Annotated in this window: 102 protein-coding genes (1 of these 102 only partly in view); 46 read left to right on the top strand and 56 right to left on the bottom strand. The window is 38.6% G+C overall.

The features are described 5' to 3' along the window. Positions 1–18 precede the first annotated feature (18 nt). The 4 genes from I6F48_RS05235 to I6F48_RS05220 form a co-directional block, all read right to left on the bottom strand. Complete coding sequence (locus I6F48_RS05235) at positions 19–939, bottom strand: substrate-binding periplasmic protein (RefSeq protein WP_197118980.1); 921 nt, start codon at positions 937–939, stop codon at positions 19–21. Positions 940–1,009: 70 nt separating this feature from the next. Continuing rightward, positions 1,010–1,528 carry an RNA methyltransferase gene (locus I6F48_RS05230; protein WP_165727973.1) on the bottom strand — a complete coding sequence of 173 codons (519 nt, stop codon included), beginning with the start codon at positions 1,526–1,528 and terminating at the stop codon, positions 1,010–1,012. Then, on the bottom strand, positions 1,528–2,040 hold the full coding sequence (locus I6F48_RS05225; RefSeq protein ID WP_197118979.1) for a YcgN family cysteine cluster protein: 513 nt from the start codon (positions 2,038–2,040) through the stop codon (positions 1,528–1,530). The genes I6F48_RS05230 and I6F48_RS05225 overlap by 1 nt, the downstream gene beginning before the upstream one ends. A 97-nt stretch (positions 2,041–2,137) precedes the next feature. Then, on the bottom strand, positions 2,138–3,979 hold the full coding sequence (locus I6F48_RS05220; protein ID WP_197118978.1) for a DUF885 domain-containing protein: 1,842 nt from the start codon (positions 3,977–3,979) through the stop codon (positions 2,138–2,140). A gap of 154 nt (positions 3,980–4,133) precedes the next feature. Between I6F48_RS05220 and I6F48_RS05215 the strand changes: the two genes are divergently transcribed. Together I6F48_RS05215 and I6F48_RS05210 are read left to right on the top strand one after the other, a co-directional pair. Then, a complete protein-coding gene (locus I6F48_RS05215) occupies positions 4,134–5,411 on the top strand; it encodes a Xaa-Pro dipeptidase (protein WP_197118977.1) in 1,278 nt (425 codons plus the stop codon). A gap of 218 nt (positions 5,412–5,629) precedes the next feature. Further along, positions 5,630–8,050, top strand: a complete 2,421-nt coding sequence (locus I6F48_RS05210; RefSeq protein WP_024593972.1) for a TonB-dependent receptor — start codon at positions 5,630–5,632, stop codon at positions 8,048–8,050. A gap of 128 nt (positions 8,051–8,178) precedes the next feature. Here I6F48_RS05210 and adhP read toward each other — a convergent pair whose 3' ends face one another. Continuing rightward, entirely contained in the window at positions 8,179–9,189 is a 1,011-nt protein-coding gene (adhP, locus tag I6F48_RS05205; protein WP_007583268.1) for an alcohol dehydrogenase AdhP, read from the bottom strand. A 205-nt stretch (positions 9,190–9,394) separates the two neighbouring features. On the opposite strand from adhP, the gene I6F48_RS05200 reads away from it, so the two are divergent. Further along, positions 9,395–9,940 carry a GbsR/MarR family transcriptional regulator gene (locus tag I6F48_RS05200; RefSeq protein ID WP_010552940.1) on the top strand — a complete coding sequence of 182 codons (546 nt, stop codon included), beginning with the start codon at positions 9,395–9,397 and terminating at the stop codon, positions 9,938–9,940. Between the two features lie 40 nt (positions 9,941–9,980). Here I6F48_RS05200 and I6F48_RS05195 read toward each other — a convergent pair whose 3' ends face one another. Together I6F48_RS05195 and I6F48_RS05190 are read right to left on the bottom strand one after the other, a co-directional pair. After that, positions 9,981–10,997: a lytic murein transglycosylase gene (locus tag I6F48_RS05195; RefSeq protein ID WP_197118976.1), complete on the bottom strand. Its 1,017-nt coding sequence runs from the start codon at positions 10,995–10,997 to the stop codon at positions 9,981–9,983. After that, positions 10,990–11,277 carry a YcgL domain-containing protein gene (locus I6F48_RS05190; RefSeq protein WP_024591056.1) on the bottom strand — a complete coding sequence of 96 codons (288 nt, stop codon included), beginning with the start codon at positions 11,275–11,277 and terminating at the stop codon, positions 10,990–10,992. The genes I6F48_RS05195 and I6F48_RS05190 overlap by 8 nt, the downstream gene beginning before the upstream one ends. A 155-nt stretch (positions 11,278–11,432) precedes the next feature. On the opposite strand from I6F48_RS05190, the gene minC reads away from it, so the two are divergent. Genes minC through minE form a run of 3 tightly spaced genes read left to right on the top strand, consistent with a single transcriptional unit; the run spans position 11,433 to position 13,217 of the window. After that, entirely contained in the window at positions 11,433–12,137 is a 705-nt protein-coding gene (gene minC / locus I6F48_RS05185) for a septum site-determining protein MinC (RefSeq protein ID WP_007583271.1), read from the top strand. Between the two features lie 5 nt (positions 12,138–12,142). Then, entirely contained in the window at positions 12,143–12,952 is an 810-nt protein-coding gene (minD, locus tag I6F48_RS05180; RefSeq protein ID WP_165727982.1) for a septum site-determining protein MinD, read from the top strand. A 1-nt stretch (position 12,953) separates the two neighbouring features. Then, complete coding sequence (gene minE / locus I6F48_RS05175; RefSeq protein WP_007377619.1) at positions 12,954–13,217, top strand: cell division topological specificity factor MinE; 264 nt, start codon at positions 12,954–12,956, stop codon at positions 13,215–13,217. A 162-nt stretch (positions 13,218–13,379) separates the two neighbouring features. On the opposite strand, the gene rnd is transcribed toward minE, so the two are convergent. From rnd to I6F48_RS05160, 3 genes are all read right to left on the bottom strand, one after another. After that, complete coding sequence (gene rnd, locus I6F48_RS05170) at positions 13,380–14,510, bottom strand: ribonuclease D (protein WP_197118975.1); 1,131 nt, start codon at positions 14,508–14,510, stop codon at positions 13,380–13,382. A 51-nt stretch (positions 14,511–14,561) separates the two neighbouring features. Further along, positions 14,562–16,214, bottom strand: coding sequence for a long-chain-fatty-acid--CoA ligase FadD (gene fadD, locus I6F48_RS05165; RefSeq protein WP_165741958.1), 1,653 nt, complete (start codon positions 16,212–16,214; stop codon positions 14,562–14,564). A 115-nt stretch (positions 16,215–16,329) separates the two neighbouring features. Next, a complete protein-coding gene (locus tag I6F48_RS05160; protein ID WP_197118974.1) occupies positions 16,330–17,181 on the bottom strand; it encodes an alpha/beta hydrolase in 852 nt (283 codons plus the stop codon). A 415-nt stretch (positions 17,182–17,596) separates the two neighbouring features. On the opposite strand from I6F48_RS05160, the gene I6F48_RS05155 reads away from it, so the two are divergent. After that, positions 17,597–18,886, top strand: coding sequence for an alkaline phosphatase (locus tag I6F48_RS05155; protein ID WP_197118973.1), 1,290 nt, complete (start codon positions 17,597–17,599; stop codon positions 18,884–18,886). A gap of 257 nt (positions 18,887–19,143) precedes the next feature. On the opposite strand, the gene I6F48_RS05150 is transcribed toward I6F48_RS05155, so the two are convergent. The 3 genes from I6F48_RS05150 to I6F48_RS05140 all read right to left on the bottom strand — a co-directional run bounded on the left by I6F48_RS05150 (position 19,144) and on the right by I6F48_RS05140 (position 22,184). After that, a complete protein-coding gene (locus I6F48_RS05150; protein ID WP_197118972.1) occupies positions 19,144–19,473 on the bottom strand; it encodes a hypothetical protein in 330 nt (109 codons plus the stop codon). Between the two features lie 83 nt (positions 19,474–19,556). After that, on the bottom strand, positions 19,557–20,258 hold the full coding sequence (tsaB, locus tag I6F48_RS05145; RefSeq protein WP_166420524.1) for a tRNA (adenosine(37)-N6)-threonylcarbamoyltransferase complex dimerization subunit type 1 TsaB: 702 nt from the start codon (positions 20,256–20,258) through the stop codon (positions 19,557–19,559). A 9-nt stretch (positions 20,259–20,267) separates the two neighbouring features. Further along, positions 20,268–22,184 (bottom strand): ATP-dependent DNA helicase, encoded by a 1,917-nt coding sequence (locus I6F48_RS05140; protein WP_197118971.1) that lies wholly within the window; start codon positions 22,182–22,184, stop codon positions 20,268–20,270. 344 nt (positions 22,185–22,528) lie between these two features. Here I6F48_RS05140 and I6F48_RS05135 point away from each other — a divergent pair, with 344 nt between their 5' ends. Further along, a complete protein-coding gene (locus tag I6F48_RS05135) occupies positions 22,529–23,812 on the top strand; it encodes a cation:proton antiporter (protein WP_197118970.1) in 1,284 nt (427 codons plus the stop codon). Positions 23,813–24,095: 283 nt separating this feature from the next. Continuing rightward, positions 24,096–25,952: a cytochrome c/FTR1 family iron permease gene (locus tag I6F48_RS05130; protein WP_165728070.1), complete on the top strand. Its 1,857-nt coding sequence runs from the start codon at positions 24,096–24,098 to the stop codon at positions 25,950–25,952. Positions 25,953–26,042: 90 nt separating this feature from the next. On the opposite strand, the gene I6F48_RS05125 is transcribed toward I6F48_RS05130, so the two are convergent. Further along, a complete protein-coding gene (locus I6F48_RS05125) occupies positions 26,043–26,279 on the bottom strand; it encodes a hypothetical protein (RefSeq protein WP_197118969.1) in 237 nt (78 codons plus the stop codon). A gap of 420 nt (positions 26,280–26,699) precedes the next feature. Between I6F48_RS05125 and hisG the strand changes: the two genes are divergently transcribed. From hisG to I6F48_RS05075, 10 genes are all read left to right on the top strand, one after another. Beyond that, complete coding sequence (hisG, locus tag I6F48_RS05120) at positions 26,700–27,599, top strand: ATP phosphoribosyltransferase (RefSeq protein WP_007580644.1); 900 nt, start codon at positions 26,700–26,702, stop codon at positions 27,597–27,599. 5 nt (positions 27,600–27,604) lie between these two features. Beyond that, on the top strand, positions 27,605–28,906 hold the full coding sequence (hisD, locus tag I6F48_RS05115) for a histidinol dehydrogenase (protein ID WP_197118968.1): 1,302 nt from the start codon (positions 27,605–27,607) through the stop codon (positions 28,904–28,906). Continuing rightward, positions 28,896–30,005, top strand: coding sequence for a histidinol-phosphate transaminase (hisC, locus tag I6F48_RS05110; RefSeq protein ID WP_197118967.1), 1,110 nt, complete (start codon positions 28,896–28,898; stop codon positions 30,003–30,005). Before hisD ends, hisC begins: the two co-directional genes overlap by 11 nt. Next, positions 30,002–31,063, top strand: a complete 1,062-nt coding sequence (hisB, locus tag I6F48_RS05105; protein WP_197118966.1) for a bifunctional histidinol-phosphatase/imidazoleglycerol-phosphate dehydratase HisB — start codon at positions 30,002–30,004, stop codon at positions 31,061–31,063. The genes hisC and hisB overlap by 4 nt, the downstream gene beginning before the upstream one ends. Next, positions 31,060–31,650, top strand: a complete 591-nt coding sequence (gene hisH, locus I6F48_RS05100; protein WP_197118965.1) for an imidazole glycerol phosphate synthase subunit HisH — start codon at positions 31,060–31,062, stop codon at positions 31,648–31,650. The genes hisB and hisH overlap by 4 nt, the downstream gene beginning before the upstream one ends. Before the next feature lie 33 nt (positions 31,651–31,683). After that, a complete protein-coding gene (locus I6F48_RS05095) occupies positions 31,684–32,418 on the top strand; it encodes a 1-(5-phosphoribosyl)-5-[(5-phosphoribosylamino)methylideneamino] imidazole-4-carboxamide isomerase (RefSeq protein WP_002960267.1) in 735 nt (244 codons plus the stop codon). After that, on the top strand, positions 32,400–33,179 hold the full coding sequence (hisF, locus tag I6F48_RS05090; RefSeq protein WP_033038393.1) for an imidazole glycerol phosphate synthase subunit HisF: 780 nt from the start codon (positions 32,400–32,402) through the stop codon (positions 33,177–33,179). Before I6F48_RS05095 ends, hisF begins: the two co-directional genes overlap by 19 nt. Further along, positions 33,170–33,784 (top strand): bifunctional phosphoribosyl-AMP cyclohydrolase/phosphoribosyl-ATP diphosphatase HisIE, encoded by a 615-nt coding sequence (hisIE, locus tag I6F48_RS05085; RefSeq protein ID WP_197118964.1) that lies wholly within the window; start codon positions 33,170–33,172, stop codon positions 33,782–33,784. Before hisF ends, hisIE begins: the two co-directional genes overlap by 10 nt. Positions 33,785–33,904: 120 nt before the next feature. Then, the gene (locus tag I6F48_RS05080) at positions 33,905–34,459 is read left to right on the top strand and encodes a hypothetical protein (protein ID WP_197118963.1); all 555 of its coding nucleotides are present in this window, start codon (positions 33,905–33,907) and stop codon (positions 34,457–34,459) included. Between the two features lie 2 nt (positions 34,460–34,461). Further along, positions 34,462–34,650: a DUF1289 domain-containing protein gene (locus I6F48_RS05075; RefSeq protein WP_197118962.1), complete on the top strand. Its 189-nt coding sequence runs from the start codon at positions 34,462–34,464 to the stop codon at positions 34,648–34,650. Between the two features lie 55 nt (positions 34,651–34,705). Here the strand turns inward: I6F48_RS05075 and I6F48_RS05070 are convergent, their stop codons facing one another. Then, entirely contained in the window at positions 34,706–35,239 is a 534-nt protein-coding gene (locus I6F48_RS05070; RefSeq protein ID WP_197118961.1) for a gluconokinase, read from the bottom strand. A gap of 150 nt (positions 35,240–35,389) precedes the next feature. On the opposite strand from I6F48_RS05070, the gene gntU reads away from it, so the two are divergent. Then, a complete protein-coding gene (gene gntU / locus I6F48_RS05065; protein ID WP_197118960.1) occupies positions 35,390–36,733 on the top strand; it encodes a gluconate transporter in 1,344 nt (447 codons plus the stop codon). Between the two features lie 95 nt (positions 36,734–36,828). Here the strand turns inward: gntU and gntR are convergent, their stop codons facing one another. Together gntR and I6F48_RS05055 are read right to left on the bottom strand one after the other, a co-directional pair. Next, the gene (gntR, locus tag I6F48_RS05060; RefSeq protein WP_197118959.1) at positions 36,829–37,839 is read right to left on the bottom strand and encodes a gluconate operon transcriptional repressor GntR; all 1,011 of its coding nucleotides are present in this window, start codon (positions 37,837–37,839) and stop codon (positions 36,829–36,831) included. Between the two features lie 225 nt (positions 37,840–38,064). Then, positions 38,065–39,336, bottom strand: a complete 1,272-nt coding sequence (locus I6F48_RS05055; RefSeq protein WP_197118958.1) for an O-acetylhomoserine aminocarboxypropyltransferase/cysteine synthase family protein — start codon at positions 39,334–39,336, stop codon at positions 38,065–38,067. 308 nt (positions 39,337–39,644) lie between these two features. Here I6F48_RS05055 and I6F48_RS05050 point away from each other — a divergent pair, with 308 nt between their 5' ends. After that, positions 39,645–40,604: a hypothetical protein gene (locus I6F48_RS05050; RefSeq protein ID WP_197118957.1), complete on the top strand. Its 960-nt coding sequence runs from the start codon at positions 39,645–39,647 to the stop codon at positions 40,602–40,604. Then, positions 40,591–41,172 (top strand): hypothetical protein, encoded by a 582-nt coding sequence (locus I6F48_RS05045; RefSeq protein WP_197118956.1) that lies wholly within the window; start codon positions 40,591–40,593, stop codon positions 41,170–41,172. Before I6F48_RS05050 ends, I6F48_RS05045 begins: the two co-directional genes overlap by 14 nt. Before the next feature lie 219 nt (positions 41,173–41,391). Here I6F48_RS05045 and I6F48_RS05040 read toward each other — a convergent pair whose 3' ends face one another. The 3 genes from I6F48_RS05040 to I6F48_RS05030 all read right to left on the bottom strand — a co-directional run bounded on the left by I6F48_RS05040 (position 41,392) and on the right by I6F48_RS05030 (position 47,720). Further along, entirely contained in the window at positions 41,392–43,563 is a 2,172-nt protein-coding gene (locus I6F48_RS05040; protein WP_197118955.1) for a S46 family peptidase, read from the bottom strand. Between the two features lie 98 nt (positions 43,564–43,661). Then, positions 43,662–45,752: a bifunctional diguanylate cyclase/phosphodiesterase gene (locus I6F48_RS05035; protein WP_197118954.1), complete on the bottom strand. Its 2,091-nt coding sequence runs from the start codon at positions 45,750–45,752 to the stop codon at positions 43,662–43,664. Positions 45,753–45,932: 180 nt separating this feature from the next. Further along, positions 45,933–47,720 (bottom strand): M61 family metallopeptidase, encoded by a 1,788-nt coding sequence (locus tag I6F48_RS05030; protein WP_197118953.1) that lies wholly within the window; start codon positions 47,718–47,720, stop codon positions 45,933–45,935. A gap of 204 nt (positions 47,721–47,924) precedes the next feature. Between I6F48_RS05030 and I6F48_RS05025 the strand changes: the two genes are divergently transcribed. From I6F48_RS05025 to I6F48_RS05000, 6 genes are all read left to right on the top strand, one after another. Further along, complete coding sequence (locus I6F48_RS05025; protein WP_007580677.1) at positions 47,925–49,460, top strand: GGDEF domain-containing protein; 1,536 nt, start codon at positions 47,925–47,927, stop codon at positions 49,458–49,460. Between the two features lie 65 nt (positions 49,461–49,525). Then, the gene (gene ppnN, locus I6F48_RS05020) at positions 49,526–50,869 is read left to right on the top strand and encodes a nucleotide 5'-monophosphate nucleosidase PpnN (protein ID WP_197118952.1); all 1,344 of its coding nucleotides are present in this window, start codon (positions 49,526–49,528) and stop codon (positions 50,867–50,869) included. 10 nt (positions 50,870–50,879) lie between these two features. Beyond that, positions 50,880–51,653 carry a flap endonuclease Xni gene (gene xni, locus I6F48_RS05015; protein WP_024609155.1) on the top strand — a complete coding sequence of 258 codons (774 nt, stop codon included), beginning with the start codon at positions 50,880–50,882 and terminating at the stop codon, positions 51,651–51,653. Between the two features lie 69 nt (positions 51,654–51,722). Further along, a complete protein-coding gene (locus tag I6F48_RS05010; protein ID WP_024591078.1) occupies positions 51,723–52,106 on the top strand; it encodes a DUF3192 domain-containing protein in 384 nt (127 codons plus the stop codon). A gap of 11 nt (positions 52,107–52,117) precedes the next feature. Beyond that, positions 52,118–53,806 (top strand): hypothetical protein, encoded by a 1,689-nt coding sequence (locus I6F48_RS05005; protein ID WP_197118951.1) that lies wholly within the window; start codon positions 52,118–52,120, stop codon positions 53,804–53,806. A 206-nt stretch (positions 53,807–54,012) separates the two neighbouring features. Further along, positions 54,013–55,020, top strand: a complete 1,008-nt coding sequence (locus I6F48_RS05000) for an isocitrate dehydrogenase (protein ID WP_007580684.1) — start codon at positions 54,013–54,015, stop codon at positions 55,018–55,020. Between the two features lie 57 nt (positions 55,021–55,077). Here I6F48_RS05000 and I6F48_RS04995 read toward each other — a convergent pair whose 3' ends face one another. After that, positions 55,078–58,074: an immune inhibitor A domain-containing protein gene (locus tag I6F48_RS04995; protein ID WP_165728003.1), complete on the bottom strand. Its 2,997-nt coding sequence runs from the start codon at positions 58,072–58,074 to the stop codon at positions 55,078–55,080. A gap of 489 nt (positions 58,075–58,563) precedes the next feature. On the opposite strand from I6F48_RS04995, the gene I6F48_RS04990 reads away from it, so the two are divergent. Continuing rightward, positions 58,564–60,291, top strand: coding sequence for an acetolactate synthase 3 large subunit (locus tag I6F48_RS04990; protein ID WP_197118950.1), 1,728 nt, complete (start codon positions 58,564–58,566; stop codon positions 60,289–60,291). After that, entirely contained in the window at positions 60,291–60,788 is a 498-nt protein-coding gene (gene ilvN, locus I6F48_RS04985; protein WP_007580691.1) for an acetolactate synthase small subunit, read from the top strand. The genes I6F48_RS04990 and ilvN overlap by 1 nt, the downstream gene beginning before the upstream one ends. Positions 60,789–60,880: 92 nt before the next feature. Here the strand turns inward: ilvN and I6F48_RS04980 are convergent, their stop codons facing one another. From I6F48_RS04980 to I6F48_RS04910, 15 genes are all read right to left on the bottom strand, one after another. After that, positions 60,881–61,156, bottom strand: a complete 276-nt coding sequence (locus tag I6F48_RS04980; protein ID WP_002962474.1) for an HU family DNA-binding protein — start codon at positions 61,154–61,156, stop codon at positions 60,881–60,883. Between the two features lie 210 nt (positions 61,157–61,366). Further along, positions 61,367–61,906: a DUF3833 domain-containing protein gene (locus tag I6F48_RS04975; RefSeq protein ID WP_024592211.1), complete on the bottom strand. Its 540-nt coding sequence runs from the start codon at positions 61,904–61,906 to the stop codon at positions 61,367–61,369. A gap of 1 nt (position 61,907) precedes the next feature. Beyond that, entirely contained in the window at positions 61,908–62,396 is a 489-nt protein-coding gene (locus I6F48_RS04970; RefSeq protein WP_165725497.1) for a chalcone isomerase family protein, read from the bottom strand. A 54-nt stretch (positions 62,397–62,450) separates the two neighbouring features. Continuing rightward, positions 62,451–62,951 (bottom strand): DUF2878 domain-containing protein, encoded by a 501-nt coding sequence (locus tag I6F48_RS04965; RefSeq protein WP_007580697.1) that lies wholly within the window; start codon positions 62,949–62,951, stop codon positions 62,451–62,453. Next, positions 62,929–64,191: an SAM-dependent methyltransferase gene (locus I6F48_RS04960; RefSeq protein WP_197118949.1), complete on the bottom strand. Its 1,263-nt coding sequence runs from the start codon at positions 64,189–64,191 to the stop codon at positions 62,929–62,931. The genes I6F48_RS04965 and I6F48_RS04960 overlap by 23 nt, the downstream gene beginning before the upstream one ends. A gap of 37 nt (positions 64,192–64,228) precedes the next feature. Further along, positions 64,229–64,966 (bottom strand): DUF1365 domain-containing protein, encoded by a 738-nt coding sequence (locus tag I6F48_RS04955; protein WP_197118948.1) that lies wholly within the window; start codon positions 64,964–64,966, stop codon positions 64,229–64,231. Continuing rightward, positions 64,959–66,215, bottom strand: coding sequence for an NAD(P)/FAD-dependent oxidoreductase (locus I6F48_RS04950; RefSeq protein ID WP_197118947.1), 1,257 nt, complete (start codon positions 66,213–66,215; stop codon positions 64,959–64,961). Before I6F48_RS04950 ends, I6F48_RS04955 begins: the two co-directional genes overlap by 8 nt. Further along, positions 66,212–66,922 (bottom strand): SDR family NAD(P)-dependent oxidoreductase, encoded by a 711-nt coding sequence (locus I6F48_RS04945; RefSeq protein WP_007580704.1) that lies wholly within the window; start codon positions 66,920–66,922, stop codon positions 66,212–66,214. Before I6F48_RS04945 ends, I6F48_RS04950 begins: the two co-directional genes overlap by 4 nt. Positions 66,923–66,924: 2 nt before the next feature. Then, positions 66,925–67,353 carry a nuclear transport factor 2 family protein gene (locus I6F48_RS04940; RefSeq protein WP_007580706.1) on the bottom strand — a complete coding sequence of 143 codons (429 nt, stop codon included), beginning with the start codon at positions 67,351–67,353 and terminating at the stop codon, positions 66,925–66,927. Between the two features lies 1 nt (position 67,354). After that, a complete protein-coding gene (gene phrB, locus I6F48_RS04935; RefSeq protein ID WP_197118946.1) occupies positions 67,355–68,749 on the bottom strand; it encodes a deoxyribodipyrimidine photo-lyase in 1,395 nt (464 codons plus the stop codon). Beyond that, on the bottom strand, positions 68,749–69,702 hold the full coding sequence (locus I6F48_RS04930; RefSeq protein ID WP_007580711.1) for a YbgA family protein: 954 nt from the start codon (positions 69,700–69,702) through the stop codon (positions 68,749–68,751). Before I6F48_RS04930 ends, phrB begins: the two co-directional genes overlap by 1 nt. A gap of 8 nt (positions 69,703–69,710) precedes the next feature. After that, positions 69,711–70,391, bottom strand: coding sequence for a ChrR family anti-sigma-E factor (locus I6F48_RS04925; protein ID WP_197118945.1), 681 nt, complete (start codon positions 70,389–70,391; stop codon positions 69,711–69,713). Next, positions 70,384–71,007 (bottom strand): sigma-70 family RNA polymerase sigma factor, encoded by a 624-nt coding sequence (locus I6F48_RS04920; protein ID WP_010552978.1) that lies wholly within the window; start codon positions 71,005–71,007, stop codon positions 70,384–70,386. Before I6F48_RS04920 ends, I6F48_RS04925 begins: the two co-directional genes overlap by 8 nt. Positions 71,008–71,075: 68 nt before the next feature. Further along, on the bottom strand, positions 71,076–71,654 hold the full coding sequence (locus I6F48_RS04915; RefSeq protein ID WP_166376597.1) for an LON peptidase substrate-binding domain-containing protein: 579 nt from the start codon (positions 71,652–71,654) through the stop codon (positions 71,076–71,078). A 235-nt stretch (positions 71,655–71,889) separates the two neighbouring features. Continuing rightward, the gene (locus tag I6F48_RS04910) at positions 71,890–72,162 is read right to left on the bottom strand and encodes a hypothetical protein (RefSeq protein WP_166376596.1); all 273 of its coding nucleotides are present in this window, start codon (positions 72,160–72,162) and stop codon (positions 71,890–71,892) included. A 299-nt stretch (positions 72,163–72,461) separates the two neighbouring features. Here I6F48_RS04910 and I6F48_RS04905 point away from each other — a divergent pair, with 299 nt between their 5' ends. Further along, positions 72,462–74,153, top strand: a complete 1,692-nt coding sequence (locus tag I6F48_RS04905) for an alkaline phosphatase D family protein (RefSeq protein WP_197118944.1) — start codon at positions 72,462–72,464, stop codon at positions 74,151–74,153. Between the two features lie 61 nt (positions 74,154–74,214). Here the strand turns inward: I6F48_RS04905 and I6F48_RS04900 are convergent, their stop codons facing one another. Beyond that, positions 74,215–75,699, bottom strand: a complete 1,485-nt coding sequence (locus I6F48_RS04900) for a cellulase family glycosylhydrolase (protein ID WP_197118943.1) — start codon at positions 75,697–75,699, stop codon at positions 74,215–74,217. Positions 75,700–76,099: 400 nt separating this feature from the next. Continuing rightward, positions 76,100–76,450, bottom strand: coding sequence for a hypothetical protein (locus I6F48_RS04895; protein ID WP_121955585.1), 351 nt, complete (start codon positions 76,448–76,450; stop codon positions 76,100–76,102). 185 nt (positions 76,451–76,635) lie between these two features. Between I6F48_RS04895 and trhA the strand changes: the two genes are divergently transcribed. Then, positions 76,636–77,265 (top strand): PAQR family membrane homeostasis protein TrhA, encoded by a 630-nt coding sequence (gene trhA, locus I6F48_RS04890; RefSeq protein WP_197118942.1) that lies wholly within the window; start codon positions 76,636–76,638, stop codon positions 77,263–77,265. A gap of 54 nt (positions 77,266–77,319) precedes the next feature. On the opposite strand, the gene I6F48_RS04885 is transcribed toward trhA, so the two are convergent. The 4 genes from I6F48_RS04885 to I6F48_RS04870 all read right to left on the bottom strand — a co-directional run bounded on the left by I6F48_RS04885 (position 77,320) and on the right by I6F48_RS04870 (position 80,757). Continuing rightward, complete coding sequence (locus I6F48_RS04885; protein ID WP_197118941.1) at positions 77,320–78,771, bottom strand: flagellin; 1,452 nt, start codon at positions 78,769–78,771, stop codon at positions 77,320–77,322. Between the two features lie 153 nt (positions 78,772–78,924). Continuing rightward, on the bottom strand, positions 78,925–79,155 hold the full coding sequence (locus I6F48_RS04880) for a hypothetical protein (RefSeq protein WP_231609613.1): 231 nt from the start codon (positions 79,153–79,155) through the stop codon (positions 78,925–78,927). 404 nt (positions 79,156–79,559) lie between these two features. Further along, the gene (locus I6F48_RS04875) at positions 79,560–79,865 is read right to left on the bottom strand and encodes an MGMT family protein (protein WP_197118940.1); all 306 of its coding nucleotides are present in this window, start codon (positions 79,863–79,865) and stop codon (positions 79,560–79,562) included. Then, positions 79,855–80,757, bottom strand: coding sequence for a LysR family transcriptional regulator (locus I6F48_RS04870; protein ID WP_165741270.1), 903 nt, complete (start codon positions 80,755–80,757; stop codon positions 79,855–79,857). The genes I6F48_RS04875 and I6F48_RS04870 overlap by 11 nt, the downstream gene beginning before the upstream one ends. 122 nt (positions 80,758–80,879) lie before the next feature. Between I6F48_RS04870 and I6F48_RS04865 the strand changes: the two genes are divergently transcribed. Then, a complete protein-coding gene (locus I6F48_RS04865; RefSeq protein ID WP_165728027.1) occupies positions 80,880–81,962 on the top strand; it encodes an efflux RND transporter periplasmic adaptor subunit in 1,083 nt (360 codons plus the stop codon). A gap of 2 nt (positions 81,963–81,964) precedes the next feature. Next, positions 81,965–85,033, top strand: coding sequence for an efflux RND transporter permease subunit (locus I6F48_RS04860; RefSeq protein ID WP_165728028.1), 3,069 nt, complete (start codon positions 81,965–81,967; stop codon positions 85,031–85,033). Between the two features lie 110 nt (positions 85,034–85,143). Here the strand turns inward: I6F48_RS04860 and I6F48_RS04855 are convergent, their stop codons facing one another. Beyond that, positions 85,144–85,476, bottom strand: coding sequence for a PBPRA1643 family SWIM/SEC-C metal-binding motif protein (locus I6F48_RS04855; RefSeq protein ID WP_010552992.1), 333 nt, complete (start codon positions 85,474–85,476; stop codon positions 85,144–85,146). A 344-nt stretch (positions 85,477–85,820) separates the two neighbouring features. Between I6F48_RS04855 and I6F48_RS04850 the strand changes: the two genes are divergently transcribed. The 3 genes from I6F48_RS04850 (at position 85,821) to I6F48_RS04840 (ending at position 87,555) form a co-directional block, all read left to right on the top strand. Then, positions 85,821–86,561, top strand: coding sequence for a putative quinol monooxygenase (locus tag I6F48_RS04850; RefSeq protein WP_149603664.1), 741 nt, complete (start codon positions 85,821–85,823; stop codon positions 86,559–86,561). Between the two features lie 92 nt (positions 86,562–86,653). Then, the gene (locus I6F48_RS04845) at positions 86,654–86,911 is read left to right on the top strand and encodes a hypothetical protein (RefSeq protein WP_007580737.1); all 258 of its coding nucleotides are present in this window, start codon (positions 86,654–86,656) and stop codon (positions 86,909–86,911) included. Positions 86,912–86,970: 59 nt separating this feature from the next. Beyond that, entirely contained in the window at positions 86,971–87,555 is a 585-nt protein-coding gene (locus tag I6F48_RS04840; protein WP_197118939.1) for a hypothetical protein, read from the top strand. 22 nt (positions 87,556–87,577) lie between these two features. On the opposite strand, the gene rluF is transcribed toward I6F48_RS04840, so the two are convergent. The 10 genes from rluF to I6F48_RS04790 form a co-directional block, all read right to left on the bottom strand. Next, the gene (rluF, locus tag I6F48_RS04835) at positions 87,578–88,615 is read right to left on the bottom strand and encodes a 23S rRNA pseudouridine(2604) synthase RluF (protein ID WP_197118938.1); all 1,038 of its coding nucleotides are present in this window, start codon (positions 88,613–88,615) and stop codon (positions 87,578–87,580) included. An 86-nt stretch (positions 88,616–88,701) separates the two neighbouring features. Further along, positions 88,702–89,772 (bottom strand): DUF418 domain-containing protein, encoded by a 1,071-nt coding sequence (locus I6F48_RS04830; RefSeq protein ID WP_197119056.1) that lies wholly within the window; start codon positions 89,770–89,772, stop codon positions 88,702–88,704. A 30-nt stretch (positions 89,773–89,802) separates the two neighbouring features. Continuing rightward, positions 89,803–91,017 carry an EAL and HDOD domain-containing protein gene (locus I6F48_RS04825; protein WP_197118937.1) on the bottom strand — a complete coding sequence of 405 codons (1,215 nt, stop codon included), beginning with the start codon at positions 91,015–91,017 and terminating at the stop codon, positions 89,803–89,805. Positions 91,018–91,106: 89 nt separating this feature from the next. Further along, on the bottom strand, positions 91,107–92,642 hold the full coding sequence (locus tag I6F48_RS04820; protein WP_197118936.1) for a glycogen synthase: 1,536 nt from the start codon (positions 92,640–92,642) through the stop codon (positions 91,107–91,109). A gap of 82 nt (positions 92,643–92,724) precedes the next feature. Continuing rightward, positions 92,725–94,026 (bottom strand): glucose-1-phosphate adenylyltransferase, encoded by a 1,302-nt coding sequence (glgC, locus tag I6F48_RS04815; protein ID WP_197118935.1) that lies wholly within the window; start codon positions 94,024–94,026, stop codon positions 92,725–92,727. A 14-nt stretch (positions 94,027–94,040) separates the two neighbouring features. Next, the gene (locus tag I6F48_RS04810; protein ID WP_197118934.1) at positions 94,041–96,578 is read right to left on the bottom strand and encodes a glycogen/starch/alpha-glucan phosphorylase; all 2,538 of its coding nucleotides are present in this window, start codon (positions 96,576–96,578) and stop codon (positions 94,041–94,043) included. Next, positions 96,571–98,634, bottom strand: coding sequence for a glycogen debranching protein GlgX (gene glgX / locus I6F48_RS04805; protein ID WP_197118933.1), 2,064 nt, complete (start codon positions 98,632–98,634; stop codon positions 96,571–96,573). Before glgX ends, I6F48_RS04810 begins: the two co-directional genes overlap by 8 nt. Then, the gene (glgB, locus tag I6F48_RS04800) at positions 98,627–100,834 is read right to left on the bottom strand and encodes a 1,4-alpha-glucan branching protein GlgB (RefSeq protein WP_197118932.1); all 2,208 of its coding nucleotides are present in this window, start codon (positions 100,832–100,834) and stop codon (positions 98,627–98,629) included. The genes glgX and glgB overlap by 8 nt, the downstream gene beginning before the upstream one ends. Beyond that, the gene (malQ, locus tag I6F48_RS04795; RefSeq protein WP_197118931.1) at positions 100,835–102,829 is read right to left on the bottom strand and encodes a 4-alpha-glucanotransferase; all 1,995 of its coding nucleotides are present in this window, start codon (positions 102,827–102,829) and stop codon (positions 100,835–100,837) included. 9 nt (positions 102,830–102,838) lie between these two features. Further along, the gene (locus tag I6F48_RS04790; RefSeq protein WP_007580752.1) at positions 102,839–103,141 is read right to left on the bottom strand and encodes an isoamylase early set domain-containing protein; all 303 of its coding nucleotides are present in this window, start codon (positions 103,139–103,141) and stop codon (positions 102,839–102,841) included. Positions 103,142–103,524: 383 nt separating this feature from the next. On the opposite strand from I6F48_RS04790, the gene I6F48_RS04785 reads away from it, so the two are divergent. After that, positions 103,525–104,457 carry a hypothetical protein gene (locus tag I6F48_RS04785; RefSeq protein ID WP_007580756.1) on the top strand — a complete coding sequence of 311 codons (933 nt, stop codon included), beginning with the start codon at positions 103,525–103,527 and terminating at the stop codon, positions 104,455–104,457. A 59-nt stretch (positions 104,458–104,516) separates the two neighbouring features. Here the strand turns inward: I6F48_RS04785 and I6F48_RS04780 are convergent, their stop codons facing one another. Both I6F48_RS04780 and I6F48_RS04775 read right to left on the bottom strand, forming a co-directional pair. Further along, positions 104,517–105,686, bottom strand: coding sequence for a cache domain-containing protein (locus tag I6F48_RS04780; RefSeq protein ID WP_197118930.1), 1,170 nt, complete (start codon positions 105,684–105,686; stop codon positions 104,517–104,519). Positions 105,687–106,243: 557 nt separating this feature from the next. After that, positions 106,244–106,672 (bottom strand): Lrp/AsnC family transcriptional regulator, encoded by a 429-nt coding sequence (locus tag I6F48_RS04775; RefSeq protein WP_002958609.1) that lies wholly within the window; start codon positions 106,670–106,672, stop codon positions 106,244–106,246. A gap of 194 nt (positions 106,673–106,866) precedes the next feature. Here I6F48_RS04775 and I6F48_RS04770 point away from each other — a divergent pair, with 194 nt between their 5' ends. The 4 genes from I6F48_RS04770 to I6F48_RS04755 are packed head-to-tail and all read left to right on the top strand — an operon-like array spanning position 106,867 to position 111,471. Next, positions 106,867–108,072 (top strand): aspartate aminotransferase family protein, encoded by a 1,206-nt coding sequence (locus I6F48_RS04770; RefSeq protein WP_007580760.1) that lies wholly within the window; start codon positions 106,867–106,869, stop codon positions 108,070–108,072. 50 nt (positions 108,073–108,122) lie between these two features. Beyond that, positions 108,123–109,157, top strand: a complete 1,035-nt coding sequence (gene astA, locus I6F48_RS04765) for an arginine N-succinyltransferase (protein WP_007580762.1) — start codon at positions 108,123–108,125, stop codon at positions 109,155–109,157. Positions 109,158–109,164: 7 nt separating this feature from the next. After that, positions 109,165–110,631 (top strand): succinylglutamate-semialdehyde dehydrogenase, encoded by a 1,467-nt coding sequence (gene astD, locus I6F48_RS04760; RefSeq protein ID WP_165728038.1) that lies wholly within the window; start codon positions 109,165–109,167, stop codon positions 110,629–110,631. A 36-nt stretch (positions 110,632–110,667) separates the two neighbouring features. Next, the gene (locus I6F48_RS04755; RefSeq protein WP_007580767.1) at positions 110,668–111,471 is read left to right on the top strand and encodes a DUF1338 domain-containing protein; all 804 of its coding nucleotides are present in this window, start codon (positions 110,668–110,670) and stop codon (positions 111,469–111,471) included. Between the two features lie 71 nt (positions 111,472–111,542). Here I6F48_RS04755 and I6F48_RS04750 read toward each other — a convergent pair whose 3' ends face one another. Next, complete coding sequence (locus tag I6F48_RS04750) at positions 111,543–112,823, bottom strand: flavohemoglobin expression-modulating QEGLA motif protein (protein WP_197118929.1); 1,281 nt, start codon at positions 112,821–112,823, stop codon at positions 111,543–111,545. Positions 112,824–112,969: 146 nt separating this feature from the next. Between I6F48_RS04750 and I6F48_RS04745 the strand changes: the two genes are divergently transcribed. The 4 genes from I6F48_RS04745 to betB form a co-directional block, all read left to right on the top strand. Next, positions 112,970–113,227 carry a DUF3081 domain-containing protein gene (locus I6F48_RS04745; RefSeq protein ID WP_024592187.1) on the top strand — a complete coding sequence of 86 codons (258 nt, stop codon included), beginning with the start codon at positions 112,970–112,972 and terminating at the stop codon, positions 113,225–113,227. Beyond that, positions 113,227–113,532, top strand: coding sequence for a hypothetical protein (locus I6F48_RS04740; RefSeq protein ID WP_197118928.1), 306 nt, complete (start codon positions 113,227–113,229; stop codon positions 113,530–113,532). Before I6F48_RS04745 ends, I6F48_RS04740 begins: the two co-directional genes overlap by 1 nt. A 423-nt stretch (positions 113,533–113,955) precedes the next feature. Continuing rightward, positions 113,956–114,531: a transcriptional regulator BetI gene (gene betI / locus I6F48_RS04735; RefSeq protein ID WP_197119055.1), complete on the top strand. Its 576-nt coding sequence runs from the start codon at positions 113,956–113,958 to the stop codon at positions 114,529–114,531. 1 nt (position 114,532) lies between these two features. After that, positions 114,533–115,343, top strand: the 5' portion of a protein-coding gene (betB, locus tag I6F48_RS04730; RefSeq protein ID WP_165741161.1) for a betaine-aldehyde dehydrogenase. It continues 653 nt past the right edge of the window; only the first 811 of its 1,464 coding nucleotides appear in the window; it begins with the start codon at positions 114,533–114,535; its stop codon lies off the right edge, out of view.

The following is a 115,343-nucleotide window of genomic DNA, read 5'->3' as shown; positions in this document are numbered from 1 at the left end:
TGTTTATATATAAATTAGTCAGCGCAACAAAGGAACGTTCCAATTATATGGTTTGCATTGAGTATTTGTCGTATTGATAATACGGTCTATCTCGCCACTATTATGAAACTGATAAAGCCCTTCGTTTATATCCTCTAATACTAAAAGCCAGTTAGGTGTCAGCTTACTAATAGCAAAATATAAAGGGTTGTATTGCAAAGGGGTGTTTTCATTTTCAATGGATGAAAGCAAGGTGTTTTTTTCAGATTTACTCAAAGAGGAGTAAGAAACTGAGAACTTTAAAACGTCGGGATCGCCTATAATCAAATCAACACGCTTAGCAACCAGTAGCTGAACAAGCTGTAAATCATCAACAGAGGTAATAATTTCAAACTCATTATTATCCATCATGGCATCAAACTCAGGTGTGTTTTGATACCCACGAACAACCCCAATTTTTTGCCCTTTAAGCGATTTTAAGTTTCCAGTGAAACGATCCTTATCACCTTTTCGTTTTAAAAATGCAATTTCGCCACCTTTAAACGAATTAGATAAACCAAGTAATTCTCGACGTGTTTTACCATTAACATAATCGGAGGGGGCTGTATCTTCTATAAAGTATTCAGGCATTAATATATCAGCTTTGCCTAGTTCTACATTTCGTACAGCTCTTGCCCAAGGCAAAAATTCAATATATACGCTGTAGCCCTTACTATTTAATAAGGCAATAGAAAACTGATAAACCCATCCTTTATTACATAAATTACTACCAATATAAGGAGGCCAGTCGAGAGTAGCTAGATGAAGTATTTGCTTGGGAGTTTTCGCTGCATAGAGCACTCCTGATTTGTGATAATGCCCATTTAAAACATGTTGAATACCATTTTGATAATACTCAACTGACGTTTCTGCAAAACACTTACTACTTGTCAGTAATAATATAAAATAAAACCACCGCATGTAAAAATCTATTTATGATTAATCATGTTTTTAAGTTTAGTTACAACTAAACCTTTTGCACTGATAAACCTTAATCAGATGCTTTTTCCCATTTCATTTTATTATTTGTATCGCGCGAGCTTATAATTGTTGTATCGCTGCTCTCAACGCCGCCTAATTTAGCTAATCGGTCGTACAAAACCACATTACAAGTAGCCGCTAAGTTCATGCAGCCAATAGTGGGAATATAAACAACTTCATCGCACCACTTTAAAACATCTTTTGGGATTGAGCCGTCTTCAGGACCAAATATATAAAATGCATTTTCAGGGTGTTTAAACTCAGGTAAAGGCGTTGCACCTTCAATAAGTTCAATAACAACAACGGTTGCACCCTCTGGCTTTACTACTTCTAAACTATCAGTTTCGGTAAGCGGGATACGCTCAAGTACATTTTTTGTGTCGGTATGGAATTTTTTGGCATTTAAGTAACGATTACCAGTAAAAAAAACCTGTTTAGCGTCGTAACACCCTGCTGCACGCAATACGCCGCCAACATTAGTCGGGCTTTTAGGATTGATTAAACCAATTACGGCTTGTTGTTTACTCATTAATCAGCGTCCTTTGTTGGCCACTCTGCAATATACAAATCAAAGTCGTCTAGTTTCACATCGCAATCTTTTACTGTTTTATCTTTTACAGAAATACCTAACTCATGCATTTTTGTTTTATCGCCATTATTTAATAACGGATGCCAAGAAGCCAAACCACGCCCTTCGTGTAAACGGCGGTAACTGCAACTTTGTGGCATAAAAAAGATGTCTTTGAGGTTTTCTTTTGTGAGTTTTACACAAGAAGGAACAAGCGTTTGGCGGTTTTCGTACTCGCTACAACCACAGGTATTATTATCAAGATACTGACATACAATATTAGTAAATATTAACTGCTCACCTTCACGTAACTGATCGGTGGCGGTAAATTCGTCTTCATCTTCGCTATCAATAAACGTATTTAAACAACATTTTCCGCATCCATCACAAATGGCTTCCCATTCGTTTTGACTCATGTCGCTTAAGCTTTTTTTAAGCCAAAATTTTGTATTTGCTAATTGTTGATCAAACATAGTTTACTCGTGCCCCCTAAAGAGCGCGCATTCTACCGTATTGCTGTAAATGGCGCAAAGCCAATACCCTTTCAAAGTACTGGCTTTGCGCTAAAAATTAGCTTTGAGATTTAACCCAACGCTTAATTTTCTCCTCTAGTATTGGCATTGGTAATGCGCCATCAATTAATATTTGCGTGTGGAACGCTTTAATATCAAATTTATTACCCAGTTGTTTTTTTGAATAATCACGTAGTTCTTGGATTTTAAATTGCCCTAACTTGTAAGAAAGCGCCTGCCCCGGCCATGCAATATAACGCTCAACTTCAGCTATTACGTCACTTTTAGCCATAGATGAGTTAGCAAGCATGTAATCAATACCCTGCTGACGCGTCCACCCTTTTGCATGAAAACCAGTATCAAGCACTAAACGCATTGCACGTAATTGCTCGTCTGATAAACGCCCGTACCACATGTATGGGTCGGTAAATAAGCCTAGCTCTTTGCCTAAACTTTCTGCGTAAAGTGCCCAACCTTCTGCAAATACGGTGTAACCACCAAATTTGCGAAAGTCAGGTAAGCCGTCTATTTCTTGTTGCAGGGCTATTTGAAAGTGATGACCTGGCGCTGCTTCATGAATAGATAAGGTTTCGAGTAAAAATTTCGGCTGTGCTTTTAAGTTATAGGTATTGATATAAAAAATGCCTGGGCGAGAGCCATCAGGTGCAGGAGATGCATACGACGCACCAGCTGCAGACTGCGCTCTGTAAGCTTCAACCGCTTTTACAACGTAAGGTGCTTTTGGTGCTATGTTAAAAAGCAGAGGCAAACGCGCATCTATTTTTTTCTTAACGTTTTCATATGCCGCAATTAGCTCCTCAGGCGTGTCGTAGTAAAATTCATCTGAATCGCGCAAATGGTCAAAAAATTCAGATAACTCACCTTTAAAGCCTACGGTTTCTTTTACTTTTTTCATTTCGCTTAAAATACGCGACACTTCACTTAAACCAATGTCATGAATTTCATCTGCAGATAAGCTAAGCGTCGTGTTTTTCTTAATTTGGTATTCGTACCATGCTTTACCGTTTGGTAAGTCACTATAACCAACGCTTTCTCGGCTATTTGCAATATACTGATTAGCTAAAAAGTCACTCATGCTTTTATAAGCCGGTACTAAGTGCTGCATAATCAATTCACGATACTGCGCTGTAATTTTTTGCTTTTGCTGTGCGCTAAACGAGTCTGGTAATTTTTTAATTGGTCCCCAAAATAGTGAGCCTTCGGCATTTTTAACTACATGAGCTGCAAATTGTGGCTGCAGTTTTTCAGCAAGTGGTTTTGGTAACGTAATACCTAGTTTAATGCCTTGCGCCATTGAACGCTCTACACTGGCAAGCCACTTTACAAAACCTTCGCTACGCGACATAAAAGCCGTGTAATCTTCAACGCTATTAAACGGCTGAGCACTTTGGCCTGAACCAAAACCTGCAAAGGTGTTATGCGCACCCGCCATTTGGTTAATTGGTAGTAAATAATCAGGAAACTGCATGCCTTCTAATTTAAGTGCAAGGTCGCGCTCTAATATTTCAAAACTTAAAAGCGACTGCCCTGTTAACTGTGCTTTATCTATAAAGTTTAAGCGCTGTTGATATTTTTTATAAAAAGCCGCTTTTTTAGCTCTATTTTCTTTTGAAATCACAGGCGTAAATTGATCGTTAAACTCGTTACGACCATTATACGTTGCGCTGATGGGGCTATATGTAAGCGATTCATCGTAATACTGTGCAACAAGTACATCGAGCTGTTGCTCTGCCGAAAGCTCTGAAACAATACCTGCCGATGCGTTAACGGTGTTTAACTGCGCACTGGTATTAGTGTGTGTACTAAGCTCAGTATTCATACAGCCACTTAAAGCAAACATAACGCCACTGGCAACTAATGCTAATTTAATTGATTTCATGATAATCCTTTTTAATATCGTTTTTTGATTATGCGCATTAAGCCTTACTTAATAAAGTAATTACGATAGATTGCGTTCATCGTATTAAATTTGCACTTTTATCTGAGCTTGTTACATTTCTATTAATTCAAATATGATTTAAAAGAAAAATAAAATGAAAAAACAACTACTCAGCACCTCTATAGCCTTACTTTGTTTAACTACTTTTAATGCCCATGCTGTTACATACCTATCGGCTAAAGCCATGGTTAATGTTGAAGATGGCACGCTCATTAAATTGCCCTTGATTACTATTGATGATGGCGTAATTACAAACATTGAACAAAATAAAAAACCAACGCTGACTAAAGATGATAAACATATTCAACTACTTGATTTAACCCTTATGCCAGGTTTAATGGATATGCATGTGCATTTAACAAGCGACCCTACGGTTCCACGCAGTGAACGTTTAGGCCAGTCAGTTCCTAGAATGGCAATTAAAGCGGCTCATTTTGCTAAAAGAACCTTAGAAGCCGGATTTACAACAGTTCGTAATGTTGGCGCAGAAGGTTACAGCGTTATAGCGGTGCGTGACGGCATAAATGCGGGTGACATAGTTGGCCCTCGTATTTGGGCTGCGGGGCCATCACTCGGAATTACCGGCGGGCACTGTGATAACAACCGATTACCTCCTGAGCTTAAATATACTTCAAGTGGCGTCGCAGACGGTCCATGGGCTGCGCGTATAAAAGTACGCGAAAACATTAAATACGGGGCAAACGCTATTAAGTTTTGCGCCACAGGTGGAGTATTTTCAAAAGGGACTAAAGTAGGTGCACAGCAGTATTCTTTTGAAGAAATGAAAGCCATCGTTGATGAAGCCCATATGCGAGATTTACCTGTTGCAGCTCATGCACACGGTACAAGTGGGATTAAAACGGCCATTAAAGCAGGTGTTGATAGCGTAGAGCACGCCAGCTTTTTAGATGACGAGGCCATAGCCCTTGCCAAAGAGCATGGAACTTGGCTTTCTATGGATATTTATAACACCGAATACACGCTAACTTATGGCGAGCAAAATGGTGTTGACGAAGAAAACCTAAATAAAGAACGCCAAGTATCAAAAAGGCAACGTGATAGCTTTAACCGTGCTGTAAAAGCGGGCGTTAAAATGGTGTTCGGTACCGATGCAGCAATTTACCCGCACGGAGATAATGCAAAACAGTTTAGCCGAATGGTTGAATTTGGCATGACAGAACTACAAGCAATTCAAGCATCCACGATTAATAGCGCTAAGTTATTAAAAATGGATACTCAGTTAGGACAAATTAAAACCGGATTTGCAGCTGATATAATTGCTGTAAAAGCAAACCCTCTTAAAAACATTAAAACCTTAGAGTCAGTACCCTTCGTAATGAAAGCAGGTGTTGTTTATAAAAACCAATTGTAAATACACGCTATTAAGGCTGAGCTTACTTAGCCTTAATAAACCCCTCACCCATCTCGAATATCCTATAAAAGGTACACCGTACCTTTATTAGGCTTGGTTTTGTTTATTAATTATTCGAACAGTTTTATTTAATCAAATAAAATGAACTTTCTATTCACTTTAAAAACAATAACCATTATCATTCGCGCAAATTCAATAACGCGAATAGTTATCACTCTATGAAAACGTTTAAGTACTCTCTTATTACTCTTGCTTGTTTAAATGCAAATATGGCATTTGCCCAAAATACACAAGTTGATGCTGATATTGAACGCATCAGCGTATACGAAAAACAAAACCGCGTGGTGATGAGCTCAGGTCTTGCTACTAAATCAGACATGTCTTTAATGGAAACACCTGCACCGGTTGTGATTATTGACCGTGAACTTATTGAATCTCAAGGTGTAGATAGCCTACAAGATTTAGTTAGAAACGTAAGTGGTTTAACACAAGCAGGTAATAACTACGGTATTGGTGATAACTTAGTAATTCGTGGTTTAGATGCAAACTACACCTACGATGGTATGTATGGTGGTGCAGGCCTGGGTAATACATTTAACCCAACTCGTTCACTTACAAATGTTGAATCTGTTGAGGTTTTAAAAGGCCCAGCAACAGGTTTATATGGCATTGGTAGTGCGGGTGGCGTAATTAACCTAATAGAGAAAAAACCAGAGTTTGAAGAGAAACACAAAGTATCGGCTGAGCTTGGCCAGTGGGATAGCTATTCATTATCGTTTGATAGCACTAACGCTATAACAGATGACTTGGCCTATCGTGTAATGGCTAAAACAGCGTCAAGTGACGGCTTTCGCGATTTAAAAGAAGATCGCGACGAAATTTATACCTCGCTTAAATACGTGCTAAACGACAGACAAAACATCATGCTTTCTGCAGCCTATATAAAAGATGAAATAGCGGTTGATTCTATTGGCCACCCTATTCGTATTTACAATGCAGAAACTGCAAATGGTTTAAGCGCGGGTGAAGTAACCGGTGCCGATTTAGTAAACGATCCGACAGGAAGCGGCGTACAGTTAAGTGATGCACAACGCGACCAACTTGCTAATTCGCTATCTGCATCTGATGGATTAACACCTTATAGCTTTGGCACAAATGGTATTATTTCACCAATGGCTGATGCTAACGAAGGTGAAGAACTGCGTTTTAAATTAACGCATAACTATTACATTACTGACAATTTGTTTTTAAACCAGCAGCTACAGTACCGTAACTACACATCAAGTTTTGCGCGCCAAACAGGTGCTTATAACTACGTTTACTCTACTCGTGATGGAATTATAAATAATGACCCACGTGCTCCGTTAGTTGAAGACGGTGTACTTTACCCGTATGCAGCACGCCGCCAAGAATACCGCCAAGTAGAAGCAGATGAAAAATCATGGCAGTACTTTTTAGATTTACGTTATGACTTTATGTTAGGCGACGTAGATAACGAATTGCTTGTTAACGCAAACTACGAAGATAGAGATATTCGTTTTAAACAATTCTCAATATGGGATCAAGATTACGTACTCACAAACGATGCTGGTGATGTAACGTACCAAGGTTCATTGCCGTATATTTACGATATAAGAGAACCAAATTGGCCATCTGGCAGCTTTGATGACTTCGATCCACTTAAAACCAGCGACTACAATAAAAAAGTACAAGCATGGGGCTTAGGCATTCAACATGTTGGTTATCTTACTGAAGAGCTTACAACGCGTATTGGTGTAGCATATAACCGAATTGAGCAAACTTACGAGCACTTTGGTGTAGATGAGCGCTATAGCTCAAGCCGTGCAGAGCCTACACCTGAAGCGAGTACATCAGATTCAGGCTTAACGTATAACCTGGGTGCAACGTACCAGCCATCTGAAGATTTATCTGTATTTGTAAATCATTCAAAAGGTCGAACAGCGTATAGTGTATTAGGCTCAGTTGCGGGTAATGAAGCAGACAGAGAAGATTCTGAATCAATGAGTAACGATTTAGGTTTTAGATTTAAAGCGTTTGATGATCAACTACTAGCTTCTGTTGTTATATTCGAAAGCTCTCGTACTAATTTAGAATACGCAAATCCGCTTTATGACGCTTTAACATCAGGCTCAAATGTACCTGAAAGCTATTATGATGGTAAAGAAGAAACAACAGGTATTGAACTTGATTTAAACGCTTACTTAAATGATAAATGGAAAGTAAACGTAAACGGTATTTATCAAGATGCACGTGACAAAAGTAATCCGAATAGCAGCAGTTACGACACACGCCAAAAAGGTGTGCCTTACGTAACAGCAAGCACGTGGGTAACTTATTACGCAGATATGTTTAACTTACCTGAAGCTGTAAATATAAGTGGTGGTATTACATTTGTAGATAACAGAAGTACTAATTCAAGTTCGTTCTCGATTCCTGATGGTTACGTACCAAGTTACACGATTTACGATACAGCGGTATCGTATACAACTGATAAATGGCATATGCAGTTAAACTTAAATAACTTGTTCAACAAAAAGTATTACTCAAAAGCGATGTTTTTAGGTGGTATGCCAGGGGAAGAGCGTAATGCAAAACTAAGTTTTAGTTACACTCTTTAACTAGTTAACCTAAACTCTGGATAATAAATCTATCTCAAGCAGAGCTCAGGTTAGTTAAATACTTAAAAAGCACGGTTTTCTAATTTAGAAGCCGTGCTTTTTTGTGTTTTATAAACGCTTAATCTAAATTAAATAGTAACCACTATGCGACCGTTAATTTCACCTTTGAGCATATCATCAAAAATCTCGTTAATGTCCTCTAAGCGTTTTTCTTCAATAATCGCTTTTACTTTACCTTGCGCTGCAAATTCCAAGCATTCTTGCAAATCTTTACGTGTACCAACAATAGAGCCCACTACTGACACGCCATTAAGCACAGTATCAAAAATAGGAAGCGGCATATCCTCTGGAGGTAATCCCACTAATACACATTTACCGCCACGGCGTACACTTTTATAAGCTTGTTCAAACCCAGCTTTAGATACCGCAGTACACACAACGCCATGCGCGCCACCTACTTGTTCAAAAATAGCTTCGCTAGGAACAACTTCTTTAAAGTCGAGTGTTATATCTGCGCCAAGCTCTTTAGCAAGCGCGAGCTTTTCTTTACCTGTATCAACAGCTATTACATTAAAACCCATTGCTTTAGCGTACTGTACTGCTAAATGACCAAGCCCGCCTACACCAACAATAGCAACCCACTGCCCTGGTTTAGCACCGGATACCTTTAATGCTTTATAGGTTGTAACACCTGCACAAAATAATGGAGCAGCTTCAGAAAAGCCTAATCCCTCAGGTATTTTTACAACGTAATCACCGTGAGCCAAACAATATTCTGCATAGCTACCATCAATAGAATAACCCGTATTATGCTGCGATAAACACAGTGTTTCTTTGCCATCTAGGCAAAACTCACAGTGCCCACATGCACTATAGAGCCAAGGAATACCCACTCTATCGCCAACTTCTAAGTGCTTAATGTTGCTTCCAACTTTATCAATAACACCAACTCCTTCATGCCCTGGAACTAATGGCATTTTTGGCTTTACCGGCCAATCACCATGACAGGCATGTAAATCGGTGTGGCAAACGCCACAAGCTGCTATTTTTACTAAAACGTCGTTTATTCCAACCTCAGGAATTGGCAGATCTGTTATTTGTAATTTACCTTTGTATTCATTATTAATTGCAGCTTTCATAGTCATTCCATCGTATGTGAAAAAAATTAAAAATAAGGATTTATTTACGTATTGTTGTGTACAACATATCCCAATATAGATGTATAAATATTAATCTAAATCATACTTTAGTCGTTAAAATCAATTTATAAAATGGCTAAGAACTTGCTATCCAAAATGAGCGTGCTAGCATTTACTTTCTGAAATTACTGAAAGTTACTAAGCTATGAGTTTATCCGAAAAGAATTTTGCCTTTGTAATGCATTGTGGTGAGATGGGCAGCCGCTGGGGATTCAATCGTACGATTGGGCAAATGTGTGGTTTGCTGATTATTACTAAAAATCCAATGACAGCCAATGAGATTGCAGATGCGCTTAGTATTTCTCGCGGTAATGTAAGCATGGGTATTAAAGAGTTGCAATCGTGGCAATTAATTAAAGTGCAGCATATTCCTGGCGATCGAAAAGAGTACTACGCCCCTGCTGGCGATATTTGGGATATGGCAAATCGCGTATTTGAAGAACGTAAAAAGCGCGAAATTGAGCCCACCTTAACATTACTACGCGATAACTTATTAGATGAAGCCAGTAACGACGATGAGCTTTATGCACAAAAACAAATGGGGGAAATTCACAACCTACTTGAAACTGTCACTAAATGGTCATCAGAGCTGCAACGTTTAACGCCAGAGCAACTTAATAAGCTGATGAAGCTAGGTTCTGGAATTGGTAAAGTTATTGACTTAAAAGATAAAATATTCAAAAAAGAATAAAGCCGCAATTGCGGCTTTATTTATATGTATATTTTAATAATTAGATTTTTGGATAACCAATTCTATCCGACAAGTAACCTACGCTAGTAGCAAAGTAATACGAGCGATTCCAATGCATAAATACTTTGTAGTTGTCGTACGCTAAATACATACGGCCATTTATATCATCAGGCATAACCAGCGCAGCACGTACGTCCACATTAGGTAAATCAGAGCCATCAGCTTTACGTACACCCAGTGCTTGCCAATCAGCTAATGAGCGCTCAGAATCATTCCAATATTCTAACCACTGCTTGCGCGTTTTTGTACCACGCACCAAAACGTATTTACTATCAAAGTTTTCAGGTAACTGTACTTGGCGACCCCACGTAAGAGAGTCGTTCCAGCCTTCTTGCTTTAAATAGTTAGCAATTGAAGCAAAAGCATCTTCTTTTGTGGTCCAAATATCTTTACGGCCATCATTATTGTAATCAACCGCGTAAGCATTAAAAGAGGTAGGCATAAATTGCGTTTGCCCCATTGCGCCTGCCCATGAGCCTTTAAATTTATCAAGCGTGATATGGCCCGATTTTAAAATGTCGAGTGCAGCCCAAAGTTGGCGTTTATAAAGCGCTTCTCGGCGTCCATCAAAAGCAAGTGTAACAAGTGACGAAATAACATTATGGCCACCTTGAATAGCGCCAAAGTTACTTTCAAGTCCCCACAATGCCACTATAAAGCGTGCTTGTACGCCAAACTCTTTCGCTACTTTTTCAAGTACATCTTTGTTTTCTGAATAAAGCTTGCGTGCGCGGTCTATTTTCCACTGTGGTACGCGTTTTGGTAAATACGTTTCAAGGGTTTCTTTTACTTCTGGCTGGTTTTTATCAGCCGAAACCACTTTTTCTTTATATGTTGCTGTTGCAAAAGCATCATCAATAAGTTTTGCTTCATAGCCTTTTGAGATGGCTTCTTGCTTTAAATTTGCTAAATAATCTTGAAATTCGGCCTGTGTTTTTGCCATCACAGATGAGCTTAAACATACACCACATAATATAACGATAAGTTTTTTAATCACTATCAACTCCATTTTCTTTTCGTAACTGACTTAGCAAATTTTGCTCAGGTGGTGGAATTTGTAAGTAGTAGCCTTTATCAGGGTTTGATAACGCTGCTTTTACAGTCTCTAAATCTGCCCCACCTAAATGCTCACGTTTTGCTAAGTTGATGATCATCACATAAAGAGGTTGACCGAACATAGCCATTAAAGGTTCCGGAACTTTGTCAAAATCATCTCTTTTTTCAACAAATAAGAACGTATCCGCTTTTTTCTTACTTTTATATACTGCTGTGAGCATTATGACCCTATAAATTCTTGCTTAACAATGCCGCACACTATAACATGAGAGTAATAATAAGTTAGAAAAATTAGATTAGAAATTTCAATAAAGGCCCTATTCAGCCTACGTTTATCTAAAATTAATTTCTAATCAGACAATTCAATTGAGCGTGTATGTCGGACCAAATTTTTGAGTTAAAAGGGAATCTTTTTACGTTATCAGTTTTGCATCTTTATAGTACTGATATAAACCTTTTAGCAGAACAACTATATATAAAAATAGCCCAGGCCCCTAAGTTTTTTGAGGGTGCTCCTATTGTTGTTAATTTAATTGAAATTAAAAACAGTTCACTTGATTTTGTACACTTAAAGTCATTAATCGAGCGTATGAGCTTTAACGCTGTTGGTGTATGTAATGGCTCAGATGAGCAACATACACAAGCTAAAGCTGCTGGCTTATCTGTTTTGAATTATTCACAAGACGTTAAGAGCGAACCTGTTAAACAAGAGGCTAATACGTCTATTGTAGAAAAAACAGTGCATTTGCCGGCGCAAATTATTAGCGGTACCGTTCGCTCTGGCCAGCAAGTTTATGCAAAAGACCGCGATTTAATCGTGCTTGGTGCAGTAAGTCACGGCGCTGAAGTTATTGCCGATGGTAATGTACATATATATGGCACGTTACGCGGCCGCGCTATTGCAGGCGCAAAAGGTTTTAAAGAAGCACACATTTTTTGCCAAAAACTTGAAGCCGAACTAGTTTCAATAGATGGTAACTACTGGATCAGTGATTCGCTACAAGGTGAACACTGGGGAAATGCAGTGCAAATACAACAAAAAGACGAATCATTAGAAATTTCAGCTTTGGTTAAAGGATAAATCTCATGGCAAAAGTAATTGTCGTTACCTCTGGTAAAGGCGGTGTTGGCAAAACAACATCAAGTGCTGCAATTGGCACAGGCTTAGCGTTAAAAGGCTATAAAACAGTTATTATCGACTTTGATATTGGTTTACGTAACTTAGATTTAATTATGGGTTGTGAACGCCGTGTTGTTTATGACTTTGTAAACGTAATAAATGGTGAGGCAAAACTTAACCAAGCGCTTATTAAAGATAAACGTGTAGATAAATTATTTTTACTACCCGCTTCACAAACTCGTGATAAAGATGCATTAACCCGTGAAGGTGTTGAGCGCGTATTAAACGAATTAAAAGAAGACTTTGATTACATAGTATGTGATTCACCAGCAGGTATTGAAGCTGGCGCTATGATGGCAATGTACTTTGCTGACGAAGCAATTGTGACAACAAACCCAGAAGTGTCTTCAGTTCGAGATTCTGATCGTATTTTAGGTATTCTACACAGCAAATCAAAACGAGCTGAAGAAGGCCTAGAAAACATTAAAGAACACTTACTATTAACACGCTATAATCCTAGTCGTGTTGAAAAAGGTGAAATGCTATCGGTAGAAGACGTACAAGATATTCTATCAATTCCACTGCTAGGTGTGATCCCTGAATCGCAAGCGGTGTTAAGTGCTTCAAACTCAGGCCAACCTGTTATATTAGATACAGAATCTGATGCAGGCCAAGCTTACTCTGACGCAATTAATCGCCTACTAGGTGAAACTGTCGATTTTCGCTTCTTAGACGTTGAGAAAAAAGGCTTATTTAAACGGATTTTTGGAGGTTAACGTGTCTTTACTTGACTACTTCCGCTCAGAAAAGAAAAACAGTGCGTCATTAGCAAAAGAGCGATTGCAGATCATTGTCGCGCACGAGCGTTCTCAACGAGGAACGCCGGATTACTTACCACAATTAAAACAAGATATTTTAGATGTGATCCGTAAATACGTGAACGTAAGTAGCGATGCAGTTCAGGTTCAGTTCGATCAGAACGAAGACGATTTAGCCGTACTTGAGCTAAACGTTACACTACCTGATGAAGAAAAGAAGTAATCGAAGAAAGGGCGCTTTATTAGCGCCCTCTTTATTTGTGTTTACTTTTTAATAATTACTATGAATATCTACGCTTTAATGCCTGCGCTCAACTAAAACTTTTTAACCATGTAATATGAATCAAAAGACCCTTATCACACAGTTAAAGGTATATATTTAGCGTTAAGTATCCCACTCTTTTAAAGCATCTTTAACGTAGGTATATCGCCAAGAGCTCAGTAAGTCAGGCTTTATATGACTCTGTTTTTGATCAGGCGTTAACTTCCAATTCCAACTAATCAATTGATTGATTTGCTTTTTAGAGGCCATAACGTCTTCTGGTATATTGTGCTCTTTAGCTACTTTAGTGATTTTTTGTTTTATATCTTTCGCTACTTTTTTATAGGTAGGAAAATCAATTAAGCGCTTAAGTACATCTGGATGCTCAGCATCTGGGACTTCTTTAGCAACTTCAATACACTTTATTATATCGACACCAGAGCGATTAACTTCAATAGCTTCAACTCCTGGAATTTGACGTAGAGCGTTTAAACTTGAAGGACCACGTTTGGCAATTTCAGTCATGTTATGTTCTTTTAACACAAAATTAAGTGCCAAATTTTTCTTGATAGCTTTATTTCTTCGCCATACAGCAAGCTCTTTTAACACAGCTAGTTCGTGCGGTTTAAGTTGCCATGCATTTTTAATATCTTTATATAAAAGCTCGTCAGGTGTTTGAAATGCACGTTTTTTGGCAATCAATTCACTTTCGTTTATTACAATGTCAAAGAAGCCAGCGGCATTAATGCGATCGATAATCAGCTCAAAACACGGTAATAAGTAAAAAGTATCAGCAGCCGCGTAGTCTAATTGTTTTTTAGTTAACGGGCGTTGCAGCCAGTTAGTGCGTGACTCACTTTTATCTATTTCAATACCTTGCAGCTCTTTTACCATAAGGGCAAAACCCATACAGTTGCCTTCACCAAGTAATTGTAATGCAAATTGTGTATCAAATAACGGGGCTGGAACAAAGCCTGCGTACTTTTGAAAAACTTCAATATCTTCTGAAGGAGAATGCAGTACTTTTAAAACTGCGGGATCTTTAAGTATTTCCCAAAAATCAAATAGTGAAAGCTCAGCTAATGGATCTATAAGTGCTAAGTGTTCACCATCAAAAACTTGGATAAGTGCAACTTCAGGATACAAAGTACGACGACGCATAAACTCAGTATCGATAGCTAAAATAGGTTTGTTTTTTATTTGTTCAACAAAAGTGTTCAGTTGATTTTGGGTTTCGATCAATTGGTATTGCACTTAATCTCCTACAATAAAAAAGCCGACATATGTCGGCTTTTTTATAGGTTGCTAATCTTTCAAGGCTCTTCGGAGTATCTTACCTACGTTAGTTTTAGGTAACTCATCCCTAAACTCTACCAGTTTGGGGACCTTGTAATTAGTTAAATTTTCACGACAGTGACTTATTATATCTTTTTCAGTTAAAGAAGGGTCTTTTTTCACAACAAAAACTTTAACTTGTTCACCACTTACATCATGAGGAATACCAATAGCGGCTACTTCTAGTACACCTTCGTGCATAGCCACTACTTCTTCAATCTCATTAGGAAAAACATTAAAGCCAGATACAATGATCATGTCTTTTTTACGATCTACAATAAAGAAGAAACCTTCATCATCATAAGTCGCAATATCACCTGTAGCAAACCAGCCGTCTTTTAAACATTCAGCGGTTGCATCTGGTCGTTTGTAATAACCAACCATTACTTGCGGGCCTTTAACCCAAAGCTCACCTGGCTCGCCTTTTGCGGCTTCTTCACCATTATCAAGCATTAACTTAATATCGGTATTAGGCGCAGGTAAACCAATAGAGCCATTGTATGCTTTTAAATCAAAAGGACTAATAGTAACTAAAGGAGCACATTCAGTAAGTCCGTAGCCTTCCATTAGTTTTGAACCAGTCACTTTTTGCCATTTTTCGGCAACAGGACGTTGAACCGCCATACCACCGCCTAACGACATTTTTAAGTGGCTAAAATCTAGATCAGCAAAACCTGGAGTATTTAATAAACCATTAAATAGTGTGTTTACGCCAGTAATAGCGGTGAAGTTATGTTGGCCAAGCTCTTTAACAAACCCAGGCATATCACGTGGATTAGTAATAAGTACGTTTAAGCCACCGTATTTCATAAACGTTAAGCAATTAGCTGTTAAAGCAAAGATATGATAAAGCGGTAAAGCAGTAATAACGACTTCTGTACCACGATTTAACACTTTATCTAAACAACCTGAAACTTGCTCAAGGTTACCGACCATATTACCGTGGCTAAGCATTGCACCTTTAGATACACCTGTTGTGCCACCGGTGTACTGTAAAAAAGCAAGATCAGACAAGCTCATTTCAGGACGCGTGTATTTAGCTTCATCCGCAGCTAAAACGTCTGAAAATTTAATTGTGTTAGGCAAGTTAAACTTTGGCACCATTTTTTTAATGTGCTTCACAACAAAGTTAACTATATGCTTTTTAAGCCCGCCGACCATATCGCCTACTTGCGTTACTACAATGTGTTTAACATCGGTATGAGCAAGTGACTTTTCGAGCGTGTCAGCAAAGTTTGCTAGAATGAAAATAGCGGTAGTATCTGAGTCTTTTAACTGATGCTCTAATTCGCGCACAGTATAAAGTGGGTTAACATTTACAACCACACAACCTGCACGCAAAACACCTAAAATTGTGACTGGTGTTTGTAGTAAGTTCGGCATCATTACGGCAACTTTGTCACCTTTTTTAAGACCCAAATCATTTTGAATATAGGAAGCAACTTTTTTGGTTGCGGTGTCAATTTCGTCATACGATAACGTTTTACCCATATTAGTAAATGCAGGTAGATCTTTGTAATCAGAAAAACTTTTTTCGAACACTTCGAGTAACGAGTTGTAATGCTCAGGATCGATTGTTTCAGGCATACCCTCTGGGTAGCGCTTAAGCCAGATTTTTTCCACTCTTAGCCCCTGTTTATAATTATATTTTTATTAACCTTAATCTAAGTAAGGCGCTTTAACAATTGAGCAAATACTCTAATGCAGGAATAATCCCACATTTTACGTAAACTTACAATTAACATGCACCATTTTGCAGCATAAAGTCTTGAATATGCTCAAAACATAACTCACTACTTTGCATATGGCAATGATGCCCACCCTCTACTTCAATTACCTTCAAGTTATTGTAATAACTAATATACTTTGCCAAATTTTGTTTTACAAACGAATAACCTTCGTTACCTAAAATTAATTGACATGGTGCAGCTAAATCTTTTATTGCACCAATACATTGCGCTTCATCAAACCTAAAACCTGAGTGATTTTTAAGCTTTGGATCTGTTGTTAACGTAAAACCATCTAGAACCTGTTTTATATTTCGCTGCATTAAGAGCGTAATAAGCTCACTATTTAAATCGGTTGTTTGAGCACGTGCTTCATAAATAAGTTCTTTCGATTTATAAATTCTCGACTTTTTATTTTTTAAACGCGCTCTATTTAATACCGCACTTTTTAGCTGTTCGCATACACCTTCACTTGGCGTTGTAACACAACCAATACCCTCAATAAAGGTAACAGACTTAACATAATCTCCAAAACAACTAGCAAAAAGTCCTGCAACCATAGCCCCCATAGAATGACCCACTAAATGTACTTTTTTAACACCAAGCGCATTTATAAGTTGGTACACATCATCAATATAATCAATAAAATAATAGTGTGCGTCATCACTTCGCCAACTCGATAAACCGTGCCCAACAAAGTCAATGCAGTACCAAGTGTGCTTTGGGTTAACGTTGTTTAACATTGGCATAAAGCTATGGCAGTTGTCTAACCACCCATGTAGCGCTATTACTATTTCGTTCCCTGAACCTACTTTTAAGCCATGAATATTTAAATTATTGGTTTCAATATTAAACGGCTGCATGGTAAGTCCTTTATTAATTTAGAGCATCATTATTTATAGCATACAAGTTGTCAGACCACTAACTTAGGAAATGGTGCGAAATTCACGCTTTAATTATCTTCCTGGTATCAAATATAGCACTGAGTAGAAAACCAAACTCAATATTTTCAATAACTTAAAAATGGAGTAATAAGCAAAGTTTTTTTAACATATTAATTTTGAGTACCTTTTAAACAAATAAAAGGTGAGAGCACCATATATAGATAGCTTATAACTAGTATAATTTAAATAAATAGAACTAACAGCGTTAACTACAATTCTATGTATATAAAATCAAAGTATAAATTATAAATATCTCAGATATTCATTTATTTATCATCCTATCTGTATACAATATCAGCGGCTATTAAATAAGGTACACTCATAAGGTACAACCATGAAAAAACAGATCAGCTTATTGGCACTTTTATGCACCGCTTCTGGTGCTTACGCAGAATCAGCACCTAAAAATGTAATTTATATGATTGGTGACGGCATGGGTCCGGCTTACACCACGGCTTATCGCTATTTTAAAGATGACCCTGCAACAAAAGAAGTAGAAGGCACGGTTTTTGACACTATTTTAAAAGGCATGGCTCATACCTACCCTGACGACCATACTTATGTAACAGACAGTGCAGCGGGTGCTACAGCGCTTAGTAGCGGTCATAAAAGTTATAATGGCGCGGTTGGTGTAGATACAGACAAAAAACCAGTTAAAACTATGCTTGAAATAGCAAAAGAGCGTGGTATGACAACAGCGCTTGTTGTAACGTCACAAATAAACCATGCAACACCTGCTAGCTTTACAGCTCACAATGAATCTCGTTACAACTACGATGATATTGCCAACGATTATATTGATAATAAGATTGCTGGTAAATTACCCGTTGATTTAATGCTAGGTGGCGGTACTAAATATTTTATTCGAGATGACCGTAATTTAGTTGAAGAATTTAAAGCGGCAGGTTATCAATACGGTGACGATATTAATAATCTGGGCCAAATTACACAAATACCTGCCATAGGTTTGTATGCAAGCAAAGGCCTGCCATTTGCACTTGATATAAACCCAACTCGCCTGACTCAGTTAACATCTAAAGCACTTGGTTTACTAGATAACCAAAACGAAGAAGGCTTTTTTGTAATGATTGAGGGCAGCCAAATTGATTGGTGTGGTCACTCTAACGATATAGCCTGTGCGATGGCTGAAATGGACGACTTTGCTAAATCAATCGAAAAAGCAAAAGCATACGTTGATAAAAATAAAGACACTATACTTGTGGTTACAGCCGATCACTCAACGGGCGGCTTAACTATTGGTTCGCACGGCCAATTTAAATGGGAAACAGACGTAATTAAAGGTGTTAAGGCAACGGCTAGTAAGTTAACAGACAAACTTATGGAGTCTAAAGACTTAAAACCAGTATGGACTGCTAACACCAATATTGAATTTACAACTGAAAACCAAATCAAACTTGAGCAAGCTAAAAAAATGGGCGAAAAAGCGCTTAATTTAGCTGTTAAAAGTATTATTAGTGATGCGAGCTTTACTGGCTGGACAACCGGTGGACACACCGCTGTAGACGTTCAAGTATTTGCTTATGGCAAAGGCAGTGATCAATTTATTGGTTCACAAAATAATACTGATATTGCAGATAAGCTAATCGGCTTTATTGAACAGTAATCTTTGCTTCGTTTTGAACACAAAAAGCCCGAACATATGTTCGGGCTTTTTATTAAATTTTATCACTGTATTTATCTAATACCAACCTGCTTATATACGGGGTCTATTTAACGTTAAGAAAATTACACTAGAACTAGGCAAAAATTTTTGTATCTAGTTGTTCTAAATGAAAAATTTTTAACGACGTTATAGTGCAATTTAATCCGTTAAATTGATCAAAGATTTATGTAGGTTGGTATAAAACGTTTGAATGAGCTTTAAGCGTATATATCAACGCCTATTAAATTTTGTACTTCTGCCCTGCGTTCTAAATTAGCAAATTCAGTATAAGTAGAAATCGCTTTGCTTACTAGAGCAGTCGGTTGGTCGTAAATTGTTTGGCTGTATTCATTGCTTTTAGCACTGCTTTTAAACAGTTGATTAGCCAGTTCGACGCCCTCAACACTGCTTTTTACATAATCGGTATTCGTTTTTTGAGCAGCCGGCTGGTCTAATAAACCCTGTGGTTTATTAGTAACAACTTTGGTAGAGCTAACCCTACCAGGAATATCTCCGGTAAAAAAACCTGAACCAATAGGCAGCGTCATTACGCGTCTCCAACCTTAATAATGCATAAAATTATGATTTAAAAACAACCAATTTGCAAATAATACTTGAATTCAAGATATGATTACTCACGACCTGGTAGCTTTTTCCACGTTACAGTATCGCGCACATATTTAGGTTGAGCGTCACTCGCTTTTACAACATCACCCGCTAAAAACGCGGCTTCAACATGCGCTAACATATAACGCGCATCAGGCAATGTAATATCAGTATTAATTGTCACGTTTTCAAAGTCATTAAGCGCATCAGGATAGGTTTTAAAGCCCGTGCCCACCGCTACAGATGGCTCTGTAGTCGCTATATAATCATTATTAAGTAAATCAGGTTTTATAACGCATTCTTGGTTAACTAAAAGCATTAGATTATTTTGCGCTTGGTAATGTGCAAAGTATATCTCACCCATACGCGCATCTATACTTGGGTAAACACTCAGGCTGCCGTTTTGTTCAAACGCTTGTTGCGCCATAATAGCCAAAGTAGACACACCTACAAGCGGCAAGTTAGTTGAATACGCTAAACCTTGTGCTATTGCTACACTAATACGCACACCAGTAAAACTGCCCGGGCCTTGGCCAAAACCAATGACATCTAAGTCTTTTAATTTACAGTTTGCTTTAGTTAATAGCTCATCCACAAGTGGCAATATTTTTTGACTGTGCTGCTGCGGACATTCTTCAAAATGATGAAATGTTTGGCCCTGAAAATGTAAAACAATTGAAAGTGCTTCTGTTGAAGCATCAAGGGCAAGAATATTACTTTTGATCATTTTATTACTCTAATTAATTTGTTTTAAAAATGTATTGGCATCTTCTAAGCTTCGCGTGCGGCGCATCGGCGGTAAGCTTTTTAAAAATACTTGGCCATATTGTCGTGTAACTAAGCGATTATCACATATTACAAGTACGCCTTTGTCTTTACTATCTCGAATTAAACGCCCAACACCTTGTTTAAGTGCAATAACAGCTTGTGGTAATTGTATGTGTGAAAAAGGGTCTTTACCCTGCATTTGGCAATCTTGCATTTTAGCTTGTAGTAATGGATCGTCAGGGGCTGCAAATGGCAATTTGTCTATAATAACACAGCTTAACGTACTGCCGCGTACATCAACGCCTTCCCAAAAAGAAGCCGTGCCGAGTAATACAGCATTACCATGGCGGGTAAATTTCTCTAAAATAATACGCTTAGACATTTGCCCTTGCATATAAACTGGGTAGTCTATTTGCGTGGTGAGTCCTTCGGCAACTAAGTGCATCATTCGATAGCTCGTAAATAACACAAAACAACGCCCTTGTGCTGATTTTATAAGCTCAAGTGTTAATTTTACTATTGCGTGGGGCATATTATCCGCGTGCGATTCGGGTAAGTAACGCGGTAAACACAGCAGCGCCTGATTAGGGTAATCAAATGGGCTATCTACCATCATGCTTTGCTTTGGTTTTAAACCAAGGCTTGCATTAAAATGCTCGAGTTTGTTGTCGACCGAAAGTGTTGCTGATGTAAATACAAAGCCTGCGCCCGTGTCTTGCATCATTTGAGCAAATTTAGCTGATACATTTAGTGGGGTTATATTGATTGTTAAATAACGGCGCGTTGTTTCATACCAGTAACTAAAGCCGGTTTGAGCCGTATCAAAAACACGTTCTAACTGCCCTTTAAATGCCAAGGCACGCTCAAACGGATGCTCTATTTTATCGCTTCTATCTAGGCAAAGTTTAAGTACTTGATAAACAAAGTCTAAATCACTGATGACGCGATGAAGCGCCGCACATATTTGCTTGTCGCTGAGCTTTTCTCGCCAATCGCCTCTACTGCCATCAACACCAAACTGTAATCGTAAATCAGCAACGCTTGTTTCAAGCTTATTTAAGCTTTTACCTAGCTGCAGCATATCGGGAATTTCGGCTCTATATATAGCACGTAAATCATTAATTAAATCCACCAGCTTTTTAGTGCTAATGCTCTCACCAAAATAATCACTGGCAATTTCACTTAACTGATGGGCTTCATCAAATATATACGCATCGGCTTTTGGCATAAGTTCAGCAAAGCCACTTTCTTTTACGGCCATGTCGGCAAAAAACAAATGGTGGTTAATAACAACCACATCAGCATCGGCCGCAGTTAAACGTGCTTTACGTATATAGCAGCTTTGAAAGTCTGGGCATTCTTTGCCTAAACAATTATCGGCTGTTGAGTTTACATAAGGCAGCACTTTGGCATCATCTTCTATACCAATACAATCGGCTAAATCGCCTGACTGCGTTTCACTGGCAAACTTAGCCACCATGGCTAGTTGGTGCATTACATCAGAGTCGTCAGTAGGTACATGCGCAACATGCTGGTTTAGTCGGTAGGTGCATAAGTAATTGGCACGCCCTTTTAATAAGGCGGTTTTTTTAGAAGCACTAAGCGCTTTTACTAATTGAGGTAAATCGCGGTGGTATAACTGCTCTTGTAAGGCTTTAGAGCCAGTCGATATTATCGTTCGGCCTTTTGATTTGAGTGCAGGCGCTAAATAGGCAAATGTTTTACCAGTACCCGTGCCTGCTTCAACAACTAATTGCGAACTGTTTTTTAATGCATCAGCAACGGCTACAGCCATATCAATTTGTGGTTGGCGAGGCGTATATCCATCTAACGATGACGCCAAAGGTCCGGTTGCACTAAACAGCTGTTTGATAATACCAATCACTTTAAAATAAATAATAGCGGGATTTTACGTAAGCAAAGCATTTAGGGCAAGTAATTACAAAACGCACTTTTATTTTATGGGTTAACGTGCGTTTTATTATTCGAGCTTAGGGAGTGATTCATTATTCGATTTTACAATACACTCTGTATTTATAACGTACATTTAATTTATTGATGACAATATTTACAAAGCCTAATTTGTTATTAACTCTTACTAAAAATAATCCTTATTAAAAGCGATATAAAGGTATAAATACTGTGACTCTCAAATATTACAGGAGTACCATACGCGGGTTTATAATCCTCCTTTTTGTGTGTCGTTTAAAAAATAGTTAAGGTTAATCAATGAATGCTTGGTACCTCATTTGCTTTCTCTCTGCAATTGCAATATTTATAGCCTTTGCAAACCAGTACATCCTCAAAATGCAAACTACTATTGCCATTACAACGGGCTCTGTGGTTATTTCTTTATTGCTGATCATTGCAGTTAAATTATTAGGCGATCAAAATGCATTAGCAATGACCCAAATTGTTTCCAGTATTAACTTTAACGAGTTATTACTTAAAGGCATGTTGGGGTTTTTACTCTACGCGGGTGCGCTCGAAATAAACCTACTTGCCCTACGTAAGCAGCGATGGGAAATTACTGCTCTGGTATTATTTTCAACCATTGCTTCCACATTTATAGTGGGCTATTTAAGCTTTTATTTATTCCCCGTTTTTGGTTTTGATGTTCCTTTTATTTATTGTTTATTGTTTGGCGCGCTTATTAGTCCAACCGACCCTATTGCTGTACTTGCTATTATTAAACAAATGAGAGCACCAGAAGGTATTTCAGTTCAAGTAGAAGGTGAGTCGCTATTTAACGATGGTATCGGTTTAGTTATATTTACCACTATATTCTCAGTTGCTTTTTATGGTACCGATGCACAATTTGGCGACATAGCAGAGCTATTCTTTGTTGATGCCATAGGGGGTATTGCATTTGGTTTAGTCATTGCATTAGTTGGCCACTTTTTAATTATTAATAGCCGCGATGTAAACATTCGCTTATTAATTACCTTAACGATTCCTACCGCAGGTTTTGCTGCTGCAAATATTTGGGAAATATCTGGCGCACTTGCTATGGTAACGAGCGGCATATTAATGGGTAATATCACCCGCACTAAAGCAACTGAGCGCACAGGCCCTGAAGACACACGCTACGTAAAAGACTTTTGGCATGCAACCGACAGCTTTTTAAATGCCCTACTGTTTTTAATAATAGGTATGTTGATAGTTACTATGCCAATCACTATTGGCGAAATAGGTTTAGGCTTATTAATGGTACCTGCGGTATTACTTGCACGCTTTATAAGTGTAGGCGCACCATTTGTAATTTTTAAACGCTTTAGGACTTACGATAAACACAGTGTTAAAATTTTAACCTGGGGTGGACTACGTGGTGGCCTTGCACTGGCAATGGCCGCAGCTATACCACGCGAGCAAGTTTTTGTAGGCGGTTCAGACCTACATAACTTAATCGTTATTGTTACTTACGTTGTGGTTATATTTTCTATTATTGTACAAGGCTTAACTATTTCGCCGCTTATTCAAAGCAGCATTAAGTCAGCTGAGCAAGCCAAGTAATAAATACTTTGTCTGCAACACATTCAGTAACCAAGTTATTATAAAAATCACTTGGTTACTGTTACTCTCGTGTTACAAAAACACTTTAAAGTTATATAAATTGTTATCCTTTTTATTTATCTGCTTTGTTTAAATTAATCTGCTTGAAATGCAAATGAAAACAATTATAATTTTGGCTTTTCCTCTGCAGGGCTTTTCAATGTCCATAAATAATTCTCACATGTTTATTAACTTTGTGTCTGTAAGCAAGCGTCAGCTTAATTTCATTTTTGCACTTTTGATCATGATGACGGCAAGCTTTAGCGTTTCTGCCTCACCCGATCAACAAATAAAAATAAAGCAAATTGCACAGCTTGCAGAGTACGTAGGTGTTGATTACGTAGCAGCTGTTGGGAATGGTGAAATACTCGACCCCGACGAATATCAAGAAATGACTGAATTTGCGCACGTTATTATTGAGCAAGCTGGACAGCTATCAAGCCAAACAAATGAGTTCGACACAGTAAAGGTACAAGCTAAAGCCTTGCATTCAGCGATTGCCAATAAAGCAAGCGTTGCCGATGTACGCGCAGCAAGCTCTGCGCTTCGTGAATCACTTCTTGTCTTTATGCCGCAGCTATCGTTACCTACGTCACTACTACCTGTTGAGCAAACCAAAGCGCTTTTTGCTGCTAACTGTTCAATGTGTCACGGCCCAAGTGGTCAAGGCGACGGCCCGCTTGCAAAAAACTTATCACCAGAGCCTACCAACTTTACCGATGAAGAACGCGCAACTAACCGCTCATTAATGGGTTTGTTTGACGCTGTAAGTAACGGTATTAACGACACGCCAATGGTTGCGTTTACTCAATTTAACGAACAACAACGTTGGTCTTTAGCTTTTTATGTTGGTAGCTTGGCATTTAAAGACGTTAAAAAACCGCAAAATGTAGATCAAAATGTTACCGCTTCGCAAATTGTAAACCTAAACCCTGCACAATTATCGGCAGGTCAAAGTGAAGCGCAAGCACACTACGTTAAATGGTTACGTGGTAATCCAGAGCAATTATTTACCGGTAAAAAAAATCCGATAACGGTTACTCGAACGCAGTTACTTGCAGCGCAAGCCGCGCATGCTAAAGGTAATTACTCTCAAGCGAGTGACTTAGCAATTAGCGCATACTTAGATGGCTTTGAACTTGTTGAAAATAACTTAAATGCTTACGACGAAGCTTTGCGTAAAAACATCGAAGTACAACTGATGAACCTGCGTCAAACCTTCAAAAACGAGAAAGATACTGCCATCGTTGGCGATAAAGTAAGTGCGGCGCTAGCTCAACTCGCGAAAGCAGATAGCATGCTAAACGAAACCAAACTAACTGATGGTGCACTCCTCTCAGCAAGTTTAGTTATATTGCTACGCGAAGGCTTAGAAGCACTCCTCGTTATTATTGCCCTTATGACCGTACTTATTAAAACTAAACGTCAAGATGCGCTTAAATATGTACATGTTGGCTGGATAACCGCACTTATTGCAGGTGGCTTAACATGGGCTGCTGCGCAAACATTAATAGAAATAAGTGGTGCAAGTCGCGAAGTTATGGAAGGTGCAGGTGCATTATTTGCCGCTGTTATTTTACTGTATGTTGGCGTATGGATGCACAGTAAAACCAGTGCGCAACAATGGCAAAAATACATAAAAGACAATATAGATAAGCGTCTTGAGTCGGGTACATTATGGGGGTTAGCAGGGCTTTCTTTTATTGCCGTATACCGTGAAGTATTCGAAACCGTACTATTTTACCAGTCATTATTAACACAAAGCTCGCCGGCTCAATATTCATCTATTGCATCGGGTTTTGCCATCGGTGTAGCAATACTGGCTATTATTACGTGGGTATTAATTAAATACTCAATTAAATTACCGGTTGCTAAGTTTTTTGCAATTACCACTTACCTATTATTTGCACTCTCATTTGTGCTTATGGGCAAAGCCGTTATTGCACTACAAGAGGCCGATATAATAGGTATTGCGTCACTACCAATGAGCTTTGATATTGCATGGCTTGGTATAAAATCGACATGGCAAGGTATTGCGGCTCAAGTTTGTGTATTCGCTATATTTAGCTTTTATATATTCAAAAGTAAAAGCCAGAAGTAATTAGTTCAACAAAAAAGGGAAGCCTAGTAAATAGGCTTCCCTTTTTGAATTCTAGCAATCTACAAATAACTTTAAACTATTAACTGTAACCTATGCCCATGTATCTAAATGGGGATTTTCGTCCCCATCTAAGTTAGACTTTTTTTTATTATTTTGATCATCAAGCATATTGAGATTTTTCTTTTTTTGTAACTCACGCCTTTTTTTATTCTCTAGTTCAACTTTTTCAGCCGCAGCGCCACTTTGCACACCCGCAATATGAAAAGCACTTTTTGTCTCAACTTCTAGCCTAGTTATTCTTCCTAAATAAGGAATCATAATATCCATACATACTTCCTTATTTTAACTGTTTGATTGTCAAAATGCTTAATTTGAATAATAAACAAACAATTATTCGCTAAAATTGCGCTTATTACCTTAATATTATCGACAGTTATAACATATGCTTTAATTAAGCTAAAAAAAACTTGCCATAATATAGCTGTTTATGTTTTTATGAATGCGAAATTTATTTAAACAGATAACAACTGCACGTTAACAAAACAACGGGCAGTTACATAGGATAAAAAATGCGCTTAAACCTGACAACAGTACATCATCACCACCATTCACCGGAATAACCTGTCAGGTCTTTCGCTGAGAGGTTATTCCTAAAAGGAACCTCTGGCGATTCAAATAACATTGATTCATTTTCGCCCTGAGGTTCCCCTCGGGGTTTTTAGTTTTTAAATTAAAGGAAAATGAATAATGAACAACAGTAATCGTCTACGTATCGCCATCCAAAAAGGTGGCCGCCTATCTAAAGATTGTCAAGATCTGCTAAAACAGTTAGGTGTTAAACTTAACCTTCGTGAACAACGCTTAATTGCACACTCAACTAATATGCCAATTGACGTACTACGTGTGCGCGATGACGATATTCCGGGTTTAGTAATGGACGGTGTATGTGACTTAGGCATAGTTGGCGAAAACGTACTAGTAGAAGTTCAAGCAGAACGTGAACGACAAGGTGTTCCAAGTGAAGTAACTAAACTTTCAAAACTAGACTTTGGTTACTGTCGTCTTGCACTTGCATGGCCACAAGAGCTTGGCGCTCGCGATAAGAGCTGGTTTGAAGGCAAACGTATTGCGACTACCTACCCAGAAATCTTAACTCAGTGGTTAAAGCGCGAAGGCATTAACGCAAGTACAGTAATGCTTACGGGTTCTGTTGAAGTAGCACCGCGTGCGGGTTTATCTGATGCAATTTGTGATTTAGTATCTACTGGCGCAACACTTGAAGCTAACGGCTTAATTCAAGGCGAAACAATTTTAGAATCAAACGCGTGTTTAATTCAAAATAAAGATCTTCAAGATGCTGACAAACTAGCACTAATCAATAAGCTTATGCCGCGCCTACGTGGTGTTAGACAAGCTAAAGAAAGCAAATACATCATGCTACACGCACCAAAAAACAAACTTGATGAAATTTGTGAAATTTTACCAGGTTCTGGTCAACCTACTCTACTTGCCCTTGCGGGTAACGATGAATACGTAGCACTTCACATGGTAAGCAGCGAAACATTATTTTGGGAAACAATGGAGCAGTTAAAAGCCCTAGGCGCTAACTCTATTTTAGTTATGCCAATTGAAAAAATGATGGAGTAAGTGCCATGCTTCGTTGGAATGAGGAATCTTCACAAGTACAAGCAGCGGCGCTAATGCGCCCTGCAGTTTCTGCCAGTGCCAAGGTTGAAGCTATATGCAAAACTATTTTAGCTAACGTAAAAGAGCAAGGCGATAAAGCCTTACTTAGCATGGCTAAAGAGTTTGATAATAGATCTAACCCTCGCTTATGTGTTCCGCTTGATGAAATTAACGCATCAGAGCAAGCACTAAGTGCAGAGCTTAAATACGCAATTGATACTGCTTATGCAAACGTTAAACGTTTTCACGAAGCGCAATTGCCAAAAGATATTAAATTATCGACCCAACCAGGCGTTGTATGTGAACTGAAATATCAAGCCATCGAAGCAGTCGGTATTTATGTACCCGGTGGCAGTGCTCCACTGCCATCGTCGGTTATTATGCAGGGTGTATTGGCGCAATTAAGCGGCGCAAAAACCGTTGTACTTGCTACACCAGTACAAGGTGATAAAGCCATTAACCCTGCTATTTTATATGCAGCTAAGTTGTGCGGTATCACTACGTTAATAGAAAGTGGTGGCGCAGGCGCCATTGCAGCAATGGCGTATGGCACCGAATCGGTTCCTAAAGTGAACAAAATATTTGGCCCTGGTAATAGCTTTGTAACAATGGCTAAACAGCTTGTTGCGCAAACTATACCGGGTATGGCAATTGATATGCCAGCAGGTCCGTCTGAAGTATTAGTTATTGCAGATGAACGTGCGAACCCAGAATTTATAGCCGCCGATTTACTCTCTCAAGCAGAGCACGGCGCAGACTCGCAAGTTATTTTATTATGTAACAGCGAAAATATTATAGAACAAACTCAACAGGCGCTTACACGCCAGTTAGCTAACTTAAGCCGCAAAGACACAGCCGAAAAAGCACTGGCTAACTCTTCACTTATTTTAGTTGACTCAATTGAGCAAGCATTTGATGTATCGGCGCAATACGGGCCAGAGCACTTAATTTTACAACTAGGCGATGCAACACCATACCTAGATAAGATTAAAAATGCAGGCTCAGTATTTGTAGGTGACTACACGCCAGAATCTGCAGGCGATTACGCATCAGGTACTAACCACGTGTTACCAACATATGGTTACAGTGCAACATATTCTAGCTTAAACTTACTTGATTTTTTTCGTACATACACAGTGCAAACAATTACCAAAAGTGGTTTAACGCAGCTTTCGAAAGCTATTTTACCACTTGCAGATGCAGAAGGCCTTGATGCCCACGCTAATGCGGTTTCAATTCGTTTAGAGGCAATTAAAAATGAGCAATGAGAGCGCACAAGCGTCTAGCTTATTACCTAAGAATATTGCAGCCCTTGCTGCATACAGCTCTGCAAAAAGTGAAAAGCTAACCGGTACTACGTGGCTAAATGCTAACGAAAGCCCTTATGCTAAAAACCTTGAACTGAGTATTGAAGATTTAAATCGCTATCCTGATCCACAACCGCAACTGGTTATTGACCGTTACGCCGCTTATACAGAGCTTGAAAGCGGAAATGTATTAATGACGCGCGGCGCAGATGAAGGCATTGAGCTTTTAGTGCGCACATACTGTGAGCCAGCTAAAGATAGTATTGCGCTATTTTTACCAACCTACGGTATGTACAAAGTTACCGCCGATACACACAACGTTGGTATTAACGCGCTTACCCAAGAATTATTATTAAGTGGCAGTGCTGACGAAATAGTCGCAGCTGTTGGCAGCTCAAAACTAGTATTTATTTGTAACCCAAATAATCCAACGGGCAGCCTAACACCACTTGATAAAGTAAAAGCGATTGCTACAGCACTTGCGGGTAAAGCACTAGTAATTGTTGATGAAGCCTATATAGAGTTTTGCCCAGAGCAAAGCGCGACTAAGCTTATTAATGAGTTTAGTAATGTAGTGGTTCTGCGTACGTTATCTAAAGCCTTTGCGCTAGCAGGACTTAGAACCGGCTTTACCCTTGCACAAGCAAGTGTACTTACGCCAATTCGTAAAGTCATCGCGCCGTATCCGGTATCGGGCGTAGTAGCAAGTATTGCAGCGCAAGCAATTGCACCCGATGCAATTACATCAATGCGCCGCCAGGTCACTATTTTAAATAGCTTAAAAGCTAAATTAGTAGATTGGCTAAACGCCTCCCCTGCTGCATTAAAAATTCTCACTGGTGAAGGTAACTTTGTTACTTTAAAATTAGCCGATAAAAACTACTTTAAAATTGCACTTGAGCAAGGTTTGGTTATGCGCGCTTTTACGCTATACGGTGAAGACGACTGGCTACGAATTTCAATTGGCAGTGAACAAGAACTTGAACAAGTAAAAATTTGGTTAGATGGCCTACAAACGCCAGCTACCGCAGCATCTTTAGCAGGAAACGAAGTATCATGAGTAACCCCTATTTATTTATCGACCGCGACGGCACTATCATTGAAGAGCCAATTACCGACAAACAGGTAGATAGCCTTGAAAAGCTAGCATTTTTACCTGGCGTTATTCCTGCGTTATTACAATTACAAGCCGCAGGTTACCGTTTAGTGATGGTTTCAAACCAAGATGGTTTAGGCACAGACAGCTTCCCTACTGCTGACTTTGATATTGCACAAGACAAAATGATGGACATAATGCAAAGCCAAGGTATTAACTTTGAGACAGTATTAATTTGCCCTCACTTTAACGAGCAAAACTGCGATTGCCGTAAACCTAAAACAGGCTTACTTACCGAGCTTATGCGCTCAGGCAAAGTAGATTTAGCACGCTCTTTTGTTATTGGCGACCGCGAAACTGATATTGGCCTTGCTCAAAACTTATGTTGTGAAGGTATTTTATACGACGGCGATTGGAGTGCAATAGTAACTAAATTGACCACTGCAAACCGCGAAGGTCGTGTTACACGCAACACTAAAGAAACCCAAATTGATGTAGCCATAAACTTAGATCAAACTAAAAATGGCAGCATAGACACCGGCCTTGGCTTTTTTGATCACATGCTTGATCAAATTCGCACGCACGCAAACATTGGTTTAAACATTAAAGCCAAAGGCGATTTACACATAGACGAGCACCACCTTGTTGAAGACATTGGTATTGCCTTAGGTGTCGCACTTAAACAAGCCCTCGGTACTAAATCGCAAATTGCGCGCTATGGTTTTGCTCTTCCTATGGATGAATGTAAAGCCGAAGCACAAATTGATTTATCGGGTCGTGCATCATTTGTATTAAACGCTAACTTTAGCCGCGAAAAAGCCGGCGATTTAGATGTACAAATGGTTGAGCACTTTTTCAAGAGCTTAAGTGATAACGCCGCTATTAGCCTTATTTTATCGGTAAGCGACGGTAACTGTCATCACCAAGTAGAAGGTTTATTTAAAGCATTTTCACGCGCCCTTCGTATGGCAGTAGCACAAGACACAACCCAACAAACAGCCAGCTCTAAGGGATGTTTATGATTGCCATAATTAATACCGGTTGTGCCAATATTAATTCAGTACGCTTTGCGTTTGAACGCTTAGGGCAAACGCCAACAGTAATTACATCACCCGAGCAATTAGCCGGATATGAGCGCGCAATATTGCCAGGTGTAGGCCATGCATCGGTTGCTATGAAACGCCTAGTCGATAACGGCTGGCAACAAGCTATAAACGAATACCAGCGCCCGCTTATGGGTATTTGTTTAGGCATGCAGTTACTGTGCGAAAGCACCGAAGAAGGTAACGTACAGTGCCTAGGTAAAATACCAGGGCAAGTAAAAGCGCTTGATGTAGGCAATTTAACGTCGCCGCATATGGGTTGGAATAACTTAAGCGTTAACAAAGAACATGCATTAACTAAAGGGCTAACGCTTGATGAGCAAGTGTATTTTGTTCACAGCTTTGCGCACACCATAAACGACGCAACACTTGTAAGCGGCGAATACGGTCAAACCTTTTCAGCCATTGTTGCTAAAGACAATTACGCGGGCATGCAATTTCACCCAGAGCGCAGCGCAAAAGTTGGCGCACGTTTATTACAAAATTTTGTTGATTGGCAGTTATAAGCTGCCTATTAACTAACAAAAAAGAGATTATTTGTGATTATTCCAGCATTAGACGTATTACAAAATCAAATTGTGCGCTTGTACCAAGGTAAATACGATACAGCACAGTTTTACCCTTTCGAACTTGGCGCGCGCTTAAAAGAATACGCCGACAGCGGCGCAGGAAAACTGCACCTTGTTGATTTAGAAGGTGCACGCGATCCAAGTAAAAAACAGTGGAAACATATTCAAGCTGCAACCAAAGCGCTTAACGTACCGTACCAAGTGGGCGGCGGTATTCGCTCAGAGCAAGATGTAAGTGATTGGCTAAAAGCCGGCGCAAACCAAGTTGTTATTGGTTCAATGGCAGTAGAAAAACGCGAACAAGTAAAAGCCTGGATTGAACAATTTGGCGCAGAGCACTTTGTTATTGCCCTTGATGTAAATAAAACAGCCACTGGCTGGGCACCTGCTACGCACGGTTGGTTAAGTGAATCTGAATTTGGTTTACTTGAGCTGGTTGATTTTTATGTGAGCTTAGGCGTTATCGACTTCTTATGCACGGACATCAGTAAAGATGGCACAATGACGGGCCCATCGTTTGAGCTTTACGAAGACCTAACTCGCCACAACAGCACAATTAAAGTGCAAGCCTCAGGTGGCGTAAGCTCACTGGATGATATTAAAAAGCTTAAAGAGCTAGGTGTGGGCGGCGTTATATTAGGTAAGTCACTGCTTGATGGCGCATTTAGCGTTGAGGAGGCACTGGCATGTTATCAAAACGCATAATTCCATGTTTAGACGTTAAAGACGGCCAAGTAGTTAAAGGCGTTAAGTTTAAAGGTCATGAAGTTGTTGGCGATATTTTAACAATGGCTAAAGCCTACAGCGAAGCTGGCGCAGATGAACTGGTTTTTTACGAGATCAGTGCAAGCGTTGAAAAACGCCTACTTGATGTAAACTGGGTAGAGAGTATTGCACGCAATATCGATATTCCATTTTGTGTAGCCGGCGGTATTAAGTCAGTGGCTGATGCAGCGCGTGTACTTGAGCGCGGTGCTGACAAAATAAGCATTAACAGCCCAGCTATTGCACGCCCTGAACTTATTAAAGAATTACACGATGAGTTTGGTAAGCAATGTGTTGTAGTCGGCATAGACAGCTTTTTTGATGAAATTACCGGCGAGTATTTAGTGTATCAATTAACTGGCGATCCTAATGCATCAAGCCGTACGCGTTATAAAACGCAAGAATGGGTTAAACGCGTACAAGACCTAGGCGCAGGCGAAATTGTATTAAACTGTATGAACCAAGATGGTGTTCGTAACGGTTACGACAACGAGCAACTCAGTAAAATTCGCGAGCTATGTCACATTCCTTTAATCGCCTCTGGCGGTGCGGGTAGCATGCAAGATTTTGTTGATGTATTTAAACAAAGCAAAGTAGATGGTGCATTAGCAGCCAGCGTTTTTCATAAAAATGTGATTAACATTGGCGAACTTAAACAATTTTTAACAGATAACCAAGTGGCAGCAAGATTATGCAAGTAACACAACAAAACCAAGATCAAGTCGATTTCGCTAAAAGTGAAATGATCCCTGCTATTATTCAAGATGCCCGCTCTGGTGTTATTTTAATGCAAGGATTTATGAACAGCGAAGCGTTAAAAGTGACGCTTGATAGCAATAAAGTGACGTTTTACTCGCGTTCAAAATCACGTTTATGGACTAAAGGTGAATCTTCAGAAAACTACTTAAACGTAGTATCTGTGCATACAGATTGTGACTACGATTCAATTTTAGTACTTGCCAACCCAGAAGGCCCAACGTGCCACTTAGGCACACAAAGCTGTTTTGGCGATGAAGCAAAACCAAGTTTAAGCTTTTTAGCACAGTTAGAAGATGTGATTGTAGCGCGTAAAAACGACGACCCTGAAAAAAGCTACACTGCCTCATTATTTGCAAAAGACTTAAGCCGTAGTTGTCAAAAGGTAGGTGAAGAAGGCGTAGAAGTTGCCCTTGCCGCTATGAAACACGATAACGATGAGCTAACAAATGAGTCTGCTGATTTAATTTATCACCTTACTGTATTGCTACAACGCCAAGGCTTAGCCCTTGAAGATGTAGTTAAATGCTTACAAGGTCGCCATAAATAGCACCTGCTAAAGCAAATTACAAAAGGCTCATATTTATATGGGCCTTTTTGTTTTTCGCTTTTAGTTGAGTAAATTATGTATGGTATAGTGCGAGGCTCAATTAATCGGTTACTGTGAACTATGAAAAACTATATTACTCCCTCCTTCGTCGCATTTATTTTAGTTGTCGCGTTTATTTTAGCAGGCTGTACCAGCAAAACTAATCAGACTACAACTACAGCAACCACTACTACAACGAATCAGTCTGTAAAAACCACAGTAATACTTGATGAATGCAGCCCAATAAATAATCTAATAAGCAGTTATGAGTCTGGCTTTAATTCAATCAAAACAGATAAAGTAACTAACCAGTTTACTAATCAATGGCGTACTAATACTCATATTATTGGGGCAGCCTGTACTGTTACATTAAATAAGTCAGAGCAAGCAAGCTATCAATGCCAAACGCCTGTTAAAACACAAACTAAAACAATAAAATCTCATCAAAAACTAGCTCTACAACTGCGCCAATGTTTAACCAAAACAGGTTGGTTTGAAAGCCAAAAAGAAACCGCAAGTTCAATTTATAGCACCTTTGTACTTGATACTAAAACCCCAGTAATTACACTCTCTACCAATCAAGAAGGTAATGGGTTCACTACTCGCTTTGAAATTGCACCACCGTTAGGGCTTTAATTATGCGCCAATTAAATCAAAACAAAAAACCATCTAAATTTAAAACCGATTGCTTAGGAATATGCGAAAGGCGCAGCGGTTACTGCACCGGTTGCGGCCGTACCAACGAAGAAATTTTTGATTGGATAATATTATCTGAAGATGAAAAAAAAGCGATTTTAGAAACACCACGAGCAGATGCTAACCCATAACAAATAAAGCCCCTAAATGTTAAAAGTAACAGTTAACTGATTAACTAAAAACTTTTTACTTGTTGTGCTTATTCATTTTAGTTGCGCTAATACAACTTTTGACTACTTGCTCAAATGAGTTATTAATATCTATATTTATAACATTGGGCTCGTCTTCTTTTGGTACTTCTAACGCTTCAAATTGGCTTTTGAGTAAATCAACAGGCATAAAATGCCCTTTTCTGTCCTGCATACGGCTTTTAACCAGTTCAAAATCACCATAAAGATGTAAAAAGGTAATGCCTATATTTCCGTCACATATTTGTTCTCGGTATTTCTTTTTTAATGCTGAGCAAACTATTACCGCGACTTCATTTTTCTTTTCAATGCTAAATGCAGCATCACGTATTCTTTCTAGCCAAGGCACACGATCAGCATCATTTAAAGGCTGCCCAGATGACATTTTTAATATATTAGCCTTGGGATGTAAGTCGTCTCCGTCGATAAATTTAGCGCCAATGCGCTTTGCTAATGCATCACCCACACTTGACTTTCCTGTGCTTGAAACCCCCATTACAATATAAACACGACCTACATTTGTGTTACTCATCTATTTACCCTCGCCTTAATTTAATAATTAATTATTTTCAATGTATATATTATATTGAGTTACGGGTAACATGTTACCCGTAACAAATGCGGAAGTGAAGTTAAACACACACTAAACATCATAATTCACACTGAATATAAGTAGGGAAAAATGTCAGATTTATCATTAATACTAACAGCGGCAGGCTCCATATTTTTATTGCTTTTCTTAGTAATGAAAGTACGACTACATGCTGTCGTCTCTTTGATCCTTGTTTCTATGATTGCAGGATTATTTTCAGGAATGAGCCCTGAAATAATTGCCGCTACAATTCAAAAAGGAATGGCTGGAACACTAGGCTTTGTAGCGGTTGTGGTCGCTTTAGGTGCCATGTTTGGCAAAGTAATGGAAGAAACCGGCGCGCTGGATCGTATTGCCCACACACTTTTACATCGTTTCGGAGAAAAAAACGCTAATTGGGCGCTTACCTTTACGGGCTTTATTTGTGCCCTACCCCTGTTTTTTGATGTAGCCGTTGTACTTTTAATCGGTATTGTTTTTGCTGTGGTAAGAAAAGGCGGTGGCAGCGTTGTTAAAATTGGTATTGGGTTACTTGCTGGGATAGCGTCTTGTCAGGCGTTTCTTATTCCTGCGCCAGGGCCGATTTTGGTTGCCTCTCAATTAGGCGCTGACTATGGTTATATGATTTTATTTGGCCTTATTGCTGCCATACCAGCAATGATTATAGGAGGTCCAATTTGGGGCTCTATTATTTCTAAATCTATTCATGTAGAACTCCCACAGCACGAACAAATCGACGATAACCAAAAAGTTGGTAAAGGCACGCCTAGTTTTGGATTAGCATTAGGTTTAATTGCTTTGCCATTAATTATGATTAGTTTAAATACTATTGGTAGTCGCTTTGTTGAAAAAGACTCTGATTTATATAATTGGTTAGCCTTTATAGGTCATCCATTTACTGCAATTTTAGTTGCCTGCCTAATGGCATTTTATTTGCTCGGCGCAAGGCGCGGTGTCCCTAATGCTAGAATCATGGAAATTTGTGGTAGTGCCTTACAACCTGCGGGAATTATTATTCTTGTCACTGGTGCCGGTGGGGTATTTAAACAAGTATTAGTTGATTCAGGAGTAGGTACGGCACTGGGTAATTACTTAGCTGGCTCAGGCTTACCGATTGTAATACTCGCTTTTGTATTATCAGCCGCTGTGCGGGTTATTCAAGGATCTGCGACAGTAGCTATGCTTACAGCGTGTGGCTTAATTATTCCAATGCTTCAGCCTTTAGGCCTTGATGGAGCGCAGCTTGCAGCTGTTACCATCGCTATTGGTGGGGGCTCTATTGTGCTCTCTCATGTAAACGACTCAGGATTTTGGTTAGCGAGTCGCTATCTCGGTTTGAGCGAAATGCAAACTCTTAAAACGTGGACGGTAATGGAAACCATTATTGGGTCTGTTGGCGCACTTGTCGCTATGATTATTTCTCTGTTTTTGTAAAATTATAGTCTGTAGAGTTATCAACGCACACATAAAAATTACCTGAGCCTTTTGTTATTTAGGCTCAGGTAATTAGGCTCATATAATTTGAGTATTTAAACACTCTCACCTAGATGAACTATATAACCAGTATCAATTACTTGCTTATAATTCATGCTAGTATCCAAATCGGAATTAATCCGGCTCAACAATTCTCTTCCCGCAACATTACCTATCTGATAACGAGGGGTGATCACACTTGCTAATTGAGGCACCATTGCTTGGCCAATATCATGACCATGAAAACCCACAACCCCCATTTGGCTAGGCACTAAAATATTGTTTCGCTGGCACTCAAAAATAGCGCCAATTGCTAAATCATCATTAGTACAAAACAAACAGTCAGTATTTGGGTAGTCAGTACGCGCTTTTTGTAAAAGTTCAGCGCCTAAACTGTAAGATGAAGCTTGATCAGTCATCACACTATTAGGCGTAAAGCCTTTAGCTAACATAGCATCTGAATAACCTTGAAATTTTAGGCGTGTTCGCACATCAAGCCTTGCACCTATATAAACAATATTACGATAGCCTTTATTTAAAAGCGCTGTCGTCATATCAAAAGCAGCTTTAACATTATCAAAACCAGCCGCTTGCTGCATAGGAGAGTGATGAGTATCCATTATTTCAATCACAGGTACGCCTGACATCTCAATCATTTTTAGCGTTCTGTCTGTGTGTGTGGTTTCTGATAAAATTAAACCATCAACGTGGTACGACAATAAATACTCAACCCGTTTTTCTTCAATTTCAGGGTTGTAACCATAATGGGCCAACATTGTTTGATACCCTGCAGGTCCAGTCACATCTTCAATGCCTTTTATAACTTGAGAAAATACGTGGTTCGTTAACGATGGAACGAGTACACCAATAGAGTAGCTTTTAGCATTAGAGAGTAAATCAGGGGCTTTATTTGCAATGTAGCCTAGCGTATCAATAGCTGCACTAATTTTAGTGCGAGTAGACCCTGATACTTTTTCGGGATTACGTAAATAACGACTCACCGTCATTTTGGTTACACCAACCGCATCGGCAATATCTTGAAGAGAAGAACGTTTGTTTTTTTTCATCACACACAATTAAATAAAATGTTACTTGTAACATACCAACTATTGTGAAAAACCACTACTTTTAGCCCTTTTTATTTGGGTTAAAGTAATAAATATTTAGCCTACCGCCTGTATTTACACTGTTGCTAAATGAATGTCTAAAAAGGTTTAGAAAACCTAAACCTTTTTAGCAAACGATACTGTATTTACAGTAAAGCTGAACAAGCATTTCTAATTAATGTAATTTTAAGCTTTATCGAGCGCTTGGCTTACATCTGCCATTATATCTACAATGTTTTCAATACCGACTGACAACCTAATTAAATCGCGGCTTACGCCTGCATTTGCTAATTCGTCATCATTTAATTGGCGGTGTGTGGTTGACGCAGGATGACACGCAAGTGACTTAGCATCGCCAATATTAACTAAGCGTAAAATCATGTTTAGTGCATCAATAAAACGAGTGCCAGCCTCTAGCCCACCAGCAATGCCAAAGCTTAAAATACCGGATGCTTTGCCACTGGTAATTTTTTGACTCATTGCGTTATACGGGCTTGATTTAAGCCCTGCGTAATTAACCCAAAGCACTTTTGGATGATTTTCTAAATACTCAGCTAATTGCTGTGTATTTTCGCAGTGGCGATCCATTCTTAAGCCTAAGGTTTCAAGGCCAATTAAAATGTCAGATGCGTTTTTAGGTGCAAGCGCTGCGCCGGTATTTCTAAGTGGCACTACTCTACAACGTCCAATAAATGCAGCTTCAGCAAAGGCTTCGGTATAAACCACATTGTGATACGACGGATCGGGCTCGTTCATCATTGCAAAGCGCGTAGCATTCGCTTTCCAGTCAAATTTACCTGAGTCTACAATCATCCCGCCAATGGCAGTACCGTGCCCGTTTATATACTTTGTAAGTGAGTGAACCACTATATCGGCGCCCAGCTCAAATGGGCGGCATAAATACGGCGTAGCCACGGTATTATCAACAATAAGCGGCACACCTTTGCTGTGTGCAATACGTGCTAAGCGTTCAATATCAACAATATTGCCTGCCGGATTACCAATAGATTCACAAAAAACAGCGCGGGTGTTGTCGTCAATTGCATTCTCGAACGCGGTAAAGTCATCGGCTTTAATCATGCGCGCTTCAATACCTTGCCTAGGTAAGGTATGTGCAAATAAGTTATACGTGCCACCATATACTTGGCTGGTACTCACAATATTAGTGCCTACTTCACACAAACATTGGATAGCATACGTAATAGCAGCCATCCCAGAGGCAACAGCCAGCGCACCAATGCCCCCTTCCATCGCAGCAATACGTTGTTCAAGTACGGCATTGGTTGGGTTCATTATGCGGGTGTAAATATTTCCAGGTACTTTTAAATCGAATAAATCAGCGCCATGCTGCGTATTGTCAAATGTATAAGAAGAAGTGTGATAAATAGGCACGGCAGCCGATTTGGTCGTAGCCTCAGATTCGTAACCGTGGTGCAGTGCTAATGACTCTAATTTCATAATTATTTCCTTCAATTAATTTACCACTAAGCTAGCACTTCTTGGCTATAAAATGCACATGAAATATATTAAAGGATGTTGAGGTGGTTTGATTTAAGTTAAAGGTGGATAAGAGAGAAAGCGTACGGCTAAGATGTAAGATGTGCGAAGTCAAAATTTTCTCCCTTGATCTAATTACTTTAGATGGCATTCGACCTATATTTAATACCACAAAGTAACCCACATAGGCTTATAGTTCCCTAAAATAAACTATTTATGTTTGAAAAATTAAATGCTCTAATGGAGTTCTATATTAAAGGGAAGTTTATATGATTTTAAGAGAATACGAGCGTTTTATTGTCGAATGTGAGCTTGTAGTTAGCATGACACCAAAAGAAGCTCCTTTTATAGGCTTTGAAGATAGCAATCATTATCTAGTTAAATATATTAATTCTGGTAATGCAGTCTACAAGATGTTTAATGGACGAGTATCAGTAAGAGCAGTGAAAGCAATCGATAATGATGATTCTATTTCTATATTGTTTATATACAATGATAAGGATGCATCTGACCCCTCATTTAGCAATGATACAACTGGAAGTGTCAGAACAGAAAAAAAGTTAAAGGATGAGGGTATTGCTGTCTCTGCGCATTTAACTGTTATGAAAAAGCCTGCTAGTAAAAAATTTAAAAACAGCTGTTTGGCTTTGCTGGAAGAAGTTCCGGGGCTCAACCGAAGAAATATTGCTTCAGCACTAACTCATTTTTTTAAAGAAGCGACTGATTATGAATGCGACTCACCTAACTCTAAAGGTAAGATCCATCCCAGACAAATAATTAGTCTAGACTCTTGCGCTACACATAATCTTAAAGAGTTGATGAAAACTGGTAAACTACGTGGTTTCACGGCTGTTCAAAGCTCAGTCAATGAACGTTTAGATGAAGATAGTGAGATCCCTGTTTTGATCAAAGAGCGGACTATGAGGTTAGGTGTTGGCTCTCTAATGGGTGATAAAGCCGTTGGTGTCATAGAGCAAGTTCGAAAGAAAGTGCTTGGTGAAGAATACAGTAAACTACGTGTAAGCTATACTGATAAAAACGGCCGTAACAAATCTATTGATATAGATGCACGAGAAGAAGATGCATTATCTAAAGGGTATAGCAAAGTAGTCAAAGTAGAACTCACAGACCTCATAAGCCAATGTGAAGACACTATTCATGATGACTTAAATAATAAAATGCTTACTCACCTAGCTAGTATGGGAAGTTCCGAAGATGATTTTAGATAAACTATTTAAGCCTATTTCATATATTCGTATTAAGCATTACGAAAAAAGCTGGTTTGATTTTATTTTACCTCTCGGGACTACGCTGCTTTTTTTCTTTATAATTTATTGTCTTTCAGAGCCCATCAGATTACTTGGTAAAGAAGGATTAGTTTCGCTAGTTAATGGGTTACTACAAATATTAGCGGGATTTTATATAGCATCGATGGCTGCTATAGCCACGTTTAATAAGGAGGGTATGGATGATATTATGGATGGTACTCCTCCAACTCTTAATGGTGTAGAACTTACTAGAAGGCAATTTTTAACTTATCTTTTTGGTTACTTAGCTTTTTGTAGTATATGTTTATATTTTATCGGCGGATTTGCCCAATTAGCAAGTCTAAGCTTATTTCATTTAGTATCCTTGTCATCTCCTTTTCTTAAAATATTACTTGTTGGTTTATATATTTTTGCTATCTCAAACATTATGTATACGACAGTTTTGGGAATGCATTTTATGATTGATAAAATTCATAGAAAAAAAGTAGTGATTAGAGATAATAAAGCAAATGAAACATCAGATAATTAAATTTGCTTAAATTAATAGAAAAGACGATTTCAATTTAGATCTTTGCTTATTTGACTTTACTCGCGAAATTAGTAAGACACCCATCTAAATTATTTTGGTTTTTTGCTTTTCTGCGCGAGGTAAATTCCCGCCACACAAGAAAAACAATTAATCAATTAACTCCCAACAAAAAAGGCGCTTCCTTTACGGTAAGCGCCCTTCTGTTATCTCACTAATTACTTATTTTACGATTGTCATTTCGTCTAACAAGTTTTGTGCATTATCTACTTTATCCATTACCCACAGCATGTAGCGTGAATCAACGTGGATTGAGCGATTAAGCTCAGGGTTGTAATCCCAATCACCAATAATACTTTCGTAAACACCGTCAAACAGTAAGCCTACAAGTTCTGCTTTACCGTTAAGTGTTGGTGAACCTGAGTTACCACCGGTAGTGTCTACATTTGATAAAAAGTTAACGGGTACTGTATTCATACCGCCCGTGTAATCACCGTAAAGCTTCGCTTTGATTTGCTCTTGTAACTTTTTAGGTGCATTAAATGGGTCAACATCGGTGTTTTTAGCTAGTAACCCCTCAAGTGATGTAAACGGCGTTGCTACCAAGCCATCTTGAGGTGAATAGCCGCCTACGGTGCCATAGGTTACACGTAGTGTGCTATTCGCATCGGCGTATACAGGTTTGTTTTTAGCTTTGTTAAACGCAATGATTGCGCTCATTAGCTCTGGGCGAGCGGCTTGTAATTTACCTGCAAGTGCTTTTGATTTATCTTCCTCAGTTTTCATTACTTTAAAGATTGCTTTAGCGTACTGCACAAATGGGTCTTGGCTTTGATTTAGCTGGCTAAACGATTGCTCAAATAATGAATTACGAACAGTGGCATTATCAAGTCTTGACTGTTCATACATGCTATCAAGCAATGCGCTTTGGGTTGCTTTATCAAACCCATTTTGTACTTTAAATACGTTATCAACGTCGCTAAAACGCTCTTCTTTTGGAAGTGCTGCATATAGCTCTAAAAAGTGCAGTAAAATAGCTTTGTCTACTTTGCTATCATAACGGCGCGTCATGCGCTCAAGCCCTGCTTTAATGCGCGGTAAGTCACGTTCTTGATAACCAGATTCACGTTCGCTATTTGGCTTTTGTTTTTCGTAAGCTAAGCGGTATAAACGTCGTGCTGTGCTGATCATTTGTGAGCGGTGCACATAACCTAACATGCGGTCGCGTTCACTGTGCTCTTGTGATTGCGCAATTAGCTCAGATAGCTCACCTAATACGCTTCCGTATTGCTCTTTACGCTCACCGTCACTATTGATCCATTGTGTTAGATCTTGCTCAAACTGTTTTTTGCGCTCAAGCATAGTGCCTTTTTTGAAGCTTTCGATCATCGAACCATAGTTTTTAATATAGTTGTTATAACCTGCAATGGTGCTTTCGTAAGCAATACGCGCTTTACTGCCGTCTTCTGAGTTTTCTTCAATAAGCGACACGTATTTTGAGTTATGAACGCGTGCTTTAGGGTAACTGTCGTTAAATACGTTATCTACCTCTGTTGCAATGCGGTAGCGGTTAGTACGCCCTGGGTAGCCTGTAACCATTACAAAGTCGCCTTCTTGCACGCCTTTGGCACTTACTTTTAGGTAAGAGTCTGGTACGTAAGGTACGTTGTCTTTGCTGTACTCTGCAGGTTTTCCATCTTTGCCTACATAGGCACGGTAAAAACCAAAGTCGCCTGTGTGGCGCGGCCACATCCAGTTATCTATATCGCCGCCGTATTTACCTACGCCCATTGCCGGTGCATAAGATAAACGTACGTCTTTTATTTCAAGTGACTTAATTAGGTAAAACTCTAAACCACCGTGAAACGAATATACATTACAACGATAGCTTTCATCAGCTTCACATTGTGCTACTAGTGCTTTTTCGTTTTTTTCGAGTGCATCGTAGCGTGCTTTTGCTGTTAGCTCGTTAGTACCTTTAATTACTTCATCTGTTACGTTGGTAACCGTTTTTGTTACGTATACGCGTGAACCCGGTGCTGCTGGTAAATCCTCAGCAGGACTTTTAGCTAAAAAGCCATTTTCTAAAATGTTGTTCTCAGGCGTTGAGTTATATTGTACTGAGCCATAAACACAGTGATGATTTGTAACCACTAAGCCTTTTGGCGATACAAACGATGCTGTACAGCCACCTAGGCTAATTACCGCATTCATTGGGAATTCGGTTAATTTAGAAATAGATTCAACATCAATTTCAAGCCCTTTGGCTTTTAAAATTGATTCTAACTCTGGAAGTTGGTGTGGTTGCCACATGCCTTCGTCGGCTATGGCACTACTTGAAAGTGATAAAGAAAATGTGGCTACTAATGTAGCTACAAGAGGTTTTAAACGCATTATAGAATCCTTTTTATTTGTTTCTATAACAGGTTACTCGCGATGGGACAATAAGGTCAATAGCCGTGCAATGAATTGTTACAATCGAGTGTTTAATTTTACTTTTTATCAAAATTCATCGAAAAATCAAGAAACTGTTTTGCTGGTAATGGTTTACTAAAATAGAAGCCTTGCATAAAATCACAATCCAATTCGTTTAATAAAGTATGCTGCTCTTTTGTTTCTACACCTTCGGCTACCACTGTCAGTCCTAAGCTGTGCGACATAGCAATAATTGCCTTTACGAGATTACAATCTTCATTGTTTAGTACAATACCATCAATAAAACTTCTATCTATTTTAAGTACATTAAAAGGGTATTCTCTCAAATAACTTAATGATGAATAACCTGTACCAAAGTCATCCATTGATAAGTTAATGCCTAATGCAGTAATTTCAGTCAGTATATCAACAACATTAGTGTGGCAACTCATCAATACTCCCTCAGTTATTTCAAGCTCTAAACTTTCGGGGTTTACGTTTGCTTCACTCAATGAGTTTTGAATAAAACTGAGCAACCCTACGTCTCTAAATTGGCGAGGAGATAAGTTAACAGCCATGGTGTATTTTTGTTGGCGTTTGCAGGTACTTTGCCATGTGTTTAAAAAGTGTAATGCTTGGCTAATTACAAACTTACCAATAGATACAATTAATCCTGTATTTTCGGCAATAGGTATAAACTCATCGGGTGTTACATTACCTAGCACAGGGTTATGCCAGCGTAATAACGCTTCTACACCAATGATGTGTTTATTTTTGGCGTCAAATTGGGGCTGGTAGAATAACTCAAATTCATTACGCTCAAGGGCGCCACGCATCTGCTCTTCTATTACTAGTCGGCGCTGAATAATTACGTTCATCTTTTTAGTAAAAAATGAATAAGTATTACGACCATATGATTTTGCTTGATACATTGCAGTGTCAGCATTTCGTAATAAATCAGCAACGGTTGTACCATTTTCTGGGTATATGGCTACACCAATACTCGCTGTTAGTATGTGTTCCCGGCCCTCAATTTTAAAAGGGGCTCTAAAGTTATTGACCAGTTTTTCAGTAATTTTTAGCGCTGCATGGTGATCAGTTATACCTCGTAGTAATACGATAAACTCATCTCCACCTAGGCGCCCTACCGTGTCGTCTTTTCGCAGTGCCTCTTGTAGCCTTTGCGCTGATTCAATTAAAAGTTTGTCTCCTGTTTCATGGCCTAAAGAGTCATTTATTTTTTTAAAATCATCTAAATCCAAAAACAGTACTGCCGCTTTCTCGTTATTTCTTTGTGCTTCAATAAGTAATTGCGACAAACGATCAAGTGCTAAAAAACGATTTGGGAGTAAAGTTAGACTATCGTAATACGCTTGATGTCTAATTATTTCATCTGATTTATGCTGTTCTGTAATATCTCGAATAATAACCATTAACTGGTTATGTTCTGTTATTTTATTTATTCTTGCTTCAAAAAAAACGAGCCCATGGGGCAAAGCTAGCTCGTATTTAAAGCTCATCATCTGCTCTTTTTCTAATACAAGGCTGATATAGGTTTCAAATTTTTTGGCTACATCTTGAGGGAGTACATCACCCATTTTTTTACCAATAAATTGCTTTGGCTTGGTGTAGAGATCGGTCTCATTACTGGCATGATACTCAATAATAGTTCCATCATTTTCCATCAAGAAAAATAAGTCAGGAATTGCTCCAAAAATAGTTTTTAGCATATGCTCATTAAATGACGCATCTGCTTGTGCCTTTTTAACCTCAGATAAATCAATATCAATACAGTACATTTGTTTTGTATTATATTGATTTGTAAACATAACATGGCTGGAAAAAACCGATACACTGTTTCCATCTTTGTCTTGTAAGATAATTTCAGATGCTGGAATTTCTATATCTTTTTTTACCCAATCACTATGTGCGTTTATAACTAACTCACACATTGGCTCTGGAATTATAAGGTCTTCTATTTTTTGTCCTATGGCTTCTTCTTTGGTATATCCATAAAGTCGCTCACTGCCTTCATTCCAATAAATAACACGACGTTCATTGTCATAACCTTGAACAGAAATAACATTTACCGCATCAAATAATTGATGCAAATAGTCGTTAATTACAAATTGATGGGTTAAGTTTGAAGTCGGGTTATCTAATTTCATTTTGAGGCTATATCCATAAATAATTTTATTTAATAATAGAGAAATACTAAATAATAATTAAATTTAATTTTAATATTAAATTTCCATGTACATTATATACGCCATTATACAAAACAAAAAAAGAGCCGAAGCTCTTTTTTAATAATTGTTAACTATATTTAAACGCTATAAAAACTGAATTTATTTTTTTGTCACATCATTTGGATGTTCCACGCCAATCCATGCTTTGAATAGTGCTTTTTGCTCAGGCGTTGCCTCTTTATCAGCAACTACTTTTTTAGGCTTATCAAAATCTTCTGATAATACTAATGTTAAGCTTTCAAGAGCATCGCGACGAAGATAGTCAATGGTTACTTTATCGCCTTTTTTAAACGTTTCTAAGCTGGTTTTTAAATCTTTACCTACGTGATGTTTGTTTATAGCGACAATTTTATCATCGGTAGTTAAACCTGCTTTCCACGCACTGCCACCACGGCGAACGTAACTTAACGTAAGTAACTCGCCTGTGTTTTTAGCGGTAGCATCAATGCTTGCAAGCGCTTTTGCTTTTTCAGGACGTTCAAATTTCAAGCCTACTTTAGTAAGTAAGTCGTCAAAGTTAATACTTGCAGGCGACTCAACATTTTCTTGCCACCAGCTTGAGTAATCACGCCCTGTTAAATCTTTTAAGATATTAAGTACATCTACATCTGTAAAACCAGCTGGCATTTTATGATTGTTATAAAGTGCTTTGTGTACGTCGCGATAGCTTATTTTACCTTGGCTTTTTTCTAGCAAGTCGATATCTAAAACTAATGAAAGTAATGAACCTTCTGAATAAATATTAGTGCTGTAGTTACGTGCATGATCGCCACCTTGGTTAATCCATTTATCAAAGCTTGTTTCGCTTGCGCTTTGCACTTCACGGCCCGGTGTTTGTAAATGACGATTAATAGTTTTACTCATCACTTTAAAAAATTCATCTGTGGTTTCAATACCAGAGCGAACCATTAAATGATCTTCAAAATAACTTGTTGAACCCTCTGCAATCCAAAGCAGTTTAGAGTAATTCATATTAGTGTAATCGTACGGCACTAAACCTTGAGGGCGGTATGCTTTAACATTCCACGTATGAACAAACTCATGCGCAGCGGTGCTAATAAAGGCTAGGTAATCTTCGCGGCTACCAAATCTATCGCGTGGACGTTGAATAATTGTTGAGTTTAAATGCTCTGTTGCACCACCAGCACCCGACGTAGCATGAACCATAAATACATAACGTTCATATGGGTAGCCATCCCAAATTACATTACCAGTAGCAACTAATTTTTTAAGATCGGTAAGCATTTGCTCTACATCGTAGTTACCGTCGCCCCATATAACTAAATCGTATTCACGGCCATCTACTTCAAATGTGTGTAGTTGGTTAATACCCGTTTCGATTGGTGAATCAACAAGCACGTCGTAATCTGCTGCTTTAAATGAATTTTTGCCTTTTAAATTATCCATACCCGATACAGAGCGCCACTTTTTAGGCACTTCTAAATTAACGGTTACTGGCTCTTGGCGAAATGATTCACTAAACATAAAAAAGCCTGATGCATCTATAAATGCATGGCTGTCGTCAATGTGGCGAGCGCGCTTACCAAGCTCATTTGCATACACCTGGTAGTCAACATTAACTTCGGTTGGCTCATTAAGGTGTACACGCCATGTACTGTGATCAATTTTTTCCCATTTTAACTCTTTACCATCTTCATCTTTAGCTTTGAAGTAACGAATGCCATTGGCAAGGTTTAGCATTTCGTAGCGACCCGTTCGCCATGCAGGAAGTTTTATATCAAGATGTGCTTGCGCTGTTTTTGGAAACTCAACACTTACATCGCCTAAATGATGTTGTGGTTGCGAAATTTCTAAAGAATAATTTACATCGGCAAATACAGGTGCTGAACATGCAGCTAAAATAGATAGGGCTAATAACTTTTTCATAGAAACTCTTAGTGGAAACTTAATTGCCTGCAAGACTAGCAAGCCCCTATTTAAAAGTGAATTAAATACGACAAATTGCCCCGTATACGAGTTTATACGTAGTAGCTTATTAAAATTTCTAAGTTTTTTACTAGATAACTACACATAATAAAAATTTGTTGTAAACTGAAGATAATAAAATTAATTTGATGGCGGTACGCTTAGGTGTCTGAAAGATCTAATCCAACAGATAAAAAACTCAAACAAGCAATTGATGCTCGTATGGCTATTGAGAGTGCACGCAAACATCAAGTGGATATTTTGTGCGACTTTGCAGCTAAACTTTCGCTAAGCTGTAAAGGGCTTGATATTGAGTTAGATAATCGCCTTGCTAAATTTAGAAGTGCACTCAATAAAGGTATGAGCTTTGAAGACCTCTCCCCCCTTGTTAGTGAAACTTTGATATTACTTAAAAATCAAGAATCGATTCAGCAAGCTCAGCAACGTGATTTATTCAACAGTGTACAAAATGCAGGTAAACAGTTACAAAAAACTAAAGGTTTACCTGACGATACTCGCAGAGCCCTGAGAAATTTACTCGATCAAGAGATTAATAACGTTCAGTCAACCCATGGCTATATTCCGCTACTTGATCAACTTATTCTCTTTTATCATGAAGCATTGCTAACTAAGCAAGACCCTCAAGCCGATAATCAGCGCCCTGTAAAACAAGCTCGTGCAAAAAAACTACTTGAGCTAGCTAACGAACTTATACTTGAAGAAGAAGCTACACTACAAATTAATAGTATAAAAAATAATATTACGGAAAGTGACACCATCGACGCATTACTCGATGTTGCGATTAACATAATTGAAGTCGTAGTAAAAAACATTAGCAAAGAGCGTAAATCTGCACAAAGCTTTTTAGTTTCATTAAATCAAACCCTCGAAGATCTACATAATTCTATTGTCTCTACTAGTAGACACTCAGAATCGATGAGTATTGAGTTTGATTCGTTAAATAAAAGCATTGAACTAAAAATAAAAAACCTCAACGAACAAACACAAAAAGCAACGTCAATCTCATCTTTAAAAGAACTTGTAGATAACGAATTAAAATCACTAAGCGAAGATTTTCTAGCAAAAGAAAAGTTAGAACGAAAAGATAGAGAAATGCTTAGCACTAGCTTTAGTGAAATAAACAAACGAATTGTTACTTTAGAAGATAAGTTAACAACGTATAAAAAACGTTTAAACGAACAGCGCTTTAAAAGTTTACTTGATGGGCTTACAAAACTGCCTAACCGAGCTGCATTTGATGAACGTTACAATCACGAAATGCATTTGTTTAATGTGCAGCCATCAGATGTTACGCTTGCGGTTATTGATGTTGACCACTTTAAATCTATCAATGATAGATTTGGCCATACCGCAGGTGACATTACCTTACAGGTTATATCAAAAGCGTTGCAAAAATCGGTAAGAAAGTCCGATTTTATAGCGCGTTACGGCGGTGAAGAATTTGTATTGTTAATGCCAGGTGTGTCGCTTGAAAACGCAACATTACCTCTGGATAAAGTAAGAAAGGTAATTAAAAATATACCTTTTAAATTTAGAGAAAAACAAATTGAGATCACTATTTCGGTAGGTGCAACTCAGTTTAAAAAAGGCGATACTCTGTTAAAGGCATTTGATCGAGCAGATGATGCTCTTTACGAGGCCAAAAATTCAGGACGAGATAGACTTTGTACCAGTAAATAATGTCATAGCCATTATAAATTTTATGACAAGTAGTTTTTTACGATTTAGCAGTAAGGAGAACGTCTATGTTAATACAGTTAAACCCAACTGGGGTTTTAGATTTACTGTCGCAATTAGAAGTTGATTTATTAGAGCAATCTTCTGCTAGTGAGCGTTATAAGTTATTTAAAAACTGCGTACTAGCAGTGCTTAATGTAGGTAGCCATACCGACGAAAGTAGCGATATATACGACAAATACAAAGATTTTGATATTCGTTTAGTAAGCCGCGAACGAGGCATTAAAATTGAGCTTGAAAACCCACCCGAAACCGCATTTGTTGATGGCGAAATAATTACCGGAATTCACGAGCATATATTTTCTGTTATTCGCGATATTTTGTTTATTTGTCAAAAATACGAAAAAGATTTAAAAGAGCAAAAAGCCATTACTCATATGGTATTCGATATGCTCAGAAATGCAGGTGCATTGCGTGTTAATAGCGAGCCAAGTATGGTTGTATGCTGGGGCGGACACTCAATAAACGAAGTTGAATATAAATACACAAAACAAGTAGGTTACGAACTGGGCTTACGTGGATTAAATATTTGTACTGGTTGTGGCCCTGGTGCCATGAAAGGCCCAATGAAAGGTGCCACTATTGGCCATGCAAAACAGCGCAATACCAATAACCGTTACTTGGGCCTAACAGAGCCAAGCATTATTGCTGCAGAGCCACCAAACCCTATTGTTAACGAATTAGTTATTTTACCTGACATTGAAAAGCGCCTTGAAGCTTTTATAAGAACAGCTCACGCTATTATCATTTTTCCTGGTGGTGCAGGTACTGCAGAAGAATTACTATATTTATTAGGCATATTACTTCATCCAGATAACACCAAACAATGTTTGCCTGTTATTTTAACTGGCCCTAAAGAAAGTGAAGCGTACTTTAAAGAGCTGTGTGAATTTGTTGAAATGACGCTTGGTAAAGAAGCATTAGATAAGTTTGAAGTTATTATTGATAATCCTGAGTTAGTTGGACAAAAGCTAAGATCGGCTATGGCCAATGTTCGTGATTACCGTAAAAGCGAAGGCGATGCCTACTACTTTAACTGGACGTTAAAAATCGATAACGATTTTCAACAACCTTTTGCACCAACACACGAAAATATGGCAAGTCTTGATTTACATCTTGATCAACCAAAGCAGTTATTAGCGGCTAATTTACGCAGAGCTTTTTCAGGTATTGTAGCTGGAAATGTAAAAGACGAAGGCGTTAAAGCCATTAAGCAAAACGGTCCATACATTTTAAGTGGCGAGCCTGCCCTTATGGAAAATATGGATACGTTATTACAAGCATTTGTTGATCAAGGCCGTATGAAACTCCCTGGCAGCAAATACATTCCGTGTTACAAAATAAAAGCATGAGTTTTATAGTTTGAAACCCCATTTACTTCTTATTGATGCGCTTAATTTAATTAGGCGCATTTACGCCGTTGACGCTAATCAAAAACATCACAGCGATGAACAAATGATACAAACGTGCTGTGCACGTGTAGCTCATGCGTGCAAAAAGCTTTTAGATACAAGTAATGCAACCCATGCGATTGCGGTATTTGATGGTGACAAAAGCTGGCGTTATCATTTTTATAAAGACTACAAACACTCCCGTGCCCCAATGCCTCAAGTGCTAAAAGATGCCTTAGAGCACTTTAAAACCGCAATAGAAGAAACCGGTATTGTTGTATTTGAGCCTATTAACGATGAAGCCGATGACATTATTGCAACGCTTGCGTTTAAGGCATCAAATAATCAAATAGCTAATACTGTTGTCTCTACTGATAAAGGCTTTTTACCCTATATAGGCCCCTACATTACAGTTTATGATTACTTTAAAAAACTCTATTTAGATGAGACAAGTATAAAAGAGCGTTTTGGTGTTGAGCAAAATAAGCTCGTTGATTTTTGGGCTTTGGCTGGTGATAAAACAAATGACATTCCGGGAGTAAAAGGAATAGGTACTAAGTCTGCGCAGCAAATAGTTAATAACTATAATTCAATTGAGCATGCGGCCGAAGATGAGTCTCTAAGCCCGAGTATTAAAGCAAAGTTAGCCGCTAATATGGATATGTACGTAATCTCAAAGCACTTGGTTAGTTTACGCACCGATATAAATTTAGGCTTTAGTTTAAAGCAGTTAAGACTTAATTAGTCGCAAGTTAATAGCCTCTAAACATTACAAAACGTATACTATTATTAGTTACCGGAGTCAGAGTAAACCATATTGAAAAAATTTATCCGATATTTAATCTTAGGTTTAGGGCTATATGCACTGATAGCAGCGTTGGTGATCACCTTTTATAAAGACGATCCTCAGGCTATGATCTGGCAAGACCGAGAAGCTTTTAATAAACGTTATATCGAAAAACTATCACTTGAGCAGCCAACAACACTAAATACTGTGCTTGATTATTTAGGCAGCCCCGACCTTACTTATGCCAAACGAGATGGTGAACAGGTATTTCAGATAGTTTTTTACCGTACACAGCATAAAACATCTGACGGTATAACCACTATGGATGAATGTACTGGGTTATTATTTAAAAATGGGCAGCTATTTTTATGGGGTCCTAGTGCATATAATAAATATCAAGAACAAAATTAGGTGAAGGTTTAATGGATGAAGCTGTTTCAACTACTTTAGAGCAGCTGCTTAATAATACGCAGCTGTTTTTAAGCTATTATAACAATAAACAAAAATGGACAGCCTTATACCCCATGGCAAGTAAGCTAGCTGAGCAATATAGAGTGCTCTATAGCGAACAGCCATTCGCATTACAAGCTCGTTTAACACTTTATAATCCTAATTATTCTTATGCCACCAACTTAGTTGTTAGCCAGAGTGTAATAACCGCTGCACTTTGTAAATCTCAACACTATAACAATGCCCTAAGCGAGCTATACATAGCGGCTTCACTCATCGAGCATTTATGTGTTGGAGCGCAATTAAACAAGCTCTGTGAGCAAACACCTTTTCAAGACTCTGATAAAAACATATGGAAAATGCGTCATCAGTTAGCTGCTAAAGTAATGTTATCCAGTGGCGATTCTGCCAAACCCGTTACGCAATTATTAGCTAAGTTAAGTAAATATAAACAAGCATTGGTAAGTGCTCCTAAAATAATGCTTTACGATGGGGGCATAACACTAATTGCTTTAGCAAATATTATTAGTATGAACATTACTAGTAATACGGCTAATAAACACATGAGTTTATTTAAAGCACTTACTGACTTGTATATTCGCACACCAAATTTGTTTGCACTGCAGCTAATCAAATCACTTATAGCTCATTTGGGGCCACTGTTACCGGGAAGCCGCGTTTTTTATGCCGAGCAAACCATGATTTATTTAGCGACTGATGCGCAGCAAAAACATATTTTAATTAGTACCGCTAATCCAAATAAATTGGCTTGGTTTAGCGTTAAAGCAACCCTTAACGACAACCCAAAACAATGGCATTGCGCTGATAAAACCATTAGCTTTAAAGTGTTTAACAGTGAACATGTTAAGTCAAAAAGTGTGGTTGGCGTTGATAAAGCACAGTCTTTACTTGAACTAATAAGTAATATTAAGTCACAGCACGAATATAGCTATAAAGGGCTAAGCCAGCTAATGGCGGCTCACCCTCAGGTAGTTGCTAATTTATGTGAGGCAGTAAAACCTTATAATAAGGAGCATCAGGCCGCTAAAGACTTAAAGCATAGTTTATCGATGGTCGGTTATTATAATGCACCTGCGATAATTCAAAGAGTTGTTTTTGAGCAATTAGTTAATGTTACCCCACACCCTCTGCAAGCCTACGTTACTAACAGATTAAATGGTTTAGTGAAAATAATGGCCTTATTAGTCAGTAAAAATAAACACGACCAGTTTGAACACATTACATTACCTTTATATGCTTATGCTCATTTTTTATTAACGCAATGCAGTACACAGCTTTCTCGTAAAACGCTGATTGACGACACACCAAATAAAACATTGAGTGCCCCTATTTGCTCATTTTTTGGAGTAGATTCAATTAATAACGAGCAACTAACGCAACAGCTTACTCATTTATTAAGTGACAACCCATGGACAACGGCACTTTTAGAAGCAGAGCAAACACCTAAAAAACACTTAACTGATTCTCATAAACTCTGGATCACACTTAAAATTGTTGCCCAGAGTGTTTTTAAACCAGAACTTGCGCTAACAGCGTGGCAACTGCAAACATTAAACGAACAACTGAAAATACTAAATTGGCAAAACCCAACTGATTTTAATCAAAAATTAGAATCTCTCGCGTTATTTAATTGTATTTAATTTATGGAAACCTATTTAACGTCTTTATACCCATTATAACTTTGGTGTATACCCAGTATTTCTTGTATAAACTAGCAAAATGGGTGATAAGTTGATATAAATGCGCCCTTAAATTTTCAAGCACGTTCACATAAATGATCTAACAAGCGATTACTCTCTCAGGGTAATAATTTATGTGCAAATCAAACTCTTTAAAGGAAAAGTCAATGGCCAAACAAACCATCACAGTGATCAAAGGCGACGGCATCGGTCCGAGCATTATCGACTCAGCACTTGAAATATTAAAAGCCGCAGGTTGCGACTTTGATTATGAATTTGTTGATGCTGGCCTAGCTGCACTTGAAAAAACAGGTGAGTTACTTCCACAAGACACGGTTGATACAATAGCTAGAAACAAAATCACTCTTAAAGGCCCATTAACAACGCCTGTAGGTGAAGGTTTTACGTCTATTAACGTAACACTTCGTAAGCAATTTGGTTTATACGCTAACGTACGCCCTGTTAAATCATTTGTTGGCACTAAAGCGCGTTACGACGATATTGATATCATTACTATTCGTGAAAATACGCAAGGTATGTACTCAGGTGCAGGCCAAATAGTAAGTGAAGACGGTAATGAAGCAGAAGCAAAATCGATAATTACGCGTGAAGGCGCAGAAAAAATCGTAACTTTTGCATATGAGCTAGCGGTACGTGAAGGTCGTAAAAAAGTAACTGCTGTTCATAAAGCTAACATTTTAAAATCAACATCTGGTTTGTTTTTAAAAGTAGCACGTGAAGTAGCTGAGCGTTACCCACAAATTGAATCAAATGAAATGATTGTTGATGCAACGTGTATGAAACTGGTAATGACACCTGAAGAGTTTGACGTAATTGTTACGACTAACTTATTTGGTGATATTTTATCTGACCTTTGTGCTGGTTTAGTTGGCGGTTTAGGTATGGCTCCAGGTGCTAACATTGGTGAAGACGCTGCAATTTTTGAAGCTGTACACGGTAGTGCACCAGATATTGCTGGCAAAAACCTAGCTAACCCAACATCTGTAATTTTAGCGTCTATCCAAATGCTTGAGCATTTAGATATGGGCGATACAGCAGAGCGTATTCGTAGTGCTGTTGCTGATGTAATTAAATCAGGCGACCGTACAACTCGCGATTTAGGCGGCAGCCACGGTACAACTGATTTCACTCAATCAGTAATTGACCGTTTATAATTAATATTTGTTATTAATTTAAATAGCCCGCTAATTTAGCGGGCTTTTTTTTATTTGCTAGCTGCGCTTTATCCTAGGTAAGCATAAAAGTAATAACACTAATAAACCTGCCAATGATCCGCCACTTGAACCCGAACTACTTTGTTGCTTTTGCACTGTAAGAGATAACTCTTTAGTAAAAGTATCATTTGTTTGAGTATCAGTAACATTCAACGTTACACTAAATGCACCGCCAGTCTGATAAGTATGCCTTGGGTTTTGTAAGTTTGATACCGCACTGCCATCACCAAAATCCCAACTGTAAGTATAACTATTAAAGCCGCCAGTTACTTGCGCATTAAATTGAGCGCTTAAATCATTTACTGTAACGTTTGCGTCTATGCTAAGCGGAACAGTTGCCGTTACATCAACCGCTTTAGTTTGCTCCGTGCCTTCGTTATCTGTCACTGTAAGCGTTACTTGGTAATCACCAGAGTATAAATAATTATAAGTGAGCGATTGCGTCGTTAAAGTACTTCCATCCCCTAGCTGCCAATTATAGGTATACGGTGCGACTCCACCTGTAAACGAAGCTTGAGCTGTTAATATTCCTTGGTTTATTTCATATTCAATTTCATTTACAGATAATGGCTCAACTAATGTAACTTGAGCTATAGCTACTTGCTGTGAAGTATCATTACTTGCCATAAACTCAACGCTATAGGTGCCATAGTCTTGATATTCATGAGTAGGCGTTAACTCTGTGCTTGAGCTACCATCGTCAAAACTCCACGTGAATTTATCCGCAGGCGTGAGTGCAAAACCTTCTACATTAAAATTAACGATTAAACCTGTTTTGGTAAAATTAATACCTTTAGTAACATCGTAATTAAGCTCTACTTCTATATCTTCACTATCAGCTGACTGGCTTATAATATTAAACCCAAAGCCAACCTGTGGGAGGGCAACGCCCGATGACTGTTGCGCTGAAAAGCTATAGTCGGTTTTATCAGTAAACTCTGTAATAGCAGATAAATCATCATCACCTAATCCAGCTCGCTGTGGATATAAACTAAAAGCAGCATCACGAATTTGAATTGCTGAAGCAGCCGGAGTTTGCGTACTGCCTTTATTTATCGAGCGCTGATCAGCATCTACCACTAATGCAAAACCACTACCTGGATGCTCTGTCGTGTTGTTATCTGCTTGAGATTCATTGCTATACCACAATAATAATCCCGGTGAGTACTGCTCTGCTTGCAAACTACTGTCAACGCCTGTGTATGAACGCAATTGTAAATAGTAATGTGATGGCGATGCATATGTGTAACTACCTATTTTTTCAAAGCCATTAAACTCGGTGTTAATTTGATCTTGTGCATTATTTTGCCAAATTAAAGTATCACTTTGCACAATACGCATATCATCCACAACAAAACCATAATAATGTGTGTTCGCATCTGTTATGTATTCAATTTTTAGATCAATGATTTGCCCAGCATAAGCTGATAAATCAAACTTATGAGTTAAATAGCCGTTAGGTTGCTTAGCATCACTATTAAAAAATGAATCACCTGATATATACGGACCAATGTCACCATAGTATGGGTTAATTGCTTGCGTATAATTACTAGCAATAGGCTCCCCATTTACTTTTACCTGTACTAAATCATAGTCGCGCTCAATACTGTAATAAGCAATAAAGCTTAAAGTAAGTGCCTCAGTTGTGTTTGGTAGCGTTACTGTATTAACTAAGCTGTTACTAACATTGTCGCCCGTATTTGAATAGTATTGAAAATCGCCTTCTACTGGCGTTTTAAATTTTTCGAGTCGAGATGGCAGTGTTATTTTTATTTGGCTTTGTAGTTGTGAAGTACTCGCAGTATTAATTAATGTTTGCTGTGCGTTAGCATCTATCTCATCCATATCAAGCGTGAGCTGATTAACCCAATTACCCTGGTATCGATTTTGTAAATATTCAAGCGCATAAGGGCTAAACATAACAGGCTCTGAGCCTCGTGGAGAACCTGCCCAACTTCCTGTCGACATAACTGACCAAGACGCGACAGGCTCACCTACCGTGTTAGATTGTAAGTCGTATTCATCTAATAATCCCAAGTCATGCCCAAACTCATGTACCACCACGCCAATCCCAGCATCAATTGGATTAATTGTATAACCAAAGAGCTTTATATTGCTGCCTGCAATCTCGCTCGGCCCGCTACTTTCATCAAATACATAGTAGCGGTGCGACCAAATAGCGTCGGTGCTTAGGTAGCCACCACCCGCTTCCTCGCCAATACTTGAATGAAAAATCATTACATGGTCAATAATGCCATTGGGTTCGTTAATAATTCCATCGCCATCAATATCATCTAAATCGGTTAAATCATAATCGGCTAAATTAATATTAAATTGTGCAACGGCTTTTTCTACCGCTTCTTTGACTAAAGCGGGCGCATTTTTATCACGCGTACTGCCTTGGCGTTCACCATATGTTTTTGCATTACTATCAGCGGTTACCCAGCCATATACTTGCCCGTTAAAGTTTAAGCTATTACCAGACGCTGCTTTATAATAATCTGCAGCCGTTGATAAGCTTTGTCCATCAGGGCCCGCATAACCTTGAGTATTAAAAAGCATTTGCTGATAGTGTTCAGTTGAATAATCAGCGTAAAACATGTCGGTGTCTTGCTGTACAAGTCGATCATCGTCATGTTTGAGGTCAGGAAAATCAATTAAGATAGCTAACACTTTTACATCATTAACGCTTTGATCAGGCACTAGCGACGTTGAAAAAGCGGCTTGTTTTTTATTTGTGTTTGAAAAATCCGTAGAGGAAGATTTAAATCGCCTAAAGCCATTTTTAATTGAGTGATTGGCAACTTCTTTGTTACTCATATATGACTTAAATGAACTATCTAACTCACTAGAGGATATTTGGTCTCTTTTTTTAAGCCAATATAAAATACGTTCTTCGTTAGTTATACCAACATCATGCGGGCTTAAATTATTAGCCGCTACTATAGGGCTTAATAGCGTAGTTAAAAGCGCAATTAACGTCACTTTTTTCACTGTGTTTTCCTCAAACATAATTATGTAGTAATCATACCTAATAATAGAAATTTAAACATGCGATAAAAACATATAGTTAACATGTGCAATAAAAGTTAATGGTCTTTCACACTCTTTTATAACTAAAATCAAACACACAACCTAAAACGCATAATTTCTGCTAGTTAACTCAGTTAAATACAGTATTTCTGCAGGTTTAAATTAAAAAAAGCTACAAAACGAATTTAAAATGCAAAAAACCACTTTCAAGGTTGACATAAGGGTTCAAAACCCTTAAAAATAAACCTATACAGAATTTTTAATTTAAAAGCAGTGTTTTGCTAAGTAGAGTAAAAACTATGAACACACAAATTAACCTTTTAGTCGTACTCGTACTGGTCTTAGTTATAAGCCCAGCGGGGATGTATTAAAAGGTGATACTGCTTTTTAAAAACCCTCGCACTACGCGGGGGTTTTTTTATGCATAAAAAAGCGTACAGAGGAATGAGGATGAGCAAACAAGAATATAATGGCTCTGAACTAGTAGTTCAGGCATTAAAAGAGTTAAAGGTAAAATACATATTTGGCTACCCCGGTGGTTCGGTTTTAGACTTATATGATGCACTTTTTCAGCAGGATGACATTGAACATATATTAGTTCGTCATGAACAAGCTGCAACGCATATGGCTGATGGCTATGCTCGTGCTACAGGCGAAGTTGGTGTTGTACTTGCAACCTCAGGCCCTGGCGCTACAAACTGTATAACGGGTATTGCAACGGCCTACATGGATTCAATTCCTATGGTTGTATTGTCAGGCCAAGTGCCTACAAGTTTAATTGGTGACGATGCATTCCAAGAAACTGATATTGTTGGCTGTTCTCGCCCTATAGTTAAACACAGCTTTAACTGTAGAAGTGCTAAAGAAATCCCAACAATCTTAGCTAAAGCCTTTTATATAGCCAGTACAGGTCGTCCTGGACCTGTTGTAGTTGAGCTTCCTAAAGATATGCTTAACCCTGCTATTAAGTTTGAATACGAATTTCCTAAAACAACAGAGCTAAGAACATACAGCCCTAATACTAAAGGGCACTCAAAACAAATTCGTAAAGCCGTTACCACTATTTTAGAAGCCAAAAAACTGGTTATTTACTCTGGCGGCGGTATTGTTATTTCAAATACATCAGAGCAATTAACGCATTTAGTTGAATCGTTAAATGCACCTATTACAAATACTTTAATGGGGCTGGGTGGTATATCGGGCGTGCATCCAAATTTTGTAGGTATGCTTGGCATGCACGGTACGCTCGAAGCTAATAAAGCAATGGCCAATGCAGATGTGATTTTAGCACTTGGTGCACGCTTTGATGACCGTGTTACCAATAATGTTAAAAAGTTTTGTCCAAATGCCACCATTGTACATGTTGATGTCGATCCAACTTCTATTTCTAAAACAATTAAAGCGCACATACCAGTTGTAGGTTGCTTAGCTACAGTACTAGAACAACTACAAGCTGGCATTGATAAAAGCCCTATTAAAATTGATCGCAGCGCACAAGAAGATTGGTGGCGTCAAATTATCAGTTGGCGTGAACAAAAATGTTTAAGCTACAACACGACTGATGGCGACAAAATTAAACCACAAGCTGTAATTGAAGCGGTTTACAAAGCAACAAATGGTGATGCTTATATCAGCTCAGACGTTGGTCAGCACCAAATGTTTGCAGCGCAGTATTATCCATTTAAGCACCCTCGCCAATGGATTAACTCAGGCGGGCTAGGCACTATGGGCTTTGGTTTACCTGCAGCTATGGGCGTAAAGCTTGCTTTTCCTGATAAAGAGTCTGTATGTATTACAGGTGATGGCTCTATTCAAATGAACATTCAAGAGTTATCTACCTGTTTGCAGTACAACTTAGCGGTAAAAGTTGTATCCCTAAATAACCGTTCTTTAGGTATGGTACGCCAATGGCAAGACATGGTTTATGGCGGACGCCATTCATCATCTTACATGGACTCACTGCCTGATTTTGTTAAGTTAGTTGAAAGCTACGGGCATGTAGGCATACAAGTAAATACATTAGATGAATTACAACCGGCTATAGATAAAGCAATGAGCATTAACGATCGTTTGGTATTTTTAGATATCAACGTTGATGAAAAAGAACATGTATACCCAATGCAAATTAAGTTAGGCGGCATTGATGAGATGTGGTTACGTAAAGGAGTAAAAGCATAATGCGTCGTATTTTATCTATTCTATTAGAAAACGAACCTGGTGCCCTATCGCGTATTGTCGGGCTTTTTTCACAGCGCGCATATAACATCGACAGCCTAACTGTAGGCACTACAGACGATCAGTCATTGTCGCGTATTACTATTACCACTATGGGTGATGACAGAGTCGTTGAGCAAATTACTAAACAAGTTAACAAATTAGTCGACGTGCTTAAAATTATCGATTTAACAGAAATGAGTCACATTGAGCGAGAGTTATTGCTTGTTAAGGTATTTGCTCAAGACGAGACGACTCGTGCAGCGGTTACCCGCGTAGTTGATGTGTTCCAGGGTGTTATTTTAGATATGGGCCGGCAAAGCTATAGCCTGCAACTAGTGAGCAGTACAGACAAAATAGAATCGTTTTTAGACACACTTCGCCATGAAACCGATATTATTGAAGTTGTACGTTCTGGTGCTGTTGGCATTGGCCGAGGCGATAAAGCCTTAAAAGCATAAATTTATAATATAAAGGCATCAATTGATGTCTTTATTAAACATAAAAAAAAAGAGCTAAATAGCTCTTTTTTTATTTTAATTCGTTAAACCTATTAAGGGTTTACTTGGTCTTTAAGACCTTTACCTGCTTTAAAGCTTGGGATAGTTGCCGCTGCGATTTGGATCTCAGCACCCGTTTGTGGGTTACGGCCAGTGCGAGCTGCACGTTCTTTTACTGAGAAAGTACCAAAACCAACTAATGCTACTGAATCACCTTCTTTTAAAGAAGAAGTTACAGCACCTGTAAACGCGTCAAGAGCACGAGTAGCAGCGGCTTTAGAGATTTCTGCATCAGTAGCAATTTTTTCAACTAATTGAGCTTTATTCATTGTTAGATTCCTATTCGTTATTATTTTGCCTTCGCAAAACCTATCTTTATGCATTTTTAAAGAGTTAGCAACAGCAAATTGCATTTTTTGCTTAAATTCTTAAAAAATGAGTAAAATTTAAATAATTCTCGGTAGAATACAGCGTGTTGGGTTAACAAAGACTTAATTTGAGTACAATTTTGGCGCAAGTTAAGCAACTGGGTAAATAAGCTATATTTTTTCGATAACTAAGGTCACTTCCCCGACCTCGACTCCAAACTTAACAATAGATGTGCGGTTTATCAAGCGCGATTGTGTAACCAGGTACATCCAATCGTCAAAATTCACTTCTAAAGTACTGCCATCGTATGGAAGCTCTACATCATAATTCCAATGAAATACGCTGCCGTCACTTTTGCCTTTTGCTGTACCTATAACATCAGCTGCTGTCCCCGTTAAACTATTGTCTTCATTTAACGTTATTTTCCAGATTCGCTTTTGGGTTTCGCCATCATCATAAATAAAGTCTTCTTCAATAACGCCCTGGTTACCGTCCCAAGTCGCATTCATATCTACGACAAGCTTTCGGGTCAATTCGCCTTTAAAGTCTTGTACAACACCATAGGCTTTCAAATTTCCGCTAAAAAACGTTTTAAAGTCGAAATTTGGCGATGTATTTTTATAATGTTCAACATTTGGTGCCGAACAGCTAATTAAAAGTAGAGCCGAGAGGCTCATAACAGCTGCTTTTAACGTGTTTAATATGTTCATATTAATTCCCTAATAATTGCTTTCGTAGTTTTGGCTCAGAGGTTTTTTCATCAAGCCAAATAGCTAAAAAGTCACTCGAAAATTGAGGTTCATCAATTTCACCCATTTTTTCATCATTATGATAAAAAGTGCTCATACCTTGCTCATTTGTCACCAATGTTAGTGAGTCACCCTTTTTTATATCAGGCCAAATAGACAACAATTTACGGTCGTATTTATCTGCCAGCCCTGCTTTTCCAAGATGTTGCCACTGCTCATTTGTTGCTTTTACTATTTCTTTAGCGTCAAAGTCACGTAAATAGGTAAGCTTAAACTTAACAGGATGTGTTCCTGCGCTGTAATTACCTGAAGGGGTAAATAGCACAGCGTCATATACATCCCAAAATAAATACTCCATTCGTGCTTCGCCTACTTTATTAAATTGTGTGTTAGCTAAAACAATTGAAGTGGTAAGCAAATAAAAAGTAACTGCCTTTAGTAAAAATTTCAAAATAAGCTCCCTTTGAGTCAATGGGTAATGTTACGAAATAGAAATTGTGGAAGATCAGCGATTGATGAATAACTTGATTTTTTGGTTTATAAAAAGAATAACAGTAAACACTGTAGACCAAAGCGCCCCGTAAACGAGCCAGAATTGCCATAAAGGTAAACCTAAACTTATTACTTCAAAGCGCGCTCCAGCCCAATAACTTGCTGGTGCAAATGCCATACATACCAAAAAGGCCTGCCAAAGCTTTAATTTACTCAAAAAAACCATAGAGGTATTCAAAGAAAGTAATAATGCAGCCCATAAAAACACGAGCCATAGAGGGAAGGGATAAACTTTAAATTCTAACAAGCCTAACTTTACCGCTATAAATTCTAACAATAGTGCTAAAGGTAGGGCTTTAATTAACAGTAAAGAGTCTTGTTTTTTCTGCTTTGACAAACAAAACATTAAAACAATAATCAAGCCACTAAAAAGTAGCGAATTGGCTTCAAGCAGCAGTGATAAAAACCACACTGCTTGAAATAAAACAAAATTAGTAACCGAGCGCAATATCATCGTTATCACTAGTAAAACGAGGTTTACGCGCCATTAAATGTACTGTACTTGTTGCTCTGGCTCTAAACGCACCTTCACAATAAGCAAAATAAAATAACCATAAACGATAAAAGCGTTCATCAAATTTAGAGCGGTCTAAATCAGGCCAGCTTTTTATAAAACGAGTTCGCCAATCTGCTAATGTTCTTGCGTAGTGAGCGCCAATATCATTAACAGTATGGATAACCATATCGGTATTATTTTTAATCTGCTCACTCATTTCGTTAAGCGATGGCAAACATCCGCCCGGAAAAATATACTGCTGAATAAAGTCAGAGTTTTTTAAGTAGTGCTTATAACGCTGATCGCCAATAGTAATTGCTTGAATAAGCATGGCGCCATCGTCTTTTAGGAGCTCACCACACTGAGTGAAAAAGCTCGGCAAATAATCATGACCAACCGCTTCTATCATTTCAATAGAAACAAGCTTGTCGTATTTACCTTTTAGTAGTCTGTAATCGAGCTTAAGTAATGTTATTTTACTTTCAAGACCAAGTTCAACAATCTTGTTAGCTACATAATCATGTTGCTCATCAGATATGGTTGTTGTTGTTACATGGCAATCGTAATGTGTGGCAGCATATATAGCAAATGCCCCCCACCCTGTACCAATTTCAATTACTGAATCATTTTTTTGAAGCTCAACTTGCTCACAAATGCGTTTAAGCTTGTATTGCTGAGCCTCTTCAAGTGTAGCTTCTTTTGTAGGATATACAGCACTTGAATAGAGCATTTCTTTACTTAAAAATGATTCGTACAAATCATTACCTAAGTCGTAATGAGCAACAATATTTTTCTTAGAACCCGATTCTGAATTTTTGTTTTTTATGTGATTAAACCGGTGTGCGATATTACTAAAAAATGCGAATTTGTTTTCAAACTCATCAAGTTGCTTTTCATTTATAGCAAATATCTCAATGAATGAAGTTAAGTTGTCACAAGACCAATGTCCCAAAATATACGCTTCGCCAGCGCCAACGCTTCCAGATAACGCAAACGCTTTATACATAGCTTTATCATTAACTGTTACTGTTGCTTTTAACGCAGACGATACATCACCAAAAACTGTACGCTCATTTCCTTCAATTAAAACAACTTGACCTGTTTCAATTGACGAAAAGGCTTTAGTCACTAATTTTTTATATATATTAGTTAACCAACTAGTGCTTTGTTCGCAATTTAAGCTCGACACTTTATCCATTAAAATACCTATTAATTGTCCTGACTACCTATGTGCTTTATGGCTTACCTGAGTGACCTAAAAAAGGCACTCGCTTTATAAACAACTTTAATGCTTGATAATAAATACCTTTGAAAATAGACCATGTCATGGCCGGAAAACGTTTAAACAACTTATTAATCTCTTCGTTAGTGAGTTCTTTACGTTTCAAGCGAAGTGTTGCATCAAATAATAACTCTTCATTTCGCTTATTTTCAATGTGTATCAATGTTTTATCAGGCGATTGTTTAACATGCCAATGATAGTTCATATCCAGATTCATAAAAGGTGATACGGAAAAAACCTTCTTAAAGTTCACTTTTTTTTCTAAAGGGACTAAATAATAATGACGTTCGTTCCATGGTGTATTACTCACTTCAGCTATCATGTACTTAAAACGGGTGTCGTTGTGGCCAAAAAAGTAAAAATTAACAGGGCTAAAATACACACCAAAACAACGAAACTGCCCTAACATGTAAATATGAGAAAAGATTTCAGTAATACCTAAATTGGCAAGTTGATCATGCGCACGCTCAATAAGAGGTCGTTTCGCAAGTTCTGAGGTATCTTTAAGATAATCAGCTTCATTAAATTTTAACGCTTTTAAGCCTGATGTACCTATGTGCTTATGCACACCATTTAGTTGTTGAGGATTATTTAAATCTACCCACATCATATACAAAGGGTAACTAAAACGATGTTCTTTAACAGCAAAACGGCGATGTTTTACATCGCCTAAATACACTGCACTAGTCAAATTCGACCCCAAGTTGCTTGGCTACATCTACACCACTGTGTACGCCATCTTCATGAAAACCATTGTACCAATAAGCACCACAAAAATAACTATTGTTTTGTCCATCAATACTGTGTTTAAGCTTTTGAGCAGCAATCGACTCTTGGTTAAATACAGGGTGATGATAAGTAAACTCGCGCAAAATTTTACTCTGGTTTATTCCTTCAAGATGATTAAGCGTTACACAAAACTGTGTATCCGATTGTATACCTTGCAAAATATTCATTTGGTAAGTAACAACAGCTGCTTTATCAGTGTTGTTATTAAGTAGGTAGTTCCAACTTGCCCATGCCGCTTTTCTATCTGGTAAAAGGTTTGTATCGGTGTGCAGCACAACTGAATTCTCAGTGTAAGCTATTGCACCCAATACTGACTTTTCTTGCTCAGTTGCATCACCAAGTAGTGCAAGCGCCTGGTCTGAATGACAAGCAAATATTACTTTATCAAACTTACTTAATTCACCATTGGCAAACTCTATTGTTACTTCATCATTTTGACGCGTTACAGATTTAATATCTGTATTAAGTTTAATTTTATCAGCAAAGCCTCTGATCAGTGGCTTAATATACTGACGAGAGCCACCTGGTACTACATACCACTGTGGTCTGTTTGTTACATCTAAAAGGCCATGATTAAAGAAGAACTTAACAAAAAATTCAACGCCTACATTTTCCATTTCTTTAATACTGGTAGACCATATAGCCGCGCCCATCGGAAGAATATAATGGTATTTAAAAAAGTCATTAAAGTGATTGTCACTAAGCAGTTGCCCTAATGATTGATCAGACTGGTAATCATCTTTTTCATGTAGTGCTTTACACAGTTTGTTAAACCTAACAATGTCGTACAATAATCGCCAAAACTTAGGTCTAAAAATATTACGACGCTGTGCAAACAGGCTTGTAAACGTATGGCCATTGTATTCAAAGCCAGTGGCTTCGTTATGAACACTAAAGCTCATCTGCGTTGTTTGTTTATCTACACCAATACGCGATAGTAACTTTTCAAAGTATGGGTAAGTTCTGTCATTAAATACAATAAAGCCAGTATCAATTGCGTATTTTATGCCGCACACATCAACATCAACCGTTGCAGTGTGACCACCTATATAATCATTTTTTTCAAATACGGTTACATCGTAATGTTTATGAAGCAAATGCCCACATGTTAAACCAGATACACCAGTTCCTATTATTGCTATTTTTTTCAACGGGCTAATCCTTTTGCGATTTTAAGCCAAATCGGGAGTGGTAAAATACGTAATGCTTTTAATATAAGTGTAAAACGGTACGGAAAGTGAACATCTTTTCGGCGCTTATGTATTCCCTTAATCATATAATCTGCGGCTTTTTCAGCGGTAACGGCCATAGGCATCGGGAAATCATTTTTATTAGTAAGCGGAGTTTTCACAAAGCCAGGGTGAACTAAAGTTACATCAACATCATCTAAATCAACAGCTAAGCTTTTTGCTAAGTAACTTACACCCGCTTTTGATGCACCATAAGCTTCTGAACGAGGTAGCGCAAGATAGGTAACACTTGAGCTGACCAAAACAAGCTGACCACCTGAATTTATTTTAGGAAGTAGCGCCTCAAGGCAATACCCCATAGAGAGTAAATTTACGTTTATTACACGTTCAAACAATGCGCTATCAAAATTTCGGGCGTCATCTATATATTCACAGTTACCCGCGTTTAAAATAACACGGTCAAAATGAGGAAAGCCAACTGTCGACTCTTTAATATCTTGCAAGTTAGTTGCATCAAATTTACATGCTTGAATATTGTCGTATTTAGCAAGCTCAGCGAGCTTTTCACTATTACGGCCACAAGCGATAACAGTGTCTCCCAACTGCGCATATTTAATTGCTAACTGCTCACCAATACCAGAAGTAGCACCCGTTATAAGTGTGATCATAATTAACCTGCCCTTTTATCAATTAGCTTTATAACACTACCAAGTAAAGGAATATGTTTGTACAGCAACTCGCCCACATTAAAGTAGTCTCTGTGCTTGATAATTTTGCCATTTTCAAAAATAAGCTTGCTATGACCTTCTACCGAAATAGTTTTACCTGATGAAAGCTTTGGATGTGCATAGTGCATAGTCCAATAAATAAAAGCATTGTTTCCGCTATTAAACGAATCGCTAATATCAAACTGACAATGCTTAACATTGCTGTATAAGTTAGCAAAGTACCTGCGCAATTCTACAATGCCATTAATTTCGTGCATTGGGTCTATAAACTGTATGTTGTCACAGTAAATATCACTCAATAAATCAAGATTAGTGCTATCAAGCTGTTGGTATATTTCAACAAATTTATCTACTGGTAACTGGTTATCCATATCACACCTTAAATGCAGCAAGTGCACGTTCTCGTGCCGCTTTATGATCAACTATTGCTGGCCAGTAACATTCCTTATCTTTACCTATTGCGGCTAAATAAGTGTGTGGAAAATGAATGTGTTTATCTGGCACGTTTTCAAGCTCTGGCAAATACTTACGGATAAACTTGCCCGTTGGATCAAAGCGCTCGCTTTGTCTGATAGGATTAAAAACTCTAAAGTAAGGCTGAGCATCACACCCGGTACTTGCAGCCCACTGCCAACCACCATTATTTGAGGCTAAATCGCCATCAATTAGGTGCTGCATAAAAAAGCGCTCACCTTCGCGCCAGTCTATTAATAAATGCTTAGTTAAAAAGCTCGCAACAACCATACGTAAACGATTGTGCATCCAACCGGTTTGCTTTAGTTGTAGCATTGCAGCATCCACTAACGGGTAACCTGTACGCCCTTCACACCATGCTGTAAATTCATTTTCGCTTTTACGCCACACTACGGCGTTGTACTTTTCGTTAAAGTTATCACCGCGCGAAAGCTTCGGAAATTCAGCAATTAAATGCCTGTAAAATTCGCGCCAAACGAGCTCGTTAATCCACGTAAACGTTTTACTTTTTGACGTAGTTAAAATATCAGGATAACGCTGCTGAATATTAATAAGAAGCTGTTTTGTGCTTACAATACCCAATGCTAAATACGGGCTTAAACCTGATGTGCCTTTTACGCTGGGTATATCACGCTGATCGTCGTAGCTTGTAAGTTTGTCACATATAAAATTATCAACTACGGTTGAGAGTGTTTCGTCGTCAACCGGCCACTTATCTGAGCATCCATCACTTTTTAGTAAATCACTCTCGTCAAACTCAATAGGGTCAGAAGTTAAAGGCCATTGTGGCAAACTAAAGTGTGTATCTTGATACTGCTTTAACCATGCTCGCTTAAATGGAGTAAACACTTTATACATTTCATTACTTTGGTTTTTAACCGTTCCAACAGGTGCAATTAAATCACCTTCGTACAAAGTAAAAGTAATTGAAAGCTCATCGCATTCGTGCAAAATTGCTTTATCGCGGTTTACTTCATTAAGCTCATATTCTGTATTAGCAATTACGTGTTTTACATCGTTTGATTTACAAAAATCAATAAGCTCACGCGTACAATCAGAAAAGCTAGGCGCTTCAATAACATGTAAAGTAATGCCGTAATCAGCAAGCTGAGATTGAAGATAAGTAGCTCGGCGCTTGAGTAAGTCAATCTGAATAGGCGCAGTTTGGTGTTGTTGCCACTGTTTTTCAGACACAAAAAAAATGGCGTGTTTAGCGCCATTGTTTAGCGCTTGAATTAACGCTTCGTTAGAAAAAAGGCGCAAATCGCGCCTAAACCAAAATAATGTATCCATTAAATACCAAATCGTAGTTTTAAATCGTGAGGGTAAGGGTTAAAAAACACTTGTTTTTCAAGGTACTCATTTGGGTGAACCTTCAAATGATGTTTTAACAAGGTAAGTGGTACATACAATGGCACCAAACCTTCGCGGTATTCATCTATCGCATCACGAAGTTCTTGTTTTTCAACCTTCGATAAATCAGTTTTAAAGTAACCTTGTAAATGCATTAGCGTGTTGCAATTATTTCTGCGAGAAGCTGGCTTTTTAAGACCCGTCATCAAACCTAAAATATATTCATCAGCAACTGCATTTATATCGTCACCTACATAAGTCCCCAGCAAGTTACCCAAATCACGATAAGCTTGATAGTTATGAGCCATCAACAAGTACTTATACTGAGAGTGAAATTGAGTAAGCTTATGAACCGTAAGCGGCTCTTGTACTAATTTTTGCCAGTTTTTAAATACGTAAATTCTCATTACAAAGTTTTCACGTAAATGCATGTCGTTTAAACGTCCGTTTTCTTCACATGGCAATAATGGATTGTGCTTCATTATTTGCTCCGCAAAAAAACCAACGCCTTCTGAGGTATTACCTGTTCCTGCTTCATTGTATATTTTAATGCGCTCCATGCCGCAGCTTGGGCTTTTTGCACAAAATACAAATCCGCTTAATTCTTTAGCTTGTTCAGTAGCAACTTTTTTACCATATTCAGTAAGTTGTTGGCCTACTTCGCCGGTGCCATCTGGGCGGCATACTTTAATAGTATCGCCCACTTTAACTTGGCGAATAGTTGGACGAGGTATCGGTAAACCAACAGCTACTTCCGGACAAAACCGTGTGTATTCAACGTGTTTACCTAGCTCATCCATACAAAAATTTGACTTTTTATGTCCTGTGTCAAATCTAACTTTTTCGCCTGCTAAGCAGGCGCTTATACCTATTTTTATTATATCTGTGTGCATATATTCTCTTAGTAAATCAAATTACCTATTGGATTTAGTAACTTGCTGAAGCCCTTATTAAAATGTAGCGCACTACTGACAACTGTAAAGCATAAACATCCATCTTTCGTTAAAGGTGTATGTTGATGACTACCATCTTGCCAAATAAAGTCGCCTGGTACGTAATTACCATCTTCATCACTAAACTCACCGTCTAGTAGTAAAGTAACTTCAAATCCGGTATGTGTATGCTCAGGAATTTCGCCACCAGCATCAATATGTAGCAAGCTAGAACGCAGCGCACCATCATCAAGCGAAACGCGAGATCGTGCCAGCTTACCAACTTGTGTAAATTTGCTATGAGAAATACGTGTCAAAGCACGTGGAAGCTGATAGTTATGCTCATTCACTTTAATAGAGACAGGCTCTACTTCGTAAACTTCATCGATAGAATCATCAGACATGATCATATCAAGTACGTTTAATTCAAATTCTTCAAGTAATTCAGATTGCTCAGTTTGAGGTTTCTCAAATTTGGCTGGCTCTTCACTAAATAATGCGTCCGCATTACTTGCTTCAATTTTGGCTACTTTAGCTTGGCACACAGGGCACATATCTACATGTATAGATACGGCTAAACTTAGTGATGTAGCAAGTGATGCATCGCAATACTGTGTCAGTAAAGTTTCACTCGGGTGATGTTTAATCATGCTGATCTCCCATTTCATTACGTAATTTTTGCAAGGCCAAACGTAATCGTGATTTTACCGTGCCTACTGGAATATTAAGTTGATGCGCAAGTTGCTCTTGCGACATGTCTTGAAAATAAACGCCTCTTACCACTTCGCGTTGAGCAATAGGTAATTTATCGAGGTAGCGTTTAATTTGCTTATCTTCTAAATGATCACTGTATTCGTGATGTGTATCTTGTGAGTCGTTTAATAACGGCCAAATGTCTTCGCTTATATTTTCTTCTTTATTACTTTTCATTTTACGAAGCATATCGAATGAAGCGTTACGCATAACGGTATAAACCCACGTAGTCGCCGCACCTTTTTCACTGTGATACAAATGTGCTTTACGCCAAACTGACGTTAGTGTCTCTTGCACAAGCTCCATAGCTTGCGCTTCAACACCAAACTGCTTAATTCCAAAGCGTTTAATTTTTGGCGCAAAGTATTCAAATAAATAGGAAAATGCTTTTTTATCGCGTGATTGCGCAACATCTATAAGCGCTTGCATGAGCTCTTTACTCGGCGTTTCTGGCATGGCAGTGTACTTACCTGTATTAGGTTCACAACGTGGTGACTGTTGTTGACTTACCATAATAATTTATCCCGTTATTGCTTTTGTATTAAGTAATACGGGCAATAATTAATTTAGGATCATAAAATTTAGGCAAATTCGTTATTAATAACAGTATGGAGGAAACTCAGCAAGTTATCAAAGTTCGTTTCAAACGCAAGTTGCTGTTTTTTCTCAATTGATATAGGTAGGAGCTCAAGCCAACGTGCTGCAATCCAAGGCAACTTGTCAAAATGAGTTTTTTTGTACAATAAATTAAGCTCTGAATTACCTGCAAATACGTTTTTAAGCGCGTCGTGTAATAGGTAATGATCGCCAATGTCGTTGTTAGAATCCTTATACCAATAAGGCGTATTGCAAGGCGACACTAAGCCATGACGTAGTTCGTCTTCGTCTTGGTAAACATCGTTTATTTGCACATTTTGCGAGGCAAATACATCAATTAATAGTACGTCGTTATCGTCTTGGTCAAAATCGATAATATCGACAAGGCAACCTTGCGCACTTATATTAAATGGCGTGTCGTGCTCAAATGTACAAAGCACAAACCCTGAATTATTTTTTAATGCGGTTTTAACCATATTTAAATAACGAGGCTCAAATATGCGTAATCGCGTAAAACCTTCAGGTAACATAAAAATGGGTAATGGAAAAATCGCACGTTTCATAAAGTCTACTTATTTCAAACACTCTGCCTTTATTTACGTGCGCTTTTGCTAAGTCGATCAGCTTTGTATGAATCGAATTAATTACCAGCTATATAATTGGTTAAAGATTAAACCAACCTCCCATAGCTTTAAACACTTGAACCGAGTAATAAGCGCTAATCATGCTTACTACGGGTGCTAACATTAATGCAAATAATCCAAGTTCACTGCTCATCGTTTTAATCCTTTAAGTGGTTTATTTTACGTTTTTAACGCTAGCGTCAGTATTTTTAAACGTTGCGCTATCTGTTAAAACGGGCTCATCTAATAACCCCTCTAAAACAGTTTTAGCATCAAAATAAAGCGTTTCCTTTAGTGATTTTTCAAGCTCGATTGTGGTTTGCTTTACGTAGCTTGCTACACTTTGAGTTAATATATCAGTTACATCTAGGTCAACTTCTACTGCATGAACTTGCGCAGAACCTAATACTAATAAACTTGCCATAGCGATTTTAATTGAATGTTTCATAATGGTATTCCTTGTTTGTGTATTGTTTAGACGTAGTTATATACTCAAGGGTTGTGCCAACATAAAAATAAATCGTAAGCAACTGTAATTAAACAACTTTACATTGATTGCTTTAATTTAATAAATTCATACCTCGTTAATTTAACCATTTAATTTAATTTTTTGACTATTTTTTAGTTAATAAATAAAAGAGTTTTAAGTGTATTAATACCGTCACAGTAAATACATTTATCGTTTATAAAAACGTCATATCTAACCATTAAAGTGCGCACCACTATTAATAATTAAAAAAGTGCAGTATGACCCTTTCATCTCGTCGAAATTTCTTAAAAACCTCAGCTGCAAGCATATTTACAGTTGCGGTATCGAGCGCCATTACAGGTTGTGCTCAAACATTAATGAGCAAGCCTCTATCAGCAATTGAATTTAAACACGGGGTAGCGAGTGGCGATCCGCTCAGTAATGCTTTAATAATATGGACACGCGCAACAACTTCTCAATTAACGTCAGAAGTAACTGTTGCTTGGGAGTTGGCAAGTGATTCTAAATTTAAAAATATTATTTGCAGCGGGCGCGAACAAACCGATAAAAGCCGCGACTTTACAATAAAAATAGATGTGCAAGACCTTACTCCAAATACAGAATACTTTTATCGCTTTATTGGGTTAAATACACAAAGCCCTATTGGCCGCGCTAAAACTCTGCCGGTTAGTAATATTGAACAAATAAAAATGGTTGTTGTGTCTTGCTCAAACTACCCTGCGGGGTATTTTAATGCCTACACAGATGCCGCTAAGCAAAAAGATTTAGATGTAGTACTGCATTTGGGAGATTACATTTACGAATACCCAATGGGCGGGTACGCCACACAAAATGCAGAAAACATTGGCCGCCAATTAGCAGCTGATAACAGCGGTGAAATTATTACCCTTAGCGACTATCGTAAACGCTATGCTATTTACAGAACAGACCAAGGCCTTCAAGCACTTCACGCTGCAGCGCCTTTTATCGCAATATGGGATGATCACGAAGTTACTAACGATACCTATAAAAGTGGTGCTGAAAATCATACCCCTGATGAAGGTGATTTTTTTAAGCGTCGCGCAGCAGCTATTCAAGCCTATTACGAATGGCTGCCAATTAGGCCACCTATGGGCGAACAAAGCCCGCAAATATATCGCACCTTCGATTTTGGTAATTTAATAAGCTTACATATGCTAGATACGCGCGTAATAGCACGCGATAAACAACTCGCTTACAGCGACTACAAAAACCCCGAGACCAAGCAAATGGATGTTGCGCGCTTTGTCAGTGATTTAAATAATCAAAATAGGCATTTACTAGGTAACACACAACTAAACTGGCTCACCAGTGCAATAACTAAATCAAATGCAAAATGGCAAGTATTGGGCCAGCAAGTATTGATGACTAAAATGTGGCTACCTACTGAAATATTCTCGCAATCCGATCGCACTAAAATACCTCAGGTGTTAAAAGAGCTTGTTACCTTTAAAAAAGCAGTGTTAGCTAATAAAGCGGTAACACCCGAGCAACTCGCACGCGTAAATACTTTAATGCCTTATAATTTAGATGCGTGGGATGGTTACCCAAGCGAGCGCGAAGCATTATACAAAAGCGTTACTGCATTAAATAAAAAGTTAGTCGTGGTTGCAGGTGATACGCACAATGCGTGGCATGGCACATTAAAAAATGCAAAAGGCGAAAGCGTAGGAGTAGAGTTTGCAACACCTGGCGTTACATCCCCGGGTATGGAGCATTATTTAGCGCTTAATACTGCACAAGCAAAGCAAATGGCTGACTCGCTTTCATTGTTAATAAACGACTTAAATTATTGTGACCTATCGCACCGCGGATATATGCTATTGACAATTACAAACGAGCAAATCACAACTGATTGGCGTTATATAGATAATATAGATTCCCCAAATTACAACATTGCTGCCCAACACCAAAGTGTTTATAAAGGCTGATTTTATAAAAAAAGAAGGTAAATACATCATTTACCTTCTTCGTTTATTTTATTAAACGCGCTTAATTACAACTATAAAGAAGCGTCCACGAAGCATCACTTCCTGGAAGGCTGTTTGTATACCAATTTGCGCTGTATGCATTACCTTGATATTGCATTTTATCGTCGGTGTTATTGTGGGTAAACGGACCACCTGAGTAATCTTTGTTCACCCAATTAGGGTATGCATTAATACCGTTACAATCTGTTGAGCTTACAACACTGCATCCGTTTGTATCAACACTTGTACCAGCGGGTGTATCTGGGCACTGATCGATATCATCATTCACACCATCGTTATCCGCATCGCTTTGTGGCTCAACTACTTCAACAACACAACCTACATTATTAACCGTTTCACCTGCCGGTGTATTAGGGCATTGATCAACATTATCGCTTATACCATCGGCATCGCTGTCAGTTACTGCACAACCAATGCTATCAACCGTTGTACCTGCGGGAGTATTATTGCACTGATCAAGGCTGTCACTTACGCCATCCCCGTCGCTATCTAAATCAACATTGCTACTACCACCACCCCAACCTTGAATGATCTCTTTAACTTTAGTGCCTGACGATGTTAGTGAATTCCAACTACCGCCTGGAGTAAATAACGATGCACCTTCGTTTTTATCGTTTAAAGCCCAGTTAGCGTGGCTAATATTGTTTGTTTTAAAAAATGCCATCCATGCATCGGTTTCATTGATATTAACACCACCATTGCCATCAGCATTAACTGTTCCCCACTCTGTGGCGAATAGTGCAATGCCGTTATCGAGTGCTGTTTGTGCTTTATTTCGATACGATTGACCATGCGTGCCAGCATAAAAATGCAGAGTGTAAGCAATATTGGCGCGATCAATTGGGTTTTGTGATGCCACATCGACATCTTGCGACCACGTAGGCGTTCCAACCACAATTAAGTTATCAGGGTCGATTGCTCTAATTTTATCAATAACTGTTTCTGCATAAGGCTTAATATCGTTAACCCACGAAATTTGTAACGGCTCGTTATAAATTTCATAAATAACATTGTCGTACTGTCCATATTTGGTAGCTACGTCTTCAAAAAAGCGAACTGCAGTTGCTTGATCGGTATGTGCTTCATGGCTATGAAAATCAATAATAACGTACATATCTTCAACAATAGCTGCATTTACAACAGTATCAAGACGGCTCATATTGCCCTCCCAATCAAAGTTCAAACTACCACCAGTACTCGTACCATGACCAATAGCTGCACGAATTAATGTTGCATTAAATTCAGTTTTTGCCTTTGCTACTGTTTCTGCTGTGTAAAATTTTTCAGCGCCCCACCCCGTATTACTCCAAAATAGGCTAGGTCCTGCAAAGCTTGTGCTTTCCCCACCCGCAAGAATTTGATTCCCACTCACCGTTAACTTTTCAACAGCGGCATTAGCCATTGTTGAGCATCCTAATAATAAAGCTAACGATAAGCTCGCCACTTTAAAATCCTTTCTTTTGTGATTATTTGAACTGTTATTCATCGTATTTCCTTAAATTGAAATTATCAGTCGTCATTGCTTGACGTAATAAATTGACACCAAACCAATACTTAATAGTCAAATAAAGTTAATTTGGCGAGCAGAAAGTACCATTTATTTATTAACATTAAATGAATAAAAAGGTACAAAGATAAGGATTTTAGTTAACTAAATATCAACAAGTGAGTGATTTAACGAGGTTTGAGGATTTTACTGGGTATATACAGGCATTTACACGATGTTTACATGATGCGGGCAAAAAATCTCGGTTACAAAAAATATGTATAAAAATGAAAAGGCGGTAATAATAATTATTACCGCCATCAATAATAGCTAAATATCAGGGATAAATATGCGGGAAGAAAATTAATAAGCCAACCAAACCGAGTTCTAATTAAGTGGCTTATTTTTTAGTGGGCAGCGCTTTTCTGCCCAAACGGTATGCATCCATCATACTCAGCACCCAAATTATAATCATTAAAGGTACATACTTATATTCAGCGAGTTGAGCGCAAGCGTCAGATGGTTGTTGCGCGGCTTTTAAAATGGCCGTAACCGACATGGGGATTTTTCCGTTTACAATTTCATTTGCAGTACACTGTGCAATCGCAAATATATCTTGAAAGGTTAAAATTAAAAGAACAGAGAATACACCCGCAAAAATAGCGCCTATAAGGTGTTTTTTTAAAGAAAAATGCCCCGCTCCAGGATAAACAATGGCGGTAAGTAAAGCAGCTTTTAAATCTTGTTTCATGGTTATTTCAGCTCGTAATATGTATTACACTAGACACCAACATAGTGAATTAATTCTCTTTAAAATCAAGTAAAAGCTAAAGTAGCGTATCAAATAAAGTTATTTAGAATTACTCACAGCTAAGATTGAAACTTTCAGCGTACAGTTGTACACTGAAATTAATTCCAATAGTGGTAGGAACAGTTATGTCGTTAGAAACGCCTTATTCCCGTAAAGAAGAGAAATTAAACGTAATCAGCCATGCACTCGGTATTATATTTGCCGCGTTTGTTATGTGGGATTTATTTAGCCAAGCCACCAGCACTAAAGCGTATATTAGTACTGCAATTTATGGCAGCAGCCTATTTGTGCTGTTTTTGTCATCCACTTTGTACCATGCCAGTATTCAACCGCGCTTAAGAGCCTTTTATAAAAAGTGCGATCACTGCGCCATATACTTATTAATTGCCGGCACCTACACTCCCTTTTTATTAATCTCATTAACCGGTGCTTGGTCATGGGCAACACTTACATTTATTTGGGCGGTGGCACTAGCAGGCGTTGCGTACAAAGTATTTGTACGCAACGGCAATAAAAAAATATCACTCGCCACCTACTTACTCATGGGCTGGTTTGCACTAGCTATTGTATATCCACTTTATTCTAGTGTTGATGTAAAGGCACTTTACTGGCTACTTGCCGGCGGTATTTTTTATAGTTTAGGTACATTATTTTACAGTGCTAAAAGCACCCAATTTAGCCACGCAATTTGGCACTTATTCGTTATTGCTGGGTGTATTTGCCATTATATTTCAATTAGCAATTACGTTTATTAAATAAGCTAGAACTACTTGTATAATTCGAATAGCTCAAATTTATGACTACGTAATTTAGCCAAGTAAATTAATGGCTGCTTGAGTAACCTGATTTGCTTGAGCGAGAACCGTAGTACTAGCTTGTTGTAATATCTGATTTTTTGTAATTATAGCTGTTTCAATAGCAAAATCGGCATCCTGTATACGACTGCGGGAAGTAGAAACATTCTCAGAAATATTTGCTAAATTATTAATCGTATGATTAAGTCGATTTTGTATTGCACCTAAATTTGCTCTATTTGCATCTATTTGTTTTAAAGCAGCATCAATTACCTCGATAGCTGATTGTGCCCCATCAGAGTTTTCACCTGAGATATCTATGTCATCAACATGATCTAATATACTTACTCCACCAGTTTGAGGTACATTTAAGTAACGATTAACATCTCCTCCATTGACGCTAATTTCATCTGAAGAGGACAATTCTAATTTAGAGAAAACAGATGCTCCATTGTTAGGGTTTACTGGTGACTGTAGAGCACCAACTGGAGCGCCATCAACAAGTTGGCCTAGCTTAACTGTTGGAGATGATGTCATATCTAAGCCATCAACATCAACACCGAACACATCAAATGAAGTGGATGTAGCCCCTGCTACATTATCTCTTTCTATCACTTCATAACCATCAGACTGAAGATCTTCCATTAATCTGTCAAAGTTACCGCTATATTTACTCAGATCATAGCTATCTATAACTATGCCTCCCTTCTTAAAGCTCATAACACCATCATCTGCTGAAGTTAGTCCTTCTATCCGAGCTTCTAACTTTGTAGAGGCAAGTACATCAGCACCACTATTGTTAATAACGTCAGCAACAATACTAGCTCCAGTACCTGCTGGAATACTGATACTTTCGCCATTTAAGGTCCATAAATCAGAAGTTGAAAACCTCAACGATGTAATTGTATCTAAAGGGTATGGTGCTGCAGGAAAATAAATTGGTTCAATTTTATAAATTCCAATAGCGTCAGCAGAAACATCATTCAAATTTAAATTAATTGTTTCATTTGCATTAGCACCTACCTGAAACTGCTTTGTACCAAACGTACCATCAAGTAAACTAATACTTCCAAATTGAGTAGTTTCCGCTATGCGGGTTATTTCTTGCTGCAACGCTGTCACTTCTTTTTGTAGTGCAGCCCTATCATCTCCATTATTTGAGCCATTCGCAGATTGTAAAGACAATACTCGCATTCGCTGTAGGATACTCGAAGACTCTTCCATAGCTCCTTCAGCAGTTTGCGATATAGATATTCCATCATTGGCATTGCGTTGAGCAACTGATATACCATTAATTTGGGAAGTCAAACGATTTGATATTTGCATACCAGCTGCATCATCTTTTGCACTATTAATTCTCATACCTGAAGATAGACGTTGCATTGAAACCTCAAGGTCTTTACCGAATTTATTAAGGTTTCGCTGCCCGTTGAGTGATGCTGTATTTGTTACTACTGATAGCGCCATTAAAACGTCCTTTTAAGTTTCAGCATGATTCATACAAAATACACGCATTATTTAAGCCACTATAAAGCTTTATCTTTAAAAGTTCTTAAAATAAAAAACAATTAGGCTCTCTAAGCATGTGTTGAAGGAGATGTGAAGTATGATGAATCAGTATTAAACAAAACAACAAAGCTTATCATCCATTAATGCATCAACTAACCAATACCAATTAAATGTTGATCCAACAACAAGTCCTGCTAGCTTGTCTTTATAAGGGGCTAAAAAAGATAAAATGACAGACATGTCATTATTTAAACGCTTACAGCTAAGCGTTTCACCTTGTTCATCAATAATAGCAATCACACTATTATTTGAATGCAAGTCAATTCCACCATATAGTTTCATACTAAGTTCCTCGAGGTACAGTTTATGTTTTGGTTAACACAACTGTATCGGAAAACTCAAAGAGCTTTCTATATGGTTATCAAATCTTGACTTCAGACATTATGACATCTGACCGTCTGCAGTTAGCACAAAGCCGTCCATCTCTTTGCTCACCCACTTAACTCCCAAGTTATAAAACACTCAAAACTGATATTTTGCTTTAAAAAGTAATCTTCAGTGTCATCAACGCGGTAAGTTGGGCTGTTTCTAGTAAATTCATCATTTTTGTCGGATGGCGTGGCTTCGCCACTTATCCGACCTACGTCAAAATGTAGGTTGGTTAAGCCGAAGGCGCCACCCAACAAAGTTTCAGATTCACGCCTTGAAGGACAGCTGCTGGTATTTATCCGCCAATAATAGTCACATCACTCCCACCGGCACTCGCGCATATTCACTTTGTCGTTTTTAAACAGCACACCTTCTGATAGTAGCTTTTCGCGCTGTTCTTGGTATTTTTCGCTACCTGCAGGGAATGATATTTTACCTTGACCATTCACTACCCTGTGCCAAGGTATAACCGAGTCGTTTGGCATCACTTTTAATAAGCGCCCGACCAACCGTGAGTTTTGCGGATAACCAGCAAGAGCTGCAACTTGCCCGTAACTTGATACTTTTCCTACTGGTATGCCTGCGATAACAGTATAAATAAGCGTTTCTTTATCAATATCCATTGTTGTTAGAATATTCCTTACTTAGTTGTTTAAATTGCTCCCAGATAGTACGCGCTACAGGGCCGTGGTGCATTGCATGCTGCCTAAAGGCTCTAATTTGCGCGCTAAATTTATGCTCTCGGTCAGTTATGTGTATTTCTTGAAGTAAGCCTGCTTTTATTTCAGGGTCGCAGTGCTCTAGGCTCATCATTGCCCAACCTGCGCCTGAGAGTAAAAACGATTTTAAAGTCGATACATCATCAATTTTCATCATGGCGGAGCCTTTTGAGTACGATAGCCTGTCGCTGTCGATACTCAAGTCACTTTCAAACATGGCTAAACACGGATACGTTTGCAGTTCGCTATAGGTGAGTTTTTGAGGGAGTACGCCTTTAGCGCTCACAATGCCAATATCGAGCCTACCTATGGGGACGCTTTCTAAATCGCCTGTTGCATGAAATAAATCAAACCACGGGCCAATGCCTAATTCGGCTTGTCCGCTGTTTACTTGCTCTAATGAAATAAAGCGTTTTCCGCTTGTTAAGCTAAATTCTGTGCTTGTAAACAACCTAAAAGTATTACTTATGATCTCGTTGTAACTTTGCATATGGCAAAGTTGTTCGTAACAAATTCTAAATTGGGGCTCATTACCGAGTGCCAATTCTTTAGCAAGTTGTGCCAGCTCGTCGTTGGCATGCAAGAGTTGCTTCGCTTCGCGATGAAAAATACGCCCTTTTTCAGTAAGCTGTAATCGGTACTTACTTCTGTCTAGTAACTCAAACCCTATTTTTTCTTCTAGATTTTTAATAGCGAGTGTAAGCGCTGGCTGTGTTTTATGTAGCTTTAGTGCTGCCCCGCTTAAGCTCGCGCTTTGCACTATGGCATCTAAAATTATTAATTGATTCAGCTTCATATAGCACTCTGCAACATTATAAGTAAAACTTATTGAGTTTCTAAAATTTAATGATTTTTATTTTATATGTTTGCAGCGTATGCTGCACTTAATTATTTTGCCATCATTGCAACGGAGAAGACATGAAACTCTTTCGTCTATGTTTATTAACAACGACTTTACTTAGCTTAATAGCCTGTTCTGAGCCAGAACAACAAGTTAAAGAAGAGCCCATTCGCCCAGTTAAATTATTCAACATAGGTCATGATTCTCAAACTAACATTCGTAGTTTTCCTGCTGAAGTTGTTGCAAACCAAGGCTCGTACCTTGCTTTTAGAGTAAATGGCGAACTTATTAAGTTTCCGGTTCTTGCTGGTGAACACGTTGAAAAAGGTGATTTATTAGCAAAGCTAGACCCAGAAGATTTTCAGCTACAGTTTGACGAGCGTAAAGCACGCTTTGAACTGGCAAAATCACAACTTGGTCGTATTGAGCAATTGTTTGAGAAAAAAATCACCAGCCAATCAGAATTAGATCAAGCCACTGCTAATATGCAAATTGCTGAATCTGCATTTAGAATTGCACAAACGAACCTTGAGTACAGTGAACTACGCGCACCATTTTCAGGCACAGTGGCTAAGGTGTTTGTTAAAAACTTTGAAAATATTCAAGCAAAGCAAAATATATTACGCTTAGAAACACGCGATTTAATGGACGTAGAAATTCAGGTTCCTGAAAAAATAGTCGCTCGCTTTAAAAAAGGCACCGATTACCACCCTACTGTAAAGTTTGATGGCTTTGACGACAAAGAATACATACTTGATATTAAAGAGTGGGATACCCAAGCAGATCCTGCAACACTTACTTATAAAGTTGTATTTTCGCTACCAGTACCTGAGGACTTTAATTTACTAGCCGGTATGACGGGTAGCGTGCTTATTGATTTAAGTAAAGTAACGCGCTCGCAAGTTGCTTATACAATCTTACCTATCGAGTCGGTGTTTTCTGAGCCGCAAGAATCAATTGAAGATAACGCCTACGTATGGCTTTTTGATTCAAAAACTAGCCAAGTGCATAAACAAGCTGTAAAGGTTGGCCAGTTGCACCGCGATGGCATTGAAGTATTAAGCGGTATTGAAGAAGGCCAAATTGTGGTTTCTGCCGGTGTGCATTCACTAAAAGAAGGCATGAAAGTAAGAGCATGGAATAAAGAGCGAGGCTTATAATTATGAGCTTTGCACAACTCTCCATAGAGAAAAAAGTAATCAGTTGGATGTTTACGCTGCTGCTATTAATTGGCGGTAGTGTGTCGTACTTTGATTTAGGGCAACTAGAAGACCCTGAGTTTACGCTTAAAAAAGCCATGGTTATTACCATGTACCCTGGCGCTTCGCCGCAGCAAGTTGAAGAAGAAGTCACTTTTCCGATTGAAAACGCGATTCAGCAATTGCCTTATGTCGATTACGTTACGTCTATTTCATCTAACGGTAAATCACAAATTTCTGTAGAAATGAAAAGCAATTATCGTAAAGAACAGCTTCGCCAAATTTGGGATGAAATGCGTCGTAAAATTAACGACCTTTCTCCGTCATTACCCAGTGGTGTTTACCCAAGCACTATTTTGGACGACTTTGCCGATGTTTACGGTGTTATGTATTCGGTAACCGGCGATGGTTATTCGTATGATGAGCTTAAAGATTACATCGATTTTTTAAAGCGCGAACTGGTATTGGTTAAAGGCGTTAGTAAAGTAACCGTTGCGGGCCAACAACAAGCGCAAGTAATGGTTGAAGTTTCTACGCGTAAACTCGCTCAATTAGGTATTGCGCCAAGCCATATATTCCAGTTATTGCAATCGCAAAATACGGTATCTAACGCGGGTAAAATTCGCGTGGGCGATGAATCAATTCGCTTGCATCCTACTGGTGAATTTAAAGATGTAAAAGAGCTCGAAACCTTATTAATTTCAAAATCAGGTGCCAATGAGCTTATTTATTTAGGCGATGTAGCAAAGGTTTACAGAGAGTACGCAGAAGTACCAAATAACATTATTCGTTATAACTCTCAGCAAGCTTTACTTATTGGCGTGTCGTTTATGTCGGGTGTTAACGTGGTTGATGTGGGTAAAAACATAGACGAGCATTTAGCATCACTTGAATATCAACGCCCTCATGGTATTCACATAAATTCGGTATACAACCAACCACAAGAGGTTCAAAAATCGGTTGATGGTTTTATTATCAGCTTACTTGAAGCCATTGCGATTGTTATTGTTGTACTGCTGTTATTTATGGGTTTAAAAAGCGGCATTTTAATTGGTGGTATTTTACTGCTTACTGTACTGGGTACGTTTATATTTATGAAGTTGTTTGCTATCGACTTGCAACGTATATCGCTTGGGGCACTTATTATTGCTCTTGGTATGCTGGTCGATAACGCAATAGTCGTCACCGAAGGCATACTGATAAACCTCAAACGTGGCCAAACAAAACTCAAAGCGGCTGTTAATATTGTTGAGCAAACAAAATGGCCTTTACTAGGTGCAACAGTTATTGCAGTAACTGCATTTGCGCCAATTGGTTTAAGCTCTGATGCCAGTGGTGAATTTGCCGGTAGCTTGTTTTGGGTGTTGTTTATTTCGCTTTTATTAAGCTGGATAACAGCCATTACGCTAACGCCATTTTTTGCCAATTTAATGTTTAAAGAAAACGAATTTAAAAACGAAGAAGGCCAAGAAGATGAAGACCCATACAAAGGCTTTATTTTTAATGGTTACAAAGCGATTTTAGATTTAGCGCTGCACTTTAGAAAAACCACGCTTATATTAATGGTTGTTTTACTGTGTACTGCGGTTATTGGTTTTGGCTCTGTAAAACAGTCGTTTTTTCCTGCCTCTAATACACCTATGTTTTATGTAGATTACTGGCAAGAGCAAGGCTCTGATATTCGATCAACCCTTGAGGGCGTTAAAAAACTTGAAGAGTTTTTACAAAAAGAAGACCTTGTTGAAGAAGTAACAAGTACAACAGGCCAAGGTGCACCGCGCTTTATGCTTACCTACGCGCCAGAAAAATCATATCCCGCGTACGGGCAATTAATTATTCGTGTTGCCGACAGAGAAGCCGTAGCAACTGTAATGCAAACAGTGCGTGATTACTCAAGCAATCATGCACTCTCTGCACAGCTTAAAATTAAACCGATGGAAATTGGCCCCTCTACTGATGCAAAAATAGAAGCACGTTTTTCGGGCCCTGATCCTGTTATTTTAAGACAACTCGCTGCTACAGCCGAAGAATTGATTGGTAGCGACGATGGCGCCTATAATATTCGTGATGACTGGCGCGCACGTACTAAAATGATTCGCCCGCAATTTAACGAGCAAAAAGCACGTCGATTAGGCATTAGTAAATCAGACTTAGACAATGTATTACTAACGAGCTTATCGGGTAAACAAGTGGGCGTATATCGCGATGGCACGCAATTGCTACCCATTATTGCTCGCTCTCCTGCTAACGAGCGCTTAAACGTAGAAAGCGTACACGACCTTCAAATATACAGCCCAGTTCTTGGTGTATTTGTACCAGTGACTCAAGTTGTAGACGAATTTGATGTGCAGTGGGAAGACAGCCTAATAATGCGCCGCGATCGCAAACGTACTATTACAGTAATGGCCGATAATAATGTATTAGGGGATGAAACACCTGCAAAACTATTTGCCCGTATTCGCGGTCCGATAGAGAACATGGAACTACCGCGTGGTTACCAACTAGAATGGGGCGGCGAGTTTGAGTCATCAAGCAAGGCGCAAAAAGCAATATTTGGCTCATTACCGCTGGGTTATTTAGCTATGTTTGCAGTAACCGTACTACTTTTTAACTCGCTCAAACAGCCACTTGTTATTTGGGCAACTGTGCCGTTGGCTATTATTGGTGTAAGCGCGGGTTTGTTAGCTATGAATGCGCCGTTTAGCTTTATGGGGCTACTTGGTTTGTTAAGCTTAAGCGGTATGCTAATTAAAAACGGTATTGTATTAGTTGATCAAATAAATCTTGAATTAAGGGAAGGTAAATCGCCCTATGAAGCCGTGTTTGACTCTGGTGTGAGCCGTGTGCGACCAGTTGCAATGGCAGCTATAACGACTATTTTGGGTATGATCCCGCTGTTATTTGACGTGTTTTTTCAGTCAATGGCGGTAACGATTATGTTTGGTTTAGGCTTTGCTACCATACTAACCCTCATTGTAGTGCCAGTACTTTACACGGTTATATTTAGAATTGATTACGAGCCACGTAAGTAGTTAAACATATAATTGGTTAACATTAAAAAATGCTACAGGCTCAAAATCCTGTGGCATTTTTATTTAATACCGATGAAAAAAGAAAGGCTACATATTTAGTTGTTAAGAAACTAACCGCAACACTTCTTATATTTTTTGCCGCTACCACATACACAAGGTGCGTTACGCTCTGGTACTTTATCAAATACTTGTGGTGTTGACTTGCTAAGCGCAAAGTCTAGTTCGCGAATATCTTCTGGTACGTCTGCTTTAACTTCAATTGAAGCAAACAGCGAATGCTCTTCTAGTATTGCTTCTATTTCTGATTGTCGTTCAGCTGAGTTTACAATTAGCGTTAACGGGTGCAACTCTGTGCCTACCTTTGCGGTACGATTTGGCGCAAATCCATTACTGTTATTTTTACCCATTATGTCGGGCTTACCCATAAAGAAAAATTTTGACATGTTACTTCTATAACCTTTCTACATTATTAAGACGGCGCATCTTAACAGCTTACCCTTCATATAACTAAGTGTACTTGTAAATAGCTTAACAACACGTCTATAAAGCAATTTTAACTTAAAAATTTAAATGGCCTGCAAAATAGGCTAACCACTATTATATACATTTACTATAAACTGATTAAGTAAATGCGATTATTATCAATATTTAAATACTCTGTACACTTAGCTTCGTTATCTAAGCACTTACCAATTAAGCGATAGGTATGCTAACTAGGGCGATAGAAATTGCCTTTAACTTTTTAGCCTCACTTATACAGAGGCAATTTATTTAAGTAGAGAAAGTCATGTTTAAAAATTTTGGATGGATAGTAGAAGCTAAACTTAATGCTGGTGAACTTGAAAACTTTAAAGCGGTGATGAATTCACAAGTTAATCGCGCACTTAATGAAGTTGGCACTAAAAATTATCAATATTATATGTCTGATGCTGGCGATGTTTTAGTTTACGAACGCTTTGCTGATGCAGACTCTTCACACGAACATATTGAAAATTGGGACGATCATTCAGCACGTTGGATGGCGGCTGCTGCACCTACACGCATGGTGCATTTAGGCGAATTACCTGATGATGTTCGTGAGCGTCATGCGGCTTTAAGCCCTCTTTGGCTAAAACCATTTGGTGGCTTTTCTCGCGAAGAAGAACAAACGAGTCAAATTAACAAAAACGGTGATACGACATTTGATAATTTTGGCTGGATTGTTGAAGCCAAGCTAAACCCTGGCCAGTTAGATGCCTTTCGTGAAGTAATGAATTCACAAGTAGAACGTGCAAAAACAGAGCCTGGTACACTAAATTACCAATATTACATGTCTGACGATGGCGATATTATGGTTTATGAGCGCTTTAGAGATTTAGAAGCATCGCATATCCACATTCAAAACTGGGATGATCATGCAGAGCGCTGGATTGCTGCAGCAACACCAACACGTATGGTTCATTTGGGTGATTTACCTAAAGAACTAACCGATAAACATGCTGCACTGTCACCACTTCTATTAAAGCCTCTAGGTGGTTTTGCAAAGTAAATATGGATAAATACTAAATTCGTAATATAGTTAAATGCCACTGACTAGACTCAGTGGCGTTTTAATATCTAACTCAATATTATGGAAAAGCCTTGGAAAACTTTAAAATTGCAGTACTAATAGCAGGCAGTCTTTTTATACTTTTTGGTTATTTACGCTTTATAACTGACGATAGTGGTAACGTGAACTTAAACAACTACCGTTTTACAGGGGGCATACTACTGGTTATTTCCGGTATGGTTGATGGCACACGCGACCTTGTTAAGCGCCTGCGCTCTAAAAACTCGTTATCGGCGATTACAATTTATTTAGGTATACTCTTATTTTATATTGGCTTTAGCATTCAATAGCTAAACATTAAGCGCTAATTTGGGCTTTATACAAGCAGTATTTTATAAGTGAATCCCCTGTGACCTTTAAACAACTATTCAACAGCGCTCTGCTACTTTTAGCAACGGCTACTCCACTGGTTTTACTTGCATGGGATGAACAAGCCGATCCCGCTTTTATTCCCAATGGTATATATAACACCTTAACATTTACGTTATTTCCAATAATGACAATAGTGTTATCGGTTGCTTTATTTAGGCACCTATATAAAAAATACAATAATAACTTTGAATTTAAACATACGGTTAAGGATTATATTGTTGAACACGGGAAATTCCGCTCAGTATTTATACCAATTGGTTTACCTATTTTAATTTACTTATGGTTGTGGACGTCAGTATGTATTTCAGTAAAGTTACTGGCTAATAAATACGGCGATAATATATGGCAGCAAGAATATCAGTTACTCGAAGTAAGTACTTGTCCAACTGATTATGAATACAGTTGCGCAAAACTGACTGTACTGGATTTAAAAAGCTACAAAAAGCACACTTTTAGATGGTATTTAGATAAAGGTAGATTGGTGGGTTTGCAAAATAACAACATAAACTTAGTGGGCGTTAAAAGCCCACTTGGTAAAATAGTACAAGAAATACAGTGGTAGTAGAATACCACTTAGCTGCATATTATTTTTTTAGACTGAGAATACGATCCGAGCTTGGTTTTGAGTCTGATTTAGCATTAGACGACTTGTTCTCTTTAATGCTTTTTGGCTTACCCACATACGTTGTAGAACGCTTTTGGTAAGGAGTATTACTGCGCTCATTTTTGCGCTCTGCGTTAGCGTTGCTGCGCTCAGAGTTACGATTTGTATTTCGCTCAGTACTACGCTCATTATTTCGATCACCATTATTAAAGCGTCGTGGGTTTTCGCCCTGAAAATCACGTTTTTTAGGTGCTAAAGGTGCATTATTTTCTGATTGCTTATTAGTATCAAGCGAGTGCTCTTGGGTTTTACCAGAATCAGAAATTGAATCGTTTATTTGCGCCATTTCAATATCTGACAAGTGACGCCACTGCCCTACTTTTAAACCTTTAAGTGTTACGTTCATTATGCGCGTACGCTTTAGCGTTACAACTTCGTAGCCTAAATACTCACACATACGGCGTATTTGACGGTTTAAACCTTGGGTAAGTACTATTTTAAATTCTTTTGGGCCATTTTGCGTTACTTTACATTCTTTAGTGACGGTATCTAAAATAGGCACGCCATTCGCCATTTTTGTAACAAACTGACGATTAAGCGGTTTATCTACAGTAACAACGTATTCTTTTTCGTGATTATTACCTGCACGCAAAATCTTATTAACGATGTCGCCTTCGTTAGTTAAAAATATAAGCCCTTCAGACGGTCTATCTAAGCGCCCTATTGGGAATATACGTGTAGGATAATTTACCGCTCGTATAATGTTACTTTGAATTTTACTTTCGGTAGTACACGTTATGCCAACAGGTTTATTGTAGGCAATGTAAACGCGCTTTGGCGTCGCTTTAAGCGGTTTACCATCAATTAATACAACATCGGTAGCGGCTACTTTTACGCCCATTTCTGGTGAGTAGCCATTAACACTGACACGACCTTGCTCAATATATTTATCGGCTTCGCGGCGTGAACAAAATCCTGTTTCACTAATAAATTTATTTAAACGTTTTAATTCGGTCATGGCACTTATAGCGTAGTAATTTTTAAGGCGAGTAGTGTAAACCACCCACACTATTTTTTCGCCCCTAATTTACTATTTATAGACGTTTAAGCACTAATTTTTGCTTTCGTTAATTTACGCCATACATATTCAAGCGGACCTTGATTAAAATAGCGGCTGTATATAAAGGTAAATATGAGCTGCAGCACAACTAAACCCGTTGCTACTAACCAGTAATCAATACGATCAAAACTGAGTACCCAGTGCGTAAATAGCACTTTATATAACAATAATTGCATGAGTGTTTGGCTAATATATAAAGTAAATGCTAAGCGCCCTGCTTGTTGAATAAGCGTGCCGACGTGTGCCTTGTTATTGCAAAATTTAACAATTAAATGAATATAAAGCGTAGCCATACCTAGCGCCGCAAACATATTTACAAATTCTTGCACTCCATACCCTAAGCTGCCACTAAGCTGTGATGCATAAAGCCTAACACCACAAAAAATAATGGTTATTGCAACGCAAATTATTAATTGCTGAGTCGTTAAGCCTTTACTAAAAACATCTTGTTTATATAAATAAATACCAATGAGCATAAGACCCACGCACATCCACATTATCATTATTGGCACCATAACAAGCATCAATGTGTTCATGGCGAGGTTACTAATAAAGTAATCAATATAGTGCGGGTTATATAAATCTATAAACTGTGCTGAATCGCGGTAAATTACTTCATCGGGTGCGCTAGATATAACAAGCACGGTAGCTACACCCGATAACAGAATAAATTCAAGCCCTCTTTTTAAAAGTACGTTGCTATTACTCTCTAAATATTTAATAACAAACCAGCCAGATACACCGTAAACAAATAAAATATCACCTGCCCAAAGTAAAAAACCATGCGCTAAACCAAAGAGGATTAACCAATAGAGCCTGCTTTTTAACTGCAATTCAGACTTATAACGTTGCCACTGAATATAAAGCCCGGCGCCAAAAAGCAAACTAAACAGTGTTCTAAAACGCCCGTCTACAAACAAACTGCTAAAGGTGTGAATAATTGAGTCGCTAACAGGAGGATTAGTTAAAGAGGTATACCCGTATTCAAAAAGGCCGAAGGCGTAAGCATTCATGTAAACTAGGCCAAGCACGGCAACGCCGCGAATAAAGTCCATATTATAATTGCGCATTAAAGCTATTATCCGTTAAATATTATTCTTATAACTGTCAGCCCAATCGACTGACTGCTGGTAAAGTGGAGGAAGTATAGCACTGTCTATATTTAGCAAAAGTACAGCTTGTTCAAGTGCCCACCAGCTTCCTGTTTCGTATGCTTTAACAACGTTCAAAATATAATAAAGTGTGTTTTTATCCCCTAATAATGCCGTTTTTATTTCATCAGGGAAAGGGAGCTTTTCAACAAGTAAGCTCATTGGTTGATCAAGGATTGCATCGAGCAGTGAAAATAACCCAGTTAAAAATGCTTCGCCTGACTGGCTTTTATCAACATTTTTTGCTAACAACTCACAAAAACGAGCACGTACAATACACACTTGCATTAACTCTGCAGGCTTTTTACCCGCTGTATGAGCAGTAACAATAAGGCTCACAAACTTTTTAAGGCGTTCATGCCCTAAATACACAAGCGCTTGCTTGAGCGATGATATTTCGCTTTGTATAGGAAACACACCGCTGTTTATTAAACGCAGCAATTTATATGCAAGCGCAGCATCAAGCTCAAACAGTCCAGATATAGCTTTTATATCTGGACTGTTTTTCATTATTTCGGCGTAAATAGCGACGACTAAACCATAGTTATAGTCGATGTCATTTTGTTTGATCATGGTGGGTTTTGCAAAAAAATAGCCTTGAAAATAATCAAACCCCATATCAAAGGCGAGCTTGTAATCGTCTTGGGTTTCTATTTTTTCGGCTAGTATTTTTATTTGTTTATGCGATTGTAACTTATTAATTATGGGCTGTATTTCGCTAAGAGGTGTAATTGCAATATCAAACTTAATGAGTTTAACAAGCTTTAAGAAACGATCCCATTGTGGTTTATATACAAAGTCATCGAGTGCAAGTTTGTAGTTACTATGAAATAAACCTCGGCATAGTTCATAGTTATCGTCGTTGGGTTCTATGGTTTCGAGTAACTCAATTACAACGTCTTGGCATGGTAAAAAAGCACATAAATCGAGTTTTAAAGATTCTGGCCCTATATTAATGAGCGCCTTTTTACCTGATGTAATATGACGTGTGCCTAAGTTAAGTTGATTTTCCATAATAAGCCTTGCTGTTGCTTGGCCTTCGGCAATATCAGGAAAATAATTTTTAGGACTATCACGAAAAAGTAGCTCATAGGCTACTACTTTTTTACTTCTATTGAATATTGCTTGCCTTGCAACAAATACAGACACATTACCTACTTCTTAGTTTTTATATAATACTAAGTAATTAAACCCTAAGCAGGCACAATTGTCACTAAACTTTGAAATACAGTAACGATTTACCTATATAAGGTTGTTATATAATCAGCTGCCACTTGTGGCCACGAAAAACGCATTTGCTCTGCGCTGTGCTTTATTTTATGCCACTTTTTAGGATTCTGCTTTTTAATTAAGAGAGTTTCGTCTAAACAGCTAATTAAATTACTCGTTTGCGTTGCCAACGTATCGCCATTAAAACTAAATCCATTTTCATGATGCTTTACCGTGTCTTTTAATCCGCCTACACTGTGAACTAAACACGGTTGCCCCGCACGCATTGCCAGCATTTGGCTAATACCACAAGGTTCAAACGAGCTTGGCATTAAAAACAAGTCACCTAGTTGATACATTAAATCGCCAACACCTTGACCATAACCTTTCAAAAATAAAAGATTGGAATTACGTGCCATTGCTTTGGTAAATATGCTCTCGAGTTCTTTGTCACCCGAGCCTAAAATAATAAGCCTACCGTTATATTCATTAATTACTTGGCACACTTTATCAATAGCTAAAGTTCCATTTACCTGCTGGCACAATAACAAAACCTTTTGCTCTGTAAGTCGGCCAACGCTTGTGACTAGTGGCCCATCATTAGCCGTAGCTTTAAATTGTTGTAGTCGTTGATGGGCAATATAATAGCCGCTTTGTAACTGCTCGTTATTTGCCATCCAGCCAAACAATGTGTTTTCTGCTTGGCTATAAAAATCAGCGATTGTAACCCCCTCTAAAGTGTTACTTGGGTATTCACAGCCATTTAAAATACCAACAAGCTTACCTTGGCTTGCTGCGTTTTGAAGATCTTGCTCAAGCCCTTCACCACCAAAAAAGCCATGCTCGTAATTGCTAGGTTCAAGAACCTCTTGGCTGTAGGTTGGCGATACAACATGTACTTTATCGCATAGGTTAATTGCACTGCGCATAGGGTTAAAGCAATGCGGATAACGCGGATCGCATATTTGTTGGCCATTATAACTAAGTGACGGAAACCACGCCTCTAAGCTTGAGTCGTCGTGTTTAAAAGGTCTTATCCCTTGCAGTGCAATATTATGCACCGTGTAGGCAATATGTAAGGTGTTAAGTGAGCTATAACGTGGCTCAAACTTGAGTAAAACTGCAACGCAAGCGCTGTGCCAATCATGTAAATGTAGCGCTGTTGGGCGCTTTAATACACCTTGCAATAATGCTTCACAAACAGCTGCATTAAATAAAGCAAATTTTGTGGCATCGGTTGCAAATGGCCTCCCCGGCGCGTCATTGCAATATACACTGCCTGATTCACTAAATAATGGGTGGCTAATAACAATTTGGCTTACATTACTTTGTGGTTGCTCTATTTTGAAAAGTGTTAATACATGCGGTTGAGCATTAAATGCAACGGTTACTTCACCTATATAAATACGCTCAAGCGGCTCAAACCCGTAGTCAGGAATAACAACATCAACCGTTATACCTTTTTTGACGAGTGCTTTAGGAGCATCGCGCACTACATCTGCAACACCACCTACTTTTGCGCCCGGTAACGCGTCATTTTCTGCTGCAACCATTAATACATGCATTAATTTACTACTTCCTTTAAATCTGTGTGGGCTTGCTCATAAATGAGCAAGCTTTGTTGTCGTGCTTAATATTTAACGTATTTTACGCTAGCTTTTTATTCTCACGCGCCTGGCGCTCTAACTTTTTTGCAAGCTCAGTAAGCATATCACGGGTAACAAGAACGATGCCTTTTTTAGATACCCTAAAGCCGTTTTCTTCATCTGTTTTTTTGTCAAAACCGATTTCAAGACCTGCAGGTATTTCACAGCTTCTGTCTATTATCGCACGCTTAATTTTACAGCCTCGATTAATAATGGCGCCAGGTAAAATAACAGACTGCTCAATGGTACAAAAAGAACGAACATGGACATTAGAAAACAATAAAGACTTCCTTACTGCAGAGCCCGAAATAATACACCCACCCGACACAGTAGAGTCTAATGCCATACCGCGTCTGTCATCGTCATCAAAAATAAATTTAGCAGGCGGTAGTTGCTCTTGATATGTCCATATTGGCCATGTCGGATCGTATAAATCAAGTTGTGGCTCTGGCATTACCAGCTCCATATTAGCTTCCCAAAACGAATCTAGCGTACCTACATCGCGCCAGTAAGGTTGCCCTTCTTGGTCTGGATCTCTAAATGGAAAAGCAAATACATTATGATCTTCTATAATCGCCGGAATAATATCGTGGCCAAAGTCGCGGCCTGAGCCTTCATTTTCAGAATCTTTTTTAAGTTGCTCAAACAAAAACTCTGTATTAAAAATGTAATTCCCCATTGATGCTAAACAAGTACCTGGCTTACCCGGTACAGAGCTAGGCATTGCTGGTTTTTCATCAAAACGACACACTCTGTTTTGCTCATCAACAGTCATTACACCAAACGTATCTGCGGCTTCCTCTACGGGCACTTCAATACAACATACGGTCATATCTGCGCCTTTTTGCACATGTTCAGCCAGTAAAGCACCATAGTCCATGCGATACACATGATCTCCAGACAAAATCATCACATATTTAGGCAATTCGTGACGAATAATATCTATATTTTGAAAAACAGCATCTGCGGTTCCACAGTACCAATCATCACCTTGGCGCTGAGATGCAGGGAGTATTTCAACCGACTCACCCAGCTCTTTTTTAAAGTGCCCCCATGCGCGGTTTACATGGCGAATGAGTGAATGCGACTTATATTGTGTGGCAATACCAACGCGTCTCACACCCGAGTTAATACAGTTTGATAGTGGAAAATCGATAATTCGATGCTTACCACCAAAGTAAACTGCGGGCTTTGCTCGCCAGTCGGTTAGCTCATGCAGGCGAGAACCGCGACCCCCTGCCAGTATTAACGCGTAAGTTTCTCGGGTTAAGCTACTTATGTAGCGATTTGCATAATTAGGCATAATACTCTCTCCATTTAGTCTAGGCTGTTAGTGGCATGGCTTTTAGTTGTCGTTAAGTCTGTTTCACTAATATTGAGGGGTTCTAAATGCCAAATGTCTTCACTGTATTGGCTTATGGTTCTATCACTTGAAAACATTCCACTGGCTGCCGTATTTAAAATACTCATTTGTGTCCAGTAGGTTTGATCTGCGTACGCTTTATCTACTTCTTTTTGAGCAGCTACGTAACTCTCAAAATCGTGAGCTACAAGCCATGGATCGTGCGGGCTTTTAATTGCATTGGTTATATCGTCAAATAAGCACGGTTCAAACAAATTAAAATGACCGCTTTCGAGTAGTTGCATTACATTATTTAAATCACTATTTTGTGCGATTAAGTGCTCAGGGTTGTAACGCGATTTAATATCATCAATTTGATGCGCTTGTGCGCCAAACAAAAAGAAGTTATCAGCACCAACAGCGTCTCTAATTTCAATGTTAGCACCATCTAGCGTGCCTATCGTCAATGCACCATTCATCATAAACTTCATGTTGCCAGTACCAGATGCTTCTTTACCTGCGGTAGATACTTGCTCTGATAAATCGGTTGCAGGACAAATCACTTCCATAGCGGTTACGTTGTAATTAGGTAAAAAGGCGACGCGTAAATACGGGGCTGCTAACGGGTCTTTATTTATAACCTCTGCCACGTTATTAATAAGCTTAATGATTTTTTTAGCCATGTAATAACCCGGCGCTGCTTTACCACCTAATAAAACACAGCGAGGAACAAGCCCTTGGGTATCACCACGGCGAATACGGTCGTATAAATGAATCACATGAAGTATGTTTAATAGCTGACGTTTGTATTCGTGAATACGTTTTACTTGTACGTCAAACATCATTGATACATCAAAATCTACATCGCAGCGCGCCTTAACTAAATCAACTAAACGTTGTTTGTTTTCACGTTTAGCATTTTGCCATTGCCCATGAAATGCTTTGTCGTCATAAAAGCGGCGTAGGTCACTAATTGTTGAAAAGTCTTTAACCCAGCCATGACCAATTTTTTCGCTGATTAATTCACTTAAAATAGGATTACAATGCGCAAGCCAACGTCTTGGTGTAACACCATTTGTTTTGTTATTAAATTTATCTGGCCACAGCGCGTAAAACTCTTTAAATAAGCCCGCTTTTAAAAGTTCGGTATGCAGTGCCGCTACGCCGTTTACAGAGTAACTACCTACAATGGCTAAGTAAGCCATACGAATTTGCGGCTCGTCGCCCTCTTCAATTAACGATAAGGCACGCTGTTTATTAACATCACCTGGCCATTGCTGTGCAACTTGTGCTAAAAAGCGTGCGTTTATCTCGTAAACTATTTCTAAAATGCGTGGTAATAGTTTTGAAAACAACGAAACAGACCACTTTTCAAGCGCTTCAGGAAGTAGCGTATGGTTTGTGTAAGCCATTGTTTTAGTGGTGATTTGCCAAGCATCGTTCCAGTCAAGTTCGTAATCATCAATTAAAATGCGCATCAGCTCTGCAACAGCAATACTTGGGTGCGTATCGTTTAACTGAAAAACATGAAAATCAGCAAAGTCACTAAAACTCTCGCCATGTTGAGAAACCCATTGATCTACTACATCTTGAATACTCGCAGACGATAAAAAGTATTGTTGGCGCAACCTAAGCTCTTTACCATTTTCGCTGCTATCGTTTGGATACAGCACCATGGTAATTTGTTCAGCTAGGTTTTTTTGTGCAACGGCTTCTGAGTAACTACCGGCATTAAATTCGGTTAAGTTAAATTCATCCGTCGCTTCTGATTTCCATAAGCGTAGCGTATTTACAATATTGTTTTTATAACCCGGGACGGGGACATCGTAAGGGACTGCTAATACATCTTGTGAGCTCATCCACTGGCGATGCTCTCGGCCAAATTTATCTGTGTAACTTTGCACGTAGCCGCCAAATTTAACACGTTTAGCGTGCTCTGGTGCGCTTAACTCCCACGGGTGCCCTTCGCGTAGCCAATTATCTGGTTGCTCAATTTGATTGCCATCTTTGATTGATTGGTTAAACATGCCGTATTCGTAACGAAGGCCATAACCAATTACCGGTAATGCCAAACTAGCACAGCTATCTAAAAAACAAGCAGCTAAGCGGCCTAAACCACCATTACCTAAGCCTGCGTCGTGCTCGGCATCTTCAATCGTTTCTATTGTTGTACAGTATTCTTGTAGCGCTGAACTTACTTGCTCGTCTAAATCTAAATTTAAAACGGCATTACCAAGCGCACGCCCCATTAAAAACTCAAGCGATAAATAGGCTGTTTTACGGCGTTTATTTTGCTTAATTTGCTGGTTTGTTTCTCTGCAACGCGCAACAAGTCTGTCGCGAATAGTAAGCGCTAATGCGTGATATAAATAATGCTGCGACTCGCCAACTTTATCGCGGCCGAGGGTATAATAAAAATGCCGTGTTAAGTCATCTTTAAGCGTACTTTCATCTATAACAGGACCTTCTTGCCAGCCCTTTACTACACATACTTGTTCACTTTGTTTAGCCATGACTTACATCCTCTAAATTAGCACTAAAAACCCAACTACTTTGTGCTGAAATTTCAACCATCGCATCTTCATTACTACTCACAGATGCATTATTTACACTTGATAAAACCATTTGCCACGGCGCATTAATAGGCGAAGGCGGCATTTGGCAAAAAACTGTTTTTTTACTGGCATTAAAGACCATCAGTAATGCATGATTGTTTTGCTTATCAAGTAAGCTATACATTAAAAACTGCCTGGTATCTTCATGCCAATGCGCGTCAGTCATGGTTTTACCTTGTTCGGTAAACCACTTAACGGTAAAACGCTCGTCTATATCATCTAAAAATACACTGTGCTTAAACGCACTGTGTGCGCGTCTAATTTTTAACGCGTCATCAATAAATCGTGTTAGCGAATGATTAAGCTGAGAATCTTTCCAGGCAAGCCAACTCGTACGATTATTTTGGCAATAGGCATTGTTATTACCCCCTTGCGAGTGCGCCATTTCGCTGCCAGCGGCAATCATGGGTACACCTTTTGAGAGTATCAAAGTAAGTAAAAAGTTTTTTTGTTGTTGTAAGCGCAGTGCATTTATTTTTGAGTCACTGGTAAAGCCTTCTACTCCGCAGTTAAACGAGTGATTTGCACTGTGCCCGTCTCGATTTTGCTCACCATTAGCTTCGTTATGTTTTTCCTCATAACTCACTAAATCAGCAAGCGTGAAACCATCATGACTCGTTATAAAGTTAATACTATTGAGTGGTCCACGCTGGCTGTGCTCAAAAATATCAAACGATCCATGCAAACGTTTTGCAACGCTTGCAATAATGCCTGTTTCACTTTGCCAAAAACGCCTAATTACATCGCGGTATTGATCGTTCCATTCTCGCCATGGCGGTGGAAATGCACCCAACTGATAGCCACCAGGGCCTATATCCCAAGGCTCACTTATTAGCTTAACCTTGTTTAGCACTGGGTCTTGAGCTACCACTTGTAAAAAAGTATGTGCAGAGCTAAAGCCTGCTTTCGAGCGCCCTAAAATGGTCGCTAAATCAAATCTAAAACCATCAACCCCCATTACCTCAACCCAATAACGAAGGCTGTCGAGTACCAATTGCAGGGTTTTAGGATGGTCAATATTTATGGTATTTCCACAGCCAGTATCGTTTATATATACATCAGGCTGCCCTTCTACTGTGCGGTAATACGCTAAGTTATCAAAGCCTCTTAGCGATAATATAGGGCCATCTGCCCCCGCCTCTGCTGTATGGTTATAAACAACATCTAAAATCACTTCTATGTCGGCTGCATGAAGCTCACGCACCATTTGCTTAAACTCGTTTATATCGTCGTTTACCAAATAGTCTTTATGAGGGGTAAAAAAGTTAAGCGTGTTATAACCCCAATAGTTTTGCAGCCCTTTTGCAGTTAAAAATTGCTCACTAATAAATGAATGAACAGGTAAAAGCTCAACTGCTGTAACGCCAAAGCTTTGTAAGTGCTCAATAAAGCTTGGGTGGCTTAACCCTAAAAACTTTCCTTGAAGAGATTTAGGTATTTTAGGATGACGACACGTTGTGCCCTTAACATGACACTCGTAAATAACCGTGTTTGACCAACGGTGGTTTGGCTTTTTATGCGCATACAAAGTAGGAGCCGCTACTTTTGATTTAGGTATATCAATGGCATTATTTACGGTGCTTTTAGTGCCAATTGGCATTTGCCCGTAATGGCGTTCGCTCCAAGTAAACTCACCAAACAAGTCTTTTGCGTACGGGTCTATAAGTAGCTTATTTTCGTTAAATAATTGACCATTTTTAGGGTTATATTCACCCTCAACTCTAAAGCCATAAAGTGCGCCTGCGCTTAATGGCGAAATATGAATACTCCAAATGCCACCTTCGTTGATATTCATCGCCATTTTTAGGATTTCTGAATGGCCACTTTTGTCAAACAAACACACATAAGCTTGGCTTGCACCTGGTGCGTAAAGCGCAAAGTTAACCCCGTTATTAATAACACTAGAACCTAACGGCTCTACATTACCAGGGGCTACATCAAATTGGTTACTCATCATCAACCTTTTGTAAGTAAACAGTGGTTAAGCCACCAATGGCAATTGAAATACTGTGTTTAAAGCCATGGTTTGACTCATCGATAGCATTAACTATCTGCGATGAATCTTTAGTTACCTCAACGCCTGAGCCAAAAAACTGAGTATCGTCAGTATTTAAAATAACCTTGTAACGCCCTTTACTTGGTACGCCAATAACGTAGTTTTCATATGACGCGGGGGTAAAGTTAGCAATAACAACCACAAAGTCTTTTGCGTTTTTAGCATAGCGAACAAAGCTTAAAATGCTCTGCTGATTGTTATTGTTATCTATCCAGGTAAAACCTGCCGCACTCGAATCTAACTCATACAACGCGGGTTGGTTTTTATAAACGGTATTGAGCGCTTTTACGGTTTGCTTTACCCCGTTATGGCTTTGGTGCTCAAGTAAATGCCAATCGATAGAATGATCGTGCCCCCACTCTTTTCGCTGTGCAATTTCGCCGCCCATAAATAAGAGCTTTTTACCCGGATGTGCCCACATAAATGCGTAGTAAGCGCGTAAGTTTGCAAATTTCTGCCAATCATCGCCTGGCATTTTTTCAATTAACGAGCCTTTTCCGTGTACTACTTCATCGTGACTTAATGGCAATATATAGTTTTCACTAAAGGCATATACCATCGAAAAAGTCATTTCGTGATGATGATGCTGACGATAAAGCGGGTCGTGTTGCATGTAATGCAAGCTATCGTTCATCCAGCCCATATTCCATTTATAGCCAAAACCTAAACCGTTATGCTCAACACTTTGGGTAACGCCTGGCCATGCTGTTGACTCCTCGGCCACCATCATAATGCCCGGGTTGTTTTTGTAGCTGCGCATATTGACTTGTTTTAAGCACTCTATTGCACCTAAGTTTTCGCGCCCGCCGTAGCAGTTAGGGATCCACTCACCTTCTTTTCGGCTGTAATCTAAATACAACATAGAGGCTACGGCATCTACACGCAGACCATCTAAACCAAATTGATGTAACCAGTACATAGCATTTGAAATTAAAAAGCTTTTAACCTCAGGGCGGTCATAATTATAAATGTAGGTATTCCAATCAGGATGAAAACCTTGCCGCTTATCGGCATGTTCATATAAATGTGTGCCATCAAATCGGTGCAAGCCATGCGGATCACTAGGAAAATGCCCAGGTACCCAATCAAGTAAAATACCCAAATTAGCTTTGTGGCACTGCTCTACAAAGTATTTAAAGCTGTTGTAGTCGCCAAAACGGCTAGTAGGAGCAAATAAACCAACGGGTTGATAACCCCACGAACCATCAAATGGGTATTCACTTATTGGCATAAGTTGCAGGTGGGTAAAATTCATTTCAAGGGCGTAGCTAACCAGTTTGTCAGCAAGTTCTGCATAACTTAAATAGCGGTTGTTTTCAGCGCGTTGCCATGAGCCTAAATGCACTTCATAAATACTAATTGGCGCATCAATATGATTACGCTTTTGTCGGTTTTGAAGTTCCTGCTCGCCAAGCTTTATAGGTTCTGGTTTATACTGCAGAACACTTGCAGTACCAGGTGCTTGTTGCATTTTAAATGCATAGGGGTCGGCTTTTTCAAGTACTTCTCCGCTTTGGGCGGTAATTGCAAATTTGTAGCACATGTCGGCTTTAAGGCCTGGTACAAATAACTCCCATACACCGCTTGCCGGGTGAAAGCGCATAAAGTGGCGATTCGCTTGCCAAAAGTTAAACTCACCAATAATAGAGACACTTGCAGCATTAGGCGCCCATACACAAAAGCGCACACCCTCTACGTTTTGTTGAGTACTAAAATGTGCACCGAAATGAGAGTAAGCATGCTCAAGGCTGCCTTCGTTAAATAAATACATGGCCTCTGCATCAAGAGTGCTTTCAAAGCTGTATTCATCATAAAAGGTAACGCTGCTATTTGTGTACTGAGCAATGCATTGATAAGGCGCAGTGGGTAGTGCATCAACTTTGGCTATAAATAAGTCACTTTGTTGATAGCGCTGTGCTTCAATATTTTTATTATTTAATGTAACGCTTACGTTTAATGCCGTTGGTAAGAAAAAGCGAATCTCAGTACCTGCGCTTGTTTCATGTGCCCCTAAAAAGCTAAATGGGTCTTTAAAACGCCCTGTACTTAATGCATGTACTTGTGCATCGTAACTATTTTCATTAGTTGTACTGCTCATTTAATCTTTCCTTATTGAATCGATAGCAGCTAAAAGTGAGGCATTTTTGGTAAAAATTTCTTCACTGGTATGCGTTAATACACGTCGCCAATTAGGATACTCTTTATCTGTCCCAGGGATATTTACCGGATACTGCTGCTCATCTAAATCATCTATTTGTATTGCAAATAAACGCGATTGAGAACCCGCCAAACACAATGCAAGTGCGTTATAAACTTCGATTGCATCGCTATGTAACAAAAGATCAGTTGCATTGCCATGGTGATTAATAAAACGTAGTAGCCTATGCTGCTCTTCTGTTCGCTGTTGCTTTAATTGCGCGTATTCGTCATCAGTAATTAGCTTGTATTGTTGTTTAATATTTAAATCAGCATGTTGCCACCAGCCTGTAAATGGGGGGACATCGTGATTGGCTATCATTAACAAACAATGTGTTGCTAGCTCATTTACCGATAAAAATTCACCACTGTGTTGTTTTTCAAAATAAAATAAGCTGTTAGAAAAGATACCGCTTGAAGCCAAAGCCTGCCTTACCTCTGGCGGTACAACGCCTAAATCTTCCCCAATTACGATACTCTGATTAATATGCGATTCAATTTTTAAAACCGCGAGTAAGTACTCAAACGGGTAGTAAACATAACAGCCATCTTGTTCGCCATTATTTTCAAAGCACCACCATAGGCGTCTAATAGCCATTACGTGGTCAATTCTAAGTCCACCTACATTTTGCATGTTTGCGCGAATGAGCGAGCGATAAAATTGGTAGTGATTATTACTAAGACTTTGAGGGTTTAGTGCTGGAAGCCCCCAGTTTTGGCCAGCTTCGGCCCATGGATCAGGTGGAGCACCTACACTTGCACCATCGCTAAACAATATTTTTTGGTTTTTAAATTCGGCTCCATCACCCGCACAGCCAACGGCTAAGTCGTTTATTAACCCGATAGCCATACCTTGCTCTGCACAACTTTTTTGGCACTGTGCCAATTGAATATGTGCTTGCCATTGCAGGTAATAATCAAACGTTACGTTATCTGATTCGAGGGTGTTTAGCGTCGTTGAATGAGTATTACAAAAATCTGTAAAAGCATGGCGACGCTCATCACTTGCTGTTAGTTCAAACTGGTTATAAAGCGCTTCAAATAACGCATACTTTATACGGCTTACATTTTCGTAATTTATAAACTGATCGTTGCTTTGCAATAACGCGATTACATCATCTTGCTGCATTAGAGTATTAAGCTTTTCGTTATTTGCTGCGTCTTCGCTTAATACTATGGAAATATAAAGAGGGTTTAATAAAGCGCGACTACTAGGGCTATAAGGGCTTGCGCGCTCTGGCATATCAGCAAATAACAAATGCAGTGGATTAAGTAATATGTAATCCATATTTTGCGAGCTGCATAATTTTGTAAGCTTTAGTAAATCGTCAAAGTCGCCAATACCTAAATTCGCTTTATTTTTTAATGTGTAAAGCTGAATAGATAACCCTGTGCGCTTTGTGTCTTCAACTTGATAGACTTGCTCAGGCACGCACCAAATTTGTGTAATAGCGTGTTGCTCACCTACCTGAACATTGGCGTCATGATAGCCAATTGGCATATTATCTATGGGTAGTGCCAGCTCAATATAGCGAACGCCATGTAAGTAATATTCACCTGTAACTGCCAAATTATAAAGGTTCTCAACCGCTATATTAATCCCAAGAGAAGGGACATTAATGTTGGCGGCTAAATACTGCTGACGTTCGTCTATACGAAGCTTTAAAGCGCATTTTTTTTGGTCAACCAAACTCACACTGGGTACTAAATCCAGCCAAAGCGATGCATCTAAATCATAAGTTAGTTGAGTTATTTCGGCTTCGTTATTTGTATCAACACCGCAACATTGCAAAGCACGTTTACGCGTGTCTTCGCTAAAGAACACCTGTTCACCTGTATACTTAGTGAATTCAAAGCCAATACCATGCAGGTAAAACAACTGCGAAAGAGCATCCATTGAATCGCCTTAATTAATGCGTTGAGTATTTACTATGCTGTTTTCTGTGCCAAATGTATTGCCAATATAACCATCAGCTTGGTGGTCGTTATCCCAAATGTCTCCATTTATTAAATAACGAAAGTGAAATTGTTGATCGATAGGTAAGCGTTGCTTAAATTTAAACACACCTTGTTTTTTATTAAGCTTCATTGGCACAGGTTGCCAATCATTAAATTCGCCTAGTAAGCAAACTTCTTCTGCCTCTGGATGAGAAAATTCAAAGGTTACTTCAGCTTCATCTTTTGTTTTAAAAAAACGTTTATTCAACATAGCAGGCTCCAACTAAACCAAAAAGGGTACTTAATCTTTGCCACAGGCCATACAACTAAACAAAAAGGCGATGTGGATTCCATTCAAAATCATTAAACACGTTGTAAGTTAACCAAAACTTTATTTACGCATTATTACAGTGCAACAATTCATTTTTTCTGCACTTAAAAAGTGCGGTTAGTATATAAACAATCTTTTTTAAAAAGCTCAGTAGTACAGAGCAATATTTGAACCAACTAAGCGTACATCACATATTATTTATTTAATCGAATTTAAAGTTAAATAATCCAAAAGTATTGCCTAAATTTATAAAATTCTTTTGTTCTGTACTTTCATCAGCGATAATACACAGCATCTTAATACTCTGAAATATCATAATTTTCATGTTGAAAAAAAGCATTTTAATAACTATAGCCATCATCTTTTTAATAATAGCCACACTTGTTGGTTCTTCAATCTATACCCTTTATAGTAAAAAAGAAATCTCAGTTGATCCTAAATTAAAAGAAATCTCAGGTATTGAATTTGATAAACAAAAACGTCTATGGGCTATTAACGACGGAGGCAACGAACCCAAGCTTTACCGCCTTAACAAAGATGGTTCTATCGCCAAAGAAATTTTGGTTGAAAACGCTAAAAACATTGATTGGGAAGACATGACCCAAAACAAATTTGGGCACTTTTTTTTAGGGGATTTTGGTAATAACAAAAATGATCGTAGATGGCTCACTATTTATAAAATAGAAAACCCTATAGATATAAAAACAAACACAACCCAAGCCGAAATAATTAAGTTTACCTACCCTGAAATGGATGGCAGTCCAATAAAACCCAATGACCGCAATTTTGATTTAGAAGCATTTGTAGCACTAGGTCGTCATTTATATTTATTTACTAAAAACCGCACAGAACCTTTCGATGGTATTACTAAAGTGTATAAAGTGGGCGATCATGCAGCAAATTTTGATGCTGAGCTAATTGACTCTTTTAAAACGTGTACCACGCTTGAAAAACTATGCTGGATAACCTCTGCGGCGCTCAGCCCCGATCGTAAAAAATTAGTCTTACTTGATTCAACAAGTCTTTGGTTATTTGAAAACTTTGAAGGTGATAAGTTTTTCTCTGGTGATGTATCAAAAATAGACTTAGGGATTGTTACTCAAAAAGAAGCAGTCACCTTTTTTGATGACAATACGATTGTATTTACAGATGAAGAGTTTAAAGGCATAGGCGGTAATGCTTATTTTATAAAGCTTGATAAAGCCAAAAAAGAAGTTATAAGAAAAAAACCTATTTCAGAAAAAACACTTCCATAGCATATAGTTAGCTAAGCTGAAGCATTAAAGCTTAGCTAACTTATGTGAAAGGTAATGAGTTAATTACTCTTTGCGTTTGACGAATGAAGTGCTTTTTCTACATCAACACCTAAAATTAACACTCCAATATGACTATTATTATCATCTAAAACAGGAAAACTTAGCTGAACTTGAAAATGATGTGTTGATGCATCATATGTGACGCTATCAAAGTTAAAATCTTTTGACTGTTTAAATATTTTAGTAAACTTATTTTCATCTCCTTGCCAGTAGTCACTGGTTAGCTTACTAATAGCGATGTTTTTTCCTTGGTTATCAGTCAATATCAGCTCAGTAACAACACCTTTAAATTGTAATTGCCATTTTTTAAATACTTTAGATAACGGTAAATTAAGCATAGTTAACCCATCAGAGTGCTCAACTTGTTTACTTTCTTTTATCCATAGCCGGTCTAGTTTTTTAATTTCAGATTCACTTAAGGGAGACTCATTACTTATTTGAACTTGTTCTACTAAACTAGGTAAGTTTAGTAAGGTTTTAGCACTACTGGACAACCTATCAAGTATTTGCTTTTCTTCACTTTTTGATAGTGAAAATGGAGCCTGCGCGCAAGTATTTATATTTTCATCAAACTGCTGCATAAATTTAGGGAAGCGTTTAATAAGTGAATGCGAAGCAAATAATCCCAAAGGCACATACCTAAAAAATTCTCTTTGATACTCATCTTCATTAATGCCTAGCTTAGAGGCTGCTAATTCAAAATCGTCTAAATCAAGTAGAATTCTATCAATCCGCTTATGGTGCATAACATTTACTATTTCTTCTAATGAATTTACTTCTACCTCAGCAATAATATTCTGAGTTTTAAACCAATTAGCCTGATAACTCCCTCTTACTGCACCATAACGCATTTTATTTTTTGGTTTATTAATGCTCTCTGGATGAGTAAACCAGTACCAGCTTTCTAAAAAGATGGGGGATGATATGCGCCCATAGGCCTTCATTTCAGGCATTAAATGAGTTGTGAAATAACCATCTAAGCGGTCTAACTTTACTTCTCGACGTGCACGTAACCATGGCAAGGTTTGTAGCTGAAAAGGGGCTCCCATTTCAAATAAAATACACTCAACTTGGTTGACTGCATTATCAGGTGCAGTGGTGGGTAAGTTTGTTCCAAACTGAAGAGGCTCAGTTAAACCCAATAAGAGGGTAAAAAAATATGCAGGCATAATCCATTACTAAATATTGTACAAATTAAAATGAGTATAGTCATCCATATTAAAAAAGCATAAATTCTCCTTACAAAATTTTGTATCTTATCAATGGCTTCAATATTTAAATCTATGTTCTACTGCTATTAGCTTATAAAAAGTACACTTAAATATTTAAATTAATGCATTTATATCTAGGGTCTGTTGATCTTTGAGGATTAAAATTCGTTCAAACTAGGCGCTATTTAATCGCGGCGCGAGATTTGTAACCTCGTGGGCTCAATAACTGCTCCTGCGTTGTTCTAATGGCTTACATCCATGTAAGAATAAGTAAAAACCGAGCAAAGAGTAAATAGCGCCTAGGAAGGACCCTTTGAGCAGCGCCTGTTTGGCATTAATGCTACGTTATCGCCCATTTATGGGGAGTAACCACACTGCATAGGCTCTGCCTTGCCTGAATACTAAACAGGCTACTGAAATTCAACCTTGAAAGATCAACAAACCCTAGCCTTTCTATTACTTACCTAAAGTATACCGAGTGTTCACTTAACGACTAAAACAAAAACTCACTGACTCTAGCGCTTAAATTTAGTTTCTAAAATAACAGAAGATGTTGTGCGCTCTACTCCATCCAGATTTCCTATATCGTCTAGTAAATGGCTAAGCTGCTCTAAATTTTGAGCCTGTACTACAGCAATTAAATCAAACTCACCACTTATGGCATAGAGCTGCGAAATTGCATCAATTTGCTTAAGCTCGATATTTGTTTTAGTTGTTAATTTTTGTCTTACTTTTATAGACACATGAGCTGATACCATTTTACTGAGGTAGTCGTCACCATAATCAACGCTATAGCCTTTAATTACACCCGTTTCTTCTAGTTTGAGCATACGGCTTTGTACCGTTGAACGAGATAAGTCAAGCATACGAGCAAGGTCAGAAATACTCGCTCTAGCATTTGTTTTTAGTACAGAAAGTAGCTTTTCATCTTGTGGAGTTATCATAATGGTTATTTTCTTCGTTATTTTGTCTTTTATTTTAATCATTTTTCACAAAATAGCACTGCAATTTTAATAGCTAACCTTCGATAATGACCTCTACAAGAAATAATAACGTGTTTGCTGAAGAATAAAGGCTATATTCTTCTTTGAGTTAGCAACTAATCTTTTATCTAAGCCCATTAAATTTAGGTGTAAAAATGCAAGTAACAAGAGACTTATTTAACGACGTAATGGTACCAAACTATAATCCATCAGCAATCATTCCAGTTCGTGGTGAAGGTTCACGCGTTTGGGATCAAAATGATAACGAGTTTATCGATTTTGCTGGTGGTATTGCCGTTAACTGTTTGGGTCACTGTCATCCTGCATTAGTTAAAGCATTAAAAGAGCAAGGCGAAAAAATTTGGCATTTATCGAATGTTATGACTAATGAGCCAGCACTTCGTTTAGCTCAAAAAATGGTTGAAGCAACATTCGCTGATAAAGTTTACTTTGCAAACTCAGGCGCAGAAGCAAACGAAGCAGCCCTTAAGCTAGCGCGTCGTTATGCACTGGATGTATATGGCGCTGAAAAAACGCAAATTATTGCATTTAATAAAGGTTTTCATGGTCGCACATTCTTTACAGTAACTGTGGGCGGGCAAGCTGCATATTCTGACGGCTTTGGTCCAAAACCTGCTGACATAGTACATTGTGATTTTAACGATATAGCGGCATTTGAAGCGCTGATCAGCGATAAAACATGTGCTGTTATGATGGAACCATTACAAGGTGAAGGCGGTATTATTTCACCAACAGATGAATTTGCTAAAAAAGTACGTGAACTTTGTACTAAACATAACGCGTTACTTATTTTTGATGAAGTACAAACAGGTGTTGGTCGCACAGGCGATTTATACGCTTATGAAGGTTTAGGGGTTGTTCCTGACATTTTAACAACGGCAAAAGCATTGGGTGGTGGTTTTCCAATTGGCGCTATGATCACTCGTACACCAATTGCTGAGCATTTAAAAATTGGTACTCACGGTTCTACTTATGGCGGAAACGCACTTGCTTGTGCGGTAGCCGAAGCGGCATTTGATACAGTAAATACACCTGACGTACTAAACGGTGTTAAAGAGCGGGAGCAATTATTCCGTGACGGATTAAACGCAATCAACGAAAAATACAACGTATTTAGCGAAGTACGTGGTAAAGGCTTATTAATTGGCGCAGTACTAAATGACAAATTTGAAGGACGTGCACGCGACTTTTTAGTAGCCAGTGCTAATAATGGTTTAATGAACCTTGTAGCGGGCATGAATGTAATTCGCTTTACACCGTCTTTAGTTATCCCGTTTGAAGATATTAAAGAAGGCTTAGCGCGCTTTGAAAAAGCCGTTAGCGATGTAGTAAACGGTTAATATAGTTTAAATTAGCACGCCTACTGGCGTGCTATTGGAGCAAGCAATAAATGCAAGTATTACGTCCTATTACTGCCAATGATTTTGACGCGCTTAAACAAATAGCGATTGAGTCCGGTCATGGGTTCACCTCTTTACCTGTGGACGATGCACAGCTTAAAGAAAAAATTGAACGTGCTGAAAAAAGCTTTGCCAAAAACATTAACCAGCCACTTGATGAAAGCTATTTATTTGTTTTAGAGGACAGTGAAACAGGTGACGTTATTGGCACAACCGCTATAGAAGCCGCAGTAGGTTTATCGGTGCCTTTATATCATTATCATTTAGGTAAAACAGTACACCACTCGCCTACTTTAAATGTATATAACACCGTTGATATTTTAAGCATGTGTAACGACTACACAGGTTGCTCTGAAATATGCACATTATTTTTGCGCGAAAATAGCCGTAAAGGTTTAACGGGTCGATTTTTATCGCGTTCACGCTTTTTGTTTATGGCTCAGCATAGCGAGCGTTTTGCCGATACTGTTATCGCAGAAATGCGCGGTGTTAGCGACGAAGACGGCCATTCTCCTTTTTGGCAATGGCTCCAAGAGCACTTTTTTAGTATTGAATTTCCAGAAGCTGATCACTTAGTTGGCTTAGGCGATAAGGTATTTATTAGCGAGTTAATGCCTAAATACCCTATTTATGTGAACTTGCTTAGCAAGAAAGCCCAAGCAGTTATTGGGCATGTGCATGAAAAAACAAAACCTGCGCTAAAATTATTAGAAAAAGAAGGTTTTGAGCACAGAGGCTACGTTGACTTATTTGACGCAGGCCCAACGGTTGAAGCAAAGCTTGGTAATATTCGCAGCATTCGCGACTCTCAAGTTTGCCCTATTACTATTGGTGAGCTTGATCACATATCACAAAATAGCTCTGATACGCTGGCTGTATGTAATCAAGGCGTAAGTGGCTTTAGAGCAACATTTACCAAAGACGCACATTACAATCATGCAAAACATACTCTCGTCATTAGCCAAGATGTGGCTAAAGCACTTAATTTAAGTCAAGGAGATGCAGCGCGATTTTTCCGCCTGTAAATTATTTATGAATACACACCTAATTAATAACCAGTGGCATGTGGGCCTTGGTCCAGCATTTGAGTCAATCAATCCAAGTAATGGCGATGTGGTATGGCAAGGTAATGGCGCAAACGCCCAGCAAGTAAACTCAGCTATAAAAGCAGCCAGAGCAGCACAGGTACAATGGGCAGATAAGCCGCTTGAAGAGCGTATAGCCATTCTTGAAAACTTCGCAGCTCAATTAAAAGAACACAGTGAAGAATTTGCGACCATAATTGCACGCGAAACAGGTAAGCCATTATGGGAAACCCGTACCGAAGTGGGCGCAATGACAGGCAAAGTAGCTATATCTGTAAAAGCGTACCATGAGCGTACCGGTACAACCGAAAACCCAATGCCCGGTGCTAAAGCGTTTATTAGACACAAACCGCATGGCGTTGTGGCTATTTTTGGCCCGTATAACTTTCCGGGGCATTTACCAAACGGGCATATTGTTCCTGCAATTTTAGCAGGCAACACCGTAGTATTTAAGCCATCAGAACTAACACCGCACGTTGCAGAATTCACCCTCTCACTTTGGTTAAAAGCGGGCTTACCAGCGGGTGTTATTAACCTTGTCCAAGGTGAAATTGAAACAGGCAAAGCGCTTGCTTCTCATAAAGATATAGATGGATTGTTTTTTACCGGTAGCTCAAACACAGGTCACTTACTACATAAGCAATTTGCAGGGCACCCTGGCAAAATTTTAGCACTTGAAATGGGCGGTAATAATCCTCTTATTGTAAAAGACGTGAGTGATGTAAGCGCTGCTGTGCACGATATTATTCAATCAGGCTTTATTACCTCAGGTCAGCGCTGTACGTGTGCACGCCGCTTATTTATTGAAAAATCGCTCAATGGCGATGCTATTTTAGAAAAGCTAATAAGCGCGACTAAAAACATAGTTGTAGACGACAGTTTTGCTACAGAGCAGCCTTTTATGGGTGCAATGATAAGCGAAAAAGCAGCACTGGGTATGGTCGCTGCGCAAAGTGAATTAGTGTCAAAAGGCGCGCAAATCCTTGTTGAACTTAAGCAATTAAAATCAGGCACCGGTTTTGTAAGCCCAGGTATTATTGATGTAACAAACATTACCGACATGCCAGATGAAGAGCATTTTGGACCGCTTATTAAAGTGTATCGTTACAACGACTTTGACAGCGCAATTATTGAAGCTAACAACACAAGCTTTGGCTTATCTGCAGGTTTACTTAGCGACAGTGAAGATGATTACACTCACTTCTTAAAGCGCATTCGTGCAGGTATTGTTAACTGGAACCGCCCTATTACGGGTGCCTCTAGCGCGGCTCCATTTGGCGGCATAGGCGCCAGTGGTAATCACAGAGCAAGTGCCTATTATGCCGCCGATTATTGTGCATACCCTGTGGCATCTGTTGAGTCAGACAAAGTGAGCTTACCGCAAACCCTAGCGCCAGGCTTGGTAATTGAATAAGCAATAAAACCAAAATTTTAGATTTAAGGATTTAACATGCATACTGATGTAAACACATTATTTGAGAGCCTTTGGAAAAACTACTTAAACGTAACACCATCGGCAGACAAAATTCATGACCTTTTAGGGTCAACGCAAAAAGATGACATTATTAACGATCATATTGCGCTGCGTACGTTTAATATTGAAAAAGTGGGTCTTGAAAAGCTCGCTGCTCACTTTTTAGCTATTGGTTACAAAGAATGTGGTGAGTACCATTTTGAAGCTAAAAAACTCTATGCAAAGCACTACGAGCATAGCGATCCTAATCAGCCAAAAGTGTTTATTTCTGAGCTATTAGTTGAAAAATGCTCGCCTGAGTTACAAGCCATCGTAACCGACATGGTTGACAAAATTGATGAAAGCGCAGTAACAGCTGATAACTTTTTGTATTCAGGCACGCATTGGCAAGTAAGCACCGATACTTATAAGCAGCTGCTAGCTGAAAGCGAGTATGCAGCGTGGATGTCGGCGTGGGGTTACCGCGCCAATCACTTTACAGTAAATATTAATACGCTTGCTAAGTTTGATAACATTCATGATGTTAACCAAGCCCTAAAAGACGCCGGCTTTTCGCTTAATACGTCAGGCGGTGAAGTTAAAGGCTCACCAGAGGTGTTACTAGAGCAATCGTCAACACTTGCTGATGAATACTCTGTTACCTTTAGTGACGGTGATATGAGCATCCCTAGCTGTTTTTATGAGTTTGCTATTCGTTACCCTAAAGCCGACGGTGAGCTTTATACTGGTTTTGTTGCAGCCTCAGCTGACAAAATATTTGAAAGCACCAATGCTCGATAGCAAAACCTAAAGTACTTTATTTAAAAAGCCCGTTATGGGCTTTTTTTATGTCGGTAGGTTATGTTGATTAATTATAAAAATAACGGTTTATAATCGTTTTCTAACTTTTCAAACGATAAATCGCCAATAAAGCGGCCAAAGCTCAACCAAGTTGCCAAACCGCGTAAGTCTTTAAAGTGTGGAGGCACAAATTGTGGGCTCTCTATTACACCTAAATCATGAAGCTGCGAAATTAATCTAAAGTCATCTATTGATATTTTACCTACCAGTAATAAAGGTAGTCTATCTATTCGACCAAGCTGTATTGCAACGCGTATTAAGTTATAAACCAATACAAAGCCTTTAATGTAAGCAATATCTTTTGTAAAAGGCAAACCTGTTGGCGTACTGCCTCTAAATACACGCTGCGCGAGTGTGTAACTGTCATCTTTTGATAAACCTTGCGCTACATAGTCACGGTAAATATCTACAAATTCAGCACCGTCAATTACCTTTGTAACCGCTTGAATACGGTTAACTAATTTAGATAAGCGCCTTGGGGTCGATTTTAAAGTAATAATTTCGGTTAATACCGCTAGGCCTTCTTGGGTAATAGTAGAGCTAGGCGTGCCTTTACTCAAACATGTTAAATACGGCTGTGCTAAACCATTTTGAGTGGTACCTACGTGTATCCACCCTTCGTGAACTTCTAAAATATCAAGTTCACGCTGAGAAAACTTAACATCTTGATTAAGCTTTATATTATTAGCACCTGCGGCTGCATCACTGACAATACCATCGCTAAGCATTACCTCTACGTTTATGCCTGCCATACTGGCATTTACTTGCTCAGACAAAATACGCACAGCATCAACAGCATCAATATTTTTAGGGTCTTCAGGCAGTATGTCGGCTATAAGTAAATTTTGCAGCGGTTTATCTAGCATATTAGCTAGCTCAGAAAGTGAGGGCTCACCAGCATGGAATAAATCTTTAGGGTGTCCAAATAACTCCACTGATAAGTCATGAAACTCTGGCGTTCCACGATACTCAAGCATACTTAATACCGTTTTATACTCGGTGCACATTTTTCCCATATATTGAGCAATCGGATTTAACTGTCCCAATTGGTTAATAATGTTACGGTGCAAAGTAGAAAATGCTTGGCGCAGCTCGCTAGGTACAAAACCAAGGTCGCGCTGTTGATAATATGCACGATCGATGAGTGGGTTTTTTTGACATTTCTGTCTAAAAAACTCCTCTTTAGTTTGTTTATCCCAATTAATAGCATCGAGTATCCTAATTGGCGTTTGCAATGCAATTAATTGATCCGATAACTCACGAGTTTTTAGTAGTAACGCCTTGTCTATCATGCTCTAAGCTCAACAATAAATGAGTTTTGAGCATAATTTAAAAAAGCGAAATTACAAAGCAATATCACACTTTTTTAGCTATTGTTTTTAAGATGATCGACCCTCATATCTGTATCGTATGAGTTACTAAACGAAGGGCATAAAACATGAAAAACGAAATCGACAATAAACAGATTTTAGCCGTATATGAACGTATAATTCAAAAAGGTGAAATGACTGATGAAGGCAAGCATTATCAAGGCATTACTGCTTATTCAGACGTAGATGGCTATACAGTATACCTACAAGGTAGCGGCGTTGAACTGCGCTTTGGTTTTCATAATACTTATCATCTAGATTATGAGCATGAAAAACATAAAGATGATTTTTTGAAAAAATTATATAACATTGCTAACGAGAGCTAATGCACCCACGAAAATGCAGACACCGCCCTACCAGTAAGCTCAATACTACTTTTATAAACCAAGTAGTAGAAGAGCTTAGAGCTGATCCAAGCAAAGTCTCAATTATTCAAGAAAATTTAGAACAGTACCGTGCTCAAACTCATTTAAAGCGTGGTTTTTTACTGGCTATAGAGCGCTTTGATTGGGTTTTTGAAGCAAGCAAAGATATAGACTTTATTTGCCAGCAAATTTTAGCTGATGACTATATTGGCAATAGACTAAGACGTTACCCCCTCCTTTTTAAAGGCGTTATCAATAATGCCTGACCTTTCAAAACTTAACCTTTCAAACCAAGCGCTTTAAAACGATAAAACCGCAAAGCTTACTCTTGATATAAATTTATTAGAGCACTAAGCAATTGCAGGTTTAGTGTACTTTTGTATTAAAATAATACTATTAGTACTCTAACTATTACTGCACTAACGATTTTTACACATTTTATTCATTTATTGCTGTAAACAAATCATTACTATAATTTAATTTCAAAACAAACCTCACAAGCCAATGTTTTATATACAGTTAAATAAAGTAAAACCTTATCTTCTTTATCGCATTAGTTGCACTTTTATTAATGATTAATCTACATTTTGGCATCTAGATGTTTACCTCAGCCTTGAATTGTTAGAGCTATTACCTTAAGCTTATCTTTATTGAACGTTCAATTAATAAAAATTATGCCTAAAGTTGGAATGGAACCTGTCAGGCGTCAGCAGTTAATTGACGCAACTATAGAATCTGTTGCAAGCAAAGGTCTGCAAGGAACGACTATAAACAGCATTAGTAAAAATGCAGGTTTATCGTCGGGTATTATTAGTCATTATTTTGGTGGTAAGCAGGGGCTGATTGAAGCCACTGTTCGATACTTACTAACAAGCTTAAAGCAAGACTTGATAGGTAAAGTAAACCATCAAACAAATGCGACTGAACGTTTAATGTATATTGTCGAAGCCAACTTTGCGCTTGTACAACAACGCAATGATACAACCCGAACGTGGTTGAGTTTTTGGGCACAATCGATGCACGATAAAGAATTACACAGACTACAAAATGTAAACAGTAGACGCTTGCACAGTAATTTAGCATTTTCTTTTAAGCAATTAATGCCTATTGAGCAAGCAAAGCAAGCTGCAGAACTTAGCGCCGCAATGATCGATGGCCTATGGTTAAGAGCAGTACTGAGTAAATCAGACAATAATCAGTTTAAACACAGTGAAAAGTTAGCAAAAAGCTACGTACTTTCACTTATCAAGCAATATGGAGCCTAGCGTGACTACACCTGTCTATCAAAATTTTATTAACGGCCATTTTCTTGCAAACCAGAGCGGCAAAACATTTGATGTAACAAACCCAGCTACGGGCGAGGTTATTTACGCAGTAGAGATTGCCGACGAATTTATTCAAAACGCAGCCATTGCCAGTGCAAAGCAAGGCTTTGCTCAGTGGTCAGCGATGACACCCATTGAACGCAGCCGCATTTTATTAAAAGCAGTGGCTATTTTACGCGAGCGCAATGATGAGCTAGCACTTGTAGAAGTACTCGACACCGGTAAACCAATGCAAGAAGCAAATTGTGTTGATATTGAAACCGGCGCTGATGTAATTGAATACTTTGCAGGCCTTGCGCCTGCACAAGTAGGCCAACAGCAAATGGTGGGTGATGACTTTTATTACACACGTAAAGAGCCACTAGGTATCTGTGCGGGTATTGGTGCATGGAACTACCCACTACAAATTGCATGTTGGAAGTCGGGCCCTGCCCTTGCTGCTGGTAATGCATTTATATTTAAACCATCTGAGGAAACACCACTTGGCGCTATTAAGCTTGCTGAAGTGTTTTTTGAAGCTGGCGTACCTGCAGGTGTGTTTAATGTTGTTCAAGGTGCTGGCGATGTAGGTCAGTGGCTAACACAGCATAGCGACATTGATAAAGTATCGTTTACGGGTGAAGTAGGCACAGGTAAAAAAGTAGTAGCAAGCGCTGCGGGCACTTTAAAAGATGTAACAATGGAACTCGGTGGTAAATCTCCACTATTAGTATTTGATGATGCCAATATTGAGCAAGCGGTTAGCGCGGCTA

It is taken from the genome of Pseudoalteromonas sp. SWYJ118 (assembly GCF_015864505.1).
Classification (GTDB): domain Bacteria; phylum Pseudomonadota; class Gammaproteobacteria; order Enterobacterales; family Alteromonadaceae; genus Pseudoalteromonas; species Pseudoalteromonas arctica.
This window is presented reverse-complemented; position numbering and strand designations above follow the sequence as displayed.

What these genes read in the sequence shown, in the direction of transcription:
- I6F48_RS05235 (WP_197118980.1), bottom strand. Translation starts at nt 939, where the DNA reads ATGCGGTGGTTTTATTTTATATTATTACTGACAAGTAGTAAGTGTTTT.
- I6F48_RS05230 (WP_165727973.1), bottom strand. Translation starts at nt 1,528, where the DNA reads ATGAGTAAACAACAAGCCGTAATTGGTTTAATCAATCCTAAAAGCCCG.
- I6F48_RS05225 (WP_197118979.1), bottom strand. Translation starts at nt 2,040, where the DNA reads ATGTTTGATCAACAATTAGCAAATACAAAATTTTGGCTTAAAAAAAGC.
- I6F48_RS05220 (WP_197118978.1), bottom strand. Translation starts at nt 3,979, where the DNA reads ATGAAATCAATTAAATTAGCATTAGTTGCCAGTGGCGTTATGTTTGCT.
- I6F48_RS05215 (WP_197118977.1), top strand. Translation starts at nt 4,134, where the DNA reads ATGAAAAAACAACTACTCAGCACCTCTATAGCCTTACTTTGTTTAACT.
- I6F48_RS05210 (WP_024593972.1), top strand. Translation starts at nt 5,630, where the DNA reads ATGAAAACGTTTAAGTACTCTCTTATTACTCTTGCTTGTTTAAATGCA.
- adhP (WP_007583268.1), bottom strand. Translation starts at nt 9,189, where the DNA reads ATGAAAGCTGCAATTAATAATGAATACAAAGGTAAATTACAAATAACA.
- I6F48_RS05200 (WP_010552940.1), top strand. Translation starts at nt 9,395, where the DNA reads ATGAGTTTATCCGAAAAGAATTTTGCCTTTGTAATGCATTGTGGTGAG.
- I6F48_RS05190 (WP_024591056.1), bottom strand. Translation starts at nt 11,277, where the DNA reads ATGCTCACAGCAGTATATAAAAGTAAGAAAAAAGCGGATACGTTCTTA.
- minC (WP_007583271.1), top strand. Translation starts at nt 11,433, where the DNA reads ATGTCGGACCAAATTTTTGAGTTAAAAGGGAATCTTTTTACGTTATCA.
- minD (WP_165727982.1), top strand. Translation starts at nt 12,143, where the DNA reads ATGGCAAAAGTAATTGTCGTTACCTCTGGTAAAGGCGGTGTTGGCAAA.
- I6F48_RS05160 (WP_197118974.1), bottom strand. Translation starts at nt 17,181, where the DNA reads ATGCAGCCGTTTAATATTGAAACCAATAATTTAAATATTCATGGCTTA.
- I6F48_RS05155 (WP_197118973.1), top strand. Translation starts at nt 17,597, where the DNA reads ATGAAAAAACAGATCAGCTTATTGGCACTTTTATGCACCGCTTCTGGT.
- I6F48_RS05150 (WP_197118972.1), bottom strand. Translation starts at nt 19,473, where the DNA reads ATGACGCTGCCTATTGGTTCAGGTTTTTTTACCGGAGATATTCCTGGT.
- tsaB (WP_166420524.1), bottom strand. Translation starts at nt 20,258, where the DNA reads ATGATCAAAAGTAATATTCTTGCCCTTGATGCTTCAACAGAAGCACTT.
- I6F48_RS05135 (WP_197118970.1), top strand. Translation starts at nt 22,529, where the DNA reads ATGAATGCTTGGTACCTCATTTGCTTTCTCTCTGCAATTGCAATATTT.
- I6F48_RS05130 (WP_165728070.1), top strand. Translation starts at nt 24,096, where the DNA reads ATGATGACGGCAAGCTTTAGCGTTTCTGCCTCACCCGATCAACAAATA.
- I6F48_RS05125 (WP_197118969.1), bottom strand. Translation starts at nt 26,279, where the DNA reads ATGGATATTATGATTCCTTATTTAGGAAGAATAACTAGGCTAGAAGTT.
- hisG (WP_007580644.1), top strand. Translation starts at nt 26,700, where the DNA reads ATGAACAACAGTAATCGTCTACGTATCGCCATCCAAAAAGGTGGCCGC.
- hisD (WP_197118968.1), top strand. Translation starts at nt 27,605, where the DNA reads ATGCTTCGTTGGAATGAGGAATCTTCACAAGTACAAGCAGCGGCGCTA.
- hisC (WP_197118967.1), top strand. Translation starts at nt 28,896, where the DNA reads ATGAGCAATGAGAGCGCACAAGCGTCTAGCTTATTACCTAAGAATATT.
- hisB (WP_197118966.1), top strand. Translation starts at nt 30,002, where the DNA reads ATGAGTAACCCCTATTTATTTATCGACCGCGACGGCACTATCATTGAA.
- hisH (WP_197118965.1), top strand. Translation starts at nt 31,060, where the DNA reads ATGATTGCCATAATTAATACCGGTTGTGCCAATATTAATTCAGTACGC.
- hisF (WP_033038393.1), top strand. Translation starts at nt 32,400, where the DNA reads ATGTTATCAAAACGCATAATTCCATGTTTAGACGTTAAAGACGGCCAA.
- hisIE (WP_197118964.1), top strand. Translation starts at nt 33,170, where the DNA reads ATGCAAGTAACACAACAAAACCAAGATCAAGTCGATTTCGCTAAAAGT.
- I6F48_RS05080 (WP_197118963.1), top strand. Translation starts at nt 33,905, where the DNA reads ATGAAAAACTATATTACTCCCTCCTTCGTCGCATTTATTTTAGTTGTC.
- I6F48_RS05075 (WP_197118962.1), top strand. Translation starts at nt 34,462, where the DNA reads ATGCGCCAATTAAATCAAAACAAAAAACCATCTAAATTTAAAACCGAT.
- I6F48_RS05070 (WP_197118961.1), bottom strand. Translation starts at nt 35,239, where the DNA reads ATGAGTAACACAAATGTAGGTCGTGTTTATATTGTAATGGGGGTTTCA.
- gntU (WP_197118960.1), top strand. Translation starts at nt 35,390, where the DNA reads ATGTCAGATTTATCATTAATACTAACAGCGGCAGGCTCCATATTTTTA.
- gntR (WP_197118959.1), bottom strand. Translation starts at nt 37,839, where the DNA reads ATGAAAAAAAACAAACGTTCTTCTCTTCAAGATATTGCCGATGCGGTT.
- I6F48_RS05055 (WP_197118958.1), bottom strand. Translation starts at nt 39,336, where the DNA reads ATGAAATTAGAGTCATTAGCACTGCACCACGGTTACGAATCTGAGGCT.
- I6F48_RS05050 (WP_197118957.1), top strand. Translation starts at nt 39,645, where the DNA reads ATGATTTTAAGAGAATACGAGCGTTTTATTGTCGAATGTGAGCTTGTA.
- I6F48_RS05045 (WP_197118956.1), top strand. Translation starts at nt 40,591, where the DNA reads ATGATTTTAGATAAACTATTTAAGCCTATTTCATATATTCGTATTAAG.
- I6F48_RS05040 (WP_197118955.1), bottom strand. Translation starts at nt 43,563, where the DNA reads ATGCGTTTAAAACCTCTTGTAGCTACATTAGTAGCCACATTTTCTTTA.
- I6F48_RS05035 (WP_197118954.1), bottom strand. Translation starts at nt 45,752, where the DNA reads ATGAAATTAGATAACCCGACTTCAAACTTAACCCATCAATTTGTAATT.
- I6F48_RS05030 (WP_197118953.1), bottom strand. Translation starts at nt 47,720, where the DNA reads ATGAAAAAGTTATTAGCCCTATCTATTTTAGCTGCATGTTCAGCACCT.
- ppnN (WP_197118952.1), top strand. Translation starts at nt 49,526, where the DNA reads ATGTTAATACAGTTAAACCCAACTGGGGTTTTAGATTTACTGTCGCAA.
- I6F48_RS05005 (WP_197118951.1), top strand. Translation starts at nt 52,118, where the DNA reads ATGGATGAAGCTGTTTCAACTACTTTAGAGCAGCTGCTTAATAATACG.
- I6F48_RS05000 (WP_007580684.1), top strand. Translation starts at nt 54,013, where the DNA reads ATGGCCAAACAAACCATCACAGTGATCAAAGGCGACGGCATCGGTCCG.
- I6F48_RS04990 (WP_197118950.1), top strand. Translation starts at nt 58,564, where the DNA reads ATGAGCAAACAAGAATATAATGGCTCTGAACTAGTAGTTCAGGCATTA.
- ilvN (WP_007580691.1), top strand. Translation starts at nt 60,291, where the DNA reads ATGCGTCGTATTTTATCTATTCTATTAGAAAACGAACCTGGTGCCCTA.
- I6F48_RS04980 (WP_002962474.1), bottom strand. Translation starts at nt 61,156, where the DNA reads ATGAATAAAGCTCAATTAGTTGAAAAAATTGCTACTGATGCAGAAATC.
- I6F48_RS04975 (WP_024592211.1), bottom strand. Translation starts at nt 61,906, where the DNA reads ATGAACATATTAAACACGTTAAAAGCAGCTGTTATGAGCCTCTCGGCT.
- I6F48_RS04965 (WP_007580697.1), bottom strand. Translation starts at nt 62,951, where the DNA reads ATGATATTGCGCTCGGTTACTAATTTTGTTTTATTTCAAGCAGTGTGG.
- I6F48_RS04960 (WP_197118949.1), bottom strand. Translation starts at nt 64,191, where the DNA reads ATGGATAAAGTGTCGAGCTTAAATTGCGAACAAAGCACTAGTTGGTTA.
- I6F48_RS04945 (WP_007580704.1), bottom strand. Translation starts at nt 66,922, where the DNA reads ATGATCACACTTATAACGGGTGCTACTTCTGGTATTGGTGAGCAGTTA.
- I6F48_RS04940 (WP_007580706.1), bottom strand. Translation starts at nt 67,353, where the DNA reads ATGGATAACCAGTTACCAGTAGATAAATTTGTTGAAATATACCAACAG.
- phrB (WP_197118946.1), bottom strand. Translation starts at nt 68,749, where the DNA reads ATGGATACATTATTTTGGTTTAGGCGCGATTTGCGCCTTTTTTCTAAC.
- I6F48_RS04930 (WP_007580711.1), bottom strand. Translation starts at nt 69,702, where the DNA reads ATGCACACAGATATAATAAAAATAGGTATAAGCGCCTGCTTAGCAGGC.
- I6F48_RS04925 (WP_197118945.1), bottom strand. Translation starts at nt 70,391, where the DNA reads ATGATTAAACATCACCCGAGTGAAACTTTACTGACACAGTATTGCGAT.
- I6F48_RS04920 (WP_010552978.1), bottom strand. Translation starts at nt 71,007, where the DNA reads ATGGTAAGTCAACAACAGTCACCACGTTGTGAACCTAATACAGGTAAG.
- I6F48_RS04915 (WP_166376597.1), bottom strand. Translation starts at nt 71,654, where the DNA reads ATGAAACGTGCGATTTTTCCATTACCCATTTTTATGTTACCTGAAGGT.
- I6F48_RS04910 (WP_166376596.1), bottom strand. Translation starts at nt 72,162, where the DNA reads ATGAAACATTCAATTAAAATCGCTATGGCAAGTTTATTAGTATTAGGT.
- I6F48_RS04905 (WP_197118944.1), top strand. Translation starts at nt 72,462, where the DNA reads ATGACCCTTTCATCTCGTCGAAATTTCTTAAAAACCTCAGCTGCAAGC.
- I6F48_RS04900 (WP_197118943.1), bottom strand. Translation starts at nt 75,699, where the DNA reads ATGAATAACAGTTCAAATAATCACAAAAGAAAGGATTTTAAAGTGGCG.
- I6F48_RS04895 (WP_121955585.1), bottom strand. Translation starts at nt 76,450, where the DNA reads ATGAAACAAGATTTAAAAGCTGCTTTACTTACCGCCATTGTTTATCCT.
- trhA (WP_197118942.1), top strand. Translation starts at nt 76,636, where the DNA reads ATGTCGTTAGAAACGCCTTATTCCCGTAAAGAAGAGAAATTAAACGTA.
- I6F48_RS04885 (WP_197118941.1), bottom strand. Translation starts at nt 78,771, where the DNA reads ATGGCGCTATCAGTAGTAACAAATACAGCATCACTCAACGGGCAGCGA.
- I6F48_RS04880 (WP_231609613.1), bottom strand. Translation starts at nt 79,155, where the DNA reads ATGAAACTATATGGTGGAATTGACTTGCATTCAAATAATAGTGTGATT.
- I6F48_RS04875 (WP_197118940.1), bottom strand. Translation starts at nt 79,865, where the DNA reads ATGGATATTGATAAAGAAACGCTTATTTATACTGTTATCGCAGGCATA.
- I6F48_RS04870 (WP_165741270.1), bottom strand. Translation starts at nt 80,757, where the DNA reads ATGAAGCTGAATCAATTAATAATTTTAGATGCCATAGTGCAAAGCGCG.
- I6F48_RS04865 (WP_165728027.1), top strand. Translation starts at nt 80,880, where the DNA reads ATGAAACTCTTTCGTCTATGTTTATTAACAACGACTTTACTTAGCTTA.
- I6F48_RS04860 (WP_165728028.1), top strand. Translation starts at nt 81,965, where the DNA reads ATGAGCTTTGCACAACTCTCCATAGAGAAAAAAGTAATCAGTTGGATG.
- I6F48_RS04855 (WP_010552992.1), bottom strand. Translation starts at nt 85,476, where the DNA reads ATGTCAAAATTTTTCTTTATGGGTAAGCCCGACATAATGGGTAAAAAT.
- I6F48_RS04850 (WP_149603664.1), top strand. Translation starts at nt 85,821, where the DNA reads ATGTTTAAAAATTTTGGATGGATAGTAGAAGCTAAACTTAATGCTGGT.
- rluF (WP_197118938.1), bottom strand. Translation starts at nt 88,615, where the DNA reads ATGACCGAATTAAAACGTTTAAATAAATTTATTAGTGAAACAGGATTT.
- I6F48_RS04830 (WP_197119056.1), bottom strand. Translation starts at nt 89,772, where the DNA reads ATGGACTTTATTCGCGGCGTTGCCGTGCTTGGCCTAGTTTACATGAAT.
- I6F48_RS04820 (WP_197118936.1), bottom strand. Translation starts at nt 92,642, where the DNA reads ATGCATGTATTAATGGTTGCAGCAGAAAATGACGCGTTACCGGGCGCA.
- glgC (WP_197118935.1), bottom strand. Translation starts at nt 94,026, where the DNA reads ATGCCTAATTATGCAAATCGCTACATAAGTAGCTTAACCCGAGAAACT.
- I6F48_RS04810 (WP_197118934.1), bottom strand. Translation starts at nt 96,578, where the DNA reads ATGGCTAAACAAAGTGAACAAGTATGTGTAGTAAAGGGCTGGCAAGAA.
- glgX (WP_197118933.1), bottom strand. Translation starts at nt 98,634, where the DNA reads ATGAGTAACCAATTTGATGTAGCCCCTGGTAATGTAGAGCCGTTAGGT.
- glgB (WP_197118932.1), bottom strand. Translation starts at nt 100,834, where the DNA reads ATGAGCAGTACAACTAATGAAAATAGTTACGATGCACAAGTACATGCA.
- malQ (WP_197118931.1), bottom strand. Translation starts at nt 102,829, where the DNA reads ATGGATGCTCTTTCGCAGTTGTTTTACCTGCATGGTATTGGCTTTGAA.
- I6F48_RS04790 (WP_007580752.1), bottom strand. Translation starts at nt 103,141, where the DNA reads ATGTTGAATAAACGTTTTTTTAAAACAAAAGATGAAGCTGAAGTAACC.
- I6F48_RS04785 (WP_007580756.1), top strand. Translation starts at nt 103,525, where the DNA reads ATGTTGAAAAAAAGCATTTTAATAACTATAGCCATCATCTTTTTAATA.
- I6F48_RS04780 (WP_197118930.1), bottom strand. Translation starts at nt 105,686, where the DNA reads ATGCCTGCATATTTTTTTACCCTCTTATTGGGTTTAACTGAGCCTCTT.
- I6F48_RS04775 (WP_002958609.1), bottom strand. Translation starts at nt 106,672, where the DNA reads ATGATAACTCCACAAGATGAAAAGCTACTTTCTGTACTAAAAACAAAT.
- I6F48_RS04770 (WP_007580760.1), top strand. Translation starts at nt 106,867, where the DNA reads ATGCAAGTAACAAGAGACTTATTTAACGACGTAATGGTACCAAACTAT.
- astA (WP_007580762.1), top strand. Translation starts at nt 108,123, where the DNA reads ATGCAAGTATTACGTCCTATTACTGCCAATGATTTTGACGCGCTTAAA.
- astD (WP_165728038.1), top strand. Translation starts at nt 109,165, where the DNA reads ATGAATACACACCTAATTAATAACCAGTGGCATGTGGGCCTTGGTCCA.
- I6F48_RS04755 (WP_007580767.1), top strand. Translation starts at nt 110,668, where the DNA reads ATGCATACTGATGTAAACACATTATTTGAGAGCCTTTGGAAAAACTAC.
- I6F48_RS04750 (WP_197118929.1), bottom strand. Translation starts at nt 112,823, where the DNA reads ATGATAGACAAGGCGTTACTACTAAAAACTCGTGAGTTATCGGATCAA.
- I6F48_RS04745 (WP_024592187.1), top strand. Translation starts at nt 112,970, where the DNA reads ATGAAAAACGAAATCGACAATAAACAGATTTTAGCCGTATATGAACGT.
- I6F48_RS04740 (WP_197118928.1), top strand. Translation starts at nt 113,227, where the DNA reads ATGCACCCACGAAAATGCAGACACCGCCCTACCAGTAAGCTCAATACT.
- betI (WP_197119055.1), top strand. Translation starts at nt 113,956, where the DNA reads ATGGAACCTGTCAGGCGTCAGCAGTTAATTGACGCAACTATAGAATCT.